Annotated in this window: 82 protein-coding genes and 3 pseudogenes; 34 read left to right on the forward strand and 51 right to left on the reverse strand. The window is 61.0% G+C overall.

The genetic code is table 11. The features are described from left to right. Positions 1 to 334 precede the first annotated feature (334 nt). Together ilvA and AC6I6L_RS08975 are read right to left on the reverse strand one after the other, a co-directional pair. On the reverse strand, positions 335 to 1,570 hold the full coding sequence (gene ilvA, locus AC6I6L_RS08970; protein WP_497917413.1) for a threonine ammonia-lyase: 1,236 nt from the start codon (positions 1,568 to 1,570) through the stop codon (positions 335 to 337). Between the two features lie 112 nt (positions 1,571 to 1,682). Continuing rightward, positions 1,683 to 2,576, reverse strand: a complete 894-nt coding sequence (locus tag AC6I6L_RS08975) for a bifunctional methylenetetrahydrofolate dehydrogenase/methenyltetrahydrofolate cyclohydrolase (protein ID WP_497917414.1) — start codon at positions 2,574 to 2,576, stop codon at positions 1,683 to 1,685. Positions 2,577 to 2,943: 367 nt separating this feature from the next. Here AC6I6L_RS08975 and AC6I6L_RS08980 point away from each other — a divergent pair, with 367 nt between their 5' ends. After that, positions 2,944 to 4,320 carry an aminomethyltransferase family protein gene (locus AC6I6L_RS08980; protein WP_497917415.1) on the forward strand — a complete coding sequence of 459 codons (1,377 nt, stop codon included), beginning with the start codon at positions 2,944 to 2,946 and terminating at the stop codon, positions 4,318 to 4,320. 109 nt (positions 4,321 to 4,429) lie between these two features. Next, a complete protein-coding gene (locus AC6I6L_RS08985; protein WP_497917416.1) occupies positions 4,430 to 5,296 on the forward strand; it encodes a methylenetetrahydrofolate reductase in 867 nt (288 codons plus the stop codon). A 25-nt stretch (positions 5,297 to 5,321) separates the two neighbouring features. On the opposite strand, the gene epsC is transcribed toward AC6I6L_RS08985, so the two are convergent. Then, positions 5,322 to 6,191, reverse strand: a complete 870-nt coding sequence (epsC, locus tag AC6I6L_RS08990) for a serine O-acetyltransferase EpsC (RefSeq protein WP_497917417.1) — start codon at positions 6,189 to 6,191, stop codon at positions 5,322 to 5,324. Positions 6,192 to 6,362: 171 nt separating this feature from the next. Between epsC and AC6I6L_RS08995 the strand changes: the two genes are divergently transcribed. Next, entirely contained in the window at positions 6,363 to 7,307 is a 945-nt protein-coding gene (locus tag AC6I6L_RS08995; RefSeq protein ID WP_497917418.1) for a bifunctional 5,10-methylenetetrahydrofolate dehydrogenase/5,10-methenyltetrahydrofolate cyclohydrolase, read from the forward strand. A 572-nt stretch (positions 7,308 to 7,879) separates the two neighbouring features. On the opposite strand, the gene AC6I6L_RS09000 is transcribed toward AC6I6L_RS08995, so the two are convergent. The 5 genes from AC6I6L_RS09000 to AC6I6L_RS09020 all read right to left on the reverse strand — a co-directional run bounded on the left by AC6I6L_RS09000 (position 7,880) and on the right by AC6I6L_RS09020 (position 12,914). Next, the gene (locus tag AC6I6L_RS09000) at positions 7,880 to 8,539 is read right to left on the reverse strand and encodes a helix-turn-helix domain-containing protein (protein ID WP_497917419.1); all 660 of its coding nucleotides are present in this window, start codon (positions 8,537 to 8,539) and stop codon (positions 7,880 to 7,882) included. A 41-nt stretch (positions 8,540 to 8,580) separates the two neighbouring features. Further along, complete coding sequence (locus tag AC6I6L_RS09005) at positions 8,581 to 9,354, reverse strand: helix-turn-helix domain-containing protein (protein WP_497917420.1); 774 nt, start codon at positions 9,352 to 9,354, stop codon at positions 8,581 to 8,583. A 128-nt stretch (positions 9,355 to 9,482) separates the two neighbouring features. Further along, positions 9,483 to 10,601, reverse strand: a complete 1,119-nt coding sequence (locus tag AC6I6L_RS09010; protein WP_497917421.1) for a DUF8073 domain-containing protein — start codon at positions 10,599 to 10,601, stop codon at positions 9,483 to 9,485. Positions 10,602 to 10,923: 322 nt separating this feature from the next. Next, positions 10,924 to 11,946, reverse strand: a complete 1,023-nt coding sequence (locus tag AC6I6L_RS09015) for a DUF4350 domain-containing protein (RefSeq protein ID WP_497917422.1) — start codon at positions 11,944 to 11,946, stop codon at positions 10,924 to 10,926. Beyond that, positions 11,943 to 12,914, reverse strand: coding sequence for a S49 family peptidase (locus AC6I6L_RS09020; RefSeq protein WP_497917423.1), 972 nt, complete (start codon positions 12,912 to 12,914; stop codon positions 11,943 to 11,945). Before AC6I6L_RS09020 ends, AC6I6L_RS09015 begins: the two co-directional genes overlap by 4 nt. 301 nt (positions 12,915 to 13,215) lie before the next feature. Here AC6I6L_RS09020 and AC6I6L_RS09025 point away from each other — a divergent pair, with 301 nt between their 5' ends. The 3 genes from AC6I6L_RS09025 (at position 13,216) to AC6I6L_RS09035 (ending at position 15,249) form a co-directional block, all read left to right on the forward strand. Then, on the forward strand, positions 13,216 to 13,563 hold the full coding sequence (locus tag AC6I6L_RS09025) for an ArsR/SmtB family transcription factor (RefSeq protein ID WP_497917424.1): 348 nt from the start codon (positions 13,216 to 13,218) through the stop codon (positions 13,561 to 13,563). Next, a complete protein-coding gene (locus AC6I6L_RS09030) occupies positions 13,560 to 13,871 on the forward strand; it encodes a DUF7521 family protein (protein WP_497917425.1) in 312 nt (103 codons plus the stop codon). The genes AC6I6L_RS09025 and AC6I6L_RS09030 overlap by 4 nt, the downstream gene beginning before the upstream one ends. Before the next feature lie 412 nt (positions 13,872 to 14,283). After that, positions 14,284 to 15,249 (forward strand): glycosyltransferase, encoded by a 966-nt coding sequence (locus tag AC6I6L_RS09035; RefSeq protein ID WP_497917426.1) that lies wholly within the window; start codon positions 14,284 to 14,286, stop codon positions 15,247 to 15,249. Positions 15,250 to 15,289: 40 nt separating this feature from the next. Here AC6I6L_RS09035 and tuf read toward each other — a convergent pair whose 3' ends face one another. Together tuf and AC6I6L_RS09045 are read right to left on the reverse strand one after the other, a co-directional pair. Beyond that, positions 15,290 to 16,555, reverse strand: a complete 1,266-nt coding sequence (tuf, locus tag AC6I6L_RS09040) for a translation elongation factor EF-1 subunit alpha (protein ID WP_497917427.1) — start codon at positions 16,553 to 16,555, stop codon at positions 15,290 to 15,292. Between the two features lie 138 nt (positions 16,556 to 16,693). Beyond that, the gene (locus AC6I6L_RS09045; protein WP_497917428.1) at positions 16,694 to 17,359 is read right to left on the reverse strand and encodes a DUF3267 domain-containing protein; all 666 of its coding nucleotides are present in this window, start codon (positions 17,357 to 17,359) and stop codon (positions 16,694 to 16,696) included. Between the two features lie 238 nt (positions 17,360 to 17,597). On the opposite strand from AC6I6L_RS09045, the pseudogene AC6I6L_RS09050 reads away from it, so the two are divergent. After that, positions 17,598 to 17,807: pseudogene (locus AC6I6L_RS09050) on the forward strand (HTH domain-containing protein); the annotation flags it as partial. Between the two features lie 223 nt (positions 17,808 to 18,030). Here AC6I6L_RS09050 and AC6I6L_RS09055 read toward each other — a convergent pair. Together AC6I6L_RS09055 and AC6I6L_RS09060 are read right to left on the reverse strand one after the other, a co-directional pair. Next, on the reverse strand, positions 18,031 to 18,438 hold the full coding sequence (locus AC6I6L_RS09055; RefSeq protein WP_497917429.1) for a DUF7344 domain-containing protein: 408 nt from the start codon (positions 18,436 to 18,438) through the stop codon (positions 18,031 to 18,033). 67 nt (positions 18,439 to 18,505) lie between these two features. Next, the gene (locus AC6I6L_RS09060) at positions 18,506 to 19,162 is read right to left on the reverse strand and encodes a helix-turn-helix domain-containing protein (protein ID WP_497917430.1); all 657 of its coding nucleotides are present in this window, start codon (positions 19,160 to 19,162) and stop codon (positions 18,506 to 18,508) included. A 202-nt stretch (positions 19,163 to 19,364) separates the two neighbouring features. On the opposite strand from AC6I6L_RS09060, the gene AC6I6L_RS09065 reads away from it, so the two are divergent. The 4 genes from AC6I6L_RS09065 to AC6I6L_RS09080 all read left to right on the forward strand — a co-directional run bounded on the left by AC6I6L_RS09065 (position 19,365) and on the right by AC6I6L_RS09080 (position 21,417). Then, positions 19,365 to 20,006 carry a helix-turn-helix domain-containing protein gene (locus AC6I6L_RS09065; RefSeq protein ID WP_497917431.1) on the forward strand — a complete coding sequence of 214 codons (642 nt, stop codon included), beginning with the start codon at positions 19,365 to 19,367 and terminating at the stop codon, positions 20,004 to 20,006. A 152-nt stretch (positions 20,007 to 20,158) separates the two neighbouring features. Further along, positions 20,159 to 20,803, forward strand: a complete 645-nt coding sequence (locus tag AC6I6L_RS09070) for a helix-turn-helix domain-containing protein (RefSeq protein ID WP_497917432.1) — start codon at positions 20,159 to 20,161, stop codon at positions 20,801 to 20,803. An 81-nt stretch (positions 20,804 to 20,884) separates the two neighbouring features. Then, positions 20,885 to 21,235 (forward strand): HalOD1 output domain-containing protein, encoded by a 351-nt coding sequence (locus tag AC6I6L_RS09075; protein WP_497917433.1) that lies wholly within the window; start codon positions 20,885 to 20,887, stop codon positions 21,233 to 21,235. Continuing rightward, entirely contained in the window at positions 21,232 to 21,417 is a 186-nt protein-coding gene (locus AC6I6L_RS09080) for a hypothetical protein (RefSeq protein ID WP_497917434.1), read from the forward strand. Before AC6I6L_RS09075 ends, AC6I6L_RS09080 begins: the two co-directional genes overlap by 4 nt. 701 nt (positions 21,418 to 22,118) lie before the next feature. On the opposite strand, the gene AC6I6L_RS09085 is transcribed toward AC6I6L_RS09080, so the two are convergent. Beyond that, a complete protein-coding gene (locus AC6I6L_RS09085; RefSeq protein WP_497917435.1) occupies positions 22,119 to 24,683 on the reverse strand; it encodes a heavy metal translocating P-type ATPase in 2,565 nt (854 codons plus the stop codon). A gap of 231 nt (positions 24,684 to 24,914) precedes the next feature. On the opposite strand from AC6I6L_RS09085, the gene AC6I6L_RS09090 reads away from it, so the two are divergent. Both AC6I6L_RS09090 and AC6I6L_RS09095 read left to right on the forward strand, forming a co-directional pair. Continuing rightward, positions 24,915 to 25,223 carry a hypothetical protein gene (locus tag AC6I6L_RS09090; protein WP_497917436.1) on the forward strand — a complete coding sequence of 103 codons (309 nt, stop codon included), beginning with the start codon at positions 24,915 to 24,917 and terminating at the stop codon, positions 25,221 to 25,223. Positions 25,224 to 25,482: 259 nt separating this feature from the next. Next, positions 25,483 to 26,205, forward strand: a complete 723-nt coding sequence (locus AC6I6L_RS09095; protein WP_497917437.1) for an alpha/beta hydrolase family protein — start codon at positions 25,483 to 25,485, stop codon at positions 26,203 to 26,205. Positions 26,206 to 26,316: 111 nt separating this feature from the next. Here AC6I6L_RS09095 and arsB read toward each other — a convergent pair whose 3' ends face one another. From arsB to AC6I6L_RS09115, 4 genes are all read right to left on the reverse strand, one after another. Beyond that, positions 26,317 to 27,471 (reverse strand): ACR3 family arsenite efflux transporter, encoded by a 1,155-nt coding sequence (arsB, locus tag AC6I6L_RS09100; RefSeq protein WP_497917438.1) that lies wholly within the window; start codon positions 27,469 to 27,471, stop codon positions 26,317 to 26,319. Next, positions 27,468 to 27,860 carry an ArsR/SmtB family transcription factor gene (locus AC6I6L_RS09105; protein ID WP_497917439.1) on the reverse strand — a complete coding sequence of 131 codons (393 nt, stop codon included), beginning with the start codon at positions 27,858 to 27,860 and terminating at the stop codon, positions 27,468 to 27,470. Before AC6I6L_RS09105 ends, arsB begins: the two co-directional genes overlap by 4 nt. A 236-nt stretch (positions 27,861 to 28,096) precedes the next feature. Further along, positions 28,097 to 28,480 carry a universal stress protein gene (locus tag AC6I6L_RS09110; RefSeq protein ID WP_497917440.1) on the reverse strand — a complete coding sequence of 128 codons (384 nt, stop codon included), beginning with the start codon at positions 28,478 to 28,480 and terminating at the stop codon, positions 28,097 to 28,099. Positions 28,481 to 28,555: 75 nt separating this feature from the next. After that, positions 28,556 to 28,945, reverse strand: a complete 390-nt coding sequence (locus tag AC6I6L_RS09115; protein WP_497917441.1) for a VOC family protein — start codon at positions 28,943 to 28,945, stop codon at positions 28,556 to 28,558. A gap of 149 nt (positions 28,946 to 29,094) precedes the next feature. Between AC6I6L_RS09115 and AC6I6L_RS09120 the strand changes: the two genes are divergently transcribed. The 3 genes from AC6I6L_RS09120 to AC6I6L_RS09130 all read left to right on the forward strand — a co-directional run bounded on the left by AC6I6L_RS09120 (position 29,095) and on the right by AC6I6L_RS09130 (position 30,844). Next, the gene (locus AC6I6L_RS09120; protein ID WP_497917442.1) at positions 29,095 to 30,060 is read left to right on the forward strand and encodes an NADPH:quinone reductase; all 966 of its coding nucleotides are present in this window, start codon (positions 29,095 to 29,097) and stop codon (positions 30,058 to 30,060) included. Positions 30,061 to 30,254: 194 nt separating this feature from the next. Further along, positions 30,255 to 30,494 carry a hypothetical protein gene (locus AC6I6L_RS09125; RefSeq protein ID WP_497917443.1) on the forward strand — a complete coding sequence of 80 codons (240 nt, stop codon included), beginning with the start codon at positions 30,255 to 30,257 and terminating at the stop codon, positions 30,492 to 30,494. Then, entirely contained in the window at positions 30,491 to 30,844 is a 354-nt protein-coding gene (locus tag AC6I6L_RS09130) for a type II toxin-antitoxin system PemK/MazF family toxin (protein WP_497917444.1), read from the forward strand. The genes AC6I6L_RS09125 and AC6I6L_RS09130 overlap by 4 nt, the downstream gene beginning before the upstream one ends. Positions 30,845 to 31,092: 248 nt before the next feature. On the opposite strand, the pseudogene AC6I6L_RS09135 reads toward AC6I6L_RS09130, so the two are convergent. The 6 genes and pseudogenes from AC6I6L_RS09135 to AC6I6L_RS09160 all read right to left on the reverse strand — a co-directional run bounded on the left by AC6I6L_RS09135 (position 31,093) and on the right by AC6I6L_RS09160 (position 33,953). Next, a pseudogene (locus AC6I6L_RS09135) lies at positions 31,093 to 31,509 on the reverse strand (PIN domain-containing protein). A gap of 9 nt (positions 31,510 to 31,518) precedes the next feature. Further along, entirely contained in the window at positions 31,519 to 31,749 is a 231-nt protein-coding gene (locus AC6I6L_RS09140) for an AF_0619 family ribbon-helix-helix protein (protein WP_497917445.1), read from the reverse strand. 346 nt (positions 31,750 to 32,095) lie between these two features. Further along, the gene (locus tag AC6I6L_RS09145) at positions 32,096 to 32,380 is read right to left on the reverse strand and encodes a type II toxin-antitoxin system RelE family toxin (RefSeq protein WP_497917446.1); all 285 of its coding nucleotides are present in this window, start codon (positions 32,378 to 32,380) and stop codon (positions 32,096 to 32,098) included. Continuing rightward, a complete protein-coding gene (locus AC6I6L_RS09150; protein ID WP_497917447.1) occupies positions 32,373 to 32,657 on the reverse strand; it encodes a ribbon-helix-helix domain-containing protein in 285 nt (94 codons plus the stop codon). Before AC6I6L_RS09150 ends, AC6I6L_RS09145 begins: the two co-directional genes overlap by 8 nt. Before the next feature lie 103 nt (positions 32,658 to 32,760). After that, entirely contained in the window at positions 32,761 to 33,084 is a 324-nt protein-coding gene (locus tag AC6I6L_RS09155) for a chorismate mutase (RefSeq protein WP_497917448.1), read from the reverse strand. Further along, complete coding sequence (locus tag AC6I6L_RS09160) at positions 33,081 to 33,953, reverse strand: shikimate kinase (RefSeq protein ID WP_497917449.1); 873 nt, start codon at positions 33,951 to 33,953, stop codon at positions 33,081 to 33,083. The genes AC6I6L_RS09155 and AC6I6L_RS09160 overlap by 4 nt, the downstream gene beginning before the upstream one ends. Before the next feature lie 144 nt (positions 33,954 to 34,097). Between AC6I6L_RS09160 and AC6I6L_RS09165 the strand changes: the two genes are divergently transcribed. Continuing rightward, on the forward strand, positions 34,098 to 34,538 hold the full coding sequence (locus AC6I6L_RS09165; RefSeq protein ID WP_497917450.1) for a DUF5796 family protein: 441 nt from the start codon (positions 34,098 to 34,100) through the stop codon (positions 34,536 to 34,538). Then, positions 34,538 to 34,783, forward strand: a complete 246-nt coding sequence (locus AC6I6L_RS09170; protein ID WP_497917451.1) for a DUF7508 domain-containing protein — start codon at positions 34,538 to 34,540, stop codon at positions 34,781 to 34,783. The genes AC6I6L_RS09165 and AC6I6L_RS09170 overlap by 1 nt, the downstream gene beginning before the upstream one ends. Before the next feature lie 122 nt (positions 34,784 to 34,905). Here AC6I6L_RS09170 and AC6I6L_RS09175 read toward each other — a convergent pair whose 3' ends face one another. Further along, a complete protein-coding gene (locus AC6I6L_RS09175; RefSeq protein WP_497917452.1) occupies positions 34,906 to 35,040 on the reverse strand; it encodes a DUF7128 family protein in 135 nt (44 codons plus the stop codon). 170 nt (positions 35,041 to 35,210) lie between these two features. Between AC6I6L_RS09175 and AC6I6L_RS09180 the strand changes: the two genes are divergently transcribed. After that, a complete protein-coding gene (locus AC6I6L_RS09180) occupies positions 35,211 to 37,442 on the forward strand; it encodes an AAA family ATPase (RefSeq protein WP_497917453.1) in 2,232 nt (743 codons plus the stop codon). 87 nt (positions 37,443 to 37,529) lie between these two features. On the opposite strand, the gene AC6I6L_RS09185 is transcribed toward AC6I6L_RS09180, so the two are convergent. Together AC6I6L_RS09185 and AC6I6L_RS09190 are read right to left on the reverse strand one after the other, a co-directional pair. Then, positions 37,530 to 38,360 (reverse strand): protein sorting system archaetidylserine decarboxylase, encoded by an 831-nt coding sequence (locus tag AC6I6L_RS09185; protein ID WP_497917454.1) that lies wholly within the window; start codon positions 38,358 to 38,360, stop codon positions 37,530 to 37,532. A gap of 90 nt (positions 38,361 to 38,450) precedes the next feature. After that, complete coding sequence (locus AC6I6L_RS09190; protein WP_497917455.1) at positions 38,451 to 41,276, reverse strand: DEAD/DEAH box helicase; 2,826 nt, start codon at positions 41,274 to 41,276, stop codon at positions 38,451 to 38,453. Between the two features lie 583 nt (positions 41,277 to 41,859). Here AC6I6L_RS09190 and AC6I6L_RS09195 point away from each other — a divergent pair. The 3 genes from AC6I6L_RS09195 (at position 41,860) to AC6I6L_RS09205 (ending at position 43,709) form a co-directional block, all read left to right on the forward strand. After that, complete coding sequence (locus tag AC6I6L_RS09195) at positions 41,860 to 42,894, forward strand: PGF-CTERM sorting domain-containing protein (protein WP_497917456.1); 1,035 nt, start codon at positions 41,860 to 41,862, stop codon at positions 42,892 to 42,894. Positions 42,895 to 43,155: 261 nt separating this feature from the next. Next, positions 43,156 to 43,383 carry a DUF8149 family protein gene (locus AC6I6L_RS09200; RefSeq protein ID WP_497917457.1) on the forward strand — a complete coding sequence of 76 codons (228 nt, stop codon included), beginning with the start codon at positions 43,156 to 43,158 and terminating at the stop codon, positions 43,381 to 43,383. 56 nt (positions 43,384 to 43,439) lie between these two features. After that, positions 43,440 to 43,709 (forward strand): winged helix-turn-helix domain-containing protein, encoded by a 270-nt coding sequence (locus tag AC6I6L_RS09205; RefSeq protein WP_497917458.1) that lies wholly within the window; start codon positions 43,440 to 43,442, stop codon positions 43,707 to 43,709. Between the two features lie 54 nt (positions 43,710 to 43,763). Here the strand turns inward: AC6I6L_RS09205 and AC6I6L_RS09210 are convergent, their stop codons facing one another. From AC6I6L_RS09210 to AC6I6L_RS09225, 4 genes are all read right to left on the reverse strand, one after another. After that, positions 43,764 to 46,484, reverse strand: coding sequence for a DEAD/DEAH box helicase (locus AC6I6L_RS09210; protein ID WP_497917459.1), 2,721 nt, complete (start codon positions 46,482 to 46,484; stop codon positions 43,764 to 43,766). A 2-nt stretch (positions 46,485 to 46,486) separates the two neighbouring features. Continuing rightward, positions 46,487 to 48,049 (reverse strand): ribonuclease H-like domain-containing protein, encoded by a 1,563-nt coding sequence (locus tag AC6I6L_RS09215; RefSeq protein WP_497917460.1) that lies wholly within the window; start codon positions 48,047 to 48,049, stop codon positions 46,487 to 46,489. 65 nt (positions 48,050 to 48,114) lie between these two features. Next, positions 48,115 to 48,441 carry a hypothetical protein gene (locus tag AC6I6L_RS09220; protein ID WP_497917461.1) on the reverse strand — a complete coding sequence of 109 codons (327 nt, stop codon included), beginning with the start codon at positions 48,439 to 48,441 and terminating at the stop codon, positions 48,115 to 48,117. A 250-nt stretch (positions 48,442 to 48,691) separates the two neighbouring features. After that, positions 48,692 to 49,045 (reverse strand): DsrE family protein, encoded by a 354-nt coding sequence (locus AC6I6L_RS09225; protein WP_497917462.1) that lies wholly within the window; start codon positions 49,043 to 49,045, stop codon positions 48,692 to 48,694. A gap of 578 nt (positions 49,046 to 49,623) precedes the next feature. Here AC6I6L_RS09225 and AC6I6L_RS09230 point away from each other — a divergent pair. Further along, the gene (locus AC6I6L_RS09230; RefSeq protein WP_497917463.1) at positions 49,624 to 50,388 is read left to right on the forward strand and encodes a pirin family protein; all 765 of its coding nucleotides are present in this window, start codon (positions 49,624 to 49,626) and stop codon (positions 50,386 to 50,388) included. A gap of 89 nt (positions 50,389 to 50,477) precedes the next feature. Here AC6I6L_RS09230 and AC6I6L_RS09235 read toward each other — a convergent pair whose 3' ends face one another. Then, entirely contained in the window at positions 50,478 to 51,677 is a 1,200-nt protein-coding gene (locus tag AC6I6L_RS09235; protein WP_497917464.1) for a threonine synthase, read from the reverse strand. A gap of 150 nt (positions 51,678 to 51,827) precedes the next feature. Between AC6I6L_RS09235 and AC6I6L_RS09240 the strand changes: the two genes are divergently transcribed. Further along, positions 51,828 to 52,649: a creatininase family protein gene (locus AC6I6L_RS09240; protein WP_497917465.1), complete on the forward strand. Its 822-nt coding sequence runs from the start codon at positions 51,828 to 51,830 to the stop codon at positions 52,647 to 52,649. Positions 52,650 to 52,714: 65 nt separating this feature from the next. Here the strand turns inward: AC6I6L_RS09240 and AC6I6L_RS09245 are convergent, their stop codons facing one another. From AC6I6L_RS09245 to AC6I6L_RS09255, 3 genes are all read right to left on the reverse strand, one after another. Beyond that, positions 52,715 to 54,769, reverse strand: coding sequence for a bacterio-opsin activator domain-containing protein (locus tag AC6I6L_RS09245; protein WP_497917466.1), 2,055 nt, complete (start codon positions 54,767 to 54,769; stop codon positions 52,715 to 52,717). Between the two features lie 456 nt (positions 54,770 to 55,225). Next, positions 55,226 to 55,477, reverse strand: a complete 252-nt coding sequence (locus AC6I6L_RS09250; RefSeq protein ID WP_497917467.1) for an MTH865 family protein — start codon at positions 55,475 to 55,477, stop codon at positions 55,226 to 55,228. A 113-nt stretch (positions 55,478 to 55,590) separates the two neighbouring features. After that, the gene (locus tag AC6I6L_RS09255) at positions 55,591 to 56,277 is read right to left on the reverse strand and encodes a hypothetical protein (RefSeq protein ID WP_497917468.1); all 687 of its coding nucleotides are present in this window, start codon (positions 56,275 to 56,277) and stop codon (positions 55,591 to 55,593) included. A 190-nt stretch (positions 56,278 to 56,467) separates the two neighbouring features. On the opposite strand from AC6I6L_RS09255, the gene AC6I6L_RS09260 reads away from it, so the two are divergent. Next, positions 56,468 to 56,857, forward strand: coding sequence for a ribbon-helix-helix domain-containing protein (locus AC6I6L_RS09260; protein ID WP_497917469.1), 390 nt, complete (start codon positions 56,468 to 56,470; stop codon positions 56,855 to 56,857). 34 nt (positions 56,858 to 56,891) lie between these two features. Here the strand turns inward: AC6I6L_RS09260 and AC6I6L_RS09265 are convergent, their stop codons facing one another. Next, complete coding sequence (locus AC6I6L_RS09265) at positions 56,892 to 58,487, reverse strand: cobyric acid synthase (RefSeq protein ID WP_497917470.1); 1,596 nt, start codon at positions 58,485 to 58,487, stop codon at positions 56,892 to 56,894. A 332-nt stretch (positions 58,488 to 58,819) separates the two neighbouring features. On the opposite strand from AC6I6L_RS09265, the pseudogene AC6I6L_RS09270 reads away from it, so the two are divergent. Then, positions 58,820 to 58,951 (forward strand): annotated as a pseudogene (locus AC6I6L_RS09270) (SWIM zinc finger family protein); the annotation flags it as partial. Between the two features lie 201 nt (positions 58,952 to 59,152). Here the strand turns inward: AC6I6L_RS09270 and AC6I6L_RS09275 are convergent. Further along, complete coding sequence (locus AC6I6L_RS09275; protein WP_497917471.1) at positions 59,153 to 60,148, reverse strand: outer membrane protein assembly factor BamB family protein; 996 nt, start codon at positions 60,146 to 60,148, stop codon at positions 59,153 to 59,155. A gap of 222 nt (positions 60,149 to 60,370) precedes the next feature. Between AC6I6L_RS09275 and AC6I6L_RS09280 the strand changes: the two genes are divergently transcribed. Beyond that, positions 60,371 to 61,336 carry a transcription initiation factor IIB gene (locus AC6I6L_RS09280; protein WP_497917472.1) on the forward strand — a complete coding sequence of 322 codons (966 nt, stop codon included), beginning with the start codon at positions 60,371 to 60,373 and terminating at the stop codon, positions 61,334 to 61,336. Between the two features lie 21 nt (positions 61,337 to 61,357). On the opposite strand, the gene AC6I6L_RS09285 is transcribed toward AC6I6L_RS09280, so the two are convergent. From AC6I6L_RS09285 to AC6I6L_RS09300, 4 genes are all read right to left on the reverse strand, one after another. Next, on the reverse strand, positions 61,358 to 61,714 hold the full coding sequence (locus tag AC6I6L_RS09285; protein WP_497917473.1) for a TRAM domain-containing protein: 357 nt from the start codon (positions 61,712 to 61,714) through the stop codon (positions 61,358 to 61,360). After that, on the reverse strand, positions 61,711 to 63,150 hold the full coding sequence (locus AC6I6L_RS09290; protein ID WP_497917474.1) for a hypothetical protein: 1,440 nt from the start codon (positions 63,148 to 63,150) through the stop codon (positions 61,711 to 61,713). The genes AC6I6L_RS09285 and AC6I6L_RS09290 overlap by 4 nt, the downstream gene beginning before the upstream one ends. After that, entirely contained in the window at positions 63,147 to 63,893 is a 747-nt protein-coding gene (locus AC6I6L_RS09295; RefSeq protein WP_497917475.1) for an ABC transporter ATP-binding protein, read from the reverse strand. Before AC6I6L_RS09295 ends, AC6I6L_RS09290 begins: the two co-directional genes overlap by 4 nt. A gap of 163 nt (positions 63,894 to 64,056) precedes the next feature. Next, on the reverse strand, positions 64,057 to 64,746 hold the full coding sequence (locus AC6I6L_RS09300; protein WP_497917476.1) for a cob(I)yrinic acid a,c-diamide adenosyltransferase: 690 nt from the start codon (positions 64,744 to 64,746) through the stop codon (positions 64,057 to 64,059). 114 nt (positions 64,747 to 64,860) lie between these two features. Here AC6I6L_RS09300 and AC6I6L_RS09305 point away from each other — a divergent pair, with 114 nt between their 5' ends. Both AC6I6L_RS09305 and msrA read left to right on the forward strand, forming a co-directional pair. Then, positions 64,861 to 65,226, forward strand: coding sequence for a helix-turn-helix domain-containing protein (locus tag AC6I6L_RS09305; RefSeq protein WP_497917477.1), 366 nt, complete (start codon positions 64,861 to 64,863; stop codon positions 65,224 to 65,226). Between the two features lie 224 nt (positions 65,227 to 65,450). After that, the gene (gene msrA / locus AC6I6L_RS09310; RefSeq protein WP_497917478.1) at positions 65,451 to 65,981 is read left to right on the forward strand and encodes a peptide-methionine (S)-S-oxide reductase MsrA; all 531 of its coding nucleotides are present in this window, start codon (positions 65,451 to 65,453) and stop codon (positions 65,979 to 65,981) included. A 56-nt stretch (positions 65,982 to 66,037) separates the two neighbouring features. Here the strand turns inward: msrA and AC6I6L_RS09315 are convergent, their stop codons facing one another. The 4 genes from AC6I6L_RS09315 to AC6I6L_RS09330 all read right to left on the reverse strand — a co-directional run bounded on the left by AC6I6L_RS09315 (position 66,038) and on the right by AC6I6L_RS09330 (position 68,995). Then, positions 66,038 to 66,700 (reverse strand): 2,5-diamino-6-(ribosylamino)-4(3H)-pyrimidinone 5'-phosphate reductase, encoded by a 663-nt coding sequence (locus tag AC6I6L_RS09315; protein ID WP_497917479.1) that lies wholly within the window; start codon positions 66,698 to 66,700, stop codon positions 66,038 to 66,040. Between the two features lie 105 nt (positions 66,701 to 66,805). Beyond that, positions 66,806 to 67,810 (reverse strand): ZIP family metal transporter, encoded by a 1,005-nt coding sequence (locus AC6I6L_RS09320; RefSeq protein ID WP_497917480.1) that lies wholly within the window; start codon positions 67,808 to 67,810, stop codon positions 66,806 to 66,808. Continuing rightward, positions 67,794 to 68,714, reverse strand: a complete 921-nt coding sequence (locus AC6I6L_RS09325) for an alpha/beta fold hydrolase (protein WP_497917481.1) — start codon at positions 68,712 to 68,714, stop codon at positions 67,794 to 67,796. Before AC6I6L_RS09325 ends, AC6I6L_RS09320 begins: the two co-directional genes overlap by 17 nt. A gap of 71 nt (positions 68,715 to 68,785) precedes the next feature. Then, positions 68,786 to 68,995 carry a hypothetical protein gene (locus tag AC6I6L_RS09330; RefSeq protein ID WP_497917482.1) on the reverse strand — a complete coding sequence of 70 codons (210 nt, stop codon included), beginning with the start codon at positions 68,993 to 68,995 and terminating at the stop codon, positions 68,786 to 68,788. Positions 68,996 to 69,299: 304 nt separating this feature from the next. Here AC6I6L_RS09330 and AC6I6L_RS09335 point away from each other — a divergent pair, with 304 nt between their 5' ends. The 3 genes from AC6I6L_RS09335 to AC6I6L_RS09345 are packed head-to-tail and all read left to right on the forward strand — an operon-like array spanning position 69,300 to position 73,107. After that, entirely contained in the window at positions 69,300 to 70,574 is a 1,275-nt protein-coding gene (locus tag AC6I6L_RS09335) for a Single-stranded DNA binding protein (RefSeq protein ID WP_497917483.1), read from the forward strand. Beyond that, positions 70,571 to 72,304, forward strand: a complete 1,734-nt coding sequence (locus tag AC6I6L_RS09340) for an RPA family protein (protein WP_497917484.1) — start codon at positions 70,571 to 70,573, stop codon at positions 72,302 to 72,304. Before AC6I6L_RS09335 ends, AC6I6L_RS09340 begins: the two co-directional genes overlap by 4 nt. Before the next feature lie 5 nt (positions 72,305 to 72,309). Continuing rightward, complete coding sequence (locus AC6I6L_RS09345) at positions 72,310 to 73,107, forward strand: metallophosphoesterase (RefSeq protein WP_497917485.1); 798 nt, start codon at positions 72,310 to 72,312, stop codon at positions 73,105 to 73,107. A 381-nt stretch (positions 73,108 to 73,488) separates the two neighbouring features. On the opposite strand, the gene AC6I6L_RS09350 is transcribed toward AC6I6L_RS09345, so the two are convergent. The 3 genes from AC6I6L_RS09350 to AC6I6L_RS09360 form a co-directional block, all read right to left on the reverse strand. Then, a complete protein-coding gene (locus AC6I6L_RS09350) occupies positions 73,489 to 73,848 on the reverse strand; it encodes a hypothetical protein (protein ID WP_497917486.1) in 360 nt (119 codons plus the stop codon). A 714-nt stretch (positions 73,849 to 74,562) separates the two neighbouring features. Beyond that, a complete protein-coding gene (glnA, locus tag AC6I6L_RS09355) occupies positions 74,563 to 75,918 on the reverse strand; it encodes a type I glutamate--ammonia ligase (RefSeq protein ID WP_497917487.1) in 1,356 nt (451 codons plus the stop codon). A 281-nt stretch (positions 75,919 to 76,199) separates the two neighbouring features. Then, positions 76,200 to 76,538, reverse strand: a complete 339-nt coding sequence (locus AC6I6L_RS09360) for a DUF8106 domain-containing protein (RefSeq protein WP_497917488.1) — start codon at positions 76,536 to 76,538, stop codon at positions 76,200 to 76,202. 263 nt (positions 76,539 to 76,801) lie between these two features. Between AC6I6L_RS09360 and AC6I6L_RS09365 the strand changes: the two genes are divergently transcribed. Continuing rightward, the gene (locus tag AC6I6L_RS09365; RefSeq protein ID WP_497917489.1) at positions 76,802 to 77,569 is read left to right on the forward strand and encodes a peptidase M10A and M12B matrixin and adamalysin; all 768 of its coding nucleotides are present in this window, start codon (positions 76,802 to 76,804) and stop codon (positions 77,567 to 77,569) included. 239 nt (positions 77,570 to 77,808) lie between these two features. Here the strand turns inward: AC6I6L_RS09365 and AC6I6L_RS09370 are convergent, their stop codons facing one another. From AC6I6L_RS09370 to AC6I6L_RS09380, 3 genes are all read right to left on the reverse strand, one after another. Next, complete coding sequence (locus AC6I6L_RS09370) at positions 77,809 to 78,156, reverse strand: winged helix-turn-helix domain-containing protein (protein ID WP_497917490.1); 348 nt, start codon at positions 78,154 to 78,156, stop codon at positions 77,809 to 77,811. Between the two features lie 261 nt (positions 78,157 to 78,417). Beyond that, the gene (locus AC6I6L_RS09375; protein ID WP_497917491.1) at positions 78,418 to 80,085 is read right to left on the reverse strand and encodes an alpha,alpha-trehalose-phosphate synthase (UDP-forming); all 1,668 of its coding nucleotides are present in this window, start codon (positions 80,083 to 80,085) and stop codon (positions 78,418 to 78,420) included. A gap of 953 nt (positions 80,086 to 81,038) precedes the next feature. Further along, complete coding sequence (locus tag AC6I6L_RS09380; RefSeq protein WP_497917492.1) at positions 81,039 to 82,259, reverse strand: Cdc6/Cdc18 family protein; 1,221 nt, start codon at positions 82,257 to 82,259, stop codon at positions 81,039 to 81,041. A 354-nt stretch (positions 82,260 to 82,613) separates the two neighbouring features. Between AC6I6L_RS09380 and AC6I6L_RS09385 the strand changes: the two genes are divergently transcribed. Beyond that, complete coding sequence (locus AC6I6L_RS09385; protein ID WP_497917493.1) at positions 82,614 to 82,832, forward strand: hypothetical protein; 219 nt, start codon at positions 82,614 to 82,616, stop codon at positions 82,830 to 82,832. 909 nt (positions 82,833 to 83,741) lie between these two features. Here AC6I6L_RS09385 and AC6I6L_RS09390 read toward each other — a convergent pair. Next, positions 83,742 to 83,948: a hypothetical protein gene (locus tag AC6I6L_RS09390; protein ID WP_497917494.1), complete on the reverse strand. Its 207-nt coding sequence runs from the start codon at positions 83,946 to 83,948 to the stop codon at positions 83,742 to 83,744. Positions 83,949 to 84,378 lie beyond the last annotated feature (430 nt).

An 84,378-nucleotide genomic window follows, 5' to 3' on the forward strand; every position in this document is an offset into this window, starting at 1 on the left:
CCGCGAGCAACGAAGTGAGTGAGAACCACGGATAGCGAGCGGGGAACGGATGTGACCCGCGAGCAACGAAGTGAGTGAGAACCACGGATAGCGAGCGGGGAACGGATGTGACCCGCGAGCAACGAAGTGAGTGAGAACCACGGATAGCGAGCGGGGAACGGATGTGACCCGCGAGCTACGAAGTGAGCGAGAACCACGGACAGTGCGATCAGTGTGTAACCCGTTTCAGTTGGTACTGTAGGCTCGCCAGGAGCACGCAAGGCATGTCAGATCCGCCAATCGGGGCGCCGGTCCGTCTCGATCGGAAGATCACTTACCTCTCGCGACCGCGAAGTCAGTTCACTACCTCGACCTCGTACCCCTGCGCTGCGATAGCCTCGATAATACTGTGAGCGTGCTCAGCGCCGCTCGTTTCGACCTCGAAGATGAGGTAGGCTTCACCGACGTCCAGTTCGTCGATGGCGCGATCGTGGCGGACCGTCTGGATGTTCGCCCCGTACTCAGCGATGGTCCCCGAGAGTTCGGCCATCTTTCCGGGTCGATCGTCGATGTGAACGCGCAACTGGAGCAGCTGCTCGCGGTGAGTCAACGCGTGAATCAAGATTGCTCGAAGCATCGTCATGTCGAGGTTGCCGCCACAGAGCAAGGGCATGACTCGTTCGCCCTCCACATCGAGGGCGTCACTCCTGATCGCCGCGACCGCCGCGGCACCGGCCCCTTCGACTAACTGCTTCGCGCGTTCCATCAACACGAGCACGGCGTCCGCAATTTCGCCGTTAGTCACCGTTACGATTTCGTCGACGTGCCGGTCCATGATCGAAAGCGTAAGTTCGGAAATGCCGCCGGTCGCGATCCCGTCGGCGATCGTGTCGACCGAATCGAGGGTCTGTGGCGTCCCCTTATCGAGGCTGTCGGAAACCGTCGCGGCTCCGGTCGCCTGGACGCCGACGATCCGCGTCTCTGGGTTGCGTTCCGCAAAAGCCGTCGCGATCCCGCTAATCAGGCCACCACCGCCGATCGGGACGACGACGGTCTCGACGTCGGGAAAATCCTCGTACATCTCGACACCGAGGGTCCCCTGCCCCGCAACGATCGCCGGGTCGTTAAACGCGTGGACGAACTTGGCGTCGGTCTCCGCAGACAGGTTCTGGGCGTACTGAGTCGCCGCCTGGAAGTCCTTACCAACCAGTTCTACTGACGCGCCGTAGCCTCTGGTCGCGTCGATCTTCGTCTGTGGCGCAGTCTTGGGCATGACGACCGTCGACTCCACCCCGAGTTTCGTCGCGGCGAGGGCGACGCCCTGTGCGTGGTTGCCGGCACTGGCCGCGACCACCTGGTCGACGTCTTCGGTCTCGAGACAGTGGTTGATCTTGTTGTACGCGCCCCGCGTTTTGAACGAGCCGGTCCACTGGAGGTGTTCGAGCTTCAACACAACCTCCGACGCACCGGTCATCGATTCGAGGGACGTGCTCCGATCGATCGGCGTTCGTTTGACGACCGACGGATCGTCGAGTCGCTCCCGTGCGGCTTCGATATCCGCGATCGTGACCGGAAGCGTGTCGTGAGTCACGTTTTTATCACCGGCGTCTGCCGCGCGTCGCACGATCGATATCCGGACACCGAGGCACCGAACACCGAAACAGAACGTGTCGAAAACTCTGTGCGTGGTGTCGACGGCTGAATCATGGTAGATCGATCGGGACCTCCGCTTGAATGCTCGCTGCCTTGACCGTGTTGTACAACAACATCGCGATCGTCATCGGGCCAACGCCGCCGGGGACCGGCGTGATCGCGCTCGCGTTCTCGCGTGCGCTCTCGAACTCGACGTCACCGACGAGTTCGTACCCCTTCTCGTTGTCAGCGGCTACGCGGTTGACACCCACGTCGATCACCGTCGCACCCTCCGCGATCATCGAGCCGTCGACGAGTTCCGGGTAGCCGGCGGCCGCGATTACGATGTCCGCCTGCCGCGTTTTCGCGGCGAGGTCCGTCGTCCGCGAGTGACAGACCGTCGTCGTCGCGTTCCCGCCGGGTGCCTTCTGGATGAGGAGGTTCGCCAGCGGTTTGCCGACGATGTCCGACCGGCCGACGACGACGGCGTCTTTCCCCTCCGGATCGACGTCCGCCGCCTCGAGTAGCTTCTGGACGCCGTGGGGGGTACAGGGCTTGAATCGCGGGTTCCCGGCGACGAGTCGCCCGACGTTCGCCGGGTGGAAGCCGTCGACATCCTTTCGCGGATCGACCCGCCGAAGCACCGCGGTCCGATCGACGTGATCCGGGACCGGCAACTGGACGAGAATTCCGTGGACGGCGGGGTCGTCGTTCAGGGCGTCGAGGCGTTCGAACAGCGCGTCGGCGGATGCATTCGGGTCGAGTTCGTAATGTGAGCCGTCGATTCCGAGTTCGTCACACGCCCGCTGTTTCATCGAGACGTACGTTTCGCTGGCCGGATCGTCGCTCATCAACACCGTCGCAAGGCCCGGCGTCACGCCCGCCGTCTCGAGATCCTCGATACACCGGTGCAGGTCGGTCCGAATTCGATCCGCCACCGCGTTGCCGTCGAGAACGTGCGTCACGAGGGGTCACCACCATCACTCACGTCCCAGGGAGTTGGAGTCCAGTTCATGCTCGGTCACCGCTCCGGTTTTCGAGACGGGACCGTCGTCGGTTGGCCTCGGTCATACTGGCATATGCCACTGTGGAGTGTTATCAATGCACTGTATCACGCGATCGGTATCGGAATCTATCGATATTCACGATCGAATTCCACATCACGTCATATTTTTGTCTTGTAGAGGCAGGAGAATCGACCACTGACATCCCGAACTCGTTTCTGAATGCCGTGATTTTCGGTATTAGAGGCTGGTAAACGCTGATATTGAGTATATCAGTATGGTGGTCCGTCTCCCACTTTTATGTTCTGTGAGTCCGTTGCATATGGCAATGTCTGACAGCCAGCAGCCGGAGATGGAACGTCAGGACCACGCGAACTACCCGAGCGTCGATCAGTCCGATCGAACGCTGCCGAGAAACTTGCGACAGTCGGGCGATCCGGGTATCGAGATGCTCGTTTCCACGCGCGTCCGCAAGTCACCGTTTTTCCACAAGTCCTTCGTCGAGAACGACGCCTGGCGAGCGACGGTTTACAACCGCGTTTACCACCCCCGCGGGATGGTCAAACCCGAAGACGGCGGGATGATGGAAGAGTACGACGCGCTCGTCAACCGGGTGACGCTGTGGGACGTCGCCGTCGAACGACAGATCCGCGTTAAGGGTCCGGATGCCGAGGCACTTACGAACTACGTCATCACCCGCGACGCGACCGAGATCGAAACGATGCGCGGGAAGTACGTCATCCTCTGTAACGAAAACGGCGGCATCCTCAACGATCCGGTGTTATTGCGGCCGGGCGAAAACGAGTTCTGGTTCTCGATTTCGGACTCCACGCTGATGCAGTGGCTTCAGGGGGTCAACGTCGGGAAGGATTTCGACGTCGAAATCGACGAGATCGACGTCGCACCGATGCAGATCCAGGGGCCGCGATCGGTCGACGTCATGGTCGACGTCGTCGGTGAGGAAGTCACAGAAATCCCCTATTACGGACTGATGGAAGCCGAGATCAACGGCTGTTCCGTGTTGGTCAGCCAGACCGGCTTCTCCGGGGAGAAAGGGTTCGAGATCTACGTCCGCGACGCGACGAAACACGCCGAAGCCGTCTGGGATCCCGTGCTCGAAGCCGTCAGGGACCACGGCGGAATGCAGGTCGCCCCCGCACACCACCGGCGGATCGCTGCGGGAATCCTTTCGTGGGGCCAGGACATGGACCACGAAACGTCACCGTTCCAGGTGAATCTCTCCTACCAGGTGCCCGACGACAAGGATGCCGACTACGTGGGGAAAGAGGCACTCGAACGCCAGCAGGAACAAATCGAGAACGGCGAGTACCCGTTCGTCCACAAGATGGTCGGTCTCAAGCTGGCCGGCGAGCCGATTCGGGACTACGCGCCGGACTTCTGGCTCATCTCCGATCCAGAAACCGGCGAGGAGTGTGGATACGTCACGTCACCATGGTACAACCCGGAACTCGAGACGAACCTCGCGCTCGGATTCGTCCCCGCGGAGAAACTCGACGGCGACGTCAGGGACGTCTACGACGGCGACATAGAGACGGAGTTTCAGGTTCACCTGCCCGACGAGTATGCCGAGGAATCCGGAGAACCTGTGTACGCGAAGGTTTCGGAAGTCCCGTTCAAGCCGTCGGTCAACCCGAGCGCTCGTGAGCAGGCCAAACTCAACGCCAAAGAGGACGCATCCGAGTAGCCCACCCCGGACCGCGGACGCGACCACGACGAGAGAACCGATCGGTGGCTCACTACTCTGATCGAACCGCCGGTCAGACGGTACAAACGGTTACCAGAGGATTGAAGCAATGGCATCCGAAATACAATCACCTGCGATGGCAGACGGGATAGTAGCGCTACTCGAGGAGCCGCGATACGAACTCATGCCATTCGAGAGCATGGACGAGCAACTGAATTATCTCCCCGACGGTGCGGAGGTGGCTATCACGACGTCCCCCACGCTCGGAATCGACGCGACGATCGAGTGGACGGAGCGGGCGAGCGAACGCGGGTACGAGATCGTCCCACACGTCGCCGCGCGGTACGTTCGCGACGAGGCTCATCTCGAATCGATCGCGGGCCGACTCACCGACGCCGGCGTCACGGACATCTTCGTACCGGGCGGGGATCGCGAGGAGCCTGCCGGCGAGTTCGAGTCGTCGTACGAACTACTGTCGGCGCTCGAGGATCTCGAATACGATTTCCCGGACGTCGGTATTACCGGCTATCCGGAGGGACACGCCTTCCTCGACGAACAGACGCTGTCGGATTCGATGGCGAGGAAATCGCCCTACGCCACGTACGTGGTGACCCAGTTGTGTTACGATCCCGACGCGATCGTCGACTGGATCGACACGGTTCGCGACCGCGGCGTCGACCTCCCGATCGAGGTCGGAATTCCGGGCGTGATGAAGTATCAGCGGCTTCTCGGAATCTCGAAAAAAGTCGGCGTCGGCGACTCGGTTCGCTTCCTCCAGAAGACCAGCGGCGTGCTGGGATTCGTTCGACAGCTCGTCGGCTCGCGCGGAACGTACTCGCCCGACGAACTCATCGAGGGCCTGGCACCGTACGCCACCGACCCCCACTACGGCATTCGCGGCGTTCACATCTACGCGTTCAACCAGGCACAGGACCTCGAGAGTTGGCGGGGAGAGACCCTAAGTCAGTATCGGTAGCGGCTCCCAACTCGTGTTCGATCGGTCACTCGCCCTGTTTTCGCTCCTGTGTCGGGTGGTCGGAGATGTACACTTTCATCGTATCCGGAACGTCCTCCGTCACCCACGAGTTCGCACCGATGCTGACGTGGTCCCCGACGGAGACGGGTCCTAGTACCTTCGTTCCGGCCCCGATGACGACGTGATCACCGATATCGGGGTGGCGTTTGTACCCTTTTTTCAGCGTCTTCTGTGCACCTTCTTCCTCCTCGAAGTGGAGCGCGCCGAGCGTGACGTCCTGATACAGCCGGACCCACTCACCGACCGTTGCCGTTTCTCCGATAACCACGCCGGTTCCGTGATCGATGAAGAAGTACTCGCCAATTTCCGCACCGGGATGGATGTCGATTCCCGTGACAGTCTTCGCGTATTCAGTGAGTTCGCGCGCGTACTCCGTCGCGCCGGCCTCGTACAGCGCGTGTGCAACCCGCTGGATCATGATGGCCTGAAATCCCGGATAGGACCGAATGACCTCGACGTACGATTTCGCCGCTGGGTCACCTTTGTAGGCGGCTTCGACGTCTTTCGCGAGCACGTTCCGAAATTCGGGAAGTCGATCGAGCACATCGTCGACGATCGCTGTCGGATCGGTCCCCGTGTATGGACGAATCCCGCGACAGTAGATCGCGCCTAACTCCGAGAGCGTGTCCTCGACCGCCGCAGTGTCGGTGACCAGTGTATCAGCGTTCCAGCATCTGGGGAAGAACAATCGCCTGAGCAGTCCCATTTCTGCGCGTCGGTGCGACCACTCCGGAAAATCCGTTCCGATTTGCGTCGGAAACGGTTCGGTGGCCGCCAGGTAGGCATCTCGAAGCGCCTCGCCCGCGTGGCCGGTGTATTCGTATTCGGACGTCATTTGATGAGCCTTCGGATGGGACGTATAAAGAAGTTCCACGACGGTCCGAGAATCCAGAAAGAGTTCGGACACCCGATCGTCGTCCGGACGACCCAGCGGTTCGATCCGAATCAACCCGTCATCGCCCGTGGGCGGCGTATAGTACAAGTCCGTTGGCGACGAAATCCGATCGTGTCAGCGAAACTGCTTCGTGGAGAACCGATCGCGACGACCGTACTCGATGCGGTCGAGGACCGGGTTCGAGCGCTCGCCGATCGAGACGTCGTCCCGACGCTCGCGACGGTTGTCATGAGCGACGACCCCGCCGACGAACGGTTCGTTGCCCTGAAACACAACACCTGTAAAACGATCGGTATCGAGACGCGAGACGTTCGCATCGATCCCGACGCCCCACCGTATCGCCTGTACCGAACGATCGATCGCCTGTCCGCAGACCGAGAGATAGACGCAGTATTCGTGCAGGTGCCGTTACCAGATCACGTCTCGCTTCAGACGGTCAGGGCGCGACTCGACCCCGCGAAGGACGTCGACTGCTTCCATCCGGCGAACCTCGGTCGACTCGTCGCCGGAGAGCCGCGATTCGTGCCAGCAACACCCGCCGCAGTGTTCCGGCTTCTAGAGAACGCTGACTACTCGGTTGCGGGTGCGGACGTCGTCGTCGTCGGTCGGTCGACCGTCATCGCCACGCCGCTTGCGAACCTCCTCTTCCAGAAGACGCCGGCTGGAAACGCGACGGTCACCGTCTGTCACTCGGAAACGACCGACCTCGGTGAGAAGACTCGGCGGGCGGACGTCGTTATCACCGAAATCGGCGTACCGGAACTCGTCGACGGATCGATGCTCTCGCCCGGCGTCGTCGTGATCGATCTGAGCGTCAATCGTCGAGTTGACCCCCCAGACAAACTGGATGCAAGCGACGCGAACGGTCGACAGGCCGGTGAATCGGCGGGCGATCGCACGATCGAAGTGGTTGGCGACGTCGAGTTCGAGAGTGCTCGCGAGACGGCGAGCGCGATCACACCCGTCCCCGGTGGAATCGGCCCTGTCACGCTCGCGATGCTGGCCAGCAACGTCGTGCTGGCCGCTGAGCGACGCGCCAACGGCGAGATTGACTGACGATCACATGCTCGGATCGATCGAGCTGCGTGTGGGACGCCGAACGAAATCCGAGACTTGGTTCTCTGCTATCGTTCATCAAAGCTATATTTGTGTATAATTGCCAGTATCGCCTTATTCACATATACATTGTATTATCAGACTTAATGAATGTCTTTCCGAGACGAAGGACATCTAATGAGAAATCAAAACGCGCCGATCCGAATTTTCCGAGACGTGACTACCCTATCACAGAGCGATATTTCGGCAAGCGGGTTGCCGGTTTCGGTGCAAAGAAGTTGTCGAAGCCCACGTTCGGGAGACACTCCCTCAGGGTTTCTCACTGCTCCGGACGTACCATTCACGTTCGAAATTCGAATCAGTTACTCCGCCTGTGCTCGGCCACATATCAAAATATCAGAATTGAAATAAGCTACTCAAATAGCGATTGTTGTATATAATACAGTAGCTTCTGTTCTCTCATATTGTTCTGATACGTTATCGTTAATACTTGTCGTTTGTACGTACTCGCACCGCCTATTTCGATACTCGGTTACACCACCATCGTTCGAGTTCGGTGGCGCGGTCTCTGATCAGTACCAGTCGCGATCGCCCTCGATTAGCAGTTCCTCGATGAGGCGGGCGGAACCACGTCTGAGCCGACCGCTAACCGCCGTGTGTGAGAGATCGAGCAGCGATGACAACTCCTCCAGAGACACGCCTCGCGGTTCGGCGTAGTAGCCGTGCCTGTAGGCGCTGATGAGTGCCTCCAGCTGTGAAGAGGTCAGATCAACATCGACCCGCGGGTCGATCTCGTCGCGGTGTGTGAGTTCGAGAATGTCGAGGTGAATGCCGTTCTCCTGTGCGTATTCGTCGATCTCACACAATGTGTCGCGTCCCGGGAGCTGAAGCTGTAACATCCAGCCGTCCAGATAACTGTCCGTCTCGAGAGTGAGTCCACCCCGATCGGAGATCAGTGGCGTAATCAACACCGCATCGGGACCGTACTCGATCCGATACGATCGCTGGTGGCCCATCTCGAGAATGCTCGTAAAGTCAGCAACCGTGTGGTCGGTTGCGAGCGCCGACTCGACCGCATCGAACGCCGGTGCCTCGATCTTGAAAAAGTAGACGTTTTGCTGAGGGTCCGTTCCAACGTCCGAGATGACGCTAATAGACGCATCAGGGACCGCCTGAATGGTGTCCGAGAGTGCGAGGTCGGGATGCTCGACGTACACTCGCGTCGAAATCATATTCATCTCATCGTGTGTGGATCGGACAGTGACCAGTCGAACTACTCATTGCGATCACCCGCCCGACGCCTGACCGACAGCGAACCAGATTCCGCGCGGTGGGCTGTCGGATCGCGGCCGACACATTCGAGGCGCTCGATGCCGGGCTCTTCGGCCACGAGTATCGTCCCGACGAGCGCGTTGAGCCCGCGTTTGATACGCCCGTTGACGGCGGATGGGGAAAGATCGAGCGACTCGGCCAGTTCCTCGAGTGACGTCTCCCGCGGCTCGGAAAAATAGCCGTGTTCGTACGCCGCAACAAGCGCCGTTCGCTGCTGGTCAGTGATCGGAGCGCGATCGATATCCGCGACGTCGGCCTGCAGGCGCTGGGAGAGATCGAGCACGTCGAACTCGAAGGAGGCTTCTCGCGCATACTTCCAGATATCCTGAATTCCGTCGCGGTCGGGAAAGAACCAGCGTTCGCGCCAGCCGCGTCGAGACTGTCGGGGTGGCGTACTGCAGGCATCGATCACGAACCCCCCTTTGTTGGTGACTTTCGGGGCGAGAAGTTTCGTCTCCGAGGCGAACTCGATCCCCCAGAGGGTTCCGTTGCCGACGGTCCCGATCGGAGTGGCGTTGCGAACGGTGTGATCGTCCCTGAGGGCCTGCGTCACGTCTTCCGAGTGGACGTTCTCAAACCGAAAGAAATAGACGTTTTGCTCCGGGGTCGTACTCGTTTCCCGGACGACATCGACGGTCAGTTCCGGTAACGCTGCGAGCGTCTCAGCGAGGGCACCGTCCTCGTGAGCGAACCAGACCTCGGTGATGATCGCCATGTGGATACAGCTACCGTCTCCACACTAGCACCTCCAGTCTCTTAAGTCTCAGTGCTATTACGGGTTCACCACGAGATGTTTACCTTTTCGGGCCACTCGACGAACCCGATCGGCTGAGCGAGATCCGTTCAGGGGCTGGTCGAAGCGACCGATCGAAGGCGATCGAGAATAACGCCTCTATCGATGTTACGCTCGTGTTCGGTGTCGATGCGCCCGACGACGAGGTCTATCAAATCGAGTTGCTGGAGAAGTTCTCTGGTCTCCGAGCGAGCGAGTCCGATGTCCTGTTGGACTTCGTAGACGGTGTTCGATCGGGAGATCGTCTCGACGAGGGCATCGACGGTAACGTCTTCAGGAAGTCCGATACCGTCCGTGAGAACGATCGGGGATGGCGCATCGCCGTCGCATTCTGAATCCGACAGGTTGTCCGGACGACACCCGTCTGCGGCCGCCGCCGCAGATGCGTCGTCAACCTCGGTTGGGTCGGTACGGTCCGGATCGCCGCGTTGCTCCGACGCGTTCGGGTCGGTCCCGGCGTCCTCGTCGGTGGCAGGCACCGAGTCGGCGCGATCGACTTCAGTCTCGATTTCGATTGCGGTCTCGGTGTCGGTACCAGTCTCAGATTCTCTTCGTTCGGTATCGTACGAGTTCGGTTCGTGGATTCCGAAATCGATCATGTACCGGCGAACCGTTTCCGCAGTCACGTCCATCTCGATCGCGTCACTCATTTCTGCGAACGTGTCACAAGATTCGTACACTGACGCGAGCAAATCCTGATCTCTGAAGGGAGGAACGTCTCGGTTCCGTCTCCGATCGGAGACCGGTTCATCCGAACCCTCCCCGGAGTCGACGCCTGGATCGAGGTCACGATCGTTCCGTTCGATCGTGCACCCGTTCTCGGAGGTTGCGCGGAGAACGACGCCGATCGTTCCGTCCGTATCGATCGTCGTCTCGACCGGTTCCACCTCGAAATTGTGATCGTGATCGTGATCGTGTGAAGATGGGACGATCGCGTCCGCCGTCTCCAGCGAGAAGGCGAGTCGGCCGTCGGATTCGAGGGACGCCCCCGTCGAGGCGAACTGCAGCCGGTGGTCCGAAGCCGGCGAGATAGCGAGTTCGATGTCGGCAGTCAGTCCGGTCGCCGCGTCGATACGCTCGTCGAACTCGACGCTGGTTACGGTGGCGACTCCGGACTCGAGTTCCTCGAGAAGGTGACCAATCTTTTGAAGTCTGCTACCAACACCCATAATACATTACCACACGCATCGGTCCCCCATGAGAATCCGTGGTGAATACTGGAGGTGTTTATTATCCCCGGCCGATCGGTCGTCACCGTTCGATCGCCGCCCGTTTTTTGTGCTGGAGTATCTCCCCTAAAACGTAGCCACAAGAGGTTGACTGGAAAGGTGCGCCGTGATCGACCGGTGTCGGATACAGTATCTGTCGTCCGCCGAATCGTCAGGACGAACTGCATTCCGCCGTGGACGGTACCCGTCGAACGACAGGAGCGCGATTCGAAAAGAGTCGAGATACTACATCACCACCTATCCAGCGACGGCAGAGAGACGATCAGTGCTCCGTTTCGGGAGTCTCAACACCTTCGTTGAATTCGCCTTCGAACTCGCCGTTACTGCCTTCCATACCATCTCCATCACCAGTGTCGAACTCCGGTTTCTCGCCCGTCACAAGGTAGTCCGCGACGTTACCGACCAGCACGTTATTGTCGCCGCGGTGGGCGTTCTCCGGCGACAGGAAACTCGAGTCGCCGATCAGGGCGACGTTCTCGTGAACGGCAGCGACGTCGTACCTTCCGGCGTCGCGTGTCGTGGAGTGTCGGGTTCCGTCGTTCGTTCCCATAACGGTCGCGTCCTGATTCGAACCGACGATCGTTGCGCCGCGGAAGACGGCGCGGTCGACGCCGTCGGTCAGGTTCGAGTCGCCAGTCGGTTCGGTGTAGACGCTGAGGTAGTTGTTATCGTTCTCGCGGAGGTTGTAGACGTAGCCGGCTTCCGTGTAGAGTCCCTGACTCGCGGCGATCTGACCGATATCCGCGGAGCTTCCGGGATCCGTCGCGATCACGGTTCGGCCGCCGGCGTCCGCGAAGTCTGTCACCGCTTCCCGCTCGGCCGTGGACAAACTCGCGGAGCCAACCATCACGAACGCGTCGGCTTCGTCGAGCGTCTGGGCGAGGGGGCCGTCTTCGAATTCGTCCTGGTAGTAGACGACCTCGTGACCGTTCTCGACCAGCGCCGACGCGAGCGGTCCGACGCCGCGTTCCTGCCCGCCGAGCGATCCAACCGAAAGCTGGCGGTCGGGGGATCGATCTTCGATCGGGATCGGTTGGGCCGTCCCGCCCGTCGCCTGTGGCCCGCCGGTGTAGAGAACGATCGTGTTCTGTGGTTCGTCGCTCTCCATCGCGATTTCGCCCCCGTCGGGCGTCTCGTCGGCGATCAGCGAGGCGTCGATGTGGTCGTATTCGACGTCCGTGGTCTGGGTTCCCTCGTCGAGAACCACGGTTCCGACAGATACGGCTCCGACGGTGAGAACGAAAGCGGCGACGAACGTAACGGCGAGCGTCCGTGCGGTGCTCAAGGCGCTTCACCTCCAGTCTCGGTGTCGGCCGTGTCCGGTGCCGGCGGCTCCGCAGTCGTCGAACGGTCAGCCGATTCGTTCGAGGCGGTTACATCGAGATGACCGAACAGGTCCTGCCAGACCGTCTGGGTGACGAACTGTGGCTGGTACGGACTGAGTACCGGGTCGTCCGTCGCGGCGACTACGGCACCGTTCTCGTTTGTCTGGAAGAGCGGAATTCCGCTTTCGGACTCCGGACGGTGCGTAACGACGTCGAACGAGTCCATCCCGGCTCGGTCCGCAGCCTCGTAGATCGCGTCGTCGGCTGTACCAATATCGTCGGCGTAGCCGTTTTCGACCGCTTCGACGCCGATGTAGGTGCGGGCGTGGGCGACTTCCTCGCGATCCATCTCGAGATCGTCTCCGCGGTGTTCCATCACGCTCTCGAGAAAGACCTCCTGGAGCGTTTCCGTCTGTGCGCGTTCGTCGTCGGGGTGGAAGCTCCCCTTATCCGGAGCGCTGTTCCCCTCGTTGGGACCGGTCGGCATCGGGGCGGGACCGGCGACGCCGACGCTTCCGACGATCGAAGTCGGTGCGACGTAGATATCGTCGGCCGGGAGCATGGTGTAGTAGGCACCGGACGCGCCGACCGAGTCGACGGCCGCGATCACCGGCATCTCGGCGGCCGTTCGCTCGACGGCAGCGTACATTCGCTCGCTCGACCCCGGAGAGCCGCCGCCGCTATCGATATCGAGCACGACGGCTCGAACCGAATCATTGTGGCGCGCCGCTCGCAGTTCGTCCTCGACCTCCTGAGAGACGTCAGAGTGAATCACGCCGCTTACTTCGACAACGGCGACCGTGCCGTCGTCTTGAACCGTCTGTCCGTACACTTGCGGTGCAGCAAGTGCACCGATGACGACGGCAACGAGCGCAACCGCAGCGACTTGTTGTCGTCGGGAAAACCTATCGAGTGGCCATAACGTCATGTCACCGCCAACTCGATGCCTCCCGATAATAGACCCGTCACCGTGTTTTCTCGGTCAGAAAATGCCAGTACGGAAGTGTTATCTGTCCGCTTCACTGACGGTACGGTTCGGACAACCGTTCGTGGTGAGGGCCTCAGCGACCCAGATGTGGCCGGACAGCTCGCGGAGCGATCGCGGTGTTCGTCGGTAGTGATGGACCGTCGTTTGCTCTTGCGGCGGATCTCAGCGTCTCTACAGGCGAATGTTCTCGATCGGAAAAATCGGGATGTTTTTATATAGACACCGAAAGGAACGGGTAGCAGTGAGTGAGGACAGCGACCTATCGACAGTGCTTGCCGTTCTCGACGACGATTACGCGCGTCAAATCCTCACCGAAACGAGTGTCGAATCCATGTCTGCCAGTACCTTGAGCGAGCGGTGTGACGCCTCGTTGCCGACGATCTACCGCCGCCTGGATCGACTCGAGAGGTGTAAGCTCGTGACCGAAGAGACGGAACTCGCCCAGGACGGCAACCACTACAGCGTCTACAGCGCGAACCTCGATCAACTGGAACTCTCACTCGAGGACGGCGCGTTCGAACTCGAACTCACGTACCGCGAGGAAGACGTCGCAGACAAGTTCACGCGACTGTGGGAGGGGATGCGATGACTCGAGACGTCGTCCGAATCGACGAGGCGTCCGTGTTCGAACTGCTTACGATCGGGTCGCTCTTTCTCGTCGCGATCATGGGAACGCTCATCGCGTACCAGGCCTACCGAGGCTATCGTCGCAATCAGGCCCGGTCGATGCTCTACCTCGCGGTCGGCCTGCTGTTGCTCACGCTGTGTCCGTTCCTGATCAACGTCGCGATCAACACGCTGGTCGGTGCGCCACAGGTAGTCACCGTCTTCTTCGAGAACGTGAGCCGGCTGCTCGGACTGGCGGCAATCATGTACTCGCTGTACGGACGCCACTAGCGGGCATCGGGTGGAGGGCCGAAACGTCAGCGGGGAAACCGGGCGGATGGCAGCGATTGGCGTGATGAAAACCGATCGAGCCGTGATGGCAGCCGATCAATCGTCATCGCACGCGGAAACCGACGAGTGGGCGGGGTTCGGTGACTGTCGGCTCCGTGAATGTGTTCCGTGCAGTAGTATTTCAACCTGAACGTGGGTTTTCTGGGTCAGAAAATGCGATCAGCGACGGCCGGTGTCCGTCGACGGCGAGGCGGCGATCCCGTGTCGACGCTTGACTGAGCCCAACAGCCCGATCACTGCCGGTGTTCGGTCGTCCTACGTCCTGTTCGCGTTCGTGAGAGTCGGTGCGGACGATCGAAAAGTAGCTGATTAACAATCCACGTTCCCCTCGGAGGGACGCCAACACCGATCGATGGACGTGCTCACACTCACGACGTACGACGAATCGCCGTTTCTCACCCAACAGATCGAGGCGCTCGAAGACCGGGGCGTCTCGATCGATCTCCTCACCGTTCCGGGAGACGTATCCGCGACGACGTCCCGAGGCGTCACCGACTACGTTCGGTTCGTCCCGCAGGTACTCAGCGAGGCGCGTGCCGGTTACGACCTCCTCCACGCACACTACGGATTGACGGCACCGATGGCACTCGCCCAGCGGCAGCTCCCGGTCGTCCTGACCCTGTGGGGATCGGATCTCAACGGTCCAGCCGCCCCGCTGACGCGGCTCTGTGCGCGTCGTTGTGAGGAGGTGATCGTCATGAGCGATGCGATGGAACGCGACCTGGGCACGGACTGTACGGTGATCCCCTTCGGGATCGATCTCGACACGTTCCGACCACAGAACCGCACGCAGGCTCGCAATCGCGTCGGCTGGTCGGACGACGAGTATCACGTGCTCTTTCCGTACGCACCGGGCAGAACCGTCAAGAACTACCCGCGTGCAAAACGCACCGTCGATGCCGTCGACGGGCAACTCGATCGACCCGTGCGGCTGCACGCCGTCCACGGCGTCGATCACGAAACCATCCCGACCTACATGAACGCCGCCGACGCCCTGTTGCTCACCTCACACAGCGAGGGATCCCCGACGTCCGTCAAGGAGGCGATGGCGTGTACCCTCCCCGTCGTCTCGCTCGACGTCGGTGACGTCCGCCAGCGATTAGCGGGCGTGGAACCGTCTCGAGTCACGACGGAGGATCTCGGGCTCGTTCGCGGCCTCATCGACGTTCTCGAGCACGGCGGCCGCTCGAACGGGCGCGAGGCTGCCAGAGCAGTCAGTCAGGAGACGACGGTCGAGCAGGTACTCGACGTCTACGAGCGAGTACTCGACACGGAACCCGTCTTCGATCGAACCGAGCCGATTGCCCGAGGGCAGTGACGTCGTCGGCGCGATCGGGCCGGCCGGTCGGTTCCCGAACCTACGTTTCGTGTACCTCGAGGACCTTCCCGGCGGCGACGGTCTGGCCCATATCCCGGATCGCGAAGCTCCCGAGTTCGGGGATTTCGTCCGACGGTTCGATGCTCAGCGGCTTCTGCGGGCGAACGGTCACGACGGCCGCGTCGCCGGATTGGATGAAATCGGGGTTCCGTTCGTCGACCTCGCCGCTCGCCGGGTCCATCTTCCGATCGAGGGATTCGATCGTACCGGCGACCTGGGCGGTATGGGCGTGGAACACCGGCGTGTAGCCGGGCGTGATGACGCTCGGGTGTTGCATGACGACGATCTGGGCCTGAAACGTTTCCGCAACTTTCGGCGGGTCGTCGACGGGACCGCAGACGTCGCCCCGGCGGATGTCGTCTTTCCCGATGCCACGGACGTTGAACCCGACGTTGTCACCGGGTTCCGCGAGATCGATCTCTTCGTGGTGCATCTCGATCGTCTTGACCTCGCCGCCGACGTCGCTGGGCTGGAACGAAACCGAATCACCCGTCCGTAGCTGTCCCGTTTCGATTCGACCCACCGGAACCGTGCCGATTCCCGAGATGGTGTAGACGTCCTGGATCGGCAGCCGAAGCGGCGCGTCCGTCGGCGGCTCGGGTTCGGACAGGTCGTTCAGGGTTTCCAGCAGTGTTCGCCCGTCGTACCAGTCGGTGTTCTCGGAGGGGGTGGCGACGTTGTCGCCCTCGAAGGCCGAAATCGGGATGAACGACGCGTCTTCGGTCTGGAACCGGACCTGATTGAGAAGATTCTTGACTTCCTCGACGACCTCCCGGAACCGCGACTCGTCGTACTCGACGACGTCCATCTTGTTGACCACGACGACGAGTTCGTCGATGCCGAGCGTGCGTGCCAGAAAGACGTGTTCCTGTGTCTGGGGAGCAACGCCGTCGTCGGCGGCAACGACCAGAACGGCGTTATCCGCCTGCGACGCACCCGTGATCATGTTTTTGACGAAATCGCGGTGGCCCGGACAGTCGACGATCGTAAAGTCGTACTGGTCAGTCTGGAACTCCTGGTGGGCGATGTCGATCGTCAGCCCGCGTTCGCGTTCCTCCGCGAGGTTATCCATCACGTATGCGAACTCGAAACCGCCCTTCCCTTTCTCCTGTGCTTCCTGACGATGTTGCTCGATGATGTGTTCAGGGACGCCGCCGGTCTCGAACAGGAGGCGACCCACCAGCGTACTCTTCCCGTGGTCGACGTGGCCAATAATCGCCAGGTTCTGGTGGGGACTGTCAGTCATGGCTCTCCACTAGAGGATCGGATTCCACGCTCCTAAATCTCTGGCAGGCATTCACACGCACACAATAGCGGAACCGCGAGACTCGATCGGGAATTCAGGTAGTCCGCGACGAAAATAGCGCTGTGGACAGTTCGCGGATCATCGATCGAGCGGTTCGTAGACGTACGAGTGACGCAGGTCAATGTCGTACGTCATCGTTCCAGGGGGCATTCGGACAAATCGCCACGTGGCGTAGAGGTCGCCGATCGCTCCAGCCGTGTTGAGAACAAGCACGAACAGGGCCGTGATCGCGACGATCGGAATCGGAGCGGCCAGCAGTGGAACGCACACGAGCGTGATGATGGCGAGCGGTGCGAAGCCGATACGGACAAGTTCGTCGCGTCGCACGAACTGCCCGAAGGCAGCCGCGTAAAACGCACCCATCGCCGGCGAGACGCCGTACGTGACCTCGTGACCGTAGCGCCCGAAAACGGCGCCGTGGATCAGTTCGTGGATGACGACGGTAACGATGAGGGCGACGACGAACGGGACGCCGACGACGACCAGATCCACCGCAACCGTCGTCGTCTCGTCCTCGATCGTTACGTCGTAAAATCCCGCGAACACCTCCGGTCCCTGAACGGTCCACAGAAGCGCAGCGAAACAAACGGACGAAAGAAGGCCCAGCAGTCCCGAACCGAGCAGCAACACCACCGTCGGATAGGTGAACTCGTACGGCTCAGCATATCCCTCCGGTGTCGGCGGCGGACCCGTAGACGCCGGCGCTCTCGTCGCTGTCGGCTCCGGTGGTCGATCGGTATCCATGACCTGTACTCACGAGTAAACGCTAAACGTCCGGCGGTTTCGCTCAGCCATCGACGACCGCGAAACTGACGCGCAATCCGTTGGAGCACAGGCTGTAGCTAACGTATCGCTCTGGGTGTGGGGACGACAGATCGCTGCAGCCCCATCTGTCATCGGCGGAGACGGTATCGAACGGATACGTGACCGACTTTCGGCTTTCGAACCCTGGACCGGTCAGAACGGCTAATCGCTCGAACCGGCGTTTACCCGATGTGAGCGAACATCGGTGGTCTCCGATGAACGAACGAAAGCCATCGTGGTACCGCCCATCTGTTTCCCTCTCGACGACGGTAACCGTCTCGTGGGCGTCTTTCCCTGCTCGGACAGTAATCGAGCGACTACCAGTCACGACTACGTACTGCGACTGGAGAACGCTGCAACCGGCGTCGGAGTTGATGCCGGTCTGTAGACCACTGGACGGGTGTGGACCGGCCGCTTCCGCCGGATCGCTCTGATGAGTCAGACTGCTGAACGGCGTTTCGGCAAGAAAGTTTACTGATGACTCTCGATCGACGACTTGGAAATCGCCGTACTGCTGGAAACCGATGAACTCCGCCGCTTGCTCTTCGTTCTATGACCAAACGTTACAGACGCAGATATGAACATATGGTGGGAAGTTGGTCCGGTTTCTGTCACTCGTAGGCGTCGTACGGCTCGACCAGCGTAAGTAGATTCTGTTCCAGTTCACCGCCAACAAACTGGACGAGTCCCGTCGCAGACTCGTAGTCGATTATCCTGACCTCCTCCAGCTTTGGGAGATGTGTATGGTGAAGTGCGATCCGGACGCGTTGGCGATGTTCGTCGGATAGTTGCTCCTCGCCTTCGTCTCGGAGTCTGTCTGCAACGCAGTCTACAAGCGCATCGTATTCCAGTGTTTTATCGGATGCGCTGTTCAGCGAGTTGAGGATCGTTCGTCGGTGTTGGTTCGCTACTGCCGATAGAAGCTTATCGGGGGAAATTGGTCTCAGTTGGTCCGCAGGGCTGGAAAGATTGTCGATTTGCTGTAGATCATATTCCTCTCGCTCTCGATTCTTATCCATACTCACATAGCGGAACCCCAACTGCCTGGTTCTATTCCATGGTGCACAAAGGATGCGCCTGATCCGATTACGGCTCCGATTCGGGGGTAATCAGTGTATGCCTGACGAACCCACCGATGGCACGTCGCAGCCGCTCTGTCACTGCTTGATCAGAAATTCCTAGTTCATCTGCGAGCTCCTCAGTTGTACAGCCCCGAGGAATGTCGTAGTATCCCATCCGAACAGCAAGCATGAGCGCTTCTCGCTGTGGCTCGCTCAAGCCGTACCACGGACCAGTATTATGATCCGTCGGATTGTACACCCGAATGAGTTCCAAGAATATGTCCGTATCCGCACAACAGGATTGACACTGAGACAAGGCCTCGCGATGGGGAAATCGGAGTTCGAAATCCCACCCTTCCGAAGTTCCGGTCGCACTCAATATCTGACCCTTGTGGTTCAAGATGCATTGAAAAAATCGATCCTGGCTCGCATCCCAATCAAGCCTGAACAGGGTTCGATCTCCGAACACGTCCATTTTCGTTACGCTGTTGACAGTTGGATAGCGTTCGACGGCATCGAGAAACTCGTTTCCGACCGGTTCGTAGACCCAAAAGAGCGGTACAGTGGCATCATCATTTGGAACGAGCGTTTCGAGTTTGATGGCCGACGCCTCATCGAGACTGAGAATCTGCCCGAGTTCGAAATCATCGGGCGGTACTCGAACTTCTGTTATCACACTCATACTCGCTTATGAGACTACGTTGCTCAGGGCCGTACAAAAGAGGGGGACATGGTGCACCAGGCCCGACCAGTATTTTACAATTGCCCTACACGTAGACTATCGTATAGATAGACTGCGGTATATCGCGCACCTGTTGGATACTCATTTTTAAAGCCATGGCACACCATGGTCAATTATCCGTCCTCGGTATGAACCCTGCTGCATGGCAACTGAGATGGAATTTACAGTTCCAGCAGAGGAGTTTCCGCTAGGAAGTATCTTCGAGAATTTACCGGGAGTGACGGTCGAATTGGAGCGACTCATTCCACACGAGACGCTGACGATCCCGTATTTCTGGATACGGGGTACGGAAAACGAGGAGCTCGAAGCCGCGTTCGAACCACACGCAGGCGTGACGGACATTCGACAGGTTGATAGCGTCGAAGACGAGCATCTCATGCGCGCAGAATGGGTACGGGAATACAACGGACTGTTGACCGCTTTGTCGGAGACAAACATAACCGTGCTCTCAGGGGTCGGAACAGTTGATGGGTGGCGCTTCGAAGTACGAGGGGACACTCGGGAAGCGATCGCTGAGTTTCGGACTCGTCATCTGGAAAAAGACATTTCGATCGATATCACTTTGGTCCACGCGTTGCTCCCGATTCAAGGCGACAGCTACGAATTAACCGAAACCCAGCGCGAGGCAGTGGTATTGGCCTACAAACGTGGCTACTTCGATACTCCACGCGAATCATCACTGGAAGAGATCGCTGTCGAACTCGATATCACCCAGCAGTCGTTGTCTTCCCGACTTCGCCGCGGCCATCGACGCCTCATCAGCGAGACACTCACCCGTCCGTAGACGTGCTCGAGTGGGTCCGTAGTGTCGCGATTGTTCATCTCGAAAAGAAACGAGTAAGAGTTGTCTCAGCGAGTACAAATGCAGCATTTCACTTTCGGAGCCATGGTACACCATCCCTATTGATTATCCGCGTACCAGACGAATGGGTCCACATGGCGACCGTCATGGAGTTTACGACTCCGGAAGAAGAGTTCCCATTGGGCAGTATCTTCGAGAACTTGCCGGGAGTGACGGTCGAGTTGGAACGACTGATCCCCCACGAAACGCTGATCATCCCGTACTTTTGGGTACGTGGTTCAGAAACCGAGGACATCGAAGCCGAATTCGAACCACACGCTGGCGTAACTGACATTCGACTGGTCGATAGTATCGGAGACGAGTACCTGATGCGCGCAGAGTGGAAACAAGCGTATTTCGGCGTTCTGAGTGCCCTGGCCAAGGCCAACGTTGTCGTCCTCTCTGGGATTGGAACGAAAAACGAGTGGCGATTCGAGGTGCGCGGCGAAGATCAAGAGGCAATCGCGGAGTTTCGAGAGTACTGCCAGGAAAACGAGATCCCGATAGCGATCACCGCTGTCCACGCCATGCTTCCAATCCAGGGGGAGGGGTACGAGCTGACCGAAACCCAGCGGGAGGCACTGGTATTGGCCTATGAGCGTGGCTACTTCGACACCCCACGGGAGGCGTCGCTCGAAGAGATCGCAGACGAACTCGGCATTACCCAGCAATCGCTTTCCTCACGACTCCGCCGCGGGAATCGACGCCTCGTTGGAGCGACGCTCATCAGTTTGTCGTGATCTTCCCGACGATTTCTATTTAAACCCTTTGTATAATCAGTAGGGGTGTTGAACCGATTCAGACCGCTAGGACAGATAGATATGGGCACGATGGTGGCTGGAGTTGAAGTAGAAGCGGCTGAGTATCATCATGAATCTGTGGCTATCCGTACCCAGTTTGATCAGGAGAAAACAGCCGCGAGTATGGCTGTTGTTGCAACGCTGGCGGAGGTGATGGACGCCGATCCGGTTGAACTGAATCCGCTACATTCTACTGTTGACCCAGAGGTGCTGGATGCGCTCGTCCGCGTCCGAAACGGGACGAACGGAGATATCCACGTCACGTTCACCCACGAGGACCGCGCGATAACCGTGCATAGCTACGGTGTGGTCACAATCACACCAGAGCACAAACCAGCAGCGGGACAGTACGAAAGGGACACGGGAAAATGACGTCTGAGGAGACTCCGCTCACGTCGAAAGCGGAATTGAACGCGGAGCTAAAAACGCTCCTTATTACGGCCTACAAGAACGGAATCGACGTGGAAGGCGGATTCGAATGCCGGAATGGAGTCGAACACCCCGACTGGGACGTAATCATCACCGAAGTCGAAAAGAACGAGCAGTCGGAGTGAGCAACTGCGAGGGAGATCAGATCGGTAACAACTCGTAGAACCGAGAACGACGTACGCCAACACAGTGACCGAGTCGAAAGAGTGCTCTCAGCGCAACAGTGACGAGTATACTGTGCGTTACTGATACGGGCTGTTGGAATTCGCTACCAGTGGTGCTTGCCGGCGTCGACGTGTCGGATCGTCTGACCGGGGCCGCGATCACCGGTAAAACGGTACAACGATTCTACGAGAGGTATTTCTACCTATAGTGCTGCTGAACGTCACTGCACACTCGATCGCACGATGGCTGTGCGACCAGTGTATCACTCGTTGCAGTTATTATGATATTTCGGCACGGCTGGCAGGATGGCGGTTGACGGTAGGTAAACCGTATCGTTTTGTGACGTGACACACTGGTACCAGAATGCAACTCGACCGAGGAATCGAACTCACGAAAGCGGGCGTCACCCACTACGATCTCTTACCACTTCTTCGAACGGAAGGCGCTTTTCGAGTCATCACACGGATATTTCTCCCGATCGGTACGGATCGGTGAGTCCCGCTCCTGGTGATCGTTCGAATCGGGTAGCGATCGCCGGTATCGAATGATGACAGATCGTCTGCGCTCTCGCTGTCTTGAGGCGTGCTTCGATTCACAGCGGCCCGTGAGAACCGTTCTCAGTGGGGCGGTGTCGAGAGCATCCGTATCGTGGCACGCGCCGTCATTGCGAAAGGAGGGGCCGCCACACGTTGGCGACGACCAGTAGCGTACACGCGAGCAGAGCGCCCGTGGTAACGAGCGGGTTTAGAACGCCCGCGACCGCGACTGGGATGGCGATCGCGTTGTAGACAAATCCCAGTGCCAGGGTCTGACGGAACCGACGGCGAGCCGTTTTTGCGATTGCGAACGATCGACCGACGGCGGCAAGATCGTCGTCGACGATCGTGAGGTCGGCCGCGTCGGCGGCGAGTGCGGTGCCGCTGCCCAGGCTACAGCCGAGATCGGCCGCCGCAAGTGCAGGAGCGTCGTTGGTCCCGTCGCCGACCATCGCGACAGTCCGATCGGCAGCGAATCGACGAACTGCAGCCAGTTTTCCCGCAGGCGGGACGCCTGCGAAGACGCGGTCGACGTGGGGATGCTCCCGAACGGCATCGGTCGCGGTTCGATCGTCACCGGTGAGGACGACGACGTCGAGACCGTGATTGGACAGTGCAGTCACGACGTCCGCCCACTCCGCACGTGGCTCGTCACCGACGACGATCACGCCCTGGACCACCCCGTTTCGACCGACGACGGTGGGCAACCGACCGTGGTCGCGGGCGGCCGCGACGCGTTCGTCGGTTGCCGGCGGGAGAGGCCACCCCCGTTCGATAAAAAGGGACGGATGACCGACGAGCAGTCGATCGCCGTCGACGACGCCCTCGATGCCGGTATCGTGGCTTTTTACGTCGCGAATTTCGTGCCCGCGTTCGGCACCTGATCGACTCTCGGCCGAGGTCTCGCCACCATCCTGCAGATTCGTTTCGATGCCGTCGAACGCGCTTTCGATTGCCGCCGCAACTGGGTGGGCACTTCGCCGTTCTAACGCGGCGACGGCATCCAGTATATCTGTCGGCGCATGTACGTCGAGGACGGTCATCTCACCCGTCGTGAGGGTCCCGGTCTTGTCGAAGACGACGGTATCGATGTCCCGGATTCGTTCGAAGACGGTCTCGTCGAAGACGACGATACCGTGATCGAGCGCCGCCTGCAGTTGTCTCCCGACGGAGACGTGCGTGGCGAATCCGAGCGCCCAGGGACTCGTTACGAACACGGCAGCGAGGACAGCTAGCACAGTCGTTGCAGGGGACGCCGTGAGTGCCCCAGCGACCCCGGAAACCATAGCCGCCACGACGACGACGGCCAGCGCCCCCGCGGCGAGTTCGTCACCTGCGGTCTGTCCGGCGTGGCGCGCGCTCTGGACGTTCCAGACGGTCTCGATGAGCCGATCGATGCCGCTGGTCGGTCGGTCGTCGACGGCGACGACCGCCGCGTCCCCTGTCACGATCGATCCGCCGACAACCCCGTCGCCGGCCCGCTTTGTCACCGGCAACGATTCGCCGGTGACGACCGATTCGTCGATCGTACACGTACCCTCGCTCAGGACACCGTCGGCGGGAATCCGATCGCCCGCTGGAACGAGGACGCGATCGTCGGCATCGAGCTCGTCGACCGGAACCCGTGTCGCCGTTCCGTCATCTTCGAGTCGCCGGGCCTCGTCGACCTGCGATACCGTTAGATCGGTGAGTCGGTCCATCGCCCGTCGTTTGACCGTCGCTTCGTAGAACGTGGCGGCCATCGCGAGAGTGGCAACGAGAATCGTTAGGTCGTAGTAGACGTCGTTTCGTCCGAGAACGAGCGCGATCGTGCCGTAAAGGAAGGCGCTGACGATCGTCAGAGTGGCGAGCAGTCCGGTGGTCGGTTGGCGGAGTTTCACGCTCACGTACGCGCCGCGCAGAAGCGGCATGCCGGTGAGATAGAGGACCGTCCCGGTAACGACGACGAACACCGGCAACAACAACACTCCCTCGAGATTCTCGAAGGCGTCCTCGTAGAGAGACAGCATCCACCAGTCGGTGAACGCGGAGAGATAGACCGGATAGAAGATCGCAACGTACGGAACCAGCAGGAACGACCCGAAGACGACGCCGACGACGTACCGGATTTCCAGAAGGTCGTCGCTCCGTCGCTTCCGTACGCCGCTCATCTCCCGATCGCGTCGAGTTGAACCGTCGGTATCGGCTCCGATCGTCGCGGTATCCCGGCGGTAGGCGGTGTAGCCAATGGTCGTCAGTGCGTCTTCGAGATCGGCTGCCGTCACCTGATCGGGATCGTGATCGATCCGGATCGACTCCGTTACGTAACTCGCCGTTACGTCGGTTACACCGTCGTGGGCCCCGGCAATCCGTTCGAGAAACGCCTCACACGTTGCTGCGTACATTCCGTCAATCCGGAAAAACGTCCGCGTGGTCGCGGCGGTGCTCTCGCCCTCGTCACTGGTCTTGCTCTCGTCACTGGTCTGCTCTGCTAACGCGCCGTCGCCGTCATCTTCGGATTCTTCCTCCTCAACCCTGCGTCGTCCAGTATCGTCGGAGGCGATAACTCCCTCCTGACCGAGCGTTCCGTAGATGTCGCGACACCCAGTCGAGCAGAACGGGGTCAGTGCCGGTTCCGAATTCGCCACTTCGGCTTCGACCGGCGTCTGACAAAGCGTACAGCAGGGATGAGATGTGTGATCGCCCCCCACGATAGAGTACCCGCCACCCAGGTGCATAAGATTACACACCGACTCACACGACCCGATCCAGACGGGCCGACATCGGCGTGCCGAATCGGGTCGCACTAGCGTAACTGGTAGCCCGCGTCGGTTCCGTCGGTATCGGTCCGCGGGCGAGTTATTTTGGCCGGAGGAACATTCGCTAATTACTAGTGATAATCAGACGGTAAAGCTTATGCTTGACTGCCAGCGTTGGCCGGTATGGAACGTCTCGACACGGACCAGCGCAGTTCAGTTGATAAATCAACCCACCCGAACGTCATCACCGTCGACGGACAGGGGACACCCGCCAGTTTCGAGATCACAGTCGATGGAACGATCGATATGGCAGATGCGATCGCCGCCGAAGAAGCGACGGTCGTCTCCGGATCGACCGTCGAGGGAACCGTCGACGCCGACACGCAACGGTTTCGGTTCTCGGGCGACGTAACCGACGTGACGATCGTCAACCGCGGCGGTCTCCCCCCGGAATCCGTCGTCGATCCAGAGATTTACATCGAAGAGCGGTAGGCACGGAGACGAGCAAGCCGCCGGTCCCGCTTCGGTCCCGTCTCCCGGCTCGTCGTCACCTCGATGTGCCTGCCGTGTCGGCACCTCGTGCGTCCCACCAGTGTCTCCGCTCCGAATCGGCTTCCCCGCGGATCCGTTTCGGCGCAGTGACTGGTGCGGTCCCGACCCGCCGGTTTCGTCGGTCCCGTAAATCGATGGCGTCAGCGGATCGATCGAGGCGGTCCTCGCGACTATTACGCCGGGAGAACGTAGCCCTGGTATGCCCGATCGACACCGAATCCAGGTCACTCCCGAGGAATCGATCGTCGCCGTTCACCACGGCGCACCATCGAACCGTTGGATCGTCTTTTGTCACGGCTTCCTGAGCGATAAGGGCGGGAGCTACGAGCGGCGATCGCGTCGCGCCGTCGAAGAGGGGGTCAACGCCGTTCGCTTCGATTTCAGAGGCTGTGGCGACTCCGATGGCCGCTTCGTCGAACAGCCGCTCAGTGCGAAACTCGACGACCTCGCTGCGGTCGTCGACCACTTCGATCCCGACTCGCTCGTCTGTTTCGGCTCGAGCTTCGGCGGCAAAGTCGCCTTTCACGCCGCGGCCCGAAATCGCGTCACACCGGCTGCGATCGCGACTCGGGCACCAGTTACGGCCACCGCCGCGTTCGAGGAGTACCGATCGATCGTCCGCCGCGAGGGCCGGTGTCGGTTCGACGACGGTCGCGAGGTCGATCTCCGGTTCTTCGAGGACCTCGACGACCATCCCTTCGACGAGGTCGTCGACGCGTTCGAGGAGACGCCCGTCGCGATCTTCCACGGGCGCGAAGACGATTCGGTGCCGATCGAGCACAGCTTCGAGGCCGCCCGAACGCTCGAGACTGACGTTCTACTCGAGGCCTACGCAAACGAGGGCCACGTCTTCACCGAAGCCGGCGACGCGCGCGTTCTCGATCGACTGTTCGACTGGCTCGGATCGCTCGATTGCTGGTGAGTCCCGCCAGGGAAGCCGTCTCCGAGATCGTTTCGGTCGGTTCCACAACGCACAGCGCGTCGCTACGTTGTCGATCGAGTGGATACCCACTCGTACGTGTGGTGTTCGTCCTCAATCGTCGTCAATTACCCCTGACTCCGACGACCCGGTGAGTTGTCCGACGGTGACGCTGTCCCAGTCGAACCGCCGTTGAAAGTACAGCGCGACGTGAACGAGCGCGAGCAAGACGGGGACCTCGATCAGTGGTCCGATCACCGTCGCAAACGCGACGCCAGAGCCGACGCCGAAAACGGCGATGGCCACCGCGATAGCGAGTTCGAAGTTGTTCGAGGCCGCAGTGAACCCGATCGCGGTCGTCGTCGAGTAGTCAGCCCCGATTCCACGGCCCATTCCGAAGCTCACGAGGAACATCACCACGAAGTAGATCGTGAGCGGAATCGCGATCCAGACGACATCGAGCGGCGCGGAAATGATGGTTTCTCCCTGGGTCGAGAACATGACGATAACGGTAAACAACAGTGCGATCAGCGTTATCGGACTGATCGTCGGGATGAACGTCTCCGAATACCATTCCTCACCTTTCTGCTTTACGCCGACATAGCGCGTGAGAACTCCTCCTGCGAACGGGATACCGAGGAAGATTGCGATCGCTTCGAACACCTGCATCGTCGTAATCGAGAACTCGGCGGTGAGGAATTCCATGCCCAGAAGCGGCGGAAGGACCGTTGCGAAGATCCAGATGTATACCCCGTACATCAGGATTTGAAACACGCTGTTGAACGCGACCAATCCGGCGGCGTATTCGTTCGACCCCTCCGCGAGTTCGTTCCAGACGAGAACCATTGCGATACAGCGAGCCATCCCGATGAAAATCAATCCGAGGAAGAACTCAGGCCGGGCGGGAAGGCCGAAGAACGCGCCGCTGAAAAAGACGATCGCGAGAACGAACATGAGCGTCGGCCCGAGAAGCCAGTTCTGGACGAGGCTCAATCCGAGAACGCGCCAGTTGCGAAATACCGTCGGCAACTGCCCGTAGTTTACCTTCGCCAGCGGCGGGTACATCATCAGGATCAGTCCCAGTTCGACGAGGGGCAATTCGGTTATCCGTGCCGCGCTCTCGGGCGCACCGTACCCGAACCCGATCCCGATCGCCATCGCACCGAAAATCCAGACGGTCAGGTACTTGTCCAGGAAGTCCATCGATCGCGGATCGCCACAGCTGTCACACGAACAGTCAGGCCCGTGCTCGTGGGTGGATTCCGTCATTCGGCACACCCTTCGAGGAGCGTGAGAAGCGCGACGGCCCGGTTCGTTGCACGGTACTTTTTCCAGCGGCCGTCTTTTCGACTGTCGACGAGTCCAGCGTCGACTAACTTCGAGAGAGCGTGGCTGAGACCGCTCTCGGTGACGTCGACGACCGCGTTGAGTTCGCACACGCAGAGTTCGTCGCCCGCAGCGACGAGAACCCGCACGAGCGTGTAGCGCGTCTCGTTTGCGAGCGCCGACACCAGTTGCAGTTCGGATTCAACCTGTGCCGAACCGAGTGTTGCTTCGAGTGTACTGAGTTCGTCGAGCCGGTGCTCGAGATCCTCGCTCCGACACGCTCCGAGTTCCTCTTCCAGATACCGTTCGAGTCGGTCCGTCGCTTGAGCCATCACGAATGGCTTGCGTAATCATTCAATTATAACTTCTGATTGATTACGCGATCACCGATTTACACGCACCAGAATCTATTTAGTAGTCAAAAGGGACGATTCTATCTGAGAGCTCTCTCAATTCTTCATACGTTGCACCAACTGCACAATCGTCGTGTTCGGGACCGGCGACGACTGCGCGACGACTGCGACGATGCCAGCACTCTCACTCGGACAAACCCAGACAGCGATCGCGCTCAGAGGTCCGGTATCGGCACCACGACGACTGGCCGTGACGCGTTCGAGAGCAGCGTTTGGGCCGTCCCTCCGAGGTCCGATCGCGCTCCCGGCCTGCCGCTGTGGACGCCGATGACGATCTCGTCGGGTTCGAGTTCGCCGGCGGTCGCGAGCAACTCCGTCGCAGGCTCCCCTTCCAGAAGTTCGGTTTCGACCGACCCGATCGCGGCCAGCCGAACCGGTGCGACGTTCAGCGCCTCCATGCTATCCCGGTTTGCGGTCGGGTCCTCCGGCGGTGCGACCGAGACGACCGTTACCTCGTCGTCGGCCGTCGCTCGATCGTCCAGATAGTCACAGATCGCCGCGGTCGTGTGGACGGAGTCCGTCCCAACGAGATACTCCATACCGGCTTCAGGGCGGGCATTCGCAAAGAACCCGCGGGGACGTCCGCCGGCGAGCGGTGACCGAACGACTCGTCGCTAGTCGAGTGTCGAGAACAGTTCGACCTCGTAGCCGTCGGGGTCCTCGACGAACGCCGCACGCGCGTTCGCGGCCTCGATGGTCGTCGGCGCCCGAACGACGGGGCAGTCGGTTCGATCGACCACCCGATCGAAGCGCTCGTCGACGGCTTCGGCATCGTCGAGAACGATCGCGAGGTGGACGATTCCCGACGGCTCGACCTCGCTATTCGCGTCCGGATCGTGGACGAACTGGATCGCAGTCCCGAGATTGTCACCGGTCACGTAGTAGTTGTGAACGCCGTCGTCGGTGTGGAAATCGTGACTGTACTCGAGTCCGAGACCGTCCTCGTAGAACGCCTTCGTCGCGTCCAGATCGCTGATGCGAACCGCGGTGTGGTGGCTGTCCATGCGTTCGGATCAACTGACGGCACCGTACATTGTTCCATCGCTGCGGTGTTCCCCATCTCCGCTGGGACGGACCGGGCCACGTGCGACGAATCGCGGCCCTCGGACTCATGAGTACTGTTATGCCGATTCGTCGCGTCGGTCCATCCGACATGCACGCCGTACGTCTACACGAACACGGAGGTCCGGCCGTGTTACAGGTCGACGAGATCGATCGTCCCGATCCGAATGCGGACGAACTCCTGGTCGAAGTCAGTGCCGCGGGCGTCAATCCCGTCGACACCTATTTCCGGGACGGATCGTACGAACCGGTCTCGGTTCCATTCACGCCGGGTGTCGATTTCGCTGGCGTCGTGACCGAGGTCGGTGCCGACGTGGACGGGTTCGAACCCGGGGATCGCGTCTTCGGAACAGGCATCGGAAACGCCTCATTGCAGGGTGGGTACGCCGAGTACGCGACGGTGCCGACCGATCGCGTCGTCCACCTTCCCGACGGCGTCGACGCGACGGAGGCTGGTGCGGCCGGCGTCGTCGCCGTCACCGCCTGGCGGGCGCTGGTCGATTACGCCGACCTCGATCCAGCAGAATACTCGCTGATCCACGGCGGTTCCGGTGGCGTCGGCCACGTCGCGATTCAGATCGCTGCTGCGGTCAGTTCGCCGGTCATCACGACCGCCGCGCCCGAGTATCACGATGCGCTTGCGGACCTCGGCGCTGAGACCGTCCTCGATTACGGCCGGGATGATCTCGCAGAGGCGGTCATCGAAGCCTCCGACGGCGGCGTCGACGCCATCCTCGACCACCGACTCGACGACTATCTCCAGTTCGACGCCGACGTCGCGGCGACAGGCGCGCGAGTCGTCGGCATCGGTGAGAATTCTCCCGATCCGGCCTTTACGAACGACGGCGCGGCCCGATCGAAGGACGTCTGCTACCAGTTCATGAGCATGTTCAACACGCCCGACATTCGCGTTCCGTTGCGTGGCGTGGCGCACCTCATGAACACCGGTGCGCTCTCGATTGCGATCGACGAGACGTACGACCTCGCGGAGGCGAGCGAGGCACAGCGGGCCGTCATGGAAGATAGCGTGTTCGGAAAACTCGTCATCGAGCCGTAGACGTCCCCGAGCGCGTTTTTGGCGGCGGCCCCCCGGACGGATAGTGGATACACGAAATTCGTGTCGTTCACTACCAATTCTCACGCTGCTCTACTTTGTTCAGACGGCTAAAATCCATGGAGTGTTCACTAAAAAACAACCCTCGTGGGTAATAGTGGGTAAGGCTTATCCAGAAGTGAGTCGTAGCGGACACCATGACGAAAGTGGATGCTGACGACCTGCGAACTAACGAGACCGACGACCGAGGTCGAATCTACCTTGGGACGGAGTACGCGAACAAGCGCGTGACCGTAGCCGTCGTCGAAGTCGAATCTGATCGACCCGACGAGGACGAATTAGCCGCAGCGTACCGCGAGGCCTCCGAGAGCGCCGACCATCTCGCTGAGGAGTGGAAGGGGGCATCTGACGAGGCGTGGAACGGACTGGATGAATGAGGGACGAGACCGAGGTTCAGCGTGGCGATGTCGTCGTCGTTCGTCTCGACCCTGCCGAAGGCCACGAGATGAAAAAGACTCGACCTGCGGTGGTTGTGCAAAACGATATTGGAAATCGCAACTCCAGTACGACCATCGTTGCTCCGGTGACAGGTACGCATCGAGGCTACCCGTTCGAGGTGCTAGTCGAAGAGAACGGATCACCGTTCGAGAAGGACTCCTCAGTTCGCCTCGACCAGATCCGCGTCGTCTCTATCGAAAAGCGGCTTCATTCGGTTGTTGGGAGTCTGAGCGAGCCGACCATGGCCGAGATGGACGAAGCACTGAAACTGAGTCTCGGGCTGGATTGAGTCACCGATTTTTCCGAATTACCTTCGAAGAACGACTCGCTCACTGTTTGCTCGAAGCCCGACGAAATACGGTTTCACCGACTTTCGCGCTGCTCCACCTTGTTCAGGTAGCTGATATCCACCATGGATTCTCGCGAAAACAACGTCTGGCTACAAAATGATCCTGTCGAATACAGGGTACAGCGCCCTTCACTAGGCAGCATATATAAACAAAAACGTCGTAACCTACAACCGTTAGTATCGGTTGGCTAGCGCGTGTCGAACGAGCCGATCACGTCGGACGTCGAATGGGTCTCGACGACATCTTGCTCATCGAAGTCAGTGTCGTTGCTCCAGATGTCCGCGTCACTGGCGAGGGCTCACGCGACGTAGAGCACGTCGTCGGGATCAGTCTCGCCGATCGCTGCGTCGGCCTCCTCGATGTGGGGATAGAACTTGCTGGCGGGGACGACCTCAATATACTGAAACAGAAGGTCGATAAACTGCGCGACTCGATTCGGTTGCATCCCGGATTTATCGACGATCAACTCCGTGTAGTTCTCGATTTCGTCGTGGACGAACTCGGGTGTCAGGAGATCGGGTTCGAGCGTAACGATGAGTTCGCGGGTTTTCGAGTCGGCGATGAGCGCGGAGATGACGACATTGGCGTCTACAACCAGCTTCATTCGTCGGGACTACTCCAAATCCTCTTCGACGCGGTCGCGTGCGCTCCCGTTGATTTTGTTGGCTATTTCCGCGACGTCGCTCTCGGTGAGTTCGCTCCCGGACGTGAGCTCGTCCATCACGTCGAGTGTCTCGATCTTCTCCTGGATGGCCTGGCGGGTGACCTCACTCCAGTTGATCTCCGGATGTTGCTCCATTCGGTCTTTGAGATCGTCGTCGACATTGACGGTAATACTGGGCATACAGAGAACTATTGATACACAGAATCTTGTGTCTTTGGGTGGAAACACAGCAGCAAGAACTGACTGCCAGTTTCGCGGTGTTCTTCTCATCGAGACTGAGCGAAGTGCTCGTGCCGTGTTGTTGGAACGGATTCGACGTGGACGAGTATCCGGTTTTCCGGCTGCTCATCGACTCTGACCGAACGAGAACACTCCCTCTGAAACGAATTTCAGACCTCTATTTTGGTGATAAAGGGCCTAATACGTATGTTTTGAACGTTATCTGCTTTCCCTCTGCTCGACCTTGTTCAGGTCTCGAACTGATGTTACAGAGTTCGTCTACGTTGCCGGTTTCCAGTACAGCTACTCAGTCGTCGTCAGCTGTATACGCGCCTCCACGACGTTTGATTCGAGCAACGACCATTCGGTGATCATCCCGGCGGAAAGTGACCGCAAGACGGAACTCGCCGATACGTACCTTCCGACGTGAGCTATTCTGGAGCGGCTCGCCATACTCCGGCGGGTCTCGCCACGGAGAATCGACGATTTCGTCGAGTTTGTCGATGATGCGCTGCTGCTCAATCGAGTTGAGCGCATCGAGATCGTCCTGTGCTTTCGATGCGAGTTCCCACGTCCAGCCGTCCTCACTCATTCGCGTTGTCAGTGCCGAATTGTTCGCGTGCCTCTTGGGAACTCATCGTCCGTTGTTCACGAACGTCCTCTTCGGCTTGGAGGAGTGCAACGAGTTCGTCGCGGTCGAACGTGGGATGTTCGACGGCATCACGCAAGGTATACCGAATAAATTCGCTCCGGCTGTTAAATCCTCGTCCTTGCCACGTGTCTTCGATTTCGTCGAGAAACGACCGTTTGACTTTGAAGTTCACCGTGACGATCTCGTCGTCGCCGTTGTTTGTGACCGCTTCGGACATACAGATGTATTACCCGCGTGTTACTGTAGGTGTTTCGCCGTTCAAACACTGAAGCTATTGACGGAGAGAAACGATAGTAGGTACGTAAAATGCGTGTTGCTTGCTACCTATTCTCACGCTGCTCAACTTTGTTCAGATAGATGAGGAGCCGAAAGATCGCCTTCACCAGATTCGAGTCGACATCGAACTGTTCAGCGTTTCTCCCGACGCGATTCATCACCTGCTGTTCTTGTGTTTCGTCCGTCGTCGGCAAGTTCCGGTTCGCTTTAACCTGCGCGATCGTATCCGCAACGTACGTTCGTTGGGCGATCAGTTCGACGATTTCGCGATCGATCATCTGAATCTCCTCGCGCAGTTCCTCGAGGCCCATCTCGTCCGGCGAGCGATCCTCCTCGTCTCTCTCGTTGGTGGTAGCGTCTCCAGTCATGTCGTTCGTGTTCCGTCCGTCCGGGTGCGAAGTAATCGTGTCGTTCCGTCACGCTCAGCCCACCGTTTGGTGACCGTTTCCAGCGTGTCTCGGTCGCCAACGGCGACGTAGCTCGGTCCGGTTCCCGATAGCGAGACGCCCATCACGTCGGGGAGGGCATCGATCATCGGGCCGGTCGAAAAGTCGAGTGCGCCACAGAAAACAAAGCCGTTGACGGTCATCGCTTCGCCGTACCGGCCGTCGAGTGCGAGTTCCTCGACGAGGTTCGCCATCGGGGCGATCCGCTCGCACGCCGAGACGTCCGCGTCCGCGCTGAACGATTGCTCCGGCGGGGTGTAGACGAGGGCGTGCCAGTCGATCGACTCTCGGGCGAGGAGTTCGTCACTCGTGTTATCCGTAACCGTCACGCCGCCGAGCATGCTCGCGCTGGCGTCGTCGAACGCGCCCGTCACCGTTACGCCGGCTTCGCGGGCCGCCCGAACGCCGAGTTTGCAGGCGTCAACGCGATCGATATCGTCAGCGATCCCGAGGGCGTCGAGCGTCGCGAGGACGGTCGCGTTGGCCGCAGCGCTCGAGCTCTTGAGACCGGAGGCCATCGGCACCTCGCTTTCGGTTCGGATACGGGTTCCAGTCGTCGCAGGGTCGACTCCGGCGTCGTCTGCGTACTCCTCGATCGCGAGCGCGCCACAGCGTTCGATCAACGTCGCGTCCGCTTTCGGTTGGCCTGCGATCTCGCCGACGATGTCGCCGTCGTCGGTGAGTTCGACCGTCGCAGTCGTCTCGAGATCGATCGCGAACGCCGATCCGGTGCCGGTCGCGAGTGCGTTGAGAATTGTCCCCGCTGCAGGAGCAACGGCACGGCCGTTCATATCACACCTCATTCAGGGCGCGTATTTACCGCTGACGATCGACGCGGATTCGGTCTCGGTCGCCACCGCATCCGCGTGTCCCAACGGTCAGCCCAGACGAGCCGAAACCGGTCGCTTTTCCCCAGCGCGGTCGAACCACGGCGTATGAGCGCGCGCAGCAACGTCCCACCCAGCACGATCGGCGTCGACCTCGTCGAGGGCGGTGTCGTCGTCCAGTATCTCGACGGGCGAGATGTCTTCTACCACGGACCACCCGAACCCGTCGAGGGAGCGATCACGACGCCGCCAGGCAAGGAGGTCCACGTTCTCGTCACCGATCCCGACGGCGTCGAGGGTGTGATGACCTACGTCAACGATCGCAACACGCACGACGAGATCCTCCAGTCGACAGGGGTGGGCCGTATCATGCTCGATCGAAGCGACGAAGAGGAACTGTTTCCGGGCGTTACGGTCGCGACCGAAGCCTACTCGATCCGCGTGGAGGCAGACCTCTCGATCGTCGATGGGCGGGTGTTCGTCTTCGCAGAAGACGAGATGAGCGAGCACGCCTACGAACTTGTCGTGGCGGACGAGGAGAACACCTGATGCCCCTACAAAAACCGTGGCGCGACCTCGATCGAGAGACCGTCCGCAGCGTTCCCGATCGGCCCGGCGTCTACGAACTGGGTGCTGCTGACGGGACCGTACAGGCAGTCGACCACGGCGTGTTGCGCGACGAACTCAAGACCGCGTTAGCCTACGGCGATGCCCAGCGGGTTCGCTGGACGGAGACCCATACCCTGGATCAGGCTCGAGACCTCGCGGCCGAGCACCGCGATCGACTCGAATGAATTGTCGATAACTCGAACTGCCCACACGCAGGAGAGAGTCGATACGTTTGAACGTGCGTCTGAGCGCGGGACACGCCTGATTACGAGACGCGTCTGATTACGGGATTTTGCCGGCCACCTGGTTACTGGATGTACGACGGGTCGGCGTCGTCGCAGTGATCTTCGTGTTCGGTCGCCTCCGCCCGCTCGTCGAACAGCAGCCCACAGGTTTCACACTCATACCAGGTGGCGTCGTCTCGTTCGGTCTGAACCACCATACAGAGGCGTCCACACCGACCCCCAAAGGCGTTGCTCCGGCACCGGCCGCTGGGATCGGCTGCGTTCGCGAGAGACGCGGGTGATCGATCGGATCGACCTCACGAACGAAAACAACAGGTAATCGATCCACGAGGACAATTCTCAAGACGGCGGCGAGGCAACTACGCCCATGAGCCAGTCGGAATCGGACGGCGTGACATTGACCGTCCGCGCCGCCGAGAAGCGAGACGCCGGCCGCGGCGTCGCCCGCATCCCGGAGTTCGCTCGCCGGCAGCTGGGCGTGTTGAGCGGCGACACGATCGTCATTGCGGGAGATCACACCACGATCGCGAAGCTGTGGCCGGCCGACTCCGCCGTTCCCGAAAACGTGATCCAGATCGACGGCGACACGCGGGCCAACGCGGGCGTTCACGTCGGCGACACGGTTACTGTTCGGGCGATGGAGCAATCCGCTATCAGCGAAGCCGAGCGCGTAACGCTGTCGCCGCCGGCCTCGCTAGCGGCGGGCCAACGAAAGGTTGCCGAGCGCGAGGCGACCAAACACCTTCGGAATCGGCCGGTTCGGACCGGCGAACAGATCCGAATCGACGCCGTCGCACAGGACCCGTTTACTGTCGCGGACACGACGCCGACCGGCGACGTTCGGATCACGAGCACGACGAGCGTTCGCGTCGTCGGTTCGGATCCGGAGCAGGCTACGGACCCCAGCGAACCGTCCGGATCGTCAGCAGGATCCCACACCGGTACCGACGCGCGCGCAGGTAACGCCGAGATGGACGCAGCATCCGCCGGCGTCGATCGCGAAGCCACCTCGGGACCGACCTACGAGGACATCGGCGGCCTCGACGAGGAGCTCGAACTCGTTCGCGAGATGATCGAACTGCCGCTGTCCGAACCCGAGTTGTTCCAGCGACTCGGCGTCGATCCGCCGTCGGGCGTCCTCCTCTACGGCCCGCCCGGGACCGGTAAAACGCTGATCGCCCGCGCCGTCGCCAACGAGGTCGACGCCTACTTCGAGACGATTTCCGGCCCCGAGATCATGTCGAAGTACAAAGGCGAGTCCGAAGAACAGCTCCGGGAGACCTTCGAACGAGCACAGGAGAACGCCCCGGCGATCGTCTTCTTCGACGAAATCGACTCGATCGCCGGCACCCGAAACGACGACGGCGACGCCGAAAACCGGATCGTGGGCCAGCTGCTGACGCTGATGGACGGGCTGGACGCCCGCGGCGAGGTGATCGTCATCGGCGCGACGAACCGGGTTGATTCGATCGATCCCGCGCTTCGACGCGGCGGGCGCTTCGATCGTGAAATCCAGATCGGAGTTCCGGACGAGGCGGGCCGCAAGGAGATTCTGGAGGTCCACACGCGGGGGATGCCCCTCGCTGAGGAGGTCAGTATCGACGCGATCGCGCGGCGAACCCACGGCTTCGTCGGTGCCGATCTGGATTCGGTCGCCAGCGAGGCCGCGATGGCGGCGATCCGGACCCGACCCACCGACGCCGACGAACGCGAGGAGTGGGACCGCAACCCCGCGGTGACAAAGGCCCACTTCGACAGCGCGCTCGCCTCCGTCGAACCATCCGCAATGCGCGAGTACGTTGCAGAGTCACCGACGACGGACTTCACGGACGTTGGCGGACTCGAGGACGCCAAAGAGACCCTCCGTGAGTCCGTCGAGTGGCCGCTGACCTACGATCGACTCTTCGAGGAGACGAACACCGATCCACCGTCGGGCGTTCTGCTCTACGGCCCGCCGGGGACCGGAAAAACGCTGCTGGCCCGTGCGCTGGCTGGCGAGACCGACGTCAACTTCGTGCGCGTCGACGGCCCCGAGATCGTCGATCGCTACGTTGGCGAGAGCGAAAAGGCAATCCGCAAGGTCTTCGAGCGAGCCAGGCAGGCCGCCCCGTCGATCGTCTTCTTCGACGAAATCGACGCGATCGCGGCCGCCCGCGGCGAGGGTCACGAGGTGACCGAACGGGTCGTCTCACAGCTCCTGACGGAACTGGACGGGATGCGCGAGAACCCGAATCTCGTCGTGTTGGCCGCCACGAACCGCAAAGATCAGATCGACCCCGCCCTGCTCAGACCGGGGCGACTCGACACGCACGTCCTGGTCGGGGAACCCGACCTCGAAGCCCGCGAAAAGATCCTCGCGGTCCACGCCCGCGGGAAGCCACTGGCCGACGACGTCGATCTGCCGGAGTTGGCGGCGGAACTCGAAGGATACACGGGAGCCGACCTGGAGGCCGTCGTCAGGACCGCATCGATGAACGCCATCCGAGAAGTCGCGAGTGAGTACGATCCCGACGACGCAAACGAGCGCGCCGACAGCGTGGTGATCGAACGCCGCCATCTCGAAGACGCGATATCGAGCGTCGACCCCTCGGGCCGGTAGGTCTACGGGGACGCGATCGACGAACGGTCGGACTAGCGAGTCGCGATCAGTGGACGATCGGACTTGCGAGTCTGAATCGACGGGCGGTCAGGATGGCGCGTTGGTAGCGTCGGAGTCCCCGAACTCGTCGGCATCGGCGTCGCCGTCGCCGGCCGGTCCCCCTCCTGTAGCCGAGTTCGAATCACTCGCATCCACGCTGTCCGCGTTCGTCTCGATCTCGAACGGATCCCCCGGGTCCGTCTCGAGAATTACCGACTCGGCGGCCGTCATCGAGTCACCAACCTCGACGGCCAGGTCGTCAGCGTTGATCGAGGGTGGGAAGAACACGTCCATCCGGCTGCCAAACGCGATGTGGCCGATTCGCTGGCCGCGATCGAGGTCCTCGCCAGCCTCGACGTACGGGTGAATTCGACGGGCGAACGCACCGGCGATGAACGTGATCGTCGCGTCGTTCAGCGTGGCTGCGTCGTCGGTTTCGGACGGTTCGTCTGCGGTCGAGAGTTCCTCGTCTGTGAACGGTTCCCCGCCGGTGAGCGGTTCCTCGGTCTCGACGCGAACGTGCACGCGCTCGTTCCGATCGGAATCCTTGGAAAACGCGGGTCGGTTCGCGCCCGGAACGTGCTCGACCTCGGTCACGCTCGCGTCGAAGGGCGCACGGATCACGTGGACGTGCCAGACGTTCATGAAGATCCCCAGACGGACGCGATCGCCCTCCTCGCGAAGAACCGAGACGGTTCCGTCACAGGGTGCGACGACGCCCGTCGGCGGCGGAGTCCGGTCGGGATCGCGAAAAAACGCGAGCGTGGCGACCCCGATCGCGGCCGTCACGAGGCCAGCAGTAACGCTGATGATGAGCGCAAACGGCGCGGCGAGCAGGGGAACGATGGCGTACTTCCAGGCCCCCGGCGCGAAGTTCATGGTCGACGTAACGACGGGCGATCGTATGGTGGTTACGGTGATCGACGGCCGCTGGACCGCCGCAGTTCGGACAGCCTCGGTCCCACAGCCTCAGTCCCAGAACGACTGCGTCCGCGCGTACTCGCGTTCTTTCGAGAGAATGTCGCGGTAGAAGTCGTCCTCGTTCTCCCGGAGTTTGGCGATGATCCGGGCGGCATTGTGCGGGCCGACGCCGCGGGCGGCCATCGCGATTACGGCCTGTTTGCCGTGACTCTGAACGAGGTTTGCAGCCCTGAACGCGCGTTCCGTCATTTCCTGTTGTTCGTCGTCTTTCTCCTCAGCCTGGACCGCCTGAACAACCTCGTCGGCCCACGGATTCAGCGACGCGATCCGAGTCGACCCGCATTCGGGACACTCGGGCTGGTCGCGAACGCGCTTGACCTTCGTCTTCGCCTTCCAGTCCCGACAGTGCGTACAGAGGAGGATCACCCGATCGTTCTGGAGGCGTTCCCGGACGGTCCGGATCACGCTGGCGTCGGCGTTTTCCGGCGCGAGCAGTTCCCTGCCCGAGGAGCGCCCGCCCTGTCCGATCGGCGTCCGCCCGCGTTCGGTCACCAGGTCGAGGTCGCCGGCCTGAAGTCGATCGAGAACGCGCCGTGCGCCCTCGACGTCCAGATCTTCGTGGAACACCTCCCGAATGGCCTCCGCGTGCATCGGCGTCTCCTCGAGCGCTGTCAGGAGACGATCGTTGGACATCCGGCCCGAACCCTGCCATCGCTTGAGCGCGCCGAACTTAGCCGACACCTGCGAGAGTCGGAACGCGAGCGCGTCCGACCGCTTGAGTCCGATTTCGACGATCGCCTCGACGTGATCCGGGTCCGTCTCCTCGATCACCTCGAGAATATCACCCGTGGCGATCGAACTCGGGACTTCGAGTTCGATGCGGTAGGGGTCGACGTCGAGACCGACCGAACCGCCAGCGCGCTGGCCCAGCAGCGCCGAGAGTACCCGCCCGAGCGTCTCGTTCGTCGTGTGACCGAACGGGGCGTTCAGAACGACGGTGTGGCCGCGGCGTTCGAGGACGAGCCGATCGGCGGTCGGCACCGCGAACCCGGCGTCGACCTGCCGTTCGAGTTGCTCGCAGGCGTCGGTGAGCGTGTCCTCGTCTGCGGGATAGCGGCTGGCCAGTTCTCGGCTCACGGCTGCCGCGTCGGCCCCGGACTGCAATTGCGGTTCCGCGACGCCACGAATCTCACCGACCTCACCCGCTACCGCGGCGGGGACGGGAATTTCCTGCCCGATCCACGACGGCACTTCGCCGCCGGGGTCCTCGATCGGACTGACCTTCACCGTCGCCTCCTCGTCGTCGATCTCAGCGATTCGCCACATTTCGCCGCGCTGGACGAACACCTCGCCCGGCTGGGCGAAGTTGACGACGAAGCGCTCGTCCAGGGTCCCGATCTGGGTGCTCGAAGCGATGTCGTGAACCTCGTAGGTCTCCTCGTCGGGAATCATCGAGAGGTTCGCGTAGACGTACTGCCACGTGCCGCCGGTCGTCTCGAGCCGATCGGCGTCCTCGTCGAACCAGACGATTCGGTTGCGGTGGAGTTCCGCACAGATGTCGCGGATCGTCTCCTCGGACGTATCCCGGAAGGGGTAGGCCCTCGCGATCGTCTCGATCGCCTCGCTCACGTGAGTCGCGCCGCGGCTCTGGACGATCGCCGGGAGCTGATTCGCGACCACGTCGAGACTCCCCTCGTGGATCGCCGCGGGTTCGACCTCGCCTGCGCGAGCGCGCCGGGCGATCGCGAGGGCCTCGAACGTATCGTCGGGCCGGGTCGTAACGATCGTCCCGCTCGAAACTGCGTCCTGACGGTGGCCGGCACGGCCGATGCGCTGGAGCAGTCGGGTGACCTGGCGGGGGCTCTTGTACTGGATTACGTGATCGACCCGCCCCACGTCGATTCCGAGTTCCATCGAGGACGTACAGAGCAGGCCGTCGAGTTCGCCAGTCTTGAAGCGATCTTCGACATCGATTCGGGCGTCTTTCGAGAGCGAGCCGTGGTGGACCCCGATCGGGAGGTCGAGTTTTTTGAACCGAGAGCCGAGCGCTTCGGCCGTCTGGCGCGTGTTGACGAAGACGAGCGAGGATTCGTGGGCTGCGACGAGGTCGCGTATCAGGCGGACGTGACTGGCCGTCTCGGCATCTGTCACGAGTTTCCCCGAGAGCGCATCATCTTCGTCGGTGATTTCGGGGCGGCAAACGGTGACGTCGACGTTGCTCCCCACGTCGATTTCGCGAATTTCGCAGGCTCGCCCGCCGGTAAGGAAGTTCGCGACCTCCCGCGGGTCCCCAACCGTCGCGGAAAGGCCGATGCGCTGGGTTCCACCGGCGAGGTCTCGGAGCCGTTCGAGCCCGACCGAAAGCTGTGCCCCCCGTTTCGACGCCGCGAGTTCGTGGACCTCGTCGATCACGACGTGAGAGACGTCTTCGAGCGCCTCGCGCAGTCGCTCGCCGGTGAGCATCGCCTGCAAGGTCTCCGGCGTCGTCACGAGAACGTCCGGCGGGTTCTCGGCCTGCTTACTCCGCTGGTACTGGGTCGTGTCGCCGTGGCGGACGTCGACCTCGAGGTCGAGGTACTCGCCCCACCACTCGAGACGATCGCGCATGTCGCGGTTGAGCGCTCGAAGTGGGGTGACGTACAGCGCGCCGAATCCATCGGGTTGATCGTCTACGAGGTGATCGAAGACGGGCAACATCGCCGTCTCGGTCTTGCCGCTCCCGGTGGGTGCGATCACGAGGGTGTTCTCGCCGGCGGCAAGCGGCGGAATCGCCAGTTGCTGCGGCGCGGTCGGCGTCGAAAACCCTCGCTCGGAGAGCGCCCCGCGAACCGTCGCCCCGAGGTGCGTAAAGGCCGCAACGTCACCCGCTGTCATCGACGGCAGTAGGGACGAAGAACGAATAAGACCCACGTTCTCGGAACGCGTTACGGTTCGCGACGGTCGTGATGAGGATCGCGTAATTCAGTGTACCGAAGGACGATGTGCGCAATGACGACGAAGCCGGCGATCGCGAGTGCATCTCGAAGATGCCCGCGAACCGTCGGCCGGGTGCGTTCTCGGGTTGACGAACGTCGTTCGTTTCGGCAGGCCGTGTCGAGCATTACGATCGATATGGCCCGCCGGATGATCCCACTTGCGGATAACCATGTATCTGCACCGATCGTCGGCGGTCACCTCCCGTTAGACCTCATCTAACGCGAGACATCCGAGAGTTAGATCGTCGCTTCGTGTCCGTACGCGGCGCATAGTATAGAGCAAAAAGCGTGCACGTTCGGCCGATGATTGATCCTGAAACGAGACTGTCACAGCATCCGAACGATCAGTCGAGGCCCTCTCGCGAAGACGCGCTCACGGTGACCCCACAGAGGAACGCATCGCCGCCACCCCGATACGCGAGCGGGATCGTGTTCATCCGGCCAGTTTCGCTCGCCCGAACCGCGGACACGGGGGTGTAATCATGGGGGCGTTACGATCTGACGGTTCGATCGGTACTCGTAGCATCATCGCAGTCGGGATGGTGCTTCTCGGCGGACTCCTCGCCGTGGGAGTCGCTGCGGGCACGCCAGCGGCCGTCGGTTCCGCAGACGACGCGAGCATCGACCAGACGGCCGCCTCGATAACGACACCGCCGGTGAACGTCACGGAGGAAGCGTACGTCGAACCCGCGCCCGAACGCGGTGACGAGTACTACGAGGCGACGGATCCCGACGGCGACTGGATCAGCTACAGTAACCCGCGCGACGAGTACCGAAACCCGTATCTCGGTGACGGCTCCGGGAAGATCTGCGTCACGCTGGTAAACGAGGCCGGCGAACCGATCGTCGGTGAGACCGTTCCCAACACGACCGCGACGATTCCGACGGGCGAAGAACTCGAGTGGCACCCACACGCCGATCCGATGGTGGTGGAGTTCCCGATGACCGACCACCACGAGTGGCCCCTCGACGGCGACCAGTTCGGGACGAGCGACGACGTGCCACAGGGAGACGGCTACATGGACTCCCACTGTATCGAGATGCACGGCCAACCCGAGGACGCGACGATCGAGTACGGCGAGGCCCAGATCGACGGCGAACACGCCGACGACATCGAAGTCGTCGGGTACGTACAGCGAGCAAACGAGGCCTGGGACACCAGCGTCGATCCGATCGAAGACGCCGAGTCCTACGAAGAAACGGGTGGTAGCTGGACCTTCCACCCCGGCGGGTCACACGGACAGGTCGTCGTCGTCTTGCAACTCGAACGCGATCCAGCGGAGTACGACGGGGCAAGCGACTCCACCGACGAACGTGCTGACTCCGAGGAGAGCGACCCTGACGAGACGACCGACTCCCCCGACGCTGCCGACGAGTCCGACGAGGATAGTGACGAGGACGGTAACGATGAGAGCGACGAACTCCCCGGCTTCGGCGCGACCGCTGCGATCGCGGCCCTGCTGTGCGCCGCCGTCATCGGGAGCCGTCGGTATCGCACTGAGTCGAGTCCAAAATGAACAGTGAGCGAGACCGTTCCGAAACTGAACCCGCCGCCAGCGATCGACGGGGCGACAGCGTCCCACCGCCGGTAGACCATCACACCCCTGCCCATCGTCGCTTCGACCAGTGCTATTAGTTCTGCCGGCCAAACTGGGCCGAGAGTATCGCCGCATCCTCCGCCCGTTACCGCGCCGCCAGGGTGACGGACACCATCGAATCGGAGTACCCAATATCGAGAACCAATCACATTTTGACGGTTGCCCAGAGAAGGCTAGGAAATGACCCCGCCAACCGACGACAGCGATTCCGACCCACGGGTTCCGATACACTGTCCCGATTGCGAGACGACCTCCCGCGTTCCGCTGTCCACCGTCGCCAGCGCAGTCGATCGGCACAACGACCAGCTCCACGACGGCGAGGATGTCGCACGCGTCGACCCGGATATCGCAGACCAGATCGCGACGCTGGCCGCCGAAGAGCTCGGGCTACTCGAAGACGGCGCGTAGGACGATCGTCGAGTCGAGACGATACACAGACGGTGATCGATACCGAACGGCCCTGTATGGACGAGGAATCCGTCGAGTGGCTGAACTACGGCGACGACCAGATACTCGAACTGCTCCAGTCGGAAGACGTCTTCACGCCGGATCAGGTCGCCGAGGACGTACCGATCCCGGCCCCGGATGTCGCCCTTCGGTGCCGGGTGCTCGCGAAACACGGTCTGTTAGACAAACAGGCGATCGGGATGTACGAGGTCACCGAACTCGGAAAACGGTTCCTCGCGGGCGAGGTCGATCCGGAAGAGCTGGCGGCTGATGAAGACGACGCCTGAACACGGCGAAAGCGGTTACGACGCCGACGAAGTCGACCCGGTGAACAAGGAGTTCTACGAAACCGACGCAGGCGGCCGTCGACGCGTTTCGTCGGAGTGGGCTGTTTCGCCGTCACCGTCGTCGGAGCCATCGCCAACGCGTGAATCGTCAGTACCGTCCGAGACCACTGTGTGGCGATCCGCCCCGACTTGCTCGCGATCGTCGAGCAGTACGTCGATCACGTCTGTTGCGGCAGGTGCGTAAAGTGGCCGGTTGTCGTTCCCACAGCGATCGGACATGAGACACGCCGGACAGCCCTCGTCGCGCCCGCAGGGACAGTCGACCATCAGTTCGCGAGCGCGACGGGCGACCGCCTCGTACTCCTCGTAGATGCTCCGCGCGAATCCGACGCCGCCCTCGATCGCGTCGTAAATGAACCAGCCACTGGTGTCGGGCGCATCCGGAAGCCGGTTGGTCGCGAGACCGCCCAGATCCGCCGCATCGACGTTCAATTCGAGCGGTGAGACGGCGATCATCGCGTGTTCGATCGCGTGGATACCCCCGAGATAGCCGTGCAACCGCGGCGGGATGTCCGTACAGTCGTCGTTCTGATAGTCGCCGTGGTCGGCGTGGACGGACCGCTCGACGTCGGCAGGAACCTCGGCCCAGCACAGTTGCGTTCGCATCTCCAGCGGTGGGACGCCCGCGTCGAGCCCGACTGCGCGAACGTCGCCCGAGTTCACCTCTCGCTGGAGGAACGTGCTGTAGTGGATCGTCACCGTGCCGTAGCCGTAGTTGAGCCGGAAGGGTCCGACGGATCGAGAGTCGCGGACCTCGGTGTCGTAGATTCGGACCTGCCCCTGGGACTGGGTGTAGTAGTCCACGTCGACTTGCTCGAGTTCGATCGACGGTTGCGGGCGATCCTCTCGGAGCGCGAGAACTTCGTACTGGCCGCCCTGGAACTGGACGATCGCACCTTCGTGATAGTCGCGATACGCGCGGTCGCGTCCGATCGGTTCGTGATCGATCGACCCCTCGCCAGCGAGTCGAACGTCGAAGGTGTCCCCGCCAGACGCGTAGAGGCTGATCTCGTCCTGCGGCCGATCGCGGTGGGCGTAGGTAACGCCACCCACGAGCGAGCCCTCGATATCCCCGAGCCGACGACCGAACTCGACGGCCCGTTCGAGACGGTCCGTGCCGCCGAATCGATCGGCGTCCGCCTCGGTAAGGGGCAGTTCCTGTGTGGCGCAGTAGAGATGGCGGCGGTAGACGGGGTTGTTCTCGAGGTCGACGACGGCGCTTTCGTGATCCTCTTCGAGAACGTACTCGGGGTGTTCGAGAATGTACTGGTCGAGCGTGGCGTGACCGGGGACGAACACCGAGAGCGCGTCGCGTTCGTCGCGCCCCGAGCGACCGATTCGCTGCCAGAACGACTGGCGAGAGCCGGGATATCCCTGCAGAACGGTGCCGTCGATTCCGCCGACGTTGATGCCGACCTCGAGCGCGCTCGTCGTCGCGACCCCGTCGAGTCGGCCGTCTTTGAGACGGTTCTCGGTCGATCGACGGGTCCGCTTCCCGTGGCCGGCGTTGTACGGGGCGAGGGCGGCAGACCCCTGGTAGGGCAGGCCAGACTCCGAAAGAAACGACTCGGCTCGATCGACGGCCAGTTCAGTTCCCTTCCGGGAACTACAGAACAGCAGCGAGGGAACGTCGTGGTAACAGAGGTGCGCCCACACCTCCGGCGCTTCGACCGTCGCCGGGCGTTTCGAGAGGCCGGCCCACTCCCCGCCACGACCGTCATCCCTGCGCTGACCACGATCGGCCTCCGAGCGTTGACCACGGTCGGCGTCCGTGGGCCGACCACGATCACCATTCCCGGGCTGAGTTCGGATGCCGGATTTCGCGGGCGGTTCCCAGAACACGAGATCGCGGCGACCGTTCGGCGAGCCGTCGTCGTCGATGACCGTCGCGGTTTCGCCAGTGAGCGCCCGCGCGTGGACGCCAGGATTACCGATCGTCGCAGAGGTCAAGACGTATCGGGGGTCGCCGCCGTACCAGTCGATAATGCGACGGGCTCGCCGGAGAATCCAGGCGGCGTGCATCCCACCGAGTCCCGTCCAGGAGTGGGCTTCGTCGACCACGAGCAGGTCGCAGTTGGCGTGAAACTTCGTCCAGCGGTGGTGGCCGGGAAGGTACTGGTTCAGTCCCGCAAAGTTCGTGATGACCACGGTCGCCTCCTCGCGGATGCGACGCTTGTCTTCCGCGCCGGTATCGCCGTCGTAGACGCCGATCGTCAGGTCGAGATCGAGTGTCCCCCGGAGGAAATCGTCGAGTTCGCGCTTCTGGTCCCGGCTGAGCGCCTTCGTGGGGTAGACGATCAGCGCCCGGGTCTCGGGGTCTGCGAGGTAGTTGCGTGCGATCTGGAGGGCATAGACGAGCGTCTTGCCCGACGAGGTCGACGTCGCGACACAGACGTTCTCACCGTCATCGAGCACGTCGAGCGCCTCGGCCTGGTGACTCCAAAGATCGAAGCCGAGTCGTGAGGCGAGTTGCGGGGGAAGGACGTCCTCCGGTCGAACGTAACTGGCCGACTCGGCCGGAATCGAAAAGGTCGCTTCGATCTGTCCGGTGTAGCGACGCGAGGGGTACGTTTCTGCCAGATCGTCGGCCGTGAGCGCCAGTCCGCCGTCGGTCGTCACGTCTTGTCGATCCACGAGTTCGATCCGTTCTGCGGCCGTCCGTCCGGACTCTATCCGGTTTCGGCCTGTGTACGTGCGCCGGTTCGGTTCCTCCATCGTTAGAAATCACCCAGTCCAGTTTGGACCGCATCATGGCCCTCGTCGATCGGTTTGCTCGCCACGTCGCTGCTCGTCTCGCCCGTCCGCCGATCGGTCTCGGCGGCTGGCGCTGCGGTCGCGATCGCATCGTACACCGCCGCCAGTTCGCGAACGTCGGCCTCGCAGTAGGCTCGGGCCGCACCCCAGTCGATCGCTACCGGTCCCGGCGATTCCATTCCCCGTCGAATGCGACGGGCGAGCGTCGCGCCGTCGAGGGCGTCTGCTTCCCCGTCGCGCTCACACCCGATCGCGCTCGCGACGGTCTCGAGCCGGTTCGTTCGACCTGGCAAACAGGCGTGTTCCCGTCGGACCGCCCAGTCGTAGGCGTCGTATCGAAACACGTCCTCGTACCAGAACTCCGCGTACTCGGGGGCGTAACGACTCACGAATCGATCGAGATGGTTGAAATCGAACTCGTAGCCGTTCCAGGTGACGAGCGCCGGCCGATCGTACTCGGCGGCGAGCCAGTCGAGAAACGCACGGGTTGCCTCGCCGGGAGCCTCGCGCGAAGGCACCGTATCGACGAAGTCGACGTACGTCTCGCGTGCAGGGTCGTAGACTCCGATCAGCCAGATGATCGTCGGCGCGAGCCCGTCGGTCTCGATATCCAGGAAAATCGGGTTACGGGTCGCCGGTGGAACCGGCTCTCCCGTCCGTCGAACCACCCGTCCATCGGTCAGCGCCCGAGCGCTGGTTCGCATTCCACGGGCCGTGGCCGCGCCGACGCCGTGGACCGATCGCAACTCGTCCTCAGAGGCTTCGACGATGGCCTCGCGGTCGTCGTAGCCGGCTTCGCGCAATCGGCGGGCGGTTGTCGATCCCACTCCATCCAGCGCCTGTAGCCCAAAGCGATCGGCGGGAACGGACGAGACGGCCACGTCGCCGTCCGGCCCACAGGTCAGACACGCGATTTCGGGCGCGCCCGATCGGCGGACGGGACCGAGTCCCCGGACCGGGAGTCGGCGGGTCGTCCCGTCGACGGTTGCGTGCCAGACGTGGTCGTACGTTGCCGGGAGAGAGGCCGTGAGAAACGTCGTCGGCGTTTGGGCCAATTTCGTCCCAGCGTTCGCGTCCGTATCCTCCGTTTTCGCCCCCGTCGGCCCCTCCGCGACCGCCGGTAGCGAGCGATCCTGATAGCGAGCGATCGCATCACGACCAGCGAGCGACGCCTCCATGGCGACTTCGTCGGCGCTCGTCGCGATGCTGTCACAGATGACGTAGTCGACTCCTGCCGGAAGGTCCGCGACTGCCTCGAGACGGGTGGCAAATCCGACTGTTACGCCGTCGATCGTGTCCGATCGGACCGGCGCGTCGCCCGGCGCGAACACCGGGCCGTCGAACGCTCGACGGAGACGGCTAACGGTTCGGATGTCAGTGCCGTTGTGAGCGATCGCAACGAGGTCGGGATCGAACACGGAGAGGAAATCGTCCAGTCGCTCGGCGGCGGGAGCACCGCCAGCGGAACTGGTCAGGGTGTCACACCGAACCCCGAGTACAGAGATCCCACCGTGGTCGACAGGCATATCAGTACGATGTGAGAGAGGACCGCAAAGCGTTTGCGGACCACGGCGATCGATTTGAACGCGATTCAACCGGGGTGATAGTGCCACGATCGGACCCGGCGCGTATCGACCGCTCGAGCCGTGCGACCGTCGATGCGAATCTCCACCCAGGGCGGCAATGCGGTGGCGTCGATCGGAACGAGCAAAACCAGGGATCCGTCGCCGGTTTCGATCAGCCGTCGATCCGGCGATCGCTGTCGAATACACAGGTTCCATGCACCCGCCTCGAGTCGGTGGCGGACCTGCCACTCGGTGTAGTACCGACCGTCCGATCCCTCGAACAGGGCGTCGATGGGGAGCGTTACCGCCACGTACTGGTCACCCCGCCTCTCGCTGCGGATTGTCGACCGCATCGTCTGGACATAGTCGATCGAACGAATACGATGTGAGCGGATCGACCTTCGGGTGTACATAGGACTGTTCTATATCGTGACTGTCAGCGGATCGTGAACGTCATGTCGTACCGTGCCAGTGAGAGCGGTCGATCGGAAAAACGCACGGCAGAACGCGGAACGGTCGCAGCGGACTGCAGTGTGCCCGTCCTAACAGAGGGGAAACGGTACAACAGACGATCCGACGCGGCTGAGTGGCGATCGTGCCCGATCAATAAGTGATGATCTCGTAGCCCTCGTCGACGTAGCTGCGGATACTCGGGTGGCCCTCGTGCTCGTCGAGCAGCGTGGCCGGACCGTCCTCAATCTCCTCGGCAACGCCGTAGGCGTTCGCACAGTAGTGACAGGCAAACATTAGATCGGTCACGTCAGCGTACAGCGAGTGGTAGTCGTGATCCTCGTCGCTGAGTTCGGGGATCCACTGCGTTCCCGCTCCGTCGAAGACGACGTCGACGTCGTCACCGGCCTCGTCGAACTCCTGGGTAGTCTGGAGTGCGTTGACGACGCGGCCGAGGTCCGAAGGCGATTCAGTACCGGCGAGAACGACGATAGCTGCGTTTGGCATGCGGATTCCCTTTTGGAGACGACGCGTATGACCCTTCTGCGATCGTGTGTGCGTTCGACACGAGCGACCACACGGTTGTCGGGAGCGGTCGGCGGCGGTCGAACGACACACCGGATTTCCGGTGAAGTCCAGCTCGCTTCGATCGGCGTCCGACCCGTTTCAGTTGGACTCTCACAGGCGTTCAGTAACGCCGTCGGACGCTGCGGTGGAGCCACGGGCTTTTCCGGTCGGGACGCATACTAATTCGGGTAACGTTTTCCGTTTCGGGTACATAGAGCACCTCGCCTTCGATCGGCTGAAGGCGGTCCGACGAGCGGGAACCATTCGGACACACCACCTACCACCTCCCGCGTTCTTCGGATCTGTCGTGGGGACTGTAGAACCTGTAAACAGCCGTGGGGACCGTGGATTTGTGATTGCCGTTCGATCCCAGTCGGAACTACCCCGTCGAATATCAGTACGTGCCGTATTGGCGGAAACACGCTACAAGCGCCCTGTCATGGCTACTATACAGAGCGTTTCAGGTTCGGGACACCGCCGCAGAACCCATATACTGTACGAGAACGTACGAGGCTGTAATGGACGAGTCTTCCTCGACGCGGAGTCAGCCGGGAATCTATACTGCACCCCGGACGGATATCTCCCAAAATCAGGGATCGTTCAGGATTCACTTCAATTTCCCCGGCCGCGCCGTCCCGAATCACGACGATCACGGCTACGGCCCGCTGGCTACGGTCGTCGAGTCGTTCATGGACCCGGGGACGCACATCCGAATGCACCAGCACCGCAACGAAGAAATTATTTCGTGGGTCCCGGACGGGGTAATGCGTCACGACGATCGCCAGGGGAACGAGCTGGTCACGGACCCCGATCACCTGCTGGTGATGAACGCCGGTCGCGGGTTCTGGCACGCCGAGGAGACGTACGCGGACGACCCACCGCTCCGAATGCTCCAGATTTTCGTCCGGCCACACAGTCTGAATCTCGAGCCCGGGATCCAACACGAACCGATTCCCGACCCGCTCCCGAGCGAGTGGCGCTACCTGTTCGGTCCCGAAGGCGGTGATGTACCGCTCTATGTCAGAAACGACGTCCAGTTCTACGACTGCCGACTCGACGCGGGAACGACAACGACGCTACCGACCCGACCGGGGTGGGACACCTACTGCTACGTATTCGACGGCGCAGTCGAAGTCGGCGGCGAGTCGGTCGGAGACACCGAAAGCGCGCTCGTGACCGCCAGTGGCGACGTCCCTGTCACCGCAACTGAAAACTCGATCGTCGTCGCGTTCTGTCTCGATCCCGAGGCACCGATCACTCGCCAGGGGACGATCGGTCGCTGACAACGATTTCGGTCCTCGCGAGACGGCGCGGCACGCGACAGTGCACGACACGTAACGGGTCATCCACCGGTAGCAGTCGCCGGATCGACTCACAGAAGCGATTCGAGTCGTGCAAAAAGCTCGGGACGGGTAACGGAGTCGGTCTGAGCGGAGTCTGCTCCAGTTTCAGACTCTTTGAACCCGGTTCCGGTCGGAATCAGGACTACCGTTTCGTCGTCGTCGATCTCGCCCCGCTCGGATAACCGGGCGACTCCGGCAAGTGGTGTCGCAGACGCGGGTTCGACACAGAGCCCACCCCGCCGGGCGTGTTGGCGCTGTGCGTCGCGGATTTCCCGGTCCGTGACGGAGACCACCGCACCACCGGTCCGGCGAACGGCGGTCAGCGCCCGGCTTCCGCTGGGTGGGTTCGGATTCCCGATCGAGTGAGCGATCGTTTCCCCGATCTCCTCGGGAGGGAGCGGCGAGACCGTCTCCCTGTTCGCCTCGAACGCGCGAGTAATCGGGTCCGATTCGGCGGTCTGGACGAGATACAGACGCGGCATCGTATCAACCACACCGGCGTTCAGGAGGTCGAGAAGTCCCCGCCACACGCCGCTTGCGAACCCGCCCGAGCTAGCTGGGAGCGCGATCGCGTCGGGGGTTTCGGGGGCCATCGACTCGTAGATTTCGAACGCCGCGGTCTTGTAGCCGCTCACTCGCGCCGGGGCGTCGCTGAGCAGAATCGAGATCGGAAGTTCCCGGTTCAATCGCAGTGCGTCGTCGTACAGCCTGCCGTAGTCTCCGTCGACTCGCACGATCGTCGGCTCGTACTGGGCGATCAGTTCCAGCCGAGCGGGCGGAATATCGGCCGGAACGAGCACGACGCAGTGACGGCCGAGGCTGGCTGCGTGGGCGGCGGTGCTCATCGCCATGTTTCCGTAGGATACCGTCCCGACGACGTCGTCGCCTCGCCGGACGACCCGCGAGACGGCGACCGCACTGCCGCGGTCCTTGTACGATCCCGTCGGATTCTCGCCCTCGTCTTTGACGTACACGCGACAACCGGCGACTCGATCGAGCCGCGGGCTTCGAATCAGCGGCGTCCGTCCGGCGGCGGCGGCGATCCCGTCCGATGGTGGACCGGGAAGCAGACTATCGTACCGCCACAGTCCGTCCGCGTCGCAATCGTCTCCGAACTGGAATCCCGACGCGTCAACGGCGAACCAAAGCGGTTCGCCGCAGTCACACCGGACGCGACCGTCATCAGGGTAAGTCGCCGCACACTCGTAACAGGAAAGCGGTGAAGCCATTGGCCGGTCGTTGACCGAGGGTGACCTATACAGTGGCGACTTCTGGCCGTGCCGGAACCGCCCGACACCAGGTCGGTATTTCAGCGTTCCAGACAGTCCGGACCGGCAGTCCCTGATAGGATTATATGCCACGTCGTGGCACGACACACCATGTCGAACTCGAATCGACTCGACGAGATGCGACATCCGGAGGTCGAAGCCTACCTCGACGGAACGGAGACGCCGACAGCCCTGATCCCGGTTGGAACGACGGAACAACACGGCGAACACCTCGCGATGGGGACCGACGCGTTCATTCCGACGGAGATCTGCGAACGGATCGCCGGCGACGTCGACGCGCTCGTCGGGCCACCGATCACCTACGGCGCGTCGGATATGCACGCCGGGTACGAGGGCATCACGTATCTTTCCTACCGGACGCTGGCGACGGTCGTGCGCGATATCGCCTACTCGCTGGCCGAAAGCGGGTTTACCGACGTCGCGTTCATTTCGGGCCATCTCACGAACGACTGGGCGGCGAAAGTCGGGGCCAATCAGGCCACACACGACCTGCCCGAGGAGAACTACGTGTACGCCTTCCCCTACTGGGACGCGCTGAGCGGCGACGACATGGCGGAGTACCTCTCCTTCGACGCCGGATGGCACGCGAACATCGGCGAGACGGCCGCGGTCATGGCGATCGACGAGGACCTCGTCGACCTCGAGAGCACGTCCTTCGACGACCCCGACCTTCCCGAAGACATCGAGAACCCCGCGGCGCTGTTAGACCACCTGCTGATCGGGAAAGGAGCGTACTATCGAGTCAGCGAAACCGGGACGTGGGGCGATCCGAGCGACGCGACCGCCGATCTCGGCGAGGAGTACTTCGAGACGATCACACACGCCGTCGCAGAACTCATCAATACGTTCCAGGACGTCCGAGACGACATCTACCAGCGTGATCGTCCGACCCAGGCACAGGAGCAGTGGTGAGGCCTATCGAGAACGGCTCACTGGTTGCCCGTCCGCCCGCCTCACGGTGACAGAAGCGACCGGGGCTACGGATTTCCGTGTCCCTCCTCGAAGAACTCACCGAGTACCGTTTTGAGTCCTTTCCGGAGGTGCTGGTGCATCGTCGGGGGCGAGATGCCCATCGCCGCGGCGATCTCCTCGCCGGTGCTCTCGCGGGGCCAGTCGAAATAGCCGCTGTAGTAGCCAAGTCGGAGCGTCGTCAGCTGACGATCGGTCAGCCCGTCGAGAATTCGTGTTCGGCGCTCCGCGGCCGTCCGAACCGGTCGATCGATGTCGCGTTTGGCCACCAGATCGGTGTTCTCGTAAACCGCGGTCAGTGCCTCAGCGATGTTGCGAACGTCTGCGTTCTGTGGCACCTCGACTAGAATGGTACCGACGCCGTCCTCGACACTCACGTTCCGGATCGTCGCGCCGTAATTCGCGAGCGTCTGGACGCCGGACTCCGCGTGTCGGAGTTCGATCGTACATCGATCGTCTCCCTCGCGAATGAGGCGACTCTCTTCGACCGAATCGTGGGCCGATGCCGCCTCGAGCACCGCTTCGCTATCGAGGCCCTCGATCGTCACGTACTGAAACGACCGACAGTCCGTCGTCGTTCCGGCCCACTCGAGCGTACAGCGACAGTCGTAGCGCTCGGAGAGGTCGAGTGAGAACGTCTCGCCGCCGTCGATCCGGAATTCGAGTTCCACGACGGTGTCCGCAAAGAGCAGTTGCCGGTTCTTGACCGCTTGCATCGTGAATCCGATCGTCTCACCGAGCAGCTTGAACTCCGCACGTTCGCGTTCTCCGAAGGCATCGTCGCGAGCCGCAAGAACGGCGAGCACGCCGTAAATCGCGTCCTCATAGCTGATGGGGACGGCGATCAGCGACTCCACGGCGTCCGCACTGGCGGCGTCTTGCAACGATGTCGGAAGCGAATCCGCCGTCGATAATCCCGTCGCAGTCGTTACTTCACCTGCGGAGATCACCCGACAAAGCGGCGGTTGCTGGTCCGTCGAGAGGTCTCGAACGCAGTCGAGAACCGTCTCAGCGGTGCCTGATCCGGTTCGGTAGGCGAGTTCTCGATTCCCGGTCCGTTCTGCGATCCACGACCCGCAATACAGCTCTGAGTCGACGAGCTGCGTACAGACCTCGCGCTCGATAGCATCCCGCGTCGGTGCCTCGACGAGCGTTTCGATGACCTCCCGAACGACCGCGTTGATTCTGTTGAGCGTTTCGAGTCGATCGCGGCGGGACCTGAGTTCACGGACGCGACGGGCCCGCTTCGTGTTGTCCCGAGCAAGCCACAACACGGCCCTCGAAGACGATTGTCCGTCCCCAACCGGGAGGACTCGCGCCTCGAAACTGCGTGTTCCATCCATCGTTTCGGCGTCGTACTCGATCCACTGTGCCTCGTCAGAGTCGATCGCCCGGTCGATACACGACTGGAGACGCCCCGCGGTATCCTCGGGGAACGCCTCGTGGATCGTGTTGCCGACGAGGTCTTCGGGGGGAAGTGAATACAGCGCTGTTGCGTTCGGACGGACGCTCACCTCGAGATACGTTCCATCCGCACGAATCAGGAACGCCTCGTCAGGAAGTTCGTCGGCAAAGCGCCGAAGAAGGTTCCACTGCTCGGTTGCGTTGTGCTGTCGGTCCCGTTCCGCTCGCGGTTCGAGAGGCGGTCGAACAGCTGGTTCAATTCGGTCGATCACGTCCGCATCCTCCGGAACGTAGTCGGTCGCACCCGCTCGCAGGGCGGCCGTCGCCACCCGTTCGCTCCCGCATCGAGGGGCGACGACGATCGGAACTGTCGGTCGAGCGGTACGAATCCGCTCGACACCGCGACGGATCGCTGCCGGCTGGTCGAGTGCGACGACGACAGCGGGACCGGAAGTCGACATCGACCCGTCTACACGCTCCGTCGTGCCCGCATTTCGCTCCGTCCCGGACGCGGCGATTGCGGCCTCGATATCGCCAGCGGCAGAAACCACCGTAACGGCCACCGATGGGTCCGCACGAAGCGCAGTATAGAACTCTCGGTTGCACTCTTCGGAATCTGATACGACGACGATTCGCTCGTTTCGAGGGTGTCCTGCCATGAAATCTGCGATCGGTCGAGGGGCGGTTCGCACGCGTCGGTTCGACGACGGGAGGCTCGGCATCGCCGGACGAGTTCGTGGTCTTTTACCAACAGGACGGTTGAAAGTAAAAACCTACTGGTCCGTATGGCCCGGAGGTCGGTGCTGGCCGTACAGTTGTGGCAGTCACTCCGTTACCTCCCAGCAGGTCCGACTGTCAGTAACCCACGACTGAAGTCGTTGGCTTCCTACTCGTATCTGTGTGAGTGGCGATCGTTCTGAGGAACGTCGAACACGAGCGTAAAAAGCGCTAGTAAAAGATGGACGGCGTTGTCGAAGCCAGGTGCACGAGGAGACGGATTGCGGCGAAACGAAGTCGGCCTGAGCGGCCCGCCTTGCGGTCGCACGTATGCGGGTAATTGTCGACGGTTCGACCACCGAGTAAGCGGTCGGACAGTCCCGTCTCGGCTGGTGGAACTAGATTTCACCCTGCTCTTTGAGGTCCTCGATGATGTCGTCGACGAACGTCTCGGGGTCGTCGTAGGGGAAGTCCCCGCCGGACGTTTTGGTGTTGAGTTCCATCGCGGTGACGGAGTAATCACCCGACTCGAACTTCGTTCCCGGCCCGTTTGGCAGCGCCGGCACGAGGTCCATCGGGCTGGAAATCGGGTAGTCTGCACCTTCGAAGGCGTCGATCATCTGCTCTCGGAGTTCGGCTTCGTCTACCATTGCGTCTCGGTGTTACACACGATAAATAATAAATTTGTAGGTAGTTGCAGGTACGACGGCGACCGCTCCGAGCCAATAGTCAGTCGTATTCACTCATTCGGAGCGGGCGAAACTCAGAGTCGACGCATGAATTCCGGGAGAATTCCGCGCTCGGTGGAATCGCCGGCCCCGGTCGGGTTCGCACCCGGCCGATCGACATCGGTCCCGTCGTCGAACGAGGTGGTCGGTTCGTCGAACGCGTCCGGTTCGCTCGCAGCCGCGACAGCTCCGTCAGTCCCATCGGCCGTGTCGGAGCTCTCATCCTCATTGGCGCTCTCGACGGCCTCCTCGAATTCCTCCGGCGAGATTGGTCCGAAATAGTAAGGGTTGGTCGGTTTGAGCGCAGCCATCAGTTGCAAATTCGCGTATCCCGCCAGCACGAGCGCCGGGACGAACAGGACCTCGATCCCAAACAGGATCGGCCCAGCGGTCAGGATCACCAGAAAGGCCGCAAGTGGGGAGTAAACGAAGTAGGCGAGCACCCGAAACCAGTTGTCGACGTACGCGTCGACGACGTACGCGTACACCCCGTAGGCACCGACGACGAGCCCGATATCCGCATACAGTGCGACCAGCAACCCCACATCCCCCGCCACAAGTTTGTGAATCTGGACCGCGATCGCGCCCGTGAGAACGGTCGTCCTGTTGACGTACGTCTCGTCGAGCGCCATCCCGAAGACCAAGACCAGCAGCTGGATCAGCGGCGCTGCGATCCACCACGGGAGCGTACTGAATACGAACAGCGAAACCACGTCGTGCACGGCTTGTCGTCTCAACCACTGCATCCAGCACTCTTCAACGTTCGTTCCGTTTCGAGTCTCGATACGAACGCCGAATACGCTCTTCGTCTGGCGACATCGATCGGTCGGAGCGATCGCAATCCGGAGGACGTATCACGTATCGAATACGTCTCCGAAACAATAATGATGTAGCAGCGACGACTCCTCGATTATGGCGAAAGATACCGTCAGATACCCCGACGACGTCGTCGATCAGATCGACGCCCTCGTCGAAGACGGTATGTTCGAGAGCAAATCCGAGTTCTACCGGTTCTCTGCGGAGTACGTACTCACACTCATCGAATCCGACCACGAGGTGAAGACGTTCAACTTCGAGGAGATCAAGTCCGAACTCGATATCTGCGAGGCAGATCACGCCAGAGCCCTGGGGACCGACGGCGGCACGTTTTTCCTCGACGCCGTTATCACGGTCCGAAAGCAGGGACTGCGCGGCAACTACGAGGCGGCAGAGCGGTTTATCGACACCCACTACGAACCGACCGACCAGGAGTGCATCATCCTCGAAGAGCTGCTCGGAACGTACCGAGACAAATCGATATAGCCCCGTCTATCGGTCGGACTCACCGCGTCGAGTTTCAGGGAAACGGTGCGCTGAGCGCCCCGAGGTCGACGTGCTCACCGACGAGCGCCGCCGCTCGGTCGAACGGCGTTTTGCTCAGCGTGGATGAGATGGTGGCTGCTGTCGCCGGTCGATCGACCCCAGCGCAAGCGGCGACGGCGTCGAGGAAGGGGCCGCGGACGTTCGGGTTGTCGAATACGCCGTGGAGGTACGTTCCGAGGACGATGCCGGTAGCGGCGCTCGAATCCCCGAGGGGCCGACTGACTGGCTCGAGTGCCGTCGTTCGTCCTGCGTGGATTTCGTAGCCCGAGGCGGTCCCGCACGCGCCATCGAGCAGGGGCGTGGCCCCATCGTCGACCGCCACCGTCGTTCGTTCGAGACGCTTGTCCTCCTCGAAACGCGTTTCGACCGGTAGCAGGCCGAATCCCGAAACGGCATCGTCGATACCGATCCCCTCGAGCGTTGCGTTCGTGATGCGTTTGCCGAGCATCTGGTAGCCGCCACAGAGACCGACGATCGGACCGTCGAACGCCGACAGCGCCTCGTCGAAGCCGGCGGCCCGGAGTGCGAGCAAATCGTCCACCGTGTTCTTGGTTCCCGGAATGACGACCGCGTCGGCGTCGACCGTCTCGAGCAGGTCTATTGGCGACGGGGCGTCGATGTCGACCGGAAGGTACGCTACGGAGACGCCAGGTTGTGCCGCGAGGGCCTCGAGATCGGTGGCGTTCGAGATACGGGGGAGTCGCGGAACCGCGATCGTGACGCGCCGATCGGAAGCGATCCGATCGTCGTCACCGACTACGGCTAGCTCGCCGGTCGTAGGAAGGCCGACGCTGTCCTCTTCGGGCAGTCCCGGATCGTCGTAGGGAAGGACGCCGAGGATCGGGACGCCGGTTCGAGACTCGATCTCTTCGATGCCGGGGTTGAGCAGCGACGGATCGCCGCGGAACTTCGTGATGACTGCCCCGACGATTCGCTCCCGGAGATCGTCCGGCACGAGTTCGATCGTTCCGTAAAGGCTGGCGAAGGCACCGCCGCGTTCGATGTCGACCAGTAACAGGATATCGGCGTCGGCAAAGCGAGCCAGTTCGACGTTCGCGAGGTCGCGGTCGTGGAGATTGATCTCAGCGATGCTACCGGCTCCTTCGGCGATGATCGCGTCGTGGTCCGCTGCCAGCCGACGATAGGATTCCTCGGCCGCCGTCAGTGCATCCCCCCAGTGCTCGTCGTAGTAGCGACCGGGCGGGACGTGCTCGCGAGCGATTCCCTGGACGACGAGTTGACTCTCGCCGCCGCCCCGCGGTTTGAGCAAGACGGGGTTGCAGTCGGTCGTCGGCGTCACGCGCGCTGCACGCGCCTGCACAGACTGCGAGACGCCAATCTCGCCCCATCGATCGTCGGCTGTCGACCCAGTGTCACCCACACCTGGGTCAGTCCCACCGCTCGCAACCGCGTCGGGTCGAACGACGACCCGGGCGTTGTTGCTCATATTCTGTGCCTTGTACGGGGCAACAGAGACGCCGCGATCGGACAGGTACCGACAGAGACCGGCGGCGACAGTCGACTTGCCGACGTGACTCGCCGTGCCGGCGACGAGGAAGGTCCGTGTCATCCGGATATCGACTCCTTTCGCCCGCCGGGCCATCGACCTGTCGGTTCCGGGCTGTCGATCGCCAGCAACCGTCGAGGCTAATCCGAGTGAGCGTTACGGTCGACGCTTTCGATGTCGACTTTCTCCTCGGAATGGGGTTCGATATGGCTCAGAATCTCGTGGAGGACGGAGCCGATGGTGTGCCCCCCTCGTCGTGTAAATCGACGCCGCGTTCGTACTCGCGGAAGTCATAGCGGCTGATCTCCTCGTACGCATTTCAGAGTTGTAGACGGTACGAACGTGTGTTCGATCGATCTCCGTCGAAATTCCGGTAAAATTCCGATCCGCCTTGCATACGACGGCTCGATTTGCGTGGTCGACGAGTTCCAGACCGAATCGACGAGGCTCTCGTCGCTCGTGCCGACTGTTCCTGCCCGTACGATCACGGCGGGATCTGCAAGCATGACGTTGCTGTACTGTTGACTCGCAATTGACCTCGCACACACCTACGGGAGCATCACCGAACACGACGTGGCTTGTAATGTTTTGTCGGGTCTCGAGCGGTATCGCCAGTTCGTCATCGAGGTCCGTGACTACCTCGAATCGATCGGGGCATTTGATGAGTGAGAGGGTTGGGAGGTGACGCTCCAGTATGAGAAAATTCGCCGTTTACGGCGAGAATAATCTCACTGGTCTTCTGAACCATTGACTCGGCGAGAGAGCCAGTAGCCGGCACCACCGATGCTGGCCAGCGGGCTAACGATACCCAGGCCCGGGACGGAATCGCCGATAGCCCCGTCGTCTTCTCCGTTCGTGGCTGGTTCAGTATCGTCTGTATCATCCGCAGATGAGCTGTCCTCAGCAGAGTCAGTATCGTCCATGACACCGTTTCCTGACCCGTTCTCGTCCGGGTCACCCACGGTGAACGACGTGGTAATCGAGTCTGTCTCCCCGTCGGCGCCGACAATGGTTAACGTCACCTCGTGCGCTCCAACGTCTTCGGAGGTGTAGCGGATCGACTCTCCTGCTTCCGGGAAGTTCTCGGCCTGTGGCGCGTTCCACTTGAAGGAAGTGCTTGCTCCATCGGAGGGTGATCCGCTGATCGATACCTCCTGCCCAGGATCCGGCTCGAAGGTATCTGCCCAGACAGCCGGTGAGATTTCGCCAGTCTCCCCGCCGTCGGCCCACTCATCATGGTGACCGAGCGTTCCGAGTGCTACTCGTGAATCCTCGCTGGATGCGGTCGTCTCGAGATCGATCGCGTATAGCGTTTCGTCGTGGCAGCCGACATAGACTATTCCGTCGGAGACGACCGGGGTCGAATTGACACCATCGTCAGTCTCGAAGGTCCACTCACGCTCGGCGGTCCACGCGTCCAGCGCGTAGACGACCCCGTCGACGACTGTCGGTGCGGTCCGTGCCCGTTGGTCGGCCTCGTAGGTCCACTCGACGGTCCTGCCGTTTGCAGCCGCGGTCGCAGAGACCGTTCCGGCCATAGAGACACCCGCTATCGCTGCCGCCGTTCCCACACCAGATTTGAGTATGGCCCGTCGAGTTGGACCGAAAATCGGCCGACTGTGGATTCCTTCTGATTCGTCGATCCGCTCCTGAATCTGCGCCCGATTGCCGATCCTCCCTCGAGAATCCGCTGGGCGTTTACCGCTGCCTGCGTGCCGTTTCATATCCACATATTGATTGTTGCATACTTTGCTTTCATCTGAATGGGATGTAATCGACGGACTCACATTGGAGTAATCGAACCGACGAGGTCAACCGTTGCCGACGGATCAGCCGGTTGACGGTCCGTGACTGTTATAGGGTGCGTTTTGCTGCTGGGCTTTCGCATATTCCCGTCCCGATATTGCACCCAGTGTTTAACCCTGTAGAGCAATTCTTTCTAGATAATGGAACGCCTTACCCGACAGAAAGAGCACGACACTGAAACCGAGAACGAAACCACTGGGAAAGAGGGCGTTCGAAGCTGTCCTGAATGTGATTCGACAGCACTCGTGAAAAGTTCAGATGGAAGTGAAATTAGTTGCGAAGACTGTGGTCTCGTCTTGGAAGAGGAGACGATCGATCGAGGGCCAGAGTGGCGGGCGTTCAATGCAGCCGAGCGTGACAACAAATCACGCGTTGGTGCGCCGACGACCCAGACGATGCACGACAAGGGACTGACGACGACGATCGATTGGAAAAACCAAGACGCTTACGGACGATCGCTTTCCTCGGAAAAGCGCAGTCAAATGAATCGACTGCGGAAATGGCAAGAACGAATCCGAACAAAGGACGCTGGCGAGCGAAATCTTCAGTTTGCGCTCTCGGAAACTGATCGGATGGCCTCCGCCCTTGGTGTTCCCCGCTCTGTTCGAGAGGTTGCAAGCGTCCTCTATCGACGCGCGCTCGATGAGGACCTCATCCGGGGACGATCGATCGAAGGTGTTGCTACCAGTACGTTATACGCAGCCTGTCGGATGGAAGGAATCCCACGATCGCTCGATGAAATTGCGGCCGTCTCACGAGTAGACCGGATGGAGATCGGACGAACCTATCGATACATCTCACAGGAACTGAACCTCGAGATGGAGCCTGTCGATCCCAAAAAGTACGTTCCTCGCTTCTGTTCTGAACTCGAACTTCCCGAAGAGGTACAAGCGAAGGCCAACGAAATTATCGACACGACGGCCGAGAAAGGGTTACTGTCGGGCAAATCACCGACTGGGTATGCCGCAGCTGCCATCTATGCGGCTGCCCTCCTCTGTAATAACAAAAAGACGCAGCGAGAAGTCGCTGACGTGGCGCAAGTAACGGAGGTCACAATTCGGAATCGATATCAAGAGCAAATCGCTGCAATGGGGATTCACAGCTAACCCTGACGATCGGGAGCCGATTTACAAGTAGTAGTCTTCACGTTCGAGCACGTCAGCGAAGGCAACGGTTTCTCTGACATCCGTGAGTTCGATCGTCACCCGTTCTCCTCTTTCCATCTCGGAAACGATGGTCACAGATCCTCGTTCGACGCGAGCGATTCCATCACCCTGCTCTCCAATACCCGCGACATCTACAGTGCGGGTTCGCCGTTCGTTACAGGTGCCACCGGACCATCGGTGCAGCGGTCTTCTCGAGTTCGATTCGGAAAGACCCACTGCACCGATGGCTTTGAGCAGTTGCACTCGGGAAGCGGTCGGTGATTCGGACACCCAGAAAGATGAGACGCTGCAGACGCCGATCGGGAACCCGAGACTCACTCCGCAGTCCGATACCGACGTTCCCAGCGCGGTCCGGCGTGGGTCGAGAGCCTGACGCCGAAAATCCCGAACGCGATTCCCGAGATCGCGATCGCAGCACCGGTCGAAACTGTCGGTGGCACGATCACGAAGCCGACGACGAGCGTCGGGACGAGCGGGACGGCGACGCCCACAGTAAACAGCGAGAACCGAACGGCGTCGAAGAGGAACTCGTTTGGGTCGAAGCCAGCGATGTAGACCGTCAACCCGTAGTAGTACAGCGCGTAGCCGGCGAGCACGGTTGCGCCGACGATCGCATCGAGGAGTGACGCCTCGAACCAGAGGACTGCCCCGAGGTAGGGGCCTGCGACCGCTGGCGCGCCGACGAGGACGAACGCGACCCGTTTCGCCCGGAAAACGTCAGTGACGGAGACGGGATACGCGAGGTACGACTCGACCGCGTCAAACTGGGTGAGCCAGTTGTACGTGGTAAAAGCCGACAGGCCGAGCACGCCGCCGAAGAAGATGCCAGGTGCTGGCTCGACGCCGGTAATCGAGTCGACGACCCCGATCAGCGAAGCGACGAGCGCGAACAGAATTCCAGCCGAGACGAGTGGTTTCCAGACACCACCGGACGAACGGGCGAGATCGAGCAGCGTTTTCGTGACGAGGGGGTTTTCGGCCGCGGGAACGACCCTTCGGGTCCTGGCGAAGCCGTCGGTGGCAGTCCGATCGGGGCGGCCGTACGTCGGATCGTAGACGCCGAGAGCGGCGGTCCCAACCACGACGGTTGCAACCGCTAGTCCGCCGGCGATAGCCGGCGAGTCGAGGGGCACGAGGATCGCGCTGGGCTGGCCTAGAGCAACGAAAACGGCGGCTAGAACACCGAGACAGACGACGATCGCCCACGCAGGAACGCCGTGCGTCCGTATCGTAACCAACGCGACGGTCGTGACCATTCCGGTCGCGAAGACGATCGAAAGGGAAGCCCAGAGTGCGCCGACAGTGAGAAGCGACCGTACCGACGAGCCGAACAACGGTGTGACGCCGATCGCCATAGGCAAGACGATGACGACGGCATAGAATAGCCCGTCTTTCAAGAGAAACAACCCGAGCAACTGCCGGCGACCGATCGGGAGCGTCGACGGTGTCGAGAGTACGAGCGAGAGGTCCCCGAAGACGTTCTCGAGCATGTCCGACCCGGCGAACGCAGCCGTCCCGCCGTAGAGACCGAAGCCGGCCGCGAGGAAGTGCAGTCCCGCAAGAACCGTCCTCGTACTCGAACCGTTTGCAACGAGCGCAACGCCACCGAGAGCTGCGAGCACCGCCACGACGGCCGGAAACAACGCGAATCGCCAGCCGCCAAACAACCGAGTGTGCAGCCGCCACTCCTCCCGAAAGAGCACTCGGAGCAGGGTCCGACGAGCGGGCCCGCTGGCCGTCGTCGATCTCCTCATGTGGGCGTACCTGCAGGAACGTCACGAGCAGTTCCATCGCCGACGGCGTCGAGAAAGACCTCGAGCAAAGAGGCGTTCGCGTCGGCTTCGATCGATCGTTCTGCGACGATCTGACCGTCCGCAACGATACCGACTCGCGTACAGATCTCCTCGGCAACGTCGATATCGTGGGTCGAGACGAAAACGGCGTTGTCCCTGGACGCGTAATCGACGAGAAACTCCTTGATTTGCTCCTGGACGAGCGGGTCGAGGTTTGCAAGGGGTTCGTCGATGAAGACGACGTCCGGGTCGTGAACGAACGCCTGGGTGATCATTACCTTCTGCTGTTGGCCCCGCGAGAGATCAGTGGAGAGTGTATCGAGTTTGCTTCGGAAGCCGAGTCGGTCGGCCCAGCGAGCGGTTTGTTCGACCACGTGTTCGGAGTCGAGATTCCGAACCGCACCGACGAACTCGAGGTACTCCCGCGGCGTCAAAAAGCTGGGCGGTGATCCTTGCTCGGGCAGGATGCCGACGCGACGGCGCGTCTCGATCGGCTCCGCGGCTGGGTTCGTCCCGAGGACCCGGACCTCCCCCGCGTCGGGATCGATCTGTCCTGTCAGGATTCGAATTGTGGAAGTTTTTCCAGCACCGTTGGGACCGAGAAAGCCAAACAATTCGCCCCGTCCGACCGAAAACGACATCCCGTTCAGTGCATCCACGGAGCCGAAGGACCGCCGGAGTCCAGTCACGCGTACGACACTCATCAATGGCGGATCATTTCGATCGGTCGGTAATAACTGTGCTGGCGATCGTGTGGCTCAAACCAGACGGCGGGCGCTGGCGGGACATCCAGTCGCCACGGATCGACGCGCGACCGGGAGGTGACCGGGCGACATCCGCCCAACATGGACCCCGGAGTCGGCCCGATCAGTACTCCGTCCCCTGACGCGCCCGCTGGCCGTCCTCGATCGGGTGTTTCACTTTCCGGACGTTCGTGATCAGGTCGGCTCGCTTCGAGAGGTAGTCGGGTTCGGTGTGACTTCCAGAGAGAACGAGTTCGAGCCGATCGGGCGTTGCGTCGATGAGATCGTGTACGTCGGCTTCGCTGACGAGTCCCCGGTCGGCGGCGTACAGCAGTTCGTCGAGAATCAGCATGTGCATCCCCGCCTCGGGGTCGGCGTCGAGCGGAATCGGTCCGTCGAGGGCTGCCTCGTGTGCCGCCGAGAGCAACTCGTGGGCGCGTTCGAGACCAGCCTGAGCCTCCGCCTCGTGGTCCGCCTCCTCGCTGCCGTCGGCCATCCCGTGCCAACCGTAGTGGCCCAGGTTCTCGTAGCTAATCCCCGGCAGGGCTGCGATCGCGTTGTACTCGCCGCGAACGGCATCGACGCTCGATGCGCCGCCTTTCATGAACTGGAGCACGTGGACGCGGTAGCCGTGGCCGGCCGCCCGCATCCCCATGCCGAGCGTCGCCGTCGTCTTTCCCTTCCCGTCGCCCCACCACACCTGAACGAGACCGAACTCGTCGGGTGCGGCCGGTTCGATCGGTTCGGCTTCGGGCGTACGTCCCTTCCCGGGCGTGTTCGCGACCGTCGAGTCGGGCGTCTGGTCGTCGTCCATACCGTGGCCTCGGGGTCGCCACATATGTAGCTACGGCATCCGTCGAGCGCCAACCGGACCGACTCTCCCGACCAAACGTGACTTTAGGCTTCGCTCCTAACGTAGCCCTATCGCATGTCTCTCGAGTTCTCGTCGCCCGACGATACGCCGCCGCTGTGTGACGTTATCAGCGTCCTGGACGATGAGGGTTGTCGTGGCATTATCGCGATACTCGAGGAACCGATGACCGTCCCGGAGATTGCAGAGGCGGCCGATCTCCCGCTTTCGTCGACCTATCGCAAACTCGATCGGCTGACCGACGCACAACTGCTCACCGAAACCGTCGGCGTTCAGCAGGGCCGCCACCACAAATCCCGGTACGTCGTCAATTTCGACCGACTCTCGATCGGTCTCGACGACGATCGAGAGTTTCGCGTCGAGGTCAGCCGATCGACGGACGCTTCCGCCGGCATCTGGTCGGATGCGACCCAGGAGTTCTGAGAGTCTTTATTTTTAGACACGGTAGTGAGGGGAACGCGAAATAAACACGATAGAGAACGGTAGCACGAACCATCACACAGGTTTCGAATGAGATTATCACCCTGCTGATTCCGCAAACCCAGTCTCCAGTAACAGGTATGAATGGATTTCCGTAAATTCAAACTCCCGTGTAGTTCGCTAGTTGCACGTCACATACATACGACCCGAACGGCTAGTTGGGGGTGATGACAGAGCGTGCAACGATCGGCGGCGGTTGCTTCTGGTGTATCGAAGCGGCGTTCAAAGAACTCGACGGCGTCGAGAGCGTCGTCTCGGGATACGCGGGCGGTGACACCGAGAACCCGTCGTACCGCGAGGTCTGTTCCGGGACGACCGGTCACGCCGAAGTCGTTCGCGTGGAATACGACCCCGATGCGATCAGCTACGACGAACTTCTCGAAGTGTTCTTTACCGTTCACGACCCGACACAGCTGAATAGGCAGGGTCCCGACGTGGGCAGTCAGTATCGATCGATCGTCCTTTTCGAGAGCGACGAGCAGCGATCGCAAGCCGAGGCGTACATCGAAGCGCTCGACGAGGAGTACGATGCGGACGTGGTAACCGAACTGGAGCCACTCGAGACGTTCTACCGAGCCGAGGAGAAACATCAGGATTATTTTGAGAAGAACCCGCAGGATGCCTACTGCCGAATGCACGCCGCGCCGAAGGTCGAGAAGGTTCGCGAGAAGTTCGAGTCGAAGGTCGCCCACCCGTAACCCGTCGCCACCGTTTCACCCCACCGACCGGGCGGCGAGAAACGTCGGGACGCGAATCAGTCGGTAGCCCGCCAGATCAGGAGAACACCGCCGTCGAGGCGCTCGACGGTTTCGAGTTCGAGCGTCGGAAACTCGGTCGCGAACCCCTCCCCGTCGGCCAGCGTCGGCGCGTCGCGGCCGCCGATCACCGTCGGTCCGACGAATACTCGGAGTTCGTCGACCAGACCAGCTTCGAATAACGAAAAGATGAGTTCGCCGCCGCCTTCGACCATGATCTGGTCCAGTCCCTCGTTTTGTAACGTTGCGAATGCGTACAGCAGGTCGACGCGATCCTCACCCGCCGTCACCAGTTCCGCTCGATCTGCGAGAGCCAGGCGTCGATCGATCGGCGCGGACTCGCTCACACAGACGTAGGTTGTCGCCGCATCGTCGAGAATCGCCGCGTCGGCTGGCGTCCGTGCCCGTGAGTCGAAAACGACGCGCGCTGGATTCGGCGGTTCCCCGTTCTCGCGTCGCGCTCCCCGGAGGGCTTCGTCTTTGACCGTCAGGTGTGGATCGTCCGCGAGCACGGTGCCGACACCGACGCAGACGGCGTCGCTCTCCGCTCGAAGGCGGTCCACGCGGTCGAAGTCCTCGTCACCACTGATCGCGATCTGTTCGCGGCGACGAGAAGACAGTTTGCCATCCGCGCTCATGGCGGCGTTGACCACGAGGTGCATACTCGTGTTCAAGCGGCAGGAATAATGAAGACTCCGTGTTCGTCCGGCCAAAACTCGTCCCCACTCATCGAAAGTCGATCGGTCCCACTTCCGGCGATCGCTCGGCTACACGGCGAGTCCGACATCCACGATCACCATGACGACGAACCCGGCGACGAACGTCAGCGTGGCGATGTCGGCGTACCCGTGCCCGTGACTCGCAGGGATGAGTTCCCGAAAAATGACGGCCATCATCGTGCCGGCCGCAAATCCGGCGGCGATCGGAAAGAGTCCGGTGACGGCCACCACGAGCGCGAAGCCGGCCGCGGCAGCGATCGGTTCGGGAACCGCGCCCGAGAGCGTCGTATAGAAGACAGTCTTCGTGTTCGAGAGCCCCGTTCGACTCGCGGGAATCGCCATCGCAAAGCCGTCGGGGACGTTCTGGATCGCGATCGCGGTCGCGAGTGCGATACCGACGCCTTCTAGCCCGCTCGCGAACGCGATTCCGATCGCCAGCCCTTCAGGGACGTTGTGGATCGTGATCGCGCTGCCGACGAGCAACGCGCGGCGAGCGTTCAGTTCGGTCTCGTCGGTCTCATCGGACTCCGTCGGTAACCCGGTTCCGGCCCCCTGTTCGGTCTCCTTCGGCAGTTCGGTTCCGGCCCCCTGTTCGGTCTCTTTCGACAATCCGGTTTCGGCCGTCCGCCCGGTTTCGTCCGACGCCCCGATATGGTCGATCGTGTCGGTCCCCTCGTCCCATTCGGTCCGGTTCTCACGTTCGGAATCCGGTACCGGCTCGATCTCCGCCTCGGCACCCGCTGACTCGGGGTACGTCCGGCCGCCCTCACCTCTGCCGACGAGGTGAATGTGGGGCAGAAGTCTGTTCGCGACGAGCAAGAAGACGGCACCGAGGAGGACGCCAGCGATCACCTCCCACAGCGACCCGTACTCGAGTCCCGGAACCACGAGCGCGAAGACCGCCGCGCCGAACATGATCCCCGCCGCGAGCCCGATCGCGGCGTCGTACGCTCGATGGCTGACTCGCTGCGTGACGAAGACCGGCAGTGCACCGATTCCGGTTGCAGCCCCGGCGAGTAACGCGATCACCACGACGTCAACGATCGAGACCACGGGTCACCCATTCGACGGACAACGAATATAGTAGTGGCGTTACGTCTCGGTCGCTGACGGCCCAGGTATCGATCGGCGTCACTACTGTCGTGTCCGCAGCGCCGAACGCCGCGACGGTGGTAGAGACGAGCACTGAGGCGTCGGTCCCGGCCAGTCGATCCTCGCGATCGAACCACCGAAGCATCACGTCGGCCAGTCGATCGTGAGCGGTAGCGTCGTCGACGCCGCTGGGTTCGTCGCCGGGTTGCCCCCCATAGCTTCCGAACTGTGAGTGGTTCATCGGCAGAGTTCTCTCCGTCGCGCCCGCCGGTAGATTCTCGCGGTTTGCGTCGTAGGCATTCCGATCGAGGACTGTATCCACGCTCCCGGTCACGCTCAGAACGTCGAGGTCGGTCTCCGAAATGTCACGGTCGCAGTAGGACGCGAAGAGAACGACGCCCTCGACGCGCACCGGGTGTTCCTGTGCGTATCGACAGGCCGCCACGCCGCCCAGCGAGTGCCCGCCGACGTACCAGCGATCGATCGACTGGTCGTCGACGTATTTCGCGGCTGCGTTCCGATCGAGGATCGCGAGGTTGAGCGGCATCTTCGGGATGACGACAGTCGCGTTGGCATCGCTGACGAGGGGGGCGAGCGACGCGAGGTAGGCGTCCGGATGGACGCGTCCGCCGGGATAAAAGACGAGGGCGGCCGTGGAATTGCCCGTTGTAGGCTCGAGAACGTACGTTTCTCCCTGTTCGGTGACCGTCACGTCCGTGTCGTCCTGGACGCTCTCGATACTGACCTGCGCGCCGTGGAGGGGCGTTCCGAAGACGATTATTGCGCCCCCGAAAAGCAATATTCCAATTGCAACGAGCCAGACGACGAGCCGTTTCGCCTGGCTGCGGAGCGGTGCACTCTCCATTAGTGAGAGGTTACGTCCACCGAATTAAATCCTTCCGGCTGAGTGTACTCGCATTCACCGGCGGACACACGTTAGCGAGTTCGACGCGGGTCGTCGCTCGATCCGAGCAGAATTCGATAGATGACGTAGCCGATAAGCAGGGCGAACCCGAACGTTGCGACAGTTTCTGCGAACCAGATGGCTGCGTACAGCGCTCGCGTGAGGATCCGTACGAGGACGATTCCACCGAAAACGAGGACGACGAACGCGAGCCCTCCCACTGCCGCACCGAGCCGTTCCATGCAACCAGTTCGATCGGGAGCGAAATGAGCCTACTGCACGACTTAGCGGTCGAACCGATTGTACTACCCCGCGGATACGCCTACTGTACTGCCCCGCGGATACGCCTACTGTACTGCCCCGCGGATACGCCTACTGTACTGCCCCGCGGATACGCCTACTGTACTGCCCCGCAGATACGCCTACTGTACTGCCCCGCAGATACGCCTACTGTACTGCCCCGCGGATACACTACCGTTCAGAGTCGCGTTTCACTTCCGCTCTGCTGCGGGAACGCTTTTGAAGCCCCCGAACGAAAACCCGATGATGGAACTCGATGATCATGCCGAGGATCTTGCCTCCGACCTCGGTGTCGACAAAGAGGAGGTCAAAGCGGACCTGCAGAACTTAGTGGAGTACAGCGTTCCGGTGGACGAAGCCACACAGAGCCTTCGCCGCAAGTACGGTGACGGCAGCAGTGGCGGTGGCGGAGCCCCGTCCGCGAAAGACATTGGCGAGATCACTCCCGACGATAGCAACGTGACCGTCACGGGCGTCGTCCTCACCGCCGGCAAACGATCGATCCGCTACCAGGGCGACGACCACGTCATCGTCGAAGGCCGACTCGCCGACCAGACCGGCGTCATCGACTACACCGCCTGGGAGGACTTCGGCCTCTCGCCGGGCGATACGATCACCGCGGGCAACGCTAGCGTCCGCGAGTGGGACGGCGAACCCGAACTCAACCTCGGCGAGAGCACCTCGCTGTCGTTCGTCGACGACGCGATCGACATCCGCCACGACATCGGCGGCGAGAGCGAACTCGCCGACCTTCACACGGGCGACCGCGCGGTCACGGTCGAGGTTGCCGTCGTCGAATGCGAACGCCGGACGATCGACGGCCGGGACGGCGAAACGGAGATTCTCAGCGGCGTCTTCGGTGACGAGAGCGGCCGCCTGCCGTTTACGAACTGGGAGCCGGCCCCTGAAATTGAAGCGGGTGGCCCCGTCCGTATCGAGAACGCGTACGTCCAGGAGTTCCGGGGCGTTCCCGAAGTCAACGTCTCGACGTTTTCGACGGTGACGGCGATCGATCGCGAGATTCGGGTCGGCTCGGACGCGACGACGATGGCCGTCGGCGACGCCGTCCGAACCGGCGGTATTTACGACGTCGAACTCGTTGGCAACGTCCTCGCAGTGCGTGACGGCTCTGGCCTGATCCAGCGCTGTCCGGAGTGTTATCGCGTCGTCCAGAAAGGGCAGTGTCGAACCCACGGTGACGTCGACGGGGTCGACGACCTCCGCGTTAAAGCGATTCTCGACGACGGCACCGGCACGGTCACCGTCGTCCTGGACGACGGACTGACACAGCAGGTCTACGGTGGAACGCTGGACGACGCCCTCGACCAGGCTCGGGAAGCGATGGACCAGACGGTCGTTGCGGACGCGATCCGTGATCAGATCGTCGGACGCGAGTACCGCGTTCGCGGCCACCTCTCGGTCGACGAGTACGGTGCCAATCTCGACGCCGAAACGTTCACCGAGAGCGACGAGGACCCGACGACGCGTGCGAGGGCGTTCCTCGAGGAGGTGGAGGCATGAGCGCAAACGGCGACGGTGACGACGAGATTCCGGGACGAGAGATCGCCTACCGCGTCTTCGCTGCGGAGTACGACGACGCCGATTTTTCCTACGCCGAAAGCGACGAGGAGCGAGCACCCAATTACGTCATCACGCCGACTGGTGCGCGACTCAATCGCCTGTTCGCCGTCGGGACGCTGACAGAGGTCACGTCGGTCAACGACGAGATGGTTCGCGCACGCGTCGTCGACCCGACAGGCGCGTTCGTCGTCTACGCCGGCCAGTACCAGCCCGACGAGTTGGCGACACTCGAACAGCTCGAACCCCCAGCGTTCGTCGCGGTAACCGGCAAAGCGCGAACCTTCCAGCCCGACGATTCCGATCGCGTCTACACCTCGATCCGACCGGAAAGTATCGCCGTCGTCGACGCCGACACGCGCGATCGGTGGGTCGTGACCGCAGCCGAACAGACTCTCGATCGCATCGGAACCTACGCCACAGCGACCGAGACCGGCTTGAGCGGCGAGTCACTGACACAGGCGCTCGAGGACAGCGGCATCGAGAGCGGTCTCGCGGCCGGCCTCCCGCTTGCACGCGACCACTACGAGACGACGGCCGACTATCTCGCTGCGCTGCAAAACTGCGCGATCGACGCCGTCGAAGTCGTCGCGGGCGATCGAGACCAGGTCGCACCCCTCGAGATCTCCCCCGACGAAACGCGGACCGCGAGTGAGGCGTCGTTTGCCCACCTGCGGACGCTCACGGACCTCGACCTCGACACCGTCGATTCGATCGGTGCGACCGAGGACGAACCCAGCGAACCGATCGCAGCGACGGCCGAGACGGCGGCCACCGATTCGGCTGATGAGAACAGTGTCGGCGGGACAGAAACGATCGACGTTGGAACCGGGTCCGCGACCGGAACAGCGAGTGCACGGCAGGAAACTGACGAACCAACCGAAACCACTACCCAGACCCCCGATTCCGCGGTGGACGAACTAGATGCCGAGGCGACGACGAGTGACTCGGACGGGGGAGTCACGACGACCGAAAACGATGGCGATGTGCCGACGGATGGTGCCGATGTGCCGACGGATGGGACGGATGACGAAGCGGTGCCAGCCGATTCAGGACCGGATCGAGACGACACGACGGACGAGTCGGACGACCTCGGTGACTTCGACGTTGGCGGAACGATCGCGAACGATTCGGAGTCCGAACCTGCAGGTGACGGGTCGATCGATGACGAACTCGACGATTTCGACGCCTCCGATGCGGGCGATGGAATGTACGAGATGGACGACGAAGAGCGCGAACAGATCGAATCGGAGTTCGGTACCGAGTTTTCAACCGGTGCGGACGTCGACGAGCCCGGTGAAAGCGACATCGAAGTTCCCACGTCACCAGACGAGAGTTCCGACCACGAGACCCCACCGACGTCCGACGAACCCAACCAGGAGGGAGACGGCTCCGACTCCGAATCCGAGAGTACGGCATCGGACACCGACGCTGAGCAGGACGCGGAAGCCGAGCGGGATGCGGGCGCAAAAAACGACGTCGATCTCGAGGAGTACGTCGTCGAAACGATGGGCGAGTTAGACGACGGAGATGGTGCCGATCGAACGAAACTCGTCGAAACGGTGGCCGAGGAGACTGAGGCCAGTACGGACGAGATCGAAGACGCCATTCAGGACGCATTGATGGGCGGGCAGTGCTACGAGCCGGATGACGAAACGGTGAAACCGATCTGACGACGATGCCGGACGACTCGCGCTGCGAATCACCGGACCACGTCGAACCCGTTCCCCGCGCGCCGGCTGCAACGGCCACCATTGAGGGCGATCGAGTCTTGCTCATTGCCGACTACCACGCTGGCTACGAGACCGGTCTCCGGGCCGAACGCGGCGTCGATGTCCCGAGCAGGGCACCCGATCGCCGTCAGCGACTGCTCGCGCTCATCGAGCAAACCGAGTCGTCGCGGCTCGTCGTCCTCGGTGATCTCATGCACTCGATCGGCTCCCCAGGCGGAGCCGAGCGCGGCGAACTCGAGGTGTTGTTCGAATCGATCCCGGCGTCGATCGAGGTGACAGTCGTCAAAGGAAACCACGACGGTGAGATCGAGACCTGGCTCGAGGGTGTGAGCGTCGTCTCTGGAAACGGCATTGCCCTCGGTCCAGTCGGTCTCTGCCACGGACACACCTGGCCGTCGTCAACCGTTCTCGAGTGCGATGTCGTCTGTATGGGACACGAGCATCCGTTCGTTCGACTCGAAGACGAAGTCGGCGGGACTCGCGTCGAACCGGCGTGGCTTCGCGGCCGTCTCGATCCGACTGCCTTTCGCGATCGACCGGAGTACGACGATCTCCCGTGGATCGCAGGCACCGACTCACCGCCGCTGGTGGTGGTCGTCCCGGCGTTTAACGATCTCGTCGGCGGGACGTGGATCAACGTTCCCGGGCAGTCGTTTCTCGCTCCGTTTCTCCCGTCCGGTCTGCCCGATGGCGATGCGTACTTGCTTGATGGAACCCGACTCGGGCCGTATCGATCGATCTGACTCGGGGGACCCGAAACCATCGATATCGGGTGCCGAATCTCGGACCAGTGCGCTTGAAATCCGGGTCAGTACTGCCCTCGTCGCGATCGATCCGAGACCGTCCGTGACTCCGACGATCGAGACACCGGTCGCCACCGTCCGGAAACGATCCGACTACGTCCAAGCGACTGACCCGCGACAGCCTAAACGGACGAACGATCGACGTCGATCGACCGTCAGGGCGTGTCAATCACCTTGTCCACGGGTTGGTCCCTCGACGACCCTGACGGACGTGCGGTCGTCCGGGTCGACGGCTCCGATCAGAACTCGAAGGGGGCTCCGCACCTCTCTCCCCACTCCGACGGCGACGCGATGACGAATACGTATCGTCTCACCATCTCCTTATCGTGTCACCGTCTTCGACCGGATCTCGTCTCCCGACCGCCACTGGAAATAGTAGTAGACAGTTCCGCCAATTTCCGTAGTCGAAACGGTGGCCCGGTCCGGTACGTCCTCCGGGAACGGGACATCCGGAGAGAGGACGTTATCACCGTCGTTCACCGGTGTTAGTTCGGCGTCGAGAGCGTTCGATTCCGGTTCGATCGGTCCGTGAGCGTGTGCGTCGATCCACGACGTGAGATCGTCGACGTACGCGGAGACCGTTCGGATCGTCTCGACGTCTTCGTCCGCGAGCGCCTCGAGAAACGCACGGATCTCCGCATCGAGGTCGTCGGGAGGCGTCGGTCGATCGCCTGCATCCATGCCGATCGTCGGTTGCCGTCGAGTCGGTAAAATTCTACCTGTGCGTCCGAGGTTGGCAGAGCAATGTCGGCGTCAACGAGCGAGGACTCCGTGCTCGAACTCGCGTCGCCTCGTTCAGTTCAATCGAAACTCTCTCTTTGTATTTACCGGAGACCAGCTCCGTTCTCTGCCGTGTAGCCGATCTGGAAATCTGGGCCAACCATTGTGGAGCGGTATCACGACCCATATTAATGGTACGGGTGGAGTATAAACTCAACGGGACCAGAGTTTATATATCACAGTATGGTTCTTTCGGGTGAATAGTGATAGCTGAACAACACCAACAACCGCCCCTGTCGGAACAGATCGGACAGATCCCCGACTGCCTCGACTCACCACAGTCAAAACTCGTCTACTGCTACCTCGCGGTCACCGGCGGAACAACCGTCGAAGACCTGAGTCGAACACTAGCAATGAAGAAGATGGCAATACTGAGCATTCTGAGGACGCTATCGAACGACGGGCACGTCGAAAAACGCGGAGCGCAGTACGTCGTTTCCGAGTAATCAATCGGGCACCGCTATAACGATCGATCGCGGTAATTACGCCTCTCTAAATTACGAATTTAAAATTGCGGCGGACGTCGACAACGAGGTCGTCGATCGACCTCGAACGAATCCGAGTACACTTCGTTCTGCCCCCCGAAATAAAAATTTCGGTGCCGTCAGGCGCTGTTTAGAACGTTTCGAGGTAGCGATCGAGTTCCCACTGGGAGACGTCGATGAGGTACTCCTCGAACTCCTGGCTCTTGGCCTCGACGAACTTCTCGCCGATGTGCTCGCCGAGGGCGCTGTAGATGATCTCGTCGTCTTCGAGGGCGTCGACGGCTTCCCCGAGGTTCGTCGGCAGCGTCTCGATGCCGTACTCGTCGCGTTTCTCCTCGTCGAACTCGTAGATATTCTCGCGGACCGGGTCCGGCGCGTCGAGGTCGTTCTCGATGCCTTCCAGCCCGGCGTGGATGAGCGCCGCGAGCGCGAGGTACGGGTTACACGACGGATCCGGGAAGCGCGCTTCGATGCGCGAGGCCGCCGGGACGCGCGCGGCCGGTTTACGGATCAGCGCCGATCGGTTGCGATCGGACCAGGCGACGTAGACGGGCGCCTCGTAGCCGGGGACCAGGCGCTTGTAGCTGTTGACGGTCGGATTGGTGACGGCCGTGATCGCGGGAGCGTGTTCGAGGATGCCCGCGAGGAACGAGTGGGCGGTCTCGCTCAGGTCGAACTCGTCGTCGCCGTCGTGGAAGGCGTTCTCGCCGTCCTCCGTGAACAAGGAGAGGTGGGTGTGCATACCCGAGCCGTTGATCTTCGGGATCGGTTTGGGCATGAAGGTTGCGTGCTGGCCGTGCTGGGCCGCGATCGCGCGAACGACGGTGCGGAAGGTGCCGACGTTGTCGGCCGTCGCGAGGGCGTCGTCGTACTCGAAGTTGATCTCGTGTTGGCCGCGGGCGACCTCGTGGTGGCTGGCTTCGATCTCAAAGCCCATGTCTTCGAGACCGTAGATGATGTCGCGGCGAACGTCGCTCGCGAGGTCTTTCGGCGCGAGGTCGAAGTAACCGCCGTGGTCGCCGGTTTTGGTCGTCGCGCGGCCCTCCTCGTCCTCCTCGAAGAGGAAGAACTCGGGTTCGGGGGCGGCGTTGACCGTATAGCCCATCTCGTCAGCACGTTTGAGCGCCTGCTTGAGGACGTAGCGCGGGTCGCCCTCGAACGGTTCGCCCGTCGACGTGTTGTAGACGTCACAGATCATTCGGGCGGCTGCGCTGTCTTCTTTCTGCCTCCACGGAAGAACCGCGAACGTGTCTGGGTCTGGAACCAGACGCATGTCCGATTCCTGAATACGGACGAAACCCTCGATCGAGGAACCGTCGAAGTAGATTCCCTCGGTGAACGCCTTCTCGGCCTGGCGAGCAGGCACCGAGACGTTCTTTACGGTCCCGAGAATGTCGGTAAACTGGAGTCGAAGGAAGTCGACATCCTCTTTTTCGATCTGTTCGAGCACGTCCTCTTCTACCGTGGTTAGATTTCCGTCTGTCATCTTCTACTCGAGTTAGACATTGGATTGCAGTATAAAAGCTCTGTTGTTCTGGGCGAATATCCGCGAGTAGCACGAAAAGTGACCAAATAGTAGATCTGAAGTCGCGATTAAGGGGGGTTAGAGTTACCACGTGTGGAAATTATCCGGGAAAATTGGACAATGAAGAATCTCGCGTGCAACGCGATTCTCGGTCAGGCAGGAGCGATCGTTCCCAGACACAACCACGTGAGCCACTTCGGCAGCGGTCAGGGGTGCGTCAAGAGTGGATTCGTGGCGGCACGTTATTTGTGTCGCGGCGGTAACGCGGTAACAGTGGACAGACTGGCGTCGACGCCCGCCCGCCAGATCTCGATCGAATGGCGAACCATGCCACCCCAGACAGTTCTGGGACGGCCACCGTCGGCTTCGGTTTCGCTCGCTTGCGGTCGGGTTGTGATCGTCGTCCCACAAACCGGACAGTCGTACGCGACGGCTGAACTGTCGTACGCGACGGCTGAACCGTGGCTGCGGCGGAGCCAGTCGCCGTCTGGGGGGTTTTCGTGGCCACAGTCCCAACAGTACAGCGTCGACTTGCGCTGGGCTGGCGAACCGTCGTGACTGTGTATCGGGGACCGAGTCATCGTAGAGGGTACGGGATCAAATCGTAAAACTCCTGTTCACCACGGTTTTTCGTTTTGAATACCCGCTACCGAGATTGGACCGGACCAATCGATCGCGGGACCGCGAGTCGGCTTGGACGGTGAATCGATCGGTCCGATGGCTTGCTCTGGCATGGTCGGAGGACCAGCGTGTGTAGTTGCGGACAACCGCAGGTGAGTCGAGAATATAAAGACGACACAGGGTAATCCGCAGCTACTAGTCCTCGCAGGCACCACTCTCGCGGGTGAATCGCCGTACCGTCCTCGGAACCGTCGGTGCGTTCGCGTCGATCGGAACGATTGGCTATACGACGCGAGGACCCACGGAAACGCTGGATGTCGGAGTGTGGCTCTCGGCGGAAGCAAACGAATACGAGGAGCTACCATTTCGAATCCGGGAGTATCTGACGCGAATTCTCGAACTCGATCACTGGTCGCTCAACCTCACGATCGAAGGTGTCGTGCAGGTATCGACCGAAGACGGTGCGCGCGTCACGAGTCGTGGTGAGTGGCCGAGTATCGTCGCCAGAGGTGCGATCGGTCGGGGCGGTCTCGATCCGGCCGGCGACGTTAACGTACTCGTCACCGATGGCCAGATGGAAACGGCACCGACGGGGTACGGTGCCCCACACGTCGCGTCGGTTGGCGGTGCCCGACACATCGCGGAGTTGCCACCTTTCGATGAACTGATGGCGGTGGGATCCGTTGCTGAGCAACACCGAAAGATCATCCCGAATACGACAGCGACGCGAACGATGCAAATTCTCGTTCACGAGATCGGGCACGCGCTCGGATTGACACACGAACACGGGGTGGCGTACAGGTACGGTAACGCGATCGTTGCGACGCCGATGCTCAGTAGTTATGCGTGGTCACCCTCCTACGACGGGGACACGTCACGTTGTGGGACGGAGTATACCGACCCGGCGGGACGGCGGCAAAAGCTCAGTCTCGTTTTTTCGTCGTGTGCGCGACGAGCATTAGCGACCTACAACGGAGGAGTTACGGGGTGAGACGATGGAGCAGTTTCGGGACGAGAAGGTCGCTGAGTAGACTAAGCGCTCAACCCACGGCGACAGGGTTCGAATGACCGGTGTACGAAGTGGCAAACAAACGTACGGGCGTTAGTGGCAAACAAACGTACGGGCGTTAGTGGCAAACGGTGTGATTTCGCGTACGCACGGGCGAGCGCGAAGTGAGACGATAACGATGCAGACGCCGTGGTAGCAACGAGTCGACCGAAGTAGCGGTGTTACTCTTCGTCTTTCTCGTTTTCGCCGCGAGCAAAGGGCGCGTGCTGGCCGCCGTTCGATGACATCTCCGGGTCAGGGCCCTCTATGAGGGCCTCGAAATCGTCGGCATCGTCGTACTGGTCGCGATAGACGAGCGCGGCCTTACCCATCGAGGTAATCTCGTACAGTCCCGATCGCTCGGCTGGTCCAATTTTGCGAACCAGCCCGTAGTCTTCGAGCACCGGTAATCTGGTGTTGATATTTTTTCGACTCTTACCCGTATGTGCGGCCAGATTCGTTGCGACGTTTCGCCCCTTGTCCTCGAGCTCCTTGAGTATCAAGAAGTCAGTCGGCTGACGTAATTTCACTATCTGTCACGTCCCTATCCAACCATATTTCCAGTACTGACTAATACTTTCGAATCAGTTCCCCGTCGCTAGGTCGTGTGTCGATTTGGAATTATGTAGAACGGGTGATGATATAGCAGCCCCTGTTTTGAATACTTGAGCAGTGGCTATTCATTAGGCCAGACGGGACGGCGTAGAGTTGCTAGGCAGTCAGTATTCAGAAATCCACGACAGCACCGCGATCGGTCACGTCAGTAGCTACGCCACCGGAAGAGACGTCCGCTACGGCTGTGGCGTCCGTTCCTGAGACGTGTGAGTGCTGGTGCAGCCGCTATTGCTGTCACGACCGCCGTGAACTCGGCGGAGCCAGTCGAATTGGGTTCGCATCCACGACTCGAGATCGCTCTCGAATACCCGGCTCCGAAGAACGTTCATCCGGCGTCGTCGCTCGTGACGTGGCATCTCCAGCGCCCGTTCGAGCTGTGTGGTAAACTGCGCCGTGTCGGTCGGATCGATCGACAGCGCGTGGCTGCCGAGTCGTTCGTGGACGCCGGTTCGATCGCTCAAGACGAGCACACTATCGACGTCGACGCTCGAAGCCACAAATTCCTGTGCGACAAGGTTCATCCCGTCGAGTAACGGACTGACGACCATTACGTCGGCATGGCGATAGAGCGCCGCGAGGGTTTCTCCATCCAGATACGACTCGGTGTAGACGATGGGGTCCCACCCGTCCCGTCGAAATCGACCGTTGATCCGTTCAACCTCCTCTCTGACCAGCTTGCCGTACCGCTGGTAGGTCCCGATCTCCGTTCGCGACGGGGTCGCCTTCTGCACGAACGTGAACCGTCCGTGCCAGGACGGGTTTCGTTCGAAAAACCGCTCGATCGCGCCCAGTCGTTCCGGAATCCCTTTGGTGTAATCGAGTCGATCGACGCCGAGACCGATCGCACAGTCGTGATTGATATCGAGGGAGTCGAGGACCGTCGAACGATTGTCGCCGGCAACTGCGTCCGCCGCGTGTGCGTTCGCGTCGACCCCCATCGGTGTCGCGACAACCCGCGTCGTGCTACCCTCGAACTGGATCGTTCGGGACTCCCAGTCGACCGTCGCCGCCGGGAGGTATCGATCGACACAGGCGAGGAATTGCTCGACGTACCGATCGACGTGAAACGCAAGGAGGTCGTTACCGAGTAATCCAGCGAGAATCCGGCGGCCGGCCGGACAGGTTCGATAGATTTCCACAGTCGGCCACGGAATATGCCAGAACTGGGCTACTGTCGCGGACTCCGGAACGCCGCTTCGTATCAGTCGCGGCGCGAGCGCGAAATGGTAATCCTGTAGCCAGATTACCGAGTCACCGGTCGCGTGCTCGATCACGGCATCCGCAAACCGCTCGTTGACCGTCCCATACCATTCGAAGTCCCCCACCCGATCCTCGACCAGACCGGGAAATTCGTGACACAGCGGCCAGAGAACGCGATTACTGAACCCACGGTAGTAACAGTCGACCGCCTCATCGGAGAGTCGAATCCGGCGGAGGGTGTACTCTTCCTCGCCCGGCGGAACGGCAACGCAGTGGTTCCCGTCAGTGACTGCAAAGTCCGCATCGCCGTCGCCCCAGGCGATCCATGTTCCGTTGGTCCGGCGGACGACCGGGTCCAGCCCAGCAGTCAGGCCACCCGTCGGTTCGTCGACCGAAATAGACCGATCGTCGGTTTCCTGTGCGGCGACATCGTTTGGGTTCAGGTCCGAGGCGGTGTCGGTATCCGATGGCACCCCCGCTGACTCGTACGTGTGGCGATATGGCTGGCGATTCGAGACGACAACCAATCTACCGGGGCAGGTCGGCGCGTCCCGCAGAGGTTCGACTCTCTGAGGACTTTCGACCCTTCGATCCGATCGGTCGGGCGCGATCGTCGACGACGACTTCTCTTCGGGTGTTCGCATTGACTGTATCAGAAGTGGTCCCGGACGTGTTGATTCGCGGCCTGCATCCGCATGGCGGTCTAATACTGGTGTGATCCACCCGGAACGCGATCGATTCCCTGCCAGATCCGGGGCACAGTCGTCTTTCGGCACGATGTGGAACGCCGCCGGCCTTCCGGTCGGTTCGGCGGGTCGAAACAGCGGATCGGTTCGACGGGTCGAAACAGCGAATCAGTTCAGCAGCACCGAGGTTGAGTCGATGGTCTCACACCGGGCCGGTTTGATTGCGAATTGAACTTGGCGACCCGATTTCAGAATTACAAGACACCGGGTTTCCGGTGAATATCGACCGACTGCAGAGCAGGCGTCGGACGATCGAGGTAGACCCGACGACGAACCCGTTTCGACCGGTTCACAGCCAAGTCACCGATCACGCTCGGATCGATCGGAACCGGCACCACTACACACCACGTTTCCGGTGGAGTGGTATCTCGATTCGACGATGTCTCCGTGGAAAAAGAGGAGCGTAGCGACTAAACGGTCGGGCTGTCAGTGAGACATAGACGTTCACGCCAATGTCCACGAGACGAAAACGGCACACGATCATCAAGGTAGCACACAAAATTTACGGCACCGGGCGGAGCGACACACCGGATTTCCGGTGACAGCGGGGGAAAGAGTTTCGCTCTAGCTCGATCCTGGACGGAAGAAGACGAGATCCGTGGACGACACCGTATTTCTGATGAAAACAGCGAAAAGACCAGTCACAAGACCGGTTATCGCAAGGTTGATCTGGGTCACTATAGTAACGCCGCCCTCAGATTCGAAGTACGACCCAATCAGTCGGAACCGATCCGACGCTGGTACTACTGGCCCAAAACTGACTAATTGATGACAAAACAGACATACGTGTATGTTAGTACGTGTACACGTATTCGACCGGACCTGTCGTACTGCCACCGTCAACAGACGTGCTACGAATCGACCGGTTCCGGTTGACCAGTTTCGATCAACACTTTCCGGACAACGTCGGGGTCTTCCAGAAGCTGGTGTTCGGTGTAACTGCCTTCGGCGCTACCGCCGCTCTGGCGAGACTGTTCGATGATATCCAGAAACGCGTGTTCTTTCAGGAGGTCACGTACTCGTCGCAGCGACAGCGAATCTGATCCTTCCTGACGGCAAATTTCCTCGTAAACATCGTAAATATTGGTAGTTCGAAACCCATCTTCTTCGGGCGTATTTAACGAGAGGACAGCCAGCGCCTGCAGTACGTACCGCGAATGCGGCGTCGAGCCGCGAATGAGTTCTCGGAATCGATCGGTTTCGGCCCGTTCGCGCGCCTGGACGATGAACTCCTCGCGAACGCGTTCGCTTCCGTTCGACTGGGCGATCTCCCCCGCATAGCGAAGAATGTCGATCGCTTTCCGGGCGTCGCCGTGTTCTCGTGCGGCAAGCGCTGCGGCTCTCGGGATAACCGACGGTTCCAGAATCCCATCCTTGAACGCGTCGCTACGGGCTTGCATGATATCACGAAGCTGGTTGGCGTCGTACGGCGGGAAAACGAACTCGCGTTCGCAGAGACTCGACTTGACGCGTTCGTCCATCCGGTCTTTGTATTTGATCTTGTTACTGATTCCGATCACACCGATTTTACACCGCTCGAGTTTGCCAGCCTCGCCCGCACGGGACAACTGCATGAGAATATCGTCGTCGTCGAGTTTGTCGACCTCGTCGAGAATAATGAGGACGACGCCGTACTGGGAATCGAGAACCCGCCAGAGACGCTTGTAGTAGGTGGAGGTACTCAGTCCTTTGTCGGGTATTTTTACATCCGTAACCTCGGGATCGTTTAGCGAATGCGCGATCGTCTGCACGGCCTGTGTCTCGGTGCTATCTTGTGCACAGTCGACGTATGCGAATTCCGCCGTGACCCCTTCGTCTTTGGCCACGCGGACGAGTCGTTCGGAGATGTGTTTCGCACAGAGGGACTTTCCGGTGCCCGTTTTTCCGTAAATGAGAAGATTGCTCGGACTCTGTCCGAAGATTGCAGGATTGACCGCGTTCGCGAGATCAGAAATTTCGTCGTCCCGGCCGACGATACGACCTTCTTCGGGGAGATGATTGATCTCGAGAAGCTCTTTGTTTTCGAATATCGGGTCGTCTCGAGTGAAGAGGTCGTCACCGGAACTCGACATTGGTTGTAGACACCACGTTTCCGGTGAAACATCTTTACTGTTTGGACTCGGGCACCAAAATACTCTCACAGGGATCGAGCGATCCTCTACGAATTGCTAAGACGATCGATTGGGGAGGAGAGTCGAGAGGTCGAATAGTGGCGCACACACACACCACGTTTCCGGTGAAATGGCGAAAAGGCGGGGGAGGGTGCAATTGAAACGGGGGTGTGGGAGTCGAAAGTCATGAGTTCGGAACCAGGAATTCAGCGGAAACCCGGTGTGTGATCGACAGCGATTGCTACAGTCTCAGGTGAAAGTGAGTACTCTTCAAATATTCAGAATTCAGACCCATAGCGTGCAATGTAGTGCAGTATGAAACTTGAAGAAGTGGTTTATCGAGAGAGAAGAAAAAAGGAGGAGGAAGAGAAGAAAAAAGGAGGAGGAAGAGGAGGAAAGAGGAAGATTCGGGTAAACTCAGCTCGGAGTGGTGAGTGGGATTCAATACGAATCAATACGAAATCGCCACGAGACTGCCACGAGATTACCAGTTTTTCTAATGGAGCGGTGACGATAAATCGTCAAGGTGTTTGATTTGATTTACTTAGTGGACTTTACTCTCTGCCACTACTTAACTATTTCTAATAGTTGTGCAGTTTGCTAATAGTTGCGCGCTGTATCCATTAGCAATAGCCTTTGGCTAGTTATCAATCAGCCTCTCTGTCCGATCAGCATCCGATTTTTCATTTCCTATCTCCTCTCTCCCCATCTCACACTTCCATTTCACCGGAAACGTGGTGTGCGCGCGCACATTTGGTATCCAACCCAAATACTCCTCTTCATCGAAACAGACCCTGCCCGCACGTATCTTTCACCCGCATATCCCTCAGGAGCGTTTCACCGGAAATGTGGTGTGTGTGTGTCTGCCCTCTGCTGCCACTTTTTGATGGGCAAATACTGCTTCCCAACTATCTGACACCGTTTTAACAGGTTACTCTTATCGAAAATCACCTCACGAACGCCTCACCAATCGGAACGGTAAGACAGTTCCCGTTGCGAGTGCAATTTCCAATGGACACACAGACGAAATTCACCGGAAACGTAGTGTCCTCACGGAGAGATACTATTCGAGTGAATTCGTCGGCTTTTCCCATCGCTTGAATCGAACATCATGGAGCTGAGATCGATCGAATTCACCGGAAACACGGTGTCTCTCCACCGGAAACGTGGTGTGCAAGGTCACCGGAACTTCGGTGTCTGGTTGCGTTTATCGATCCAAGTCTCTGAATCGCTGTTTCAATCCCAGTGTTCCGGGTTCGTCTTCTCTATTCACCGGAAACGTGGTGTGCCTTCTCTCTCGGATTAGCTTCACCAACGCAACGATCGTCATCCACTGCTCGCATTACACCGGAAATCTGGTGTCTGTTAGCCGGTGTGAACAGTAGGTGGTACAAAAACGACCGACGACGTATTCTGCGGTAAGTCGATCGATAAGCTGGCCGATCAGTAGTAGTACAGTTCGAGTTCGTGACCGCAGTTTCGACAACACGTCGCTTTTCCCTGGAGTCGGTCATCGTCGTCAGGACCACCGATCCCTGCACCGGCCGGGTCTCGACTCCCGATTCCAGATCCGGGAGGAACAGTCGCAGAGATGCTCGTGTCGCAGTTGGGACACCCGATAGTCATCGTTGATTGATTGGCACGAGACATACACCGTGGGTAATCGACGTTCTCCGTTAGTTATACCCGGCGTACGACCGGTAATAGAATCCGTATCGTATCGTTTTATCGTGACTACGATGGTATCCGTTCGACGGACTATGACTACCGCGCGGTTCGTTTGGGCGGAATCGAAGTCCGAACGTAATCATTGGCGACGCACCGCCAGCAACGTGTCGCCACGCACTCCGAATTGCTTTTCTCCTTCGTCGATTCTCGTTGGTTCCGGGCGATCGTGAGACGATCTCTGTGGTCCATTGCTGCGAACGGACCGTCCCGCAATCTGTAATTGACGTGACCCGGCGATTGCCGTTATCGACACTCGTCGTCACCGCGCTTTGGGTCGGATCAAATAGACTGCTCTTCGGAGCGTCCGAAACAGATCGCCGGAATAACCTCCGATCACGACGAAAGAACATCC

This window comes from Halosolutus sp. DAT137 (assembly GCF_059736405.1).

Bases quoted from the DNA above. Each gene is read 5' to 3' on its own strand.
- tuf (WP_497917427.1), bottom strand. From the start codon at position 16,555: ATGACTGACAGTCCCCACCAGAACCTGGCGATTATTGGCCACGTCGAC.
- AC6I6L_RS09120 (WP_497917442.1), top strand. From the start codon at position 29,095: ATGCACGCCGTACGTCTACACGAACACGGAGGTCCGGCCGTGTTACAG.
- AC6I6L_RS09325 (WP_497917481.1), bottom strand. From the start codon at position 68,714: ATGGAGAGTGCACCGCTCCGCAGCCAGGCGAAACGGCTCGTCGTCTGG.
- AC6I6L_RS09360 (WP_497917488.1), bottom strand. From the start codon at position 76,538: ATGACTCGGTCCCCGATACACAGTCACGACGGTTCGCCAGCCCAGCGC.
- AC6I6L_RS09350 (WP_497917486.1), bottom strand. From the start codon at position 73,848: ATGGATGCAGGCGATCGACCGACGCCTCCCGACGACCTCGATGCGGAG.
- glnA (WP_497917487.1), bottom strand. From the start codon at position 75,918: ATGACAGACGGAAATCTAACCACGGTAGAAGAGGACGTGCTCGAACAG.
- AC6I6L_RS09230 (WP_497917463.1), top strand. From the start codon at position 49,624: ATGGACGAGTCTTCCTCGACGCGGAGTCAGCCGGGAATCTATACTGCA.
- AC6I6L_RS09075 (WP_497917433.1), top strand. From the start codon at position 20,885: ATGGGCACGATGGTGGCTGGAGTTGAAGTAGAAGCGGCTGAGTATCAT.
- arsB (WP_497917438.1), bottom strand. From the start codon at position 27,471: ATGACGGAATCCACCCACGAGCACGGGCCTGACTGTTCGTGTGACAGC.
- AC6I6L_RS09290 (WP_497917474.1), bottom strand. From the start codon at position 63,150: ATGAGGAGATCGACGACGGCCAGCGGGCCCGCTCGTCGGACCCTGCTC.
- AC6I6L_RS09205 (WP_497917458.1), top strand. From the start codon at position 43,440: ATGGACGAGGAATCCGTCGAGTGGCTGAACTACGGCGACGACCAGATA.
- AC6I6L_RS09375 (WP_497917491.1), bottom strand. From the start codon at position 80,085: ATGCGAACACCCGAAGAGAAGTCGTCGTCGACGATCGCGCCCGACCGA.
- AC6I6L_RS09065 (WP_497917431.1), top strand. From the start codon at position 19,365: ATGGCAACTGAGATGGAATTTACAGTTCCAGCAGAGGAGTTTCCGCTA.
- AC6I6L_RS09125 (WP_497917443.1), top strand. From the start codon at position 30,255: ATGACGAAAGTGGATGCTGACGACCTGCGAACTAACGAGACCGACGAC.
- AC6I6L_RS08985 (WP_497917416.1), top strand. From the start codon at position 4,430: ATGGCATCCGAAATACAATCACCTGCGATGGCAGACGGGATAGTAGCG.
- AC6I6L_RS09180 (WP_497917453.1), top strand. From the start codon at position 35,211: ATGAGCCAGTCGGAATCGGACGGCGTGACATTGACCGTCCGCGCCGCC.
- AC6I6L_RS09295 (WP_497917475.1), bottom strand. From the start codon at position 63,893: ATGAGTGTCGTACGCGTGACTGGACTCCGGCGGTCCTTCGGCTCCGTG.
- AC6I6L_RS09175 (WP_497917452.1), bottom strand. From the start codon at position 35,040: ATGGTGGTTCAGACCGAACGAGACGACGCCACCTGGTATGAGTGTGAA.
- AC6I6L_RS09035 (WP_497917426.1), top strand. From the start codon at position 14,284: ATGGACGTGCTCACACTCACGACGTACGACGAATCGCCGTTTCTCACC.
- AC6I6L_RS09165 (WP_497917450.1), top strand. From the start codon at position 34,098: ATGAGCGCGCGCAGCAACGTCCCACCCAGCACGATCGGCGTCGACCTC.
- epsC (WP_497917417.1), bottom strand. From the start codon at position 6,191: ATGACGTCCGAATACGAATACACCGGCCACGCGGGCGAGGCGCTTCGA.
- AC6I6L_RS09010 (WP_497917421.1), bottom strand. From the start codon at position 10,601: ATGGGTGTTGGTAGCAGACTTCAAAAGATTGGTCACCTTCTCGAGGAA.
- AC6I6L_RS09090 (WP_497917436.1), top strand. From the start codon at position 24,915: ATGGAACGTCTCGACACGGACCAGCGCAGTTCAGTTGATAAATCAACC.
- AC6I6L_RS09000 (WP_497917419.1), bottom strand. From the start codon at position 8,539: ATGATTTCGACGCGAGTGTACGTCGAGCATCCCGACCTCGCACTCTCG.
- AC6I6L_RS09385 (WP_497917493.1), top strand. From the start codon at position 82,614: ATGAAACTTGAAGAAGTGGTTTATCGAGAGAGAAGAAAAAAGGAGGAG.
- AC6I6L_RS09380 (WP_497917492.1), bottom strand. From the start codon at position 82,259: ATGTCGAGTTCCGGTGACGACCTCTTCACTCGAGACGACCCGATATTC.
- AC6I6L_RS09095 (WP_497917437.1), top strand. From the start codon at position 25,483: ATGCCCGATCGACACCGAATCCAGGTCACTCCCGAGGAATCGATCGTC.
- AC6I6L_RS09195 (WP_497917456.1), top strand. From the start codon at position 41,860: ATGGGGGCGTTACGATCTGACGGTTCGATCGGTACTCGTAGCATCATC.
- AC6I6L_RS09345 (WP_497917485.1), top strand. From the start codon at position 72,310: ATGCCGGACGACTCGCGCTGCGAATCACCGGACCACGTCGAACCCGTT.
- AC6I6L_RS09185 (WP_497917454.1), bottom strand. From the start codon at position 38,360: ATGAACTTCGCGCCGGGGGCCTGGAAGTACGCCATCGTTCCCCTGCTC.
- AC6I6L_RS09140 (WP_497917445.1), bottom strand. From the start codon at position 31,749: ATGCCCAGTATTACCGTCAATGTCGACGACGATCTCAAAGACCGAATG.
- AC6I6L_RS09190 (WP_497917455.1), bottom strand. From the start codon at position 41,276: ATGACAGCGGGTGACGTTGCGGCCTTTACGCACCTCGGGGCGACGGTT.
- AC6I6L_RS09225 (WP_497917462.1), bottom strand. From the start codon at position 49,045: ATGCCAAACGCAGCTATCGTCGTTCTCGCCGGTACTGAATCGCCTTCG.
- AC6I6L_RS09130 (WP_497917444.1), top strand. From the start codon at position 30,491: ATGAGGGACGAGACCGAGGTTCAGCGTGGCGATGTCGTCGTCGTTCGT.
- AC6I6L_RS09260 (WP_497917469.1), top strand. From the start codon at position 56,468: ATGGCGAAAGATACCGTCAGATACCCCGACGACGTCGTCGATCAGATC.
- AC6I6L_RS09155 (WP_497917448.1), bottom strand. From the start codon at position 33,084: ATGACTGGAGACGCTACCACCAACGAGAGAGACGAGGAGGATCGCTCG.
- AC6I6L_RS09060 (WP_497917430.1), bottom strand. From the start codon at position 19,162: ATGAGTGTGATAACAGAAGTTCGAGTACCGCCCGATGATTTCGAACTC.
- AC6I6L_RS09200 (WP_497917457.1), top strand. From the start codon at position 43,156: ATGACCCCGCCAACCGACGACAGCGATTCCGACCCACGGGTTCCGATA.
- AC6I6L_RS09215 (WP_497917460.1), bottom strand. From the start codon at position 48,049: ATGCCTGTCGACCACGGTGGGATCTCTGTACTCGGGGTTCGGTGTGAC.
- AC6I6L_RS09265 (WP_497917470.1), bottom strand. From the start codon at position 58,487: ATGACACGGACCTTCCTCGTCGCCGGCACGGCGAGTCACGTCGGCAAG.
- AC6I6L_RS09330 (WP_497917482.1), bottom strand. From the start codon at position 68,995: ATGGAACGGCTCGGTGCGGCAGTGGGAGGGCTCGCGTTCGTCGTCCTC.
- AC6I6L_RS09055 (WP_497917429.1), bottom strand. From the start codon at position 18,438: ATGGATAAGAATCGAGAGCGAGAGGAATATGATCTACAGCAAATCGAC.
- AC6I6L_RS09305 (WP_497917477.1), top strand. From the start codon at position 64,861: ATGTCTCTCGAGTTCTCGTCGCCCGACGATACGCCGCCGCTGTGTGAC.
- AC6I6L_RS09105 (WP_497917439.1), bottom strand. From the start codon at position 27,860: ATGGCTCAAGCGACGGACCGACTCGAACGGTATCTGGAAGAGGAACTC.
- AC6I6L_RS09235 (WP_497917464.1), bottom strand. From the start codon at position 51,677: ATGGCTTCACCGCTTTCCTGTTACGAGTGTGCGGCGACTTACCCTGAT.
- AC6I6L_RS09245 (WP_497917466.1), bottom strand. From the start codon at position 54,769: ATGGCAGGACACCCTCGAAACGAGCGAATCGTCGTCGTATCAGATTCC.
- AC6I6L_RS09020 (WP_497917423.1), bottom strand. From the start codon at position 12,914: ATGACGTTATGGCCACTCGATAGGTTTTCCCGACGACAACAAGTCGCT.
- AC6I6L_RS09210 (WP_497917459.1), bottom strand. From the start codon at position 46,484: ATGGAGGAACCGAACCGGCGCACGTACACAGGCCGAAACCGGATAGAG.
- AC6I6L_RS09160 (WP_497917449.1), bottom strand. From the start codon at position 33,953: ATGAACGGCCGTGCCGTTGCTCCTGCAGCGGGGACAATTCTCAACGCA.
- AC6I6L_RS09080 (WP_497917434.1), top strand. From the start codon at position 21,232: ATGACGTCTGAGGAGACTCCGCTCACGTCGAAAGCGGAATTGAACGCG.
- AC6I6L_RS09005 (WP_497917420.1), bottom strand. From the start codon at position 9,354: ATGGCGATCATCACCGAGGTCTGGTTCGCTCACGAGGACGGTGCCCTC.
- AC6I6L_RS09240 (WP_497917465.1), top strand. From the start codon at position 51,828: ATGTCGAACTCGAATCGACTCGACGAGATGCGACATCCGGAGGTCGAA.
- AC6I6L_RS09275 (WP_497917471.1), bottom strand. From the start codon at position 60,148: ATGAAACGGCACGCAGGCAGCGGTAAACGCCCAGCGGATTCTCGAGGG.
- AC6I6L_RS09170 (WP_497917451.1), top strand. From the start codon at position 34,538: ATGCCCCTACAAAAACCGTGGCGCGACCTCGATCGAGAGACCGTCCGC.
- AC6I6L_RS09110 (WP_497917440.1), bottom strand. From the start codon at position 28,480: ATGGAGTATCTCGTTGGGACGGACTCCGTCCACACGACCGCGGCGATC.
- AC6I6L_RS09390 (WP_497917494.1), bottom strand. From the start codon at position 83,948: ATGTCTCGTGCCAATCAATCAACGATGACTATCGGGTGTCCCAACTGC.
- AC6I6L_RS08980 (WP_497917415.1), top strand. From the start codon at position 2,944: ATGTCTGACAGCCAGCAGCCGGAGATGGAACGTCAGGACCACGCGAAC.
- AC6I6L_RS09340 (WP_497917484.1), top strand. From the start codon at position 70,571: ATGAGCGCAAACGGCGACGGTGACGACGAGATTCCGGGACGAGAGATC.
- AC6I6L_RS09030 (WP_497917425.1), top strand. From the start codon at position 13,560: ATGACTCGAGACGTCGTCCGAATCGACGAGGCGTCCGTGTTCGAACTG.
- AC6I6L_RS09045 (WP_497917428.1), bottom strand. From the start codon at position 17,359: ATGGATACCGATCGACCACCGGAGCCGACAGCGACGAGAGCGCCGGCG.
- AC6I6L_RS09315 (WP_497917479.1), bottom strand. From the start codon at position 66,700: ATGCACCTCGTGGTCAACGCCGCCATGAGCGCGGATGGCAAACTGTCT.
- AC6I6L_RS09335 (WP_497917483.1), top strand. From the start codon at position 69,300: ATGGAACTCGATGATCATGCCGAGGATCTTGCCTCCGACCTCGGTGTC.
- AC6I6L_RS09250 (WP_497917467.1), bottom strand. From the start codon at position 55,477: ATGGTAGACGAAGCCGAACTCCGAGAGCAGATGATCGACGCCTTCGAA.
- AC6I6L_RS09115 (WP_497917441.1), bottom strand. From the start codon at position 28,945: ATGGACAGCCACCACACCGCGGTTCGCATCAGCGATCTGGACGCGACG.
- AC6I6L_RS09280 (WP_497917472.1), top strand. From the start codon at position 60,371: ATGGAACGCCTTACCCGACAGAAAGAGCACGACACTGAAACCGAGAAC.
- AC6I6L_RS09300 (WP_497917476.1), bottom strand. From the start codon at position 64,746: ATGGACGACGACCAGACGCCCGACTCGACGGTCGCGAACACGCCCGGG.
- AC6I6L_RS09150 (WP_497917447.1), bottom strand. From the start codon at position 32,657: ATGTCCGAAGCGGTCACAAACAACGGCGACGACGAGATCGTCACGGTG.
- AC6I6L_RS09145 (WP_497917446.1), bottom strand. From the start codon at position 32,380: ATGAGTGAGGACGGCTGGACGTGGGAACTCGCATCGAAAGCACAGGAC.
- AC6I6L_RS09220 (WP_497917461.1), bottom strand. From the start codon at position 48,441: ATGCGGTCGACAATCCGCAGCGAGAGGCGGGGTGACCAGTACGTGGCG.
- msrA (WP_497917478.1), top strand. From the start codon at position 65,451: ATGACAGAGCGTGCAACGATCGGCGGCGGTTGCTTCTGGTGTATCGAA.
- AC6I6L_RS09070 (WP_497917432.1), top strand. From the start codon at position 20,159: ATGGCGACCGTCATGGAGTTTACGACTCCGGAAGAAGAGTTCCCATTG.